At 52.9% G+C, this 115343-nt stretch carries 98 protein-coding genes, 1 other RNA gene and 1 pseudogene (2 of these 100 running past the window's edge); 57 read left to right on the top strand and 43 right to left on the bottom strand.

From position 1 onward, the window contains the following. From KIS77_17515 to KIS77_17480, 8 genes and pseudogenes are all read left to right on the top strand, one after another. Nucleotides 1-3, top strand: partial view of a YHS domain-containing protein gene (locus KIS77_17515; GenBank protein ID MCW5924124.1) — the end only. 441 nt of this gene lie to the left of the window's left edge; only the last 3 of its 444 coding nucleotides appear in the window; its start codon lies off the left edge, out of view; its stop codon occupies nt 1-3. Nucleotides 4-68: 65 nt separating this feature from the next. Continuing rightward, complete coding sequence (locus KIS77_17510) at nt 69-911, top strand: helix-turn-helix domain-containing protein (GenBank protein ID MCW5924123.1); 843 nt, start codon at nt 69-71, stop codon at nt 909-911. Between the two features lie 280 nt (nt 912-1191). After that, entirely contained in the window at nt 1192-1566 is a 375-nt protein-coding gene (locus KIS77_17505; protein MCW5924122.1) for a hypothetical protein, read from the top strand. 49 nt (nt 1567-1615) lie between these two features. Then, nucleotides 1616-2011: an SRPBCC domain-containing protein gene (locus tag KIS77_17500; protein MCW5924121.1), complete on the top strand. Its 396-nt coding sequence runs from the start codon at nt 1616-1618 to the stop codon at nt 2009-2011. Nucleotides 2012-2113: 102 nt separating this feature from the next. Next, entirely contained in the window at nt 2114-2707 is a 594-nt protein-coding gene (locus KIS77_17495; GenBank protein ID MCW5924120.1) for a Crp/Fnr family transcriptional regulator, read from the top strand. A gap of 56 nt (nt 2708-2763) precedes the next feature. Further along, nucleotides 2764-4336: pseudogene (locus KIS77_17490) on the top strand (excinuclease ABC subunit UvrC). Between the two features lie 115 nt (nt 4337-4451). After that, nucleotides 4452-5678 (top strand): hypothetical protein, encoded by a 1227-nt coding sequence (locus tag KIS77_17485; protein MCW5924119.1) that lies wholly within the window; start codon nt 4452-4454, stop codon nt 5676-5678. Between the two features lie 791 nt (nt 5679-6469). Next, entirely contained in the window at nt 6470-7204 is a 735-nt protein-coding gene (locus KIS77_17480) for a hypothetical protein (GenBank protein ID MCW5924118.1), read from the top strand. Between the two features lie 128 nt (nt 7205-7332). Here the strand turns inward: KIS77_17480 and KIS77_17475 are convergent, their stop codons facing one another. Then, complete coding sequence (locus KIS77_17475) at nt 7333-7782, bottom strand: hypothetical protein (GenBank protein ID MCW5924117.1); 450 nt, start codon at nt 7780-7782, stop codon at nt 7333-7335. Nucleotides 7783-7988: 206 nt separating this feature from the next. Here KIS77_17475 and KIS77_17470 point away from each other — a divergent pair, with 206 nt between their 5' ends. Beyond that, entirely contained in the window at nt 7989-9173 is a 1185-nt protein-coding gene (locus KIS77_17470; GenBank protein ID MCW5924116.1) for an amidohydrolase family protein, read from the top strand. A gap of 187 nt (nt 9174-9360) precedes the next feature. Continuing rightward, on the top strand, nt 9361-10446 hold the full coding sequence (locus tag KIS77_17465) for a Gfo/Idh/MocA family oxidoreductase (GenBank protein MCW5924115.1): 1086 nt from the start codon (nt 9361-9363) through the stop codon (nt 10444-10446). A gap of 95 nt (nt 10447-10541) precedes the next feature. Here the strand turns inward: KIS77_17465 and KIS77_17460 are convergent, their stop codons facing one another. The 5 genes from KIS77_17460 to KIS77_17440 all read right to left on the bottom strand — a co-directional run bounded on the left by KIS77_17460 (nt 10542) and on the right by KIS77_17440 (nt 18985). Further along, complete coding sequence (locus tag KIS77_17460) at nt 10542-14954, bottom strand: HYR domain-containing protein (GenBank protein ID MCW5924114.1); 4413 nt, start codon at nt 14952-14954, stop codon at nt 10542-10544. 298 nt (nt 14955-15252) lie between these two features. After that, the gene (locus KIS77_17455) at nt 15253-16641 is read right to left on the bottom strand and encodes a HAMP domain-containing protein (GenBank protein MCW5924113.1); all 1389 of its coding nucleotides are present in this window, start codon (nt 16639-16641) and stop codon (nt 15253-15255) included. Then, complete coding sequence (locus tag KIS77_17450; protein MCW5924112.1) at nt 16638-17339, bottom strand: response regulator transcription factor; 702 nt, start codon at nt 17337-17339, stop codon at nt 16638-16640. The genes KIS77_17455 and KIS77_17450 overlap by 4 nt, the downstream gene beginning before the upstream one ends. A 207-nt stretch (nt 17340-17546) precedes the next feature. Continuing rightward, nucleotides 17547-18191 (bottom strand): CoA pyrophosphatase, encoded by a 645-nt coding sequence (locus tag KIS77_17445; GenBank protein MCW5924111.1) that lies wholly within the window; start codon nt 18189-18191, stop codon nt 17547-17549. 437 nt (nt 18192-18628) lie between these two features. Further along, nucleotides 18629-18985: a hypothetical protein gene (locus tag KIS77_17440; GenBank protein MCW5924110.1), complete on the bottom strand. Its 357-nt coding sequence runs from the start codon at nt 18983-18985 to the stop codon at nt 18629-18631. A gap of 168 nt (nt 18986-19153) precedes the next feature. Between KIS77_17440 and thrA the strand changes: the two genes are divergently transcribed. Beyond that, complete coding sequence (gene thrA / locus KIS77_17435; GenBank protein ID MCW5924109.1) at nt 19154-21601, top strand: bifunctional aspartate kinase/homoserine dehydrogenase I; 2448 nt, start codon at nt 19154-19156, stop codon at nt 21599-21601. Nucleotides 21602-21852: 251 nt separating this feature from the next. Here thrA and KIS77_17430 read toward each other — a convergent pair whose 3' ends face one another. Further along, nucleotides 21853-22923: a site-2 protease family protein gene (locus tag KIS77_17430; GenBank protein ID MCW5924108.1), complete on the bottom strand. Its 1071-nt coding sequence runs from the start codon at nt 22921-22923 to the stop codon at nt 21853-21855. A gap of 175 nt (nt 22924-23098) precedes the next feature. Here KIS77_17430 and KIS77_17425 point away from each other — a divergent pair, with 175 nt between their 5' ends. From KIS77_17425 to KIS77_17400, 6 genes are all read left to right on the top strand, one after another. Beyond that, the gene (locus KIS77_17425) at nt 23099-23659 is read left to right on the top strand and encodes a DUF4136 domain-containing protein (GenBank protein MCW5924107.1); all 561 of its coding nucleotides are present in this window, start codon (nt 23099-23101) and stop codon (nt 23657-23659) included. Nucleotides 23660-23846: 187 nt separating this feature from the next. Next, nucleotides 23847-24374, top strand: a complete 528-nt coding sequence (locus tag KIS77_17420; GenBank protein MCW5924106.1) for an AAA family ATPase — start codon at nt 23847-23849, stop codon at nt 24372-24374. A 44-nt stretch (nt 24375-24418) separates the two neighbouring features. Beyond that, nucleotides 24419-25141, top strand: coding sequence for a hypothetical protein (locus KIS77_17415; protein MCW5924105.1), 723 nt, complete (start codon nt 24419-24421; stop codon nt 25139-25141). Then, nucleotides 25138-26157: a phosphotransferase gene (locus KIS77_17410; GenBank protein ID MCW5924104.1), complete on the top strand. Its 1020-nt coding sequence runs from the start codon at nt 25138-25140 to the stop codon at nt 26155-26157. The genes KIS77_17415 and KIS77_17410 overlap by 4 nt, the downstream gene beginning before the upstream one ends. 71 nt (nt 26158-26228) lie before the next feature. Then, on the top strand, nt 26229-26609 hold the full coding sequence (locus KIS77_17405) for a response regulator (GenBank protein MCW5924103.1): 381 nt from the start codon (nt 26229-26231) through the stop codon (nt 26607-26609). Between the two features lie 263 nt (nt 26610-26872). Beyond that, entirely contained in the window at nt 26873-28078 is a 1206-nt protein-coding gene (locus KIS77_17400) for a hypothetical protein (GenBank protein MCW5924102.1), read from the top strand. A 40-nt stretch (nt 28079-28118) separates the two neighbouring features. Here KIS77_17400 and KIS77_17395 read toward each other — a convergent pair whose 3' ends face one another. From KIS77_17395 to KIS77_17385, 3 genes are all read right to left on the bottom strand, one after another. Beyond that, nucleotides 28119-28859, bottom strand: coding sequence for a hypothetical protein (locus KIS77_17395; GenBank protein ID MCW5924101.1), 741 nt, complete (start codon nt 28857-28859; stop codon nt 28119-28121). A 140-nt stretch (nt 28860-28999) separates the two neighbouring features. Next, complete coding sequence (locus tag KIS77_17390) at nt 29000-29521, bottom strand: hypothetical protein (GenBank protein ID MCW5924100.1); 522 nt, start codon at nt 29519-29521, stop codon at nt 29000-29002. A gap of 1059 nt (nt 29522-30580) precedes the next feature. Continuing rightward, on the bottom strand, nt 30581-30883 hold the full coding sequence (locus KIS77_17385; protein MCW5924099.1) for a hypothetical protein: 303 nt from the start codon (nt 30881-30883) through the stop codon (nt 30581-30583). A 203-nt stretch (nt 30884-31086) separates the two neighbouring features. Here KIS77_17385 and KIS77_17380 point away from each other — a divergent pair, with 203 nt between their 5' ends. Both KIS77_17380 and KIS77_17375 read left to right on the top strand, forming a co-directional pair. Continuing rightward, a complete protein-coding gene (locus KIS77_17380; GenBank protein ID MCW5924098.1) occupies nt 31087-32619 on the top strand; it encodes an aldehyde dehydrogenase family protein in 1533 nt (510 codons plus the stop codon). 48 nt (nt 32620-32667) lie between these two features. Beyond that, nucleotides 32668-33237 carry a Uma2 family endonuclease gene (locus KIS77_17375; GenBank protein ID MCW5924097.1) on the top strand — a complete coding sequence of 190 codons (570 nt, stop codon included), beginning with the start codon at nt 32668-32670 and terminating at the stop codon, nt 33235-33237. On the opposite strand, the gene KIS77_17370 is transcribed toward KIS77_17375, so the two are convergent. From KIS77_17370 to KIS77_17360, 3 genes are all read right to left on the bottom strand, one after another. After that, nucleotides 33227-36259, bottom strand: a complete 3033-nt coding sequence (locus KIS77_17370; protein MCW5924096.1) for a serine hydrolase — start codon at nt 36257-36259, stop codon at nt 33227-33229. The two genes, KIS77_17375 and KIS77_17370, sit on opposite strands and share 11 nt — an antisense overlap. A 657-nt stretch (nt 36260-36916) precedes the next feature. Continuing rightward, complete coding sequence (locus KIS77_17365) at nt 36917-37249, bottom strand: GIY-YIG nuclease family protein (protein MCW5924095.1); 333 nt, start codon at nt 37247-37249, stop codon at nt 36917-36919. A 559-nt stretch (nt 37250-37808) separates the two neighbouring features. Continuing rightward, nucleotides 37809-38177, bottom strand: a complete 369-nt coding sequence (locus KIS77_17360) for a GIY-YIG nuclease family protein (GenBank protein MCW5924094.1) — start codon at nt 38175-38177, stop codon at nt 37809-37811. Nucleotides 38178-38592: 415 nt separating this feature from the next. Here KIS77_17360 and KIS77_17355 point away from each other — a divergent pair, with 415 nt between their 5' ends. Both KIS77_17355 and KIS77_17350 read left to right on the top strand, forming a co-directional pair. Next, entirely contained in the window at nt 38593-39753 is a 1161-nt protein-coding gene (locus tag KIS77_17355) for a BtaA family protein (GenBank protein ID MCW5924093.1), read from the top strand. Between the two features lie 55 nt (nt 39754-39808). After that, nucleotides 39809-40459 (top strand): class I SAM-dependent methyltransferase, encoded by a 651-nt coding sequence (locus KIS77_17350; GenBank protein ID MCW5924092.1) that lies wholly within the window; start codon nt 39809-39811, stop codon nt 40457-40459. Between the two features lie 9 nt (nt 40460-40468). On the opposite strand, the gene KIS77_17345 is transcribed toward KIS77_17350, so the two are convergent. Then, nucleotides 40469-40972 (bottom strand): fatty acid hydroxylase, encoded by a 504-nt coding sequence (locus KIS77_17345; GenBank protein ID MCW5924091.1) that lies wholly within the window; start codon nt 40970-40972, stop codon nt 40469-40471. A 103-nt stretch (nt 40973-41075) separates the two neighbouring features. Here KIS77_17345 and KIS77_17340 point away from each other — a divergent pair, with 103 nt between their 5' ends. The 3 genes from KIS77_17340 to KIS77_17330 all read left to right on the top strand — a co-directional run bounded on the left by KIS77_17340 (nt 41076) and on the right by KIS77_17330 (nt 44384). Then, nucleotides 41076-42476 (top strand): amino acid permease, encoded by a 1401-nt coding sequence (locus KIS77_17340; protein ID MCW5924090.1) that lies wholly within the window; start codon nt 41076-41078, stop codon nt 42474-42476. 109 nt (nt 42477-42585) lie between these two features. Continuing rightward, nucleotides 42586-43548 (top strand): hypothetical protein, encoded by a 963-nt coding sequence (locus KIS77_17335; GenBank protein ID MCW5924089.1) that lies wholly within the window; start codon nt 42586-42588, stop codon nt 43546-43548. Beyond that, the gene (locus tag KIS77_17330) at nt 43545-44384 is read left to right on the top strand and encodes a site-specific DNA-methyltransferase (GenBank protein ID MCW5924088.1); all 840 of its coding nucleotides are present in this window, start codon (nt 43545-43547) and stop codon (nt 44382-44384) included. The genes KIS77_17335 and KIS77_17330 overlap by 4 nt, the downstream gene beginning before the upstream one ends. A gap of 63 nt (nt 44385-44447) precedes the next feature. On the opposite strand, the gene KIS77_17325 is transcribed toward KIS77_17330, so the two are convergent. Next, the gene (locus KIS77_17325; GenBank protein MCW5924087.1) at nt 44448-46376 is read right to left on the bottom strand and encodes a CBS domain-containing protein; all 1929 of its coding nucleotides are present in this window, start codon (nt 46374-46376) and stop codon (nt 44448-44450) included. 113 nt (nt 46377-46489) lie between these two features. Between KIS77_17325 and KIS77_17320 the strand changes: the two genes are divergently transcribed. From KIS77_17320 to KIS77_17310, 3 genes are all read left to right on the top strand, one after another. Then, nucleotides 46490-47095, top strand: coding sequence for a DNA-3-methyladenine glycosylase 2 family protein (locus KIS77_17320; protein ID MCW5924086.1), 606 nt, complete (start codon nt 46490-46492; stop codon nt 47093-47095). 657 nt (nt 47096-47752) lie between these two features. Then, nucleotides 47753-48820, top strand: coding sequence for a putative metal-dependent hydrolase (locus tag KIS77_17315; GenBank protein ID MCW5924085.1), 1068 nt, complete (start codon nt 47753-47755; stop codon nt 48818-48820). Between the two features lie 77 nt (nt 48821-48897). Beyond that, a complete protein-coding gene (locus tag KIS77_17310; protein MCW5924084.1) occupies nt 48898-49839 on the top strand; it encodes a succinylglutamate desuccinylase/aspartoacylase family protein in 942 nt (313 codons plus the stop codon). 14 nt (nt 49840-49853) lie between these two features. Here the strand turns inward: KIS77_17310 and KIS77_17305 are convergent, their stop codons facing one another. Beyond that, nucleotides 49854-50822: a hypothetical protein gene (locus KIS77_17305; protein MCW5924083.1), complete on the bottom strand. Its 969-nt coding sequence runs from the start codon at nt 50820-50822 to the stop codon at nt 49854-49856. Nucleotides 50823-51193: 371 nt separating this feature from the next. Between KIS77_17305 and KIS77_17300 the strand changes: the two genes are divergently transcribed. Beyond that, nucleotides 51194-52387, top strand: a complete 1194-nt coding sequence (locus KIS77_17300; GenBank protein MCW5924082.1) for an NAD(P)/FAD-dependent oxidoreductase — start codon at nt 51194-51196, stop codon at nt 52385-52387. Between the two features lie 76 nt (nt 52388-52463). On the opposite strand, the gene KIS77_17295 is transcribed toward KIS77_17300, so the two are convergent. Continuing rightward, a complete protein-coding gene (locus tag KIS77_17295; protein ID MCW5924081.1) occupies nt 52464-54287 on the bottom strand; it encodes an ABC transporter ATP-binding protein in 1824 nt (607 codons plus the stop codon). After that, nucleotides 54202-54522, bottom strand: a complete 321-nt coding sequence (locus KIS77_17290; GenBank protein MCW5924080.1) for a hypothetical protein — start codon at nt 54520-54522, stop codon at nt 54202-54204. Before KIS77_17290 ends, KIS77_17295 begins: the two co-directional genes overlap by 86 nt. A gap of 77 nt (nt 54523-54599) precedes the next feature. On the opposite strand from KIS77_17290, the gene thiL reads away from it, so the two are divergent. The 5 genes from thiL to KIS77_17265 all read left to right on the top strand — a co-directional run bounded on the left by thiL (nt 54600) and on the right by KIS77_17265 (nt 60231). Then, a complete protein-coding gene (gene thiL, locus KIS77_17285) occupies nt 54600-55619 on the top strand; it encodes a thiamine-phosphate kinase (GenBank protein MCW5924079.1) in 1020 nt (339 codons plus the stop codon). A 180-nt stretch (nt 55620-55799) separates the two neighbouring features. Then, on the top strand, nt 55800-56735 hold the full coding sequence (gene xerD, locus KIS77_17280; GenBank protein ID MCW5924078.1) for a site-specific tyrosine recombinase XerD: 936 nt from the start codon (nt 55800-55802) through the stop codon (nt 56733-56735). 138 nt (nt 56736-56873) lie between these two features. After that, a complete protein-coding gene (locus KIS77_17275; protein MCW5924077.1) occupies nt 56874-57896 on the top strand; it encodes a WG repeat-containing protein in 1023 nt (340 codons plus the stop codon). Nucleotides 57897-58208: 312 nt separating this feature from the next. Beyond that, nucleotides 58209-59390 (top strand): OmpA family protein, encoded by a 1182-nt coding sequence (locus KIS77_17270; protein ID MCW5924076.1) that lies wholly within the window; start codon nt 58209-58211, stop codon nt 59388-59390. A 49-nt stretch (nt 59391-59439) separates the two neighbouring features. Continuing rightward, nucleotides 59440-60231, top strand: a complete 792-nt coding sequence (locus tag KIS77_17265; protein ID MCW5924075.1) for an OmpA family protein — start codon at nt 59440-59442, stop codon at nt 60229-60231. Nucleotides 60232-60366: 135 nt separating this feature from the next. On the opposite strand, the gene KIS77_17260 is transcribed toward KIS77_17265, so the two are convergent. Then, nucleotides 60367-61500 carry a hypothetical protein gene (locus KIS77_17260; protein ID MCW5924074.1) on the bottom strand — a complete coding sequence of 378 codons (1134 nt, stop codon included), beginning with the start codon at nt 61498-61500 and terminating at the stop codon, nt 60367-60369. Between the two features lie 181 nt (nt 61501-61681). On the opposite strand from KIS77_17260, the gene KIS77_17255 reads away from it, so the two are divergent. The 6 genes from KIS77_17255 (at nt 61682) to KIS77_17230 (ending at nt 66552) form a co-directional block, all read left to right on the top strand. Continuing rightward, a complete protein-coding gene (locus tag KIS77_17255; GenBank protein ID MCW5924073.1) occupies nt 61682-62902 on the top strand; it encodes an IscS subfamily cysteine desulfurase in 1221 nt (406 codons plus the stop codon). A 275-nt stretch (nt 62903-63177) separates the two neighbouring features. After that, entirely contained in the window at nt 63178-63597 is a 420-nt protein-coding gene (iscU, locus tag KIS77_17250) for a Fe-S cluster assembly scaffold IscU (protein MCW5924072.1), read from the top strand. 59 nt (nt 63598-63656) lie between these two features. Then, nucleotides 63657-63983, top strand: coding sequence for an iron-sulfur cluster assembly accessory protein (locus KIS77_17245; GenBank protein MCW5924071.1), 327 nt, complete (start codon nt 63657-63659; stop codon nt 63981-63983). Nucleotides 63984-64290: 307 nt separating this feature from the next. Continuing rightward, nucleotides 64291-65316: an SRPBCC family protein gene (locus KIS77_17240; GenBank protein MCW5924070.1), complete on the top strand. Its 1026-nt coding sequence runs from the start codon at nt 64291-64293 to the stop codon at nt 65314-65316. Between the two features lie 116 nt (nt 65317-65432). Further along, a complete protein-coding gene (locus KIS77_17235; GenBank protein MCW5924069.1) occupies nt 65433-65768 on the top strand; it encodes a hypothetical protein in 336 nt (111 codons plus the stop codon). Between the two features lie 97 nt (nt 65769-65865). Beyond that, nucleotides 65866-66552 (top strand): carbonic anhydrase, encoded by a 687-nt coding sequence (locus tag KIS77_17230; protein MCW5924068.1) that lies wholly within the window; start codon nt 65866-65868, stop codon nt 66550-66552. Nucleotides 66553-66677: 125 nt separating this feature from the next. Here KIS77_17230 and KIS77_17225 read toward each other — a convergent pair whose 3' ends face one another. Next, a complete protein-coding gene (locus KIS77_17225; GenBank protein MCW5924067.1) occupies nt 66678-67640 on the bottom strand; it encodes a D-alanine--D-alanine ligase in 963 nt (320 codons plus the stop codon). Nucleotides 67641-67810: 170 nt separating this feature from the next. On the opposite strand from KIS77_17225, the gene KIS77_17220 reads away from it, so the two are divergent. Both KIS77_17220 and KIS77_17215 read left to right on the top strand, forming a co-directional pair. Continuing rightward, nucleotides 67811-69241, top strand: a complete 1431-nt coding sequence (locus KIS77_17220) for a DUF1800 domain-containing protein (protein MCW5924066.1) — start codon at nt 67811-67813, stop codon at nt 69239-69241. Between the two features lie 37 nt (nt 69242-69278). Beyond that, nucleotides 69279-70490 carry a DUF1501 domain-containing protein gene (locus tag KIS77_17215; protein MCW5924065.1) on the top strand — a complete coding sequence of 404 codons (1212 nt, stop codon included), beginning with the start codon at nt 69279-69281 and terminating at the stop codon, nt 70488-70490. A gap of 291 nt (nt 70491-70781) precedes the next feature. Here KIS77_17215 and gpmI read toward each other — a convergent pair whose 3' ends face one another. From gpmI to mscL, 3 genes are all read right to left on the bottom strand, one after another. Next, nucleotides 70782-72311 carry a 2,3-bisphosphoglycerate-independent phosphoglycerate mutase gene (gpmI, locus tag KIS77_17210; GenBank protein ID MCW5924064.1) on the bottom strand — a complete coding sequence of 510 codons (1530 nt, stop codon included), beginning with the start codon at nt 72309-72311 and terminating at the stop codon, nt 70782-70784. Between the two features lie 127 nt (nt 72312-72438). Then, nucleotides 72439-72969: a hypothetical protein gene (locus KIS77_17205; GenBank protein MCW5924063.1), complete on the bottom strand. Its 531-nt coding sequence runs from the start codon at nt 72967-72969 to the stop codon at nt 72439-72441. Nucleotides 72970-73263: 294 nt separating this feature from the next. Continuing rightward, nucleotides 73264-73551: a large conductance mechanosensitive channel protein MscL gene (gene mscL, locus KIS77_17200; GenBank protein MCW5924062.1), complete on the bottom strand. Its 288-nt coding sequence runs from the start codon at nt 73549-73551 to the stop codon at nt 73264-73266. 285 nt (nt 73552-73836) lie between these two features. Between mscL and KIS77_17195 the strand changes: the two genes are divergently transcribed. Then, a complete protein-coding gene (locus KIS77_17195; protein ID MCW5924061.1) occupies nt 73837-75036 on the top strand; it encodes an acyltransferase family protein in 1200 nt (399 codons plus the stop codon). Nucleotides 75037-75164: 128 nt separating this feature from the next. Here the strand turns inward: KIS77_17195 and KIS77_17190 are convergent, their stop codons facing one another. Then, on the bottom strand, nt 75165-78173 hold the full coding sequence (locus KIS77_17190; protein ID MCW5924060.1) for a S8 family serine peptidase: 3009 nt from the start codon (nt 78171-78173) through the stop codon (nt 75165-75167). 330 nt (nt 78174-78503) lie between these two features. Here KIS77_17190 and KIS77_17185 point away from each other — a divergent pair, with 330 nt between their 5' ends. The 3 genes from KIS77_17185 (at nt 78504) to KIS77_17175 (ending at nt 80529) form a co-directional block, all read left to right on the top strand. Continuing rightward, on the top strand, nt 78504-78644 hold the full coding sequence (locus KIS77_17185) for a hypothetical protein (GenBank protein ID MCW5924059.1): 141 nt from the start codon (nt 78504-78506) through the stop codon (nt 78642-78644). Nucleotides 78645-78803: 159 nt separating this feature from the next. After that, nucleotides 78804-79742, top strand: a complete 939-nt coding sequence (locus KIS77_17180) for a DUF58 domain-containing protein (GenBank protein MCW5924058.1) — start codon at nt 78804-78806, stop codon at nt 79740-79742. 28 nt (nt 79743-79770) lie between these two features. Then, on the top strand, nt 79771-80529 hold the full coding sequence (locus tag KIS77_17175) for a polyphosphate kinase (protein ID MCW5924057.1): 759 nt from the start codon (nt 79771-79773) through the stop codon (nt 80527-80529). A 2-nt stretch (nt 80530-80531) separates the two neighbouring features. Here the strand turns inward: KIS77_17175 and KIS77_17170 are convergent, their stop codons facing one another. From KIS77_17170 to KIS77_17155, 4 genes are all read right to left on the bottom strand, one after another. Further along, on the bottom strand, nt 80532-82187 hold the full coding sequence (locus tag KIS77_17170) for a hypothetical protein (GenBank protein ID MCW5924056.1): 1656 nt from the start codon (nt 82185-82187) through the stop codon (nt 80532-80534). Between the two features lies 1 nt (nt 82188). Continuing rightward, nucleotides 82189-83463 carry a hypothetical protein gene (locus KIS77_17165; protein MCW5924055.1) on the bottom strand — a complete coding sequence of 425 codons (1275 nt, stop codon included), beginning with the start codon at nt 83461-83463 and terminating at the stop codon, nt 82189-82191. Nucleotides 83464-83487: 24 nt separating this feature from the next. Continuing rightward, on the bottom strand, nt 83488-83799 hold the full coding sequence (locus KIS77_17160; GenBank protein MCW5924054.1) for a rhodanese-like domain-containing protein: 312 nt from the start codon (nt 83797-83799) through the stop codon (nt 83488-83490). Between the two features lie 128 nt (nt 83800-83927). Next, entirely contained in the window at nt 83928-84758 is an 831-nt protein-coding gene (locus KIS77_17155) for a PASTA domain-containing protein (GenBank protein MCW5924053.1), read from the bottom strand. 239 nt (nt 84759-84997) lie between these two features. Here KIS77_17155 and KIS77_17150 point away from each other — a divergent pair, with 239 nt between their 5' ends. Next, nucleotides 84998-86086: a diphosphomevalonate decarboxylase gene (locus KIS77_17150; protein ID MCW5924052.1), complete on the top strand. Its 1089-nt coding sequence runs from the start codon at nt 84998-85000 to the stop codon at nt 86084-86086. Between the two features lie 975 nt (nt 86087-87061). Here the strand turns inward: KIS77_17150 and kdsA are convergent. Beyond that, nucleotides 87062-87871, bottom strand: coding sequence for a 3-deoxy-8-phosphooctulonate synthase (gene kdsA, locus KIS77_17145; protein ID MCW5924051.1), 810 nt, complete (start codon nt 87869-87871; stop codon nt 87062-87064). 253 nt (nt 87872-88124) lie between these two features. Between kdsA and KIS77_17140 the strand changes: the two genes are divergently transcribed. After that, nucleotides 88125-88550 (top strand): META domain-containing protein, encoded by a 426-nt coding sequence (locus KIS77_17140; protein MCW5924050.1) that lies wholly within the window; start codon nt 88125-88127, stop codon nt 88548-88550. Between the two features lie 151 nt (nt 88551-88701). Here KIS77_17140 and KIS77_17135 read toward each other — a convergent pair whose 3' ends face one another. After that, on the bottom strand, nt 88702-91737 hold the full coding sequence (locus KIS77_17135) for a M4 family metallopeptidase (GenBank protein ID MCW5924049.1): 3036 nt from the start codon (nt 91735-91737) through the stop codon (nt 88702-88704). A gap of 158 nt (nt 91738-91895) precedes the next feature. On the opposite strand from KIS77_17135, the gene KIS77_17130 reads away from it, so the two are divergent. Together KIS77_17130 and hppD are read left to right on the top strand one after the other, a co-directional pair. Then, nucleotides 91896-93071, top strand: coding sequence for a homogentisate 1,2-dioxygenase (locus tag KIS77_17130; protein MCW5924048.1), 1176 nt, complete (start codon nt 91896-91898; stop codon nt 93069-93071). A gap of 148 nt (nt 93072-93219) precedes the next feature. Further along, nucleotides 93220-94371, top strand: a complete 1152-nt coding sequence (gene hppD / locus KIS77_17125) for a 4-hydroxyphenylpyruvate dioxygenase (protein MCW5924047.1) — start codon at nt 93220-93222, stop codon at nt 94369-94371. A gap of 89 nt (nt 94372-94460) precedes the next feature. Here the strand turns inward: hppD and KIS77_17120 are convergent, their stop codons facing one another. The 3 genes from KIS77_17120 to KIS77_17110 form a co-directional block, all read right to left on the bottom strand. Continuing rightward, on the bottom strand, nt 94461-94868 hold the full coding sequence (locus KIS77_17120; protein MCW5924046.1) for a hypothetical protein: 408 nt from the start codon (nt 94866-94868) through the stop codon (nt 94461-94463). Nucleotides 94869-95092: 224 nt separating this feature from the next. Continuing rightward, nucleotides 95093-95299, bottom strand: coding sequence for a hypothetical protein (locus tag KIS77_17115; GenBank protein ID MCW5924045.1), 207 nt, complete (start codon nt 95297-95299; stop codon nt 95093-95095). Continuing rightward, nucleotides 95296-95532 (bottom strand): hypothetical protein, encoded by a 237-nt coding sequence (locus KIS77_17110; GenBank protein MCW5924044.1) that lies wholly within the window; start codon nt 95530-95532, stop codon nt 95296-95298. Before KIS77_17110 ends, KIS77_17115 begins: the two co-directional genes overlap by 4 nt. A 117-nt stretch (nt 95533-95649) precedes the next feature. Here KIS77_17110 and KIS77_17105 point away from each other — a divergent pair, with 117 nt between their 5' ends. The 4 genes from KIS77_17105 to KIS77_17090 all read left to right on the top strand — a co-directional run bounded on the left by KIS77_17105 (nt 95650) and on the right by KIS77_17090 (nt 98438). Continuing rightward, on the top strand, nt 95650-95982 hold the full coding sequence (locus tag KIS77_17105; protein ID MCW5924043.1) for a DUF2693 domain-containing protein: 333 nt from the start codon (nt 95650-95652) through the stop codon (nt 95980-95982). Nucleotides 95983-96027: 45 nt separating this feature from the next. Then, nucleotides 96028-96513, top strand: a complete 486-nt coding sequence (locus tag KIS77_17100; GenBank protein MCW5924042.1) for a hypothetical protein — start codon at nt 96028-96030, stop codon at nt 96511-96513. A 183-nt stretch (nt 96514-96696) separates the two neighbouring features. Beyond that, nucleotides 96697-97185 (top strand): translesion error-prone DNA polymerase V autoproteolytic subunit, encoded by a 489-nt coding sequence (umuD, locus tag KIS77_17095; GenBank protein ID MCW5924041.1) that lies wholly within the window; start codon nt 96697-96699, stop codon nt 97183-97185. Next, nucleotides 97167-98438 (top strand): Y-family DNA polymerase, encoded by a 1272-nt coding sequence (locus KIS77_17090; protein ID MCW5924040.1) that lies wholly within the window; start codon nt 97167-97169, stop codon nt 98436-98438. Before umuD ends, KIS77_17090 begins: the two co-directional genes overlap by 19 nt. 9 nt (nt 98439-98447) lie before the next feature. Here KIS77_17090 and KIS77_17085 read toward each other — a convergent pair whose 3' ends face one another. From KIS77_17085 to ssrA, 6 genes are all read right to left on the bottom strand, one after another. Beyond that, nucleotides 98448-99308, bottom strand: coding sequence for a DUF2971 domain-containing protein (locus KIS77_17085; protein MCW5924039.1), 861 nt, complete (start codon nt 99306-99308; stop codon nt 98448-98450). A 27-nt stretch (nt 99309-99335) separates the two neighbouring features. Beyond that, complete coding sequence (locus KIS77_17080; protein MCW5924038.1) at nt 99336-100478, bottom strand: restriction endonuclease subunit S; 1143 nt, start codon at nt 100476-100478, stop codon at nt 99336-99338. Continuing rightward, entirely contained in the window at nt 100475-101359 is an 885-nt protein-coding gene (dinD, locus tag KIS77_17075) for a DNA damage-inducible protein D (GenBank protein MCW5924037.1), read from the bottom strand. The genes KIS77_17080 and dinD overlap by 4 nt, the downstream gene beginning before the upstream one ends. Then, complete coding sequence (locus tag KIS77_17070) at nt 101356-102927, bottom strand: SAM-dependent DNA methyltransferase (GenBank protein ID MCW5924036.1); 1572 nt, start codon at nt 102925-102927, stop codon at nt 101356-101358. Before KIS77_17070 ends, dinD begins: the two co-directional genes overlap by 4 nt. A 9-nt stretch (nt 102928-102936) precedes the next feature. Continuing rightward, nucleotides 102937-105336, bottom strand: a complete 2400-nt coding sequence (locus KIS77_17065) for a DEAD/DEAH box helicase family protein (GenBank protein ID MCW5924035.1) — start codon at nt 105334-105336, stop codon at nt 102937-102939. 140 nt (nt 105337-105476) lie between these two features. Further along, nucleotides 105477-105880, bottom strand: a transfer-messenger RNA (tmRNA) gene (gene ssrA / locus KIS77_17060). Nucleotides 105881-106193: 313 nt separating this feature from the next. On the opposite strand from ssrA, the gene KIS77_17055 reads away from it, so the two are divergent. The 3 genes from KIS77_17055 to KIS77_17045 all read left to right on the top strand — a co-directional run bounded on the left by KIS77_17055 (nt 106194) and on the right by KIS77_17045 (nt 109024). Further along, entirely contained in the window at nt 106194-107441 is a 1248-nt protein-coding gene (locus tag KIS77_17055; protein ID MCW5924034.1) for an alanine dehydrogenase, read from the top strand. Nucleotides 107442-107529: 88 nt separating this feature from the next. Continuing rightward, nucleotides 107530-108348, top strand: coding sequence for an OmpA family protein (locus tag KIS77_17050; GenBank protein MCW5924033.1), 819 nt, complete (start codon nt 107530-107532; stop codon nt 108346-108348). A gap of 22 nt (nt 108349-108370) precedes the next feature. Beyond that, nucleotides 108371-109024, top strand: a complete 654-nt coding sequence (locus KIS77_17045) for a hypothetical protein (GenBank protein ID MCW5924032.1) — start codon at nt 108371-108373, stop codon at nt 109022-109024. 161 nt (nt 109025-109185) lie between these two features. Here the strand turns inward: KIS77_17045 and KIS77_17040 are convergent, their stop codons facing one another. Together KIS77_17040 and KIS77_17035 are read right to left on the bottom strand one after the other, a co-directional pair. After that, nucleotides 109186-109977: a hypothetical protein gene (locus tag KIS77_17040; protein ID MCW5924031.1), complete on the bottom strand. Its 792-nt coding sequence runs from the start codon at nt 109975-109977 to the stop codon at nt 109186-109188. Nucleotides 109978-110005: 28 nt separating this feature from the next. Next, nucleotides 110006-111229 (bottom strand): TCR/Tet family MFS transporter, encoded by a 1224-nt coding sequence (locus KIS77_17035; protein MCW5924030.1) that lies wholly within the window; start codon nt 111227-111229, stop codon nt 110006-110008. 188 nt (nt 111230-111417) lie between these two features. Here KIS77_17035 and KIS77_17030 point away from each other — a divergent pair, with 188 nt between their 5' ends. Then, a complete protein-coding gene (locus KIS77_17030) occupies nt 111418-113682 on the top strand; it encodes a hypothetical protein (protein MCW5924029.1) in 2265 nt (754 codons plus the stop codon). 77 nt (nt 113683-113759) lie between these two features. Here KIS77_17030 and accC read toward each other — a convergent pair whose 3' ends face one another. Further along, nucleotides 113760-115109 carry an acetyl-CoA carboxylase biotin carboxylase subunit gene (accC, locus tag KIS77_17025; GenBank protein MCW5924028.1) on the bottom strand — a complete coding sequence of 450 codons (1350 nt, stop codon included), beginning with the start codon at nt 115107-115109 and terminating at the stop codon, nt 113760-113762. 36 nt (nt 115110-115145) lie between these two features. After that, on the bottom strand, nt 115146-115343 hold the final stretch of the coding sequence (accB, locus tag KIS77_17020) for an acetyl-CoA carboxylase biotin carboxyl carrier protein (protein ID MCW5924027.1). The gene runs 312 nt beyond the window's last position; only the last 198 of its 510 coding nucleotides appear in the window; its start codon lies beyond the right edge, outside the window — the gene reads right to left on this strand; the stop codon is at nt 115146-115148.

The following is a 115343-nucleotide window of genomic DNA, read 5'->3' as shown; positions in this document are numbered from 1 at the left end:
TAAGCACCCGTGTCACGTTTACTAAACTTTTAAAAGTTTAGTAGACGCCATTTAAGTTGATATAAAACATGCATTACGAGTACAAAGAGCCAGCCGTTGGCGGGCAATTTTTGATGGCGGTGGAGCATCCCTCGTTCGAGCGGTATTTTTTTCGCGAACGCGACCAAAAACTACTCGCCATCGTGTGGAACCGGGGCTTGGCGCAGACCATTACGGTGGACGAATCAGCGTATCATTTTCCCGAAAACGCTTTTTTGAGTCTCAATGTGAGCCACTCGTTCCGAATCGAACGCCCGACAGACGCGGTGGTGTGGCAGTTCAACCGCGAGTTTTATTGTATCGTCGACCACGACCAAGAGGTGTCGTGCGCGGGGCTGTTGTTCTACGGCTGGCGCGGTGTGGAGCCGATTTTCCCCGCCGAGGCCGACACGCGGCAGTTCAACTTGTTGACGCAGGTTTTTCGGGAAGAGTTTGAGACACAAGACAATATTCAGGGCGAAATGCTGCGCGTTTTGCTCAAACGCCTCATCATCAAACTCACTCGTTTAGCAAAAAAACAGTTTCTCAACGACGCCGTCAACGAACCTGAATTGGACCTGGCGCGGCAGTTCAATATGCTTGTGGAAAACAACTATAAAAACCTCCACCAAGTGCAGGACTACGCTCGGCTGATGTTCAAATCGCCGAAAACGCTCAGCAACCTCTTTGCCCGCTACGGCCAAAAAAGCCCGCTGCAAATCATCTCCGAACGCATTTTACTGGAAGGCAAACGCCAGTTGATGTACACCAACCGGCCCAACAGCGAAATTGCATTCGACCTCGGCTTTGAAGAACCTGCGCATTTCAGCCGTTTTTTCAAAAAAATGGCGGGCCAAAGTCCCTCGGATTTTAAGAAACAGTTGAAAGCGTGAATCACGGACGGGGGGCTCTCCCCCCACTCTTGGGTTTTTCGTCGTTGCACTCGAACACGATATGCCCAACATACACCTTGCGTACCAATTAGGTCTTGCCAACAGCATGAGGCGGACCCGACGTCCAACAAACGAAACCAGTTTTTGTCGGGTCTCGAGCGCGGTGTTGTTGTAAGGTGGAGACGCCAACGGCGGCAGAAAACGTTGACATTTATCAAGACTCGTGGAAAGAGTGGGGCTGACCTTTGCCCTAGATTTTTCAACCAACTCTTTTCACATCATGAACAAACTATTAAGTCTTGGCCGCTGGCTATTTATTCTTTCTTTTTCGATGTACGTCATGCTGCATTTAGCCCTGCCCGACGTGGGTGTGCAGCAGTTCGTTCCGAAGTTTTTACCCTTTCCCTACTTCTGGAATTACTTTACAGGCGCTTGCATTCTCGCCTTCATCGTGAGCGGCATCATCGGCAAATACGACAAACTCGCCGCTCTGCTCATGGCGCTCTATATTCTCATCGTCATCGTGTTCGTCCACGCTCCCAAAGCCGCCACCGACCAGATGGATATGCTCAACATTTTCCGCAACACGAACATGATTGGCGGCCTGCTGATGTACGCCGCCGCTTTTGCCCGCGACAAGCGACTTGTCGGCTAAATTTTTTCAAATAATTGATAACCAATAACTCATCGCTATTTTCCACACCATGCTCACCACTATTTCTGCAAAAATCACCTTCTCCAACGTGGAGCCTTCGGTGCTCTACAATCTCTACATGAACGCCGAACAACACGCTGCCACCACTGGCGCGCCTGCCGAAATCCGGGAGGAAACTGGCGCGGTGTTTAGCCTCTACGGCGGCTATTGTTTTGGAAAAAACCTGCATCTTGAGCCTAACAGCCTCATCGTGCAAACATGGAAACCCGCCAACTGGCCGGAGTCGCAAAACACCGTTCTGACGCTTCGATTTGAAGCCGAAGGCGGCGACACGCACGTTTATCTCAGTCAGGCCAATCTGCCGTCAGAAGAAGCAGCCTCCATAGAAAAAGGCTGGAGCGAATGGTACTGGGACAAATGGCGGGCGTACTTGGCGAGTCATTGATAACTATATGAGCTGTTTCTTGAAACGGTTGCTAAACCTCCAAAAGTTTAGTAACCGTTTTTTCATTTTTGCGAACACTGATTTTTCAAAACAGAAATGACGGTGGCGCCACGTATTTTTGCTGCCATGTTCCAACGCCTCACCGACTATATCCGCGCCCGTGTGGAAGCCGACGACGCATCGTTGAACTTCGTGCTTTCGCATTTTAAGCCCGCGAAAGCCAAGCGCGGCGAACTCTTGCTTAATTTCGGCGACGTGTGCCGCTACTGCTATTTCACGAACAAAGGCGCGATTCAGATTTTTTATTTGGACAAAAACGGCGATGAAGCCACAAGGGATTTTGTGTTTGAAGGCACATGGGTCACGGAATTGAGCAGTTTTATCCATCAAAAACCCGCCAAAGAAAGTTTCAAGGCGCTCGAGCCCTTGGAGTTGCTCGCCATCAGCCGCGACAATTTTTTCAAACTCGTGGAGGCCGTGCCACAGTTTGCGCATATTTATCAGAAGAATTTGGAACTCTCTTACACCCGCTCGGTGGAGCGCATCGGCAGTTTTGTGAGCATGGACGCGGAGCAGCGCGTCCGGTGGCTCTACGAAAGCCAGCCCCATCTGCTCACCCGCCTTTCCAACAAAGCCGTCGCGTCGTATCTCGGCATTTCGCCGGAGACGCTGAGCCGGATGAAGGCGCGATTGTGAACGCACTTTACTTCTTTTGGCTTGTCTGTTTGCACGAGCAAACTATTTTTGCCTCAATGACCAACGAGCAGTTCAAAGACTTCGCGCCCGGCACCCCGACCGCGCCCGGCATTTACAGATACATGGATGCAGAGGGCGTTATTCTCTATGTGGGCAAGGCGAAAAACCTGCGCAACCGCCTTTCCTCCTATTTCGGCGACAAAAAATACCAACTCGCCAAGACGAAAGTGCTGGTGCGCCACGCCCACCACATCGAGTTCACCATCGTGGAGACGGAGCACGACGCGCTGCTGCTCGAAAACTCGCTCATCAAAAAACACCAGCCACGCTACAACGTGATGCTGAAAGACGAAAAATCGCCCCTGATTTACGTCTGCATCAAAAGCGAACGATTCCCACGCGTGTTCCTGACGCGGAAAGTCATCAAGGACGGCTCCACCTATTTCGGCCCTTACCTGCACAAATTCAATGTGGACCAAATCATCGAGTTGATTCGCAAACTCTTCCAACTCCGCACCTGTACGCTCCATCTTTCTCAGGAAAATATTTCAAAAGGTAAATTCAAACCCTGCCTCGAATATCACATCAAAAACTGCGCGGTGCCCTGCGTGGGTTTGGAAACGGAAGAATCGTACAATCGAAAAATCGAGCAAATCAAAAACATCCTGAAAGGCAATTTCGCCGCCGTGAAGGCACATTTGAAAGAAGAAATGCAGCGGGCGGCGGAAAATCTGCAATAGCCTTTCGCCGGAAATCATCGTGCCGTTCGAGTTGCCGCAAGCCCAACTTTCCGAAAGTTTGCGACTTTCGGAAAGTTCGCCGCAAGTTGTCATCACCGTCCCCAAAATCGGCGACAAGAAAAAACTGCTCGAACTTTCGGAAAAAAACGTGCAGTAGCACCTACTGCAAAAGGAAAAGCAGGAGGCAAGCGCCACCGGCAAACAGACCTCCGCCGAGCGCATCCTGCGCACTTTGCAAGCCGACCTGCACATGGAAGAAGTGCCGCTTTGGATTGAGTGTTTCGACAACTCCAACTTACAGGGAACCAACCCCGTGTCGAGTTGCGTCGTGTTCAAAAACGCCAAACCCGCCAAGCGCGACTACCGCCACTACAACGTGAAATCGGTGGAAGGCCCCAACGACTTCGCCTCGATGGAGGAGGTCGTCTATCGCCGCTACAAACGCCTGCTCGCCGAGGGTCAGGGCTTGCCGCAACTTGTCATTATAGATGGCGGCAAAGGTCAACTCAGCGCGGCCATGAAAAGCCTGCGAGCGCTCGATTTGGAAGGTAAAATGACTGTTGTCGGTATCGCCAAGCGCCTTGAAGAAATCTTCTTCCCCGACGACCCCGTGCCGGCGCTTATCAATAAAAAGTCAGAATCCCTCAAACTCATCCAGCAAGCCCGCAACGAGGCGCACCGATTCGGCATCACTTTCCACCGCAACCAGCGCAGCAAAAATTTTATCAAAACCGAACTGACCGAAATCCCCGGCATCGGCGCGAAAACGGCAGAGAAACTCTTGCAGCATTTCGGCTCGCTGGCGCGGCTACGGGCGGCGGAAATGGCCGAGGTGGAGAAGGTGGTGGGGAAGGCGGCGGCGGGGAAGGTGAAAATACATTTCATTTAATAATGTCACGAGGATGCATTTTCATTTCTTACTTCTTGGATTGAGAGAAAGTGGAGGATACATTTGTTTGAGAAACCGCGATAAACCACCTGCTTCTTAACAAACCTAACCAACTATGCCCAACACCAACGACAGCCGCCCTGGAAGGCCTACCAACCTTGATGTCCCATTCCACATGGCAAAAACCCTGTGGGGTGGGGTTTGGCAAAAGTTCTGCGATGAACGCATGGACAAAATCAAAAACCTGACAAATGGCGCCAAGCTCGAAATGCTCGCGCAAATCGTCGAGATTGGCCTCGAACCAGTAAAAAAACTTAAGCGTGAGATAGAAAGAACGCCCAGCCCAAATACAGTAGCCATGAGCAAAGTCGCTATTTCTGGATTGTGCGACTACCTGCCCGATGAAGAGATGAAACAAAAAATCTTTGCCAGCGTAGAAGACCCCGAAGTGATGAAATTAGACCCATACTTTGGCTGGTATCGCCTTTATTGGCGTGAAAAACGCAACGGAGCATGGAGCGTCCGCAGCAGCAAGATGCAATTGGGGGCAGGTGAAACCAGAGTCGTAGGTGAATTATCACCTGAATTGACAGGTGGGAGAGCGGCGCTAAAAAACATGAACTTATTCTGCGCAGTAGAAGATGAGTACAAGATTAGTCAGTTCATTTTCAACGTGGGCACTGTTGAAGAGAACAATTTGAATTTCATTCCGGGGCTTTGTCTCACTGTCAATGCATCGGCTGTGCCAACAATGGTTGCTGTATTACTTGTTCGCGAAAACCAAGATGGCGACGAGCCTGATGAAGCATTTCTCAACCGTTATTTCGACCGCTACTGTGGCCGAAGCTTGGTACGCGGTATCCCTGTAGACTGGTTTCTCAACGGCTCAAACGAATATCGTATCGGCGGCCTATTTGGAAATTGGTACATCTACTCTGCCAATGTAAACGGAATTATACGGCGCGGCAAGATTTGCATACCCAGCGAGTACAACTTGCGCTACCAAGGGACACGACACGAATTCAAAAAAGGGAGGATAGAAATTTTCAACCACACGTGTGTCGTATTGGATTTCGACAATGACTACAAACATCTCCACTTGATTGGGCGAATTGGCGACGGTTCAGACCTGCAACAGCGGCGTTACATCCCATGCATCTATTCTTCCACAGGCAATGAAGGCCGAACCCTCAAATCAGGTGTCTCGATTATGCGCAAAGAAACTGAAAAGGTCTTCGAAGAAATGACAACAGGAGTGTACACCGCGGACAATTACCCGCAAGAGCTAGAACCAAAAGATTTGAAATTTTTGCTCCGCAAAAAGGGAGGGGAAGAGCATTGAAAAATGTTTGCACAGCGTCGCAATTTTATTACCCCCCCCTCCCAGGGCAAACGCATCAAAATGGCACAAACCTCGGAGAGGTCAAATGTTGGTAGAAACGCCCCATTTCCGCGGTGTTTACGATCCCAGCGGGGTCGAATGTTGGTGACCTGTTTGCTGCGATAGACATTTGACCTCTCCGAGGTCGTGATAATGATCACAAAAACACACCATTTCTACCAACATTTGACCTCTCCGAGGTCGGTTGTGTTTTGATGCGTTTGCCCTGCCCCCCCTCCCAATAAAATTCCCAACACAAGTATTTGCTTTTTGTCAGGATACTTATGGCATTGAAAACCAACAGGGTAGAGCCAAACTATTTCATTTTAATTCTTTCAATTTAATGTGATTTAAACGATCAAAAACCATTAGGAAAACTGAAATCGTGAGTTGATATTTGTTCAACCAAAACGAAAAACAACCCTGTATCATCCACATAAAAAACCTTTCGTTCCCGCGTACAAGACAGGTCAGCCTCCGGGCAAAACAGCAACCAAGTCACTGGATGGCTTGGGCTGCCAGAGACTCGCTTGCCTTTTGGGAAGAGTAACTCGTCAGAAAACTACCCTTTTGAACCGCCCCAAAAAACCATTTTCACCATTACTTAAAACGCCGAAGCTATTATGCATCCACCGTAACCTTTCGCCTTTCGTCGCTGCTCGGGGGGCAGTGTCGAAAAAGCCACTCCCAGTTCAGCTTAGTAGAGTTGGGAAAAACCACCAAAATTTTTAACTTTCAAAATTCTCAACAACATGAAAAAGCACATTCAATTGCTCGCGCTTTCGCTGCTCGTGATTATAGCGGCGATTTACACGGCTTGCCAAAAAGAGGAAGAAAATGTTGAAACCATCCTTCTCTCTGAGGAATCAGAAGGTCGTTTTGAAAAAGATTTTACAATCTATGATACTCAAAATGGAACAATTTTTACCGTCCACATCGCTTCAAATGAACAAAGCCTCGTGGACTTGTTCAACGCCGAAACTGTTAATGCAAATTGGACAACCGAAAGTGAAGGTCTTGTCGTAGAAGAAGATAGTCATGATGACGTCTTCAAACAATCGCTCCCCGACGGCAGAAAAATCGTAACCGTATATCTCAAATACATTCAGGCCACCACTGACAATGTGGACGATGTAGCATACGGTATGAGCTTCTCCGATGATATTTTGGTCGGTCTGGAAGCGGCGAAAGCCAAAATGGTTGTTCGGTTGGACAAAACAGAAATTTCAAACGGTTTTAGCCGTGACTATGCTGAGGTAAGTTGTAAGAAACTTCGAGTAAAAGGTACCGGCAAAGTCACTACTCGCATGAACTGGGGACCTAATGGTTGGTTCCGTAAAGACTTACATGTTGGCATGAAAATTAATCCTTCGACTTGGTCGTATTGCATAATTTGTGAGCACGGATACCCTAAGAATACTATCAAGGAGTTGGAAGGCGGTTTTACAAGTTTCCAAACTCGTTCCAAATGCGATTCTAATTGGTAAAATGTAGTTAAGGCTGAATCAAACGTGGTGACAACCGGTAATCAATCGGTAAAACTGAATAAATTCATTTTCCCAGCGGGCTTTAAACCCTGCTGGGCTTTTTTTACTCTACCGTTTGTCCTGGAGGACTACACCCCCACCTGAAACGTCCGCATACTTATCCCGCCCAGCGTCACTTCTTCATAAGTTTGTTTGATTTCCTCTTTTTCGCCTGCGAGGCCGAGGCTGTAGAGCATCGGGATGTAGTGGTCGGTCGTCGGCACGGCGAGTTTGCCTACTTCGCCTGCCTTTTCGTAGGTCACGAGCGTTTGGAAGTCGCGGCTGGCGATTTTTTCCTTTGCCCAATTGTCGAATTCCACAGCCCAGTCGTAGGGCCGGGTGTCGCCTGTGCGCAGGCGCTCCATGCTCAGGCGCAGGTTGTGTGCGATGTTGCCGCTGCCGATGAAGCGACTTACGTTTACGAAACTTTTGAAAGTTTCGTAAACGTGGGTGCTTAAAAATATGATTTTCAACACTTTGGATTTTCCAACTCTTGATTCGCATTTTTTATGAAAATCAATTTCGTAGAGGGTGAGCATCCTCGTTTTGCGGAACTGCAACCCGATAATTTACGGAACAAATGCCGTGAATTGAGCGAGCGATGCACCGACTGAAATCCTGATGGGGGGGGGCATTAACCCCGAACATGCGTTGAGCGGAGCACAATCCTACGCCCTTTTCCAACAAGATTATTGTTTTTTCAGCGCGGAAAACGACTTTTGTCCCACGATACGCTCTACACGCCATGCGCAAAATCTCCGCCGACTTGGTTTTTCCCATAGCCCGCCCGCCCATCGCACAGGGCGTGGTCATCACCGACCCTACGGGCAAAATCCTCGCCCTCGAACGCCGCGACCAACACGACCCCGCCAGTCTGGAAATACACCGGGGCATTCTCACGCCAGGGTTCGTGAACACCCATTGCCACCTCGAGCTCTCCCACATGAAAGGCAAGGTGCATACTGGCACGGGGCTGATACCTTTCATCACAAGCGTGGTGACACAGCGCAACGCCGCGTCTGAGTTCATTGCCGAGGCCATCGCGCAAGCAGAAGCCGAGATGTTGGCAGGCGGCATCGTGGCACTGGGCGACATCTCCAACGCCCCCGACACCTTTGCCGTGAAGGCCAAGGGCCGAATGCGCTACCACACTTTTGTCGAGCTCTTCGACTTCTTGCAAACATCCGGCGCGGACAAGGCTTTTGCCGACTGGTCGGCGGTGTATGAGCAAATCGAACTGGCACCCGGCAGTGCCCGTTCGCTGGTGCCTCACGCGCCCTATTCGGTGAGCCAACGGCTGTTTCAAAAAATCAACGATTTCAACGCACCCGCCGCACCCGTCACGGTGAGCATTCACAACCAAGAAACGCCGCCGGAGAATGAGCTTTTTGAGCAGGGTAGGGGGGCATTTTTCGATTTTTATGGAAAATTCGGCATCTCGCTCGAGCATTTTCAACCCACAGGCAAACCCTCCATTCACTATGCGCTGGAGCATCTCAACCCCGCCCACCGCACGCTTTTCGTTCACAATACCCTGACCTCCAAAGCCGATATAGAGGCGGCCCACGCATGGAGTCACAAGGTTTTTTGGGCAACGTGTCCGAATGCCAATCTGTACATCGAAAACCGCCTACCTCACTACCAGCATTTCCTCGATGCCAATGCCCGCGTCACCATCGGCACCGACAGCCTCACCTCGAATTGGCAACTGTCCATTCTGGAGGAGATGAAAACAATTGCTCTATATCAGAGCTATGTGCCATTTGAGACCCTGCTGCGCTGGGCGACTTTGAACGGTGCACAGGCGCTGGGTTTTGATGACACGCTGGGTAGTTTGGAGGAAGGGAAGGTGCCGGGTGTGCTGCTGTTGCAAGGAATGGAGGCCGGTATGAAATTGAGTGCGCAGGCAAGTGTGAGAAGATTGGTATAGGCTGAAACACGATGGGGCAATAGGTAGTGTGATAGTGTGATATGTCTCGCGCCGCCGAGTTTTAAGCATGGGAAAAAGCGCAATCGAGAGTGTTCAAAATCAAGGATAGCAATCGTGGTGAGGTGCCCAATCCTGACGAATCAAGGATGATGGGCACATCTGGTCTGTGAAAAAAATTGAAACAGCCATGATAAAACGCAGAAAATTCATCAAACAAGCCGCCATCGGCACTGTGGTCGTTGGTGCTGCCGCGGTTGGCATTTCCCAAATTTTGCCCAAAAGAAAAAAAGAAAGTCTCGGCGTGGCGCTAGTGGGGCTGGGCTATTACAGCACTGACATTCTCGCGCCAGCCTTGCAACTGACAGCACACTGCCACCTCGCGGGCATCGTGACAGGCTCGCCCGAAAAGGCGGAGCGATGGAAGCGAAAACACAACCTGCCCGACAAAAACATCTACGATTACCGCAATTTTGACCGCATTGCCGACAATCCCGACATAGATGTGGTGTATGTAGTGCTTCCGCCTGTGCTCCACAAAGAATTCACCATCAGAGCGGCCAACGCGGGCAAGCACGTCTGGTGCGAAAAACCGATGGCCATGACGGCTTCAGAATGTGAAGCCATGATAAAAGCCTGTGCCGACAACAAAGTGAAACTCACCATCGGCTACCGGATGCAACACGAGCCGAACACGCAGGAAATCATCGGGTATGGCCGCAACAAGACTTTCGGGAAAATAAAGATGATTTCGGTGGCGGCGGGCTACTTCGACCCTCGCACCGACCATTGGAAGCAAAACCGCGCTATGGGCGGCGGCGCTATGTACGATATGGGGGTGTACTCGCTCAACGCGGCCCGATACGTCACTGGGGAAGAGCCGCTAGCTGTGCTGGCTCAGGAAAAAACCACTCGCCCGGAAATTTATTCCGATGTGGACGAGACCACGATTTTCCAGCTGGAGTTTCCATCGGGCGCATTGGCCAACTGCGCCACCAGCCTCGGCATGAGCATGAATTATCTGTACGTCACCGCCGAGCAAGGCTGGTATCGGCTCGACCCTTTCCAAGCATACAGCGGCATTCAAGGCGAGTCCAACAGGGGCAAACTCGCCCTGAAAATCCCCAACCAGCAGGCCAAGCAGATGGACGACGACGCGCTTGCGATTGTCAACAACACCGCCGTTATCGTGCCGGGCGAGGAAGGCCTGCGCGACATTCGGGTGGTGGAAGCCATCCAATTGTCGGCAAGAGAAGGCCGGAGAGTAATCCTTTAAATGCAAAGCGAGGCGACGATGGTGAGTCGCCGCCTCGCTGCTATCTAAGCTGTAACTACTTCAACGAAATGAGTTACACCTTGATTCTCAAATTCTCACTGCGCTTTCACGAGTGTCTTCACGCGGAAACCTTGCGCATCGGCAAGTCTGAACAGCAGCCAACCATCGGGCAGCTCGGCCAAACTGATTTGAACCGGCTCTTGGTGTAGCGCGCTCCATTCCTGCTCGCGCAACAAACGCCCAGTGGCATCAAAAATAGAGAGGCGCACATTGCCCGACACAGGCTCGTTGATTTTCAAAAACACTTCCGAGGCGGCAGGATTGGGATACAGGCTCCACGTCAAATCGCTGTTGGGCGACACAGTGGACGCAGCACCCGTGACGGTGATGAGGCCGCTGGCCACGGTGCAGCCGGTGGCATCGGTCACCGTGACGGCATATTCTCCGCCAAAGAGGTTGTTCAAATCTTTCGTATTGGCAAACGGCACCCCGTTGAGCGTCCAAGCATATAGGTAGGGCGCTAACCCGCCTGTTACGTTGATGGAGATGCTGCCATTGCCACCGCCTGTGTTGCCGCTTACTTGTTCCACCGCAACATTCATCTGCGGATGTACCGTCACGGTGAAAGTGCATTCGCCCACATTGCCGCCTCCGTCGGTGTAGCGGAAGGTCTGCGTCGTGGCACCGAGCGGGAAGGTCGAGCCAGAGGGCAATCCGTCCACCAACTCAAGTTGCACAAGGTCCACCGCGCAGTTGTCAGACACTTGTGGGAGTGAGAAAATAGCGATAGGGTTGCATAAGCCTGCTGCGACATCGTCGGGGCAGGTCAGGTTGGGCGCTTCGGTGTCTTGCTCAATAATTACAATGGTTTGAGTGGTAGAGCAGCCGGAAGCATCGGTCAGGGTGGCCTCATAGTTGCCTGCGCAGAGGTCATCGAGGAAGTTGCCAGTTTGCCCATTGTCCCACGTCACGGCGACAGGTGCATGACCGCCCGTGATGTTGAGCAGCACACTGCCGTCGCATAAGCTGGTGCAGCTGGCTGGGATAGATGTTGCCGCGACACTGATGTCCTCGGCTACAGTCACCGTGAAGCTGCAAGTGGCGCTGTTGCCACCTGCGTCAGTGTAGGAGAATACTTGTTCTGTGACCCCGGCTGGGAAGCTGACACCCGACACCAAGCCGCTTTGAAGTTCGGGTGTGACGAGCACAGGGCAGTTGTCGGTCACTTGAGGGAGCGGATAGTCCACAATGGCATCGCAGATGCCTACACTCACATTGGGCGGACAGGTCATTGTCGGTGCGATGTTGTCGGTCACTTCCACGGTAGTGGTGCCTGTGGCGGTGTTGCCGTTTTCGTCGGTAGCCGTGAGGGTGACGGTGCGAGTGCCGAGGTCGCTGCAATCAAAAGTGCTTGGGCTGACGCTCCAGCTGGCAATAGGGCCGCAATTGTCTGTGCTGCCATCATCAAACATATCGGCGGCGACAGTAGCCTGCCCGTTGGCATCCAACGCGACGGCGGCATTTTTCAAGACCAATTGTGGGGGAGTGTCGTCTCCCACCACTATTTGCACGGTTTGGCTTGCGGTACAGCCATTGGCATCTGTCACGGTGAAGGTCACGATGCCGACACCGAGGTCGTTGGCAGTCACATCCGTGTCGCCGTTTGACCAAACAAATGTATAGGGAGCAACGCCGCCGGAAATGCCTGCGGTGGCCGCCCCATTTGTCTCGCCTGCGCAACCCACGTTGGTCTGGTTTGCCACGCTGGTCAGCAATTGTGGGGGGCTGGCAATTTGAGTCGTCAATGTGATGGAGCAGCCGATGGCATCGGTTGCGGTGAGCGTGTAGGTGCCGGGGGCGAGGTTGGAGGCCGTTTGTTGGCTGGTGCCGTTCGACCAAGCGTAGCTCACATTGCCAGATGCTCCTGTGATGCTGGCGGTGGCAGAGCCGTTGTTGATGCCAAAACAATTCAGATTGACGGCTGCCACCACGCCTGTGATGGAGCAGCTTACTTCATTGACTGTGGCGGTGTTGACTTGGGTGCAACCTCTGCTGTCGGTAATGGTGACGGAGTAGGTGCCGGGAGGCAGTGCGCCGATGGCCGCCACTGTTGCCCCGGTGCTCCAAAGAATGGTGTAGGGGCCTACACCACCGGAAGGTGTGACGGTAGCCGTCCCATTGTCAAGTCCGGCCATCGTTTGGTGCGTGACGGTCACATTGGCTTGTAGCACGGCTGGTTGGGTCACCGTGACGGAGGCAGTACCTGTACATCCTTCGCCGTCGGTGACAGTGACGGTGTAGGTGCCTGCGGGCAAATTATTGACCGTTGCCGTTTGTGCGCCATTTGACCAAGCGTAGCTATAAATGGTGTTGCCGCCGCTGCCTGTTGCCCTTACTGAACCGTTGCTGCCGCCATGACAAGTGACGGCGTTCAGCAGGGTGGTGGTGGCGCCGACGGGGGTGGAAATGGTTACTTCCATGTCGTCGGATGCAGAGCAGCCATTTTGATTGTTGACTACCGTCAGCGTGTAGGTGCCTGACGTGTCGAAGCGTGCGTAGAGCGTGTTTTCGCCTCCCACTATATTGCCATCCAAGGTGGTCCATTGATAGGAAAAATTGCTCCCTTGCGAGGTGCCGAGAGGGTTGGCCAGTATAGTGGTGAAAATGCAGTTGATGGCGCGGTCTTCCCCTGCATACACAAAGGGCGGCATATTGTTCTGGTTGACAAAAACATTCAAGAGGGTAGTGCAACCGTTGGCTGGGTTGGTGGCCGTAACGGTGTAATAACCGCCCTCTGTGACCTGTGGATTTGGAATGTTTGCCGTAAAACCATTGGGGCCTGTCCATGCGAAAGTAGCGCCGAAGGTCTGCGAAGTCGCATTGACATTAGGGCTGGGATTGAAGCAGGTGACAGTGGCGGAAGTTGCGGTGAGCGTTGGCGGAATCAAGTTTTGCGTCACGGTGGCGGTTGCGGTGCTGATGCAGCCGTTGACGGGGTTGGTGACGGTCACTGTATATTGGCCTGCTATACTCACCGTGGGGTTTTGCAGCAAGGAAGCAAAACCACCGGGGCCTGTCCAAAAATATGTCACGTCTGATGTCGGAGAATTGGCGTTGAGGATGACGCTGGGGTTGGCGCACGTTTTCACGCCGCCCGTCGCAGATGCGCCGGGGGGGGTGAAATTTGAAGTCACCGTCACGGTAGCCGTTGAAAAACATCCGTTGGAGGGGTTTTTTACGGTCAGCGTATAGACACCCGATAAAATGACGAATGGGTTTTGTTGAGAGGAATTGAAGCCAGCTGGACCCGTCCAAGAAAAGCCGACACCTGCTGGCGAGCCGTTGCCGAAAATTTGTACTGTGTTGACAGCGCAAGTCAAGACATCATTGACGAAGGCTGATGCCGTAGGAGGTGTGTTGTCGGCAATCACGACAACGGAGCTCGTGTCTGTGCAGCCGTTGGTGGGCCTTGTGACGGTGAGGATATAGGTGCCGCCCGCACTTACACTGACGTTCGGGATGGGCGAGTTAAAGCCACCTGGGCCGGTCCAATTGAAGGTGACACCCGCGGGCGTGCCGCTGCCAAAAAGTTGGACGGTGGGTTGCAAACAAGTGATAACACCACCGCCGCTAGCCGTCGCTGTTGGGGCTACCGTATCTATCGCAACCAAAGCGGGCGTATAGCTCGTACACGTCGTGATGGTATCTGTAAGCGCGAACGTGTAAATACCCGGCACATTGACCTTGGGTTGTTGTTGAAGCGAGCTGAAACCGCCCGGCCCTGTCCACACAAAAGACGCATTGATAGGGTTAAAAGTGGCGCTCAACACGACTGAAGTCTGTGCGCAAGTGATAATGCCCCCCATCGTTACTGCTGCTGGCGGCGTGAAATTGGAGGTCACGATGACCGCATCGGTTGTGGTGCAGCCATTGGTGGTGTTCGTTACGCGCAGCGTGAAAGTACCGATATGGCTGATGGTGGGGTTGAGCGTAAAGGTGTCGGATTTGATAGCACCGCCGTTGGAGGCCGTCCACAGATAGGTGAACTCTGGGCCGACGGAACCGGAGCCATTCAGGGTAGTTTGGGTGTTGGAGCATTGCACTGTGAAATCGGCACCCGCGTTGGCCGAGGGGAACGCGAAGTCTTGAAGGATAGTGGCGCTGACGGTGGCGGTCGCACTCGTCGCATCGGTCACGGTGATGGTGTAGGTGCCGGGCGCGAGATTGGGCGACACAGGCCCGGAGTTGCCATTGCTCCAAGTGTAGGTGTAGCCGGGCACGCCGCCGCTGGCGACGACCGCAAGGTAGCCTGTTGCTCTTAAGCAGTTGACATGGTGGATAGAATCCACCTCAAGGGTGAGCGCCAGAGGCTTGTGCGCCTCTTCGCCGATTCGGTCGGCGGTATGGTTTGGGTGAGCTGATGCAGCATTTGAAACCGTGAAAGGCGCGTGGGCCATGCCACTTGTTTGCAACAGGGCATGGAGACAGAGTACAAGAAATAATCGCATCGTGTTAATGAGATGGTGAGTGATTAATGGAAAAAATGAATCCTCACCCACCGCCCAAAACCTTGCCGAAAATCACCGGAATTTAAAAAATTGATTAAAAACGGGTTAAAAGTCCTTAAAATGGGCTTTGCCTAAAAACGAAAAGGCGCTCTCCTTTGAAAGCGCCTTTCGCCTACGAATGAAAAACCTCCCGCGAAAAGCGGATTGTATCGTTTGAAAAATTTATGACATTCTGAAATGACAAAACAAATGTCTTTTGCTCGCCAAAGGAGTGCATTAAAGCGAAATTAAAAGATAATTAAAATGCTTTTGGGGAAGGAAATAGCGGGAAAATCAAGTCAAACCGGCTACCCTTGCCGGGTACGGATTGCACTTTGATGCTCCCTTGATGGAGCTGCACGATGCGGTGGCACAGCGAAAGCCCGATGCCATAGCCCTTCACCGACGATTGGGTGTTGCTGCCTCGATAGAAGGGGGTAAATATCATTTCTTGCTCCTCTGGGGTGATGCCAGCGCCATTGTCGCTAAAAGAGATATTGATATTGCTCTCTTTGGCCCAAAAACCGATGCGCACCGTGCGGTCGTTGGAGAATTTGCAAGCATTGTCCATCAGGTTGAGGAAGGCCGTTTTCAGCAAGTGCTCGTTTCCGGCAATCGTCAGTTGTGCCTCGTCTTCGGGGAAGGTGTCGTATTCGATGAGGAAGCGATAGTTGGGGTGAGCCTTGGCCAATTCGTTTTGTGCGGCGAAAAGGGTCTCGTCCACGCGCACTTGTGTGAAGGTGAATCGCTGCTTTTCCACGCCCGATTGGGCGAGCGAGAGCAGCCCGTTGGTCAGTTCAACCAAGGTGCGCGTGTCGTCGAGCAGCGACTGGAGCGCCTGTCGGTATTCCTCCGGGCTGCGTTCCTTGTCGAGCATCAATTGGAGCTGGCTCGTGATGGCAGCCAAGGGATTGCGCAACTCGTGTGAGGCATTGCTCACAAATTGCTGCTGTATTTCAAAGGCCGATTCCAGCCGTTGCAGCATATCATTGAAATTCATGGCCAGTTGCGCTATCTCATCGCGTTGGTTGCCCTCGTCCACTCGGCGGCCAAGGCTGCCTGCGCTGATGCTCTGCACCTCGGCATTGATGCGTGCCAAGGGCTGCAACACCTGCCCTGCAAACATGATACCCGTTGCCAAGATAATCAGAATGCCTATGACGAGGCCAGCAAGCAGCACGTTGCGCAAATTGTTCAACTTGCTGCGCCCATAACGGTCGTAGGCAGAAGCAACGACCACGAACTCACCCTGTGCATCCTCATAAACAATGCCCACGCATTCCATGTCGCCCTCCTCAAATTCCAGGATTCGTCGCTTGCGAATCTGGCTCAGCATCTCGGCTGGGTAAGTGTCGTCCAAGTTTTCGGAACTGGAATAGACAAGCCTGTCCTTGGGGTCAAAAATCAATACTTTCTCCTCGAACAAGGCATGGATGGAGTTTCTATCAATGATGCGCAACAACTTGACATCTACCTCCTGCACACTCACGAAAAGCCGTGCGGTGGTTACGGCGCGGCTCTCCAGCCGATTGAAAAACTCTTCCTTGCGATAGTCTTCGGACAGCAGATAGACCGCCAGCGAAAAGCCCAGCAGTATGGTGGCCACTATCGCCGTGAAACGCAGGGTGAGTTGGGTGCGGATGTTCATGTCGAGAGCGCCTTTATGAAGTATCCCAAGCCCTGTTTGGTGTGTATGAGTTTTGGCTCGAAGTTGCGGTCTATCTTCTTGCGCAAGAAATTGATATACACCTCCACCACGTTGGTGCCAGTGTCAAAATTCACGTCCCACACGTTTTCCACGATTTCGTGTCTGGATGCCACGCGGCCATTGCGCCGCACGAGGTATTCGAGCAGGGTGTATTCTTTGGCGGTGAGTGCGATGGGGTTGCCAGCGCGTGTCACGGTCTTGAAGCCCGTGTTCAATTCGAGGTCCGCCACGCGCAGCAGCTCCCCCGACTCCGATTCGGCAGGCACCCCGGGGGTGCGTTTGAGCAACGTCCGCATCCGTGCCAGCAGCTCGCGGAAGTCGAACGGCTTCACGATATAGTCGTCGGCACCCGCGTCGAACCCTGTCAGCTTTTGCTCCACGCTGCCCAACGCCGTCACCATGATGACTGGCAACTGAGGGTGCGTGGCGCGGATGGACCGGCATACGTCGTGACCGCTTACAAAAGGCAGGTTCAGGTCGAGCAACACGATGTCGTACTTGTTGGCTTGCGCCAGATGCCTCCCCACGGCTCCGTCGGGAGCGAGCTCGACCTCAAACCCATTCTCCTCCAGCCACTTTTTTACCGGAGCAGCTAATTTGGGTTCGTCTTCTATGAGCAACACGCTGGCTGTATTCATTGCGATTGGATAGTTACGCGAACAATTGGTTGAAGAGGATATCTCATAAGTGATGTTTGTTTGACAAGATTCACGCCCTTTTTCGGGTAAAAAAAACTGTAAATCTTGTTAATCCCGTCGAACTTTAAACTTGTGAGACGGCCTCTTCAACCCACTATTCGCATTAGTTCGTAATTGTGAAAAATATCGCGCCACGACAGTCGCTTATCAGGGCACTCGTATCAACTCCACAAACTCACTCATAATCATGGCCGTCGCTCCCCACACGATGCGCCCTTCCACCTCAAAGTAAGGCACTTCCTTTAGCTTGACGCCTTGCGCCACGGGGAGGTCGGTCATTTTTCGATTTTCCGGCTGCGAAAATAAGTCAATTGGTGGTGTCAGTATCGCTTCCACCTCGCCCGGCTGTGGCCTGAACATAGGTGCGCCAAGCAATACGCCCACGAACGGGTGCACCACATAGTTGCTCACAGGGATGTACAGCTCGGTGAGCCGCCCCAGCACCTCCACTTCCACGGGCGACACGCCCACCTCCTCATGCGCCTCGCGGAGCGCCACGTTCACCAAGTCGCCGTCCTGCTCCTCGTAGCGACCGCCGGGAAAACTCACTTGGCCGCTGTGCCGGTCGCGCGGGTTCACCGTGCGCTCTATCAGCACGGTGCGCCAGTGCCCGTCGTGTTGGTGAAGCAGGTTGAGCACACAAGCCACCTTTGCGTTGGGGGGCGGCACGGGGTTGAGTCGCAGCTCCTCGGCGCGGCGGGCAAACGCCATTTTGAACTGAGCCTCCGCGCCGGGCAGCGGGCTGGCAAGGCGTCGGCGGAGCGTTTCTATAAAACTATCGGTCGAAATCATTTTTTTGAAAGTTGCTTCAACGGGCGAGTGCGGGCTTTGTTGTCAAATTGAAAAAAATACGTCGCCTAACACGGCTCATGTTTTGAATTTGGAAACAAATCTTTTTTTATTTTGCAAATAATGTATTTTTTTAAAAAAATAATTAAAAAATTTGCAAAGAAAAAAGCGATGCGCCTACCTTTGTCGCATCAAAGTTCTTGATTGTTGATGGTTTTTAAAAATAAGGTCGGCAATCCGAAACAACAATGTGAGGTGTTGAAATTGGCAGCCAAGCCCTCCTGTCTCGGGGGTGGGGAGCACGAAACAAAGTTTCGGTCAAACGGAACCTAATCGCCCCGTGGAGGTTCGAATCCTCCCTTCACAGCCGCATAAACAACAAACCAACAATGAGGCCGCAGGCGCTTTCCGTCCTGCGGCTTTTTTTTATGGCGCTCCCATCATTTCTCGATGGGAGCGTGTTCGAGGCGCTGCCATTCCTGTTCGATTTTGCTTGGAAATTTCAGCCTTCCGCGATGCCAATAGTTGTAGGCCTGCAAGTCCTTGCCAAAATCGCAGTCGTTGGCCGCTTGAAAAAGTTGCTGCTCTTGGGCGCGCAACTGCTCCAATGCCGCACGGTAAGTTTCGACGGGCATTGCCGCACGGCCCATCATCAAAGAATCAACGTGGCGCAAGAGGGCGGCGTCGCGTTCGGCAAGTGACTGTACGCAGGGGTTCACTTTCGACTTGCAAGCGAACGGCGCAAGGTAGAACAGCGCAATCAGGCAGGCAATGTTGCAAACTGAAGGGGGGCGCATGGTGTAATGATTTGATTAAGCAATGTTTGCGAAAGCGTTTTAGCGGTCGCGGTGGAGCGCGGGCTTTCGGGATGGTCTTCCAAATGGCAAAGTGCGACGGTTCGAGATGCCCGTTGTGTGCGTGAGGCTCTACTTTTGCCTCGCAAAATTTGAAAAAACGATTCAAACATGAAAGTTCTGAAATTTGGCGGCACTTCCGTCGGAACGCCTGAAGCCATCAATGGGTTGCTTCGGATTTTGAAAGAACGCTACCAAAACGGGGAGCAATTGGCCATTGTTTTTTCGGCGTTCTCGAAAGTGACGGACGCGCTCATCGAGATGGCCACAAAAGCCGGCAAAGGCGACGAACGCTACCAAGAGGTGTTCGAGCGGGTGCGAGCGCGTCATTTGGAAGCCATCGAACAGCTGCTTGCCCCCGCCAATCGCCCCATAGTGGAGAGCCATATCGCGGCCAATTTTGAGGCTTTGGGCAATGTGCTGCAAGGCATATTTCTGCTGCGCGAGGTATCATCGCGCTCGCTCGATTTCGTGGTCAGCTTCGGAGAGCGCAACTCGGCTTTCATCATCGCCCATGCCATGCGGCAAATGGGCATCCCCGCCGATTTTTTGGATGCCCGCGAAGTGGTGCGCACCGATGCTCATTTTGGCAGCGCGCATGTGGATTTTGAAGAGACCAACCAACGTATTCGCGCTCATTTCGCGGCACACCCCCGGGTGCAGGCCATCACGGGATTCATTGGCAGCACCCCCGACGGCATCACCACCACGCTCGGTCGAGGCGGCTCGGACTACACCGCTGCCATCTTCGGCGCGGCGCTCGAAGCCAGCGCCATCGAAATCTGGACAGATGTGGACGGGGTGCTCACCGCCGACCCGCGCCGAGTGAAAAAAGCCTTCACCTTGCCCTCCATGACCTACCGCGAAGCAATGGAAATGAGCCACTTCGGCGCCAAGGTCATCTACCCGCCGACCATCTTGCCCGCGTTGGCCAAGGAAATTCCACTGGTCATCAGGAACACGTTCAACCCAACGTTTGCTGGCACACACATCGGCATCGCCACCCCAAAAGGAAAGGGTAGCGCCATCACGGGCATTTCCTCTATCAACCAAATCTGCCTGCTCACCCTGCAAGGCTCGGGCTTGTTTGGGGTGCCGGGCATTGCGGCGCGGTTGTTTGGCGCTCTGGCGCAGTCGGGAGTCAACGTTGTCATCATCACGCAGGGGTCGAGCGAGTCGTCCATTACCTTCGCCGTGTCGCCACAGCAGGCCAAGCTGGCCCAGAAAGCGGCGGAGCGGGAGTTTGCCCACGAAATCCGCGAGCGGCTGGTGGAGCCTTTGAAAATAGAGGACAATCTCGCCGTGGTGGCGATAGTGGGCGAGAATATGCGCTATTTGCCGGGCGTGGCGGGGCGCTTGTTTTCGGCGCTGGGCAAAAACGGCATCAATGTGGTGGCCATCGCGCAGGGGTCGAGCGAGTTGAACGTGTCGGTCGTCATCAATGCCGCCGACGAGACGAAGGCGCTGAACGCCATCCACGAGGCATTTTTCTTGTCCGACACACAGACGCTGCACTTGTTCATGGTGGGCGTGGGGCTGATTGGCGGCACCTTGCTGCGGCAGATAGAGGCACAGACCGCCTTTTTGAGAGAAAAGAGAAATTTGGAAATCAAAATCGCGGGGTTGGCCAACAGCCGGAAGATGGTGTTTTCGGAGGAAGGCGTGCCGCTCGAACATTGGAAAGACGCGCTCGAACAAGGCGACCCATTCGTGATGTCGCATTTTGTGGAAAAAATGAAGGCGCTGAATTTGCCCAACGCGATTTTTCTCGACAACACCGCTTCCGAGCAAGTGGCGGGGTTCTACGAGCAAATTCTGGATGCCAGCATCTCCATTTCCACGCCCAACAAGGTGGCCACTTCCTCGCCCTATTTGCAATATGCGCGCTTGAAGCAAATTGCCAACAAGCGCGGCGTGGCGTGGCGCTACGAGACCAATGTGGGCGCCGGGCTGCCCATCATCACCACGCTCAACGACCTCATCCATTCCGGCGACCGCATTTTGAAAATCGAGGGCATCCTGTCCGGCACGCTTTCGTTCATCTTCAACCACTTCGTCGCGGGAGCCACATTCTCCGACATCGTGAAAGAGGCCAAACGGCTGGGCCTGACCGAACCCGACCCCCGCGAAGACCTTTCTGGCGCCGATGTGCGCCGCAAGTTGCTCATACTTGCCCGCGAAACGGGGCTGCCTCTGGAAGCCAGCGACATTGAGGTGGAGAACATCCTGCCGCACGCCTGCCTCGCCGTCCGCACGGTGGAAGAGTTTTTCGAGAACTTGGAAAAACACGACGACGACTTTGAAAAACGCCGCCATCAGGCTGCTTCCGATGGAAAGGTGCTGCGTTTCGTGGCAAAATTGGAAGGCGCCCATGCGTCCATTTCCCTTCAGGCTTACCCGCCCACGCATCCGTTCTATTTTCTCTCGGGCAGCGACAACATGGTGGTGTTCACCACCGAACGCTACCGCGAACGCCCGCTCGTGGTGCGCGGCCCCGGCGCGGGTGCAGAGGTGACAGCGGCGGGTTTGTTCGCCGAAGTGATTGGGATGGGCAATTAAGCGTCGAGGCACGGGGGTAGCCTGTTGGAGTGTTTTTTTTTCGACAGGCAGCTCAGATACTATAAAACGTCGCCAGAAACACCATGAAACGATATACCCAGATTAAAGAGGATTTGAACCTGCCTTGCCAACGGGCAGGTTCAAATCCTCTTTAATCTGGGCATAATATTGCTTTCTTTGGCGCCTCCACAAAGATGACATCCCTACGGAACGTTCTCCTCTACTGGCATCCAAAGTCTAATAGTAGCTGCTCAATGCAACTTCGCCCGAATCATGAGGAACTCCGCGATGTTGTCGCTGTCCAGCGCGCCCACTATCTGTTGCGGAGAGCCAACTAGCACAAAGGACTGGTTTTGAAGTTGCATTGTTCTCCAAGCTTCCTCAAGGGGCGTGGAAGGCGGCAGGTACATCAAATCTTCGCGCATGGCATCGCGCACGAGTGCTTGTTTGCCCAAATTGCCGAGCGCCCTTATGATTTCGTCGCGGCCAAGCGTGCCTACCGGATGGCCGTCGTTTTTCACCAAAAAATGCTTGTTCTGACCTTGGAGCAGCTTATCGGTCGCATCCTGAATGGTCGCGTCGGCGGCGATGTCGGGTATTTCCACCAACAGCGCGTCGCGCACGGTGAAGCCCCGCATCAGCGATTGGGTCTCGGTGTGCTGCGCTTCCGATTGGGCGCCCAAAAAGATGAACAACCCGATGATGACCAAAAAGGGATTGTAGAAAAAACCCAAAAACACAAAGCCGATGGCAAGAAACTGCCCCAGACCTGCCGCTATGCGGGTCGCCTTGGCGCGGTCCATGCGAAATGCCAACAATGCGCGAAACACGCGCCCCCCATCCATCGGGAACGCCGGAATCATGTTGAACAAAGCCAACCACATATTCACCAGCATCAGTGCATACAAAAAGTTGGAGGGGCCGATTTGCTGCAGTTCGAGCAGGCTCTCCGCTTGTCGGGGCAGCACCAATAGCAGCAAAGCGAAGATGACCACATTGACCGCCGGGCCTGCCAAAGCCACGATGAGCTCCTCTTGCGGCTTTTCGGGGATGGATTCCAACTGTGCCACTCCGCCAATGGGCAATAAGGTGATATCGCGGGTTTTGATGTTGAATCTTTTGGCAGCCAACGCATGACCCAACTCGTGCAGTGTGACGCACCCGAAAATGGTCAGCACGAACAGCACCGACCACACAATCTCGGTGCCACCCAGCCCTCGGCTCAGATTGCTGAACACGAGCCAGCCTATCAGGATGAGAAACGTCCAGTGTATGAATATCTTGATGCCCGAAACGGTGCCGAGAAAGAGCGCATTTTTCATGGTCAACTTTGTTTGAGTGAAACGACCTTGGAGCCGCTGAAAGCACCAAAATTACAGACAATGGTGCGCATCGGCGAAAAATATAACTCACCTGCGCGACTAAGCGAAATCATTGGCGAGGGGCAAACAGCGCGACACTTTTGCGGGGTTGTGTTTCAAACCACAATCCACGACGATGAAACAAATTGCATTTGCGCTTTCCTGCTGGGCATTGCTTGCATTGAGCAGCTGTTCCCCCATTTACAAAGTTTATTCAGAAGAAGAACCCGGTGTCAATTTTTTCAAATACCGCACTTTCAATTGGTTGGACAACAAATTCGTGAAGCGGGGAAACAACGGCCCTGAATGGCTCAACGACCGAGCAGAGCAGAACATCCGCCGCTCGGTGGAACACCAGATGGAGCGCCACGGCTTCAAGCCCTGCGACGAACGGCCCGACTTGGTGCTTCACTTCCATGTCGTTTTTAAAAACGAAGTGTTTTTCGTGCAAGACTGGTGGTGCGACGAGACCATCGGCACCGACTATGGCCGCTGCCATCGCCTGCGGCCGGTCAACTATGCAGAGGGCACCCTCATCATTGATTTCATAGATGCCCGGGCGGGCAACCAAGTCTGGCGCGGGGCGGCAGTTGGCGTGCTGGAGCAGGTGTCTGCCGAACAAGCCGAAGCCCGCATCGAACAGGCCGTGCGGTTGATTTTTGAGAAATTCCCGGAGAAGCCGATGACGAAGGCATAAGAAGCGAACAATGATATACTTCGCGCCGCCAAGTCTTGGGCATGGCTAAAAGCACAATCTGTTCAAAATCAGAGGCATCAATCATGTTCATCTGACAAATCATAGCGAAGCAAGGGTGCAAAATATCGCGTGCGGCGGATATTTGCCATCATTTTTCGCAACTGCGCAACAAACCACACACCCTTCGATGCACCCACCCAAACTCATCCTCGTCGCCGGCCTGCCGGGTTCAGGGAAAACCACCTTGGCCAAAGCATATTCCGCCCGCCGAGCACCCGACGCGGCGGTGCTGCATCTCAACAGTGACCTCATCCGCAAAGAATTAGGCCTGATGGGGCACTACCAACCATCGGACAAAAAAAAAGTGTACGACGCCCTGCTGGAACGCACCCGCGCCGCGCTACTCGAAGGCCAAGAGGTGGTGGTGGACAGCACATTTTACAAAGAGGCCATCCGCGAGCCATTTCGCAGCGTGGCTGCGGCGTGTGGAGCGGCACTTTTTTGGGTGGAAGTGCTTGCGCAAGAGCGCACCGTCCGCGAGCGCCTGCAAACACCACGAGCCGATAGCGAGGCCGATTTCTCCGTTTTTGGAAAAATAAAAAATGAACACGAGCCACTGACGGAGCCGCACCTTGTGCTTTGGTCGGATGCGATGACTTTGGACGAAATGACGATCGAGATGCTGAACTACGTCCAAGCCGCCGAAAGAATTTGAGGAAAGATGTGGAGGCGTGGCTTTTTCATTCGTTATTTGCCCTCATGCAGACAACTCAACACCTACTCGACCGTATGTCCGCCCAAGCCGATGTCTGGGAAAAAAACAGCGACCAGCGCTACGTCTTTCAGCGTTGCTACGGCATGATGAGCCGCAACATGGTGCAAGCCGTCGCCGACGGCCGCTTCACCGACGCACAATGGGTGGAGCGGCTGATGTTGCGGTTCGCCGACTATTACTACGATGCCTTGACACTCTACGAACAGCAACACCCCGACACGCCCCCCGTGTGGAAACAAGTGCACGACGTGGCGCTGCAAAAACGCCTGCACATCATGCAACATCTGTTGCTGGGCATCAACGCACACATCAACTACGATTTGCCATTGGCGCTCTACGACGGGCTGCACGCCGAATGGCCAACCCTCGCGGAACCTGAAAGACAAATCAGAAAGACCGACCACGAGACGGTCAACATCATCATCGCGGAGACCATTGACACGGTGCAGGACGAGGTGATAGAGCCTCGCTCGCCCGTCATGGCCTTGGTGGACCGATTGATGGGCCGCATGGACGAATGGCTGCTCGCACAGCTCATCACGGGTTGGCGCACCGAAGTGTGGCGCGTCACGCTCGACCTCTTGACCGCCGTCACGCCCAACCAATGGGAAGCCATTCGCGCCGCTCAAGAACAAAAGGTGCTGACAAGGGGCAAAGAACTCTCCCGTACCCGACTGATGCGCATCTCAAAAGCGCGTGTGCCATGACCTCCGAACAAATACACTCGATGGTGGCGGAAGGTGGCTTTCCGGGGCCTTCCGCGCCAGTTGATTTGGTGGAGACCCATATTTCTTGGGTCATTTTGACCCCTACGTTTGCCTTCAAAATCAAAAAGCCCGTCCGGTTCCCGTTTCTCGATTTTAGCACCTTGGAAAAAAGGGCGCATTACTGCCTCGAAGAACTGCGCCTCAATCGCCGCCTCGCTCCCGATATGTATCTGGACGTATTACCCATCATTTTTTCAAAAAACGGAATACCCGCGATAAGCCAGACTGCCGCCGACGAGGCCGCGATGGACTTCGCCGTCGCCATGAAGCGCATGGACAATGGCTTACAGATGGACAAACTGCTGCGCCAACACGCCGTCACGCTCGCCAACATGGAGACGCTTGCCGCCATGTTGGCCCGGTTTCATCGAACATCAGTGCTGGACGGCCAAACGCTTGACTACGAGCCGAGCAGCCACCGAGCCGATTTCGATGATTTGTTTCGCTTGGAAGCGACGGCGCAAAAGGTGTCGGGCGCAGCCGCATCGAAGCAGTTCGAGGCGTGGCGCAATCAGGTCGGCACTTTTCTGAACAAACACGAGCCGCGACTGCACGAGCGTGCGCTCAGGGGTTTTTGGGTGGAAGGGCACGGCGACCTGCACGCACGCAACATATTCCTGCTGCCACAAGGCCCGGTGGTGTTCGACTGCATCGAGTTCAACCCACACTTCCGACAGCTGGACGTGCTCAACGAACTGGCTTTCCTCTGCATGGATTTGGAAGCAAACGGCCACCCCGAACTCGCGGCGGCATTTATGAAGGCCTATTGCCACCACTGGCCTTGCCTCGAAAACGCGGAAGACGAGCGCCTGTTTCTTTATTTCAAAGCCTACCGTGCCAACGTTCGGCTCAAAGTGGCGCTAACGGAATGGGAACAGCACCCCGCTCCCACCCTCGAAGCCTCCGCAGCGACATATCAGGCTTTGTTGGCGCGATACCTTCAAGCATTGGAGTAGTCCCCGGAGATTTCTCGTTTTTTCATCTGCGCAACTTATCTACCTTCGCCGCGCAACACACCTGACTCAATATGGAAAACTCGAACAGAGACATCTTCGTCGTGGACGACGACAATATGTACGCTGCCATGCTCGCCGACCATCTGGAAGCACAAGGCTATTCCGTCAAGACTTTCTCGACAGGGGAGCAATGTCTGGAAAACCTCGACGAAAACCCCTATCTAATCATCCTCGACTATTATCTCGATTCGGAGGTGCCGGGCGCGAAAAACGGCCTCGAGATTTTGAAAGAAATCAAAAAGACGGACGAGGATATCAAGGTCATCATGCTCTCCTCACAGGAACACTACGGGGTCGCCTTGCAGACCATTGCCAAGGGCGCGATTTACTACGTCATCAAGGATTTGCAATCGTTCAAAGAGATTGACAGCCTCTTGGAGGGGATGGAGTGAAATATACCTCGCGCCGCAGGGCAAACGCATCAAAATACAACCGACCTCGGAGAGGTCAAATGTCGGCAGTAGAAATGGTGTGTTTTTGTGATAATTATCACGACCTCTCCGAGGTTTGTGCCATTTTGATGCGTTTGCCCTGACCTCGCGCCGTTAGGTTTTGGGCATGGCTAAAAGTGCAATCTGCTCAAAATCAAGAACACCAATCATGGACATCTGACAAATCCTAGCGAATCATAGGATAAATGAAGTATGGCCGATTTATGTCCAAACTGACAAACACTACTTTAATGTGGCTGCTGTGGATGGTGTCGCCATCCTTATCCGCGCAAAACCCGCTCTTCAAGGATTGGGCAGCCCGCATACCTATCAGCGACAGCGGCTTCGTCGAAATCAATCAGTACATCCAGTTCTGGAACGTCATCTCACTGCGCTATTCCGGCTTAGAGGTTGACCCACGCTTAGACCCTCACATCAGAAGGGGGCGCTTGGGAGTGTCGGGGCGCTTGAGCAGCAAGGTGCTGTTCAATGCTTCCTTCGCTTATGACGGTGTCGGCAAAGACCCCTCCACCACCGCGGCAGGTGTGCCCAACGCCGAGGACAACACTACTTTTTTCCCGCGCGACATCCAGATAACCTACCGGGCGCACCCGCTGCTCAACATCACCACCGGGTATTTTCGCCCCCGGGCTGGAAAGGAATCTATCAACAGCTCCTCTTTTTGCATCTCACAGGAAAAAGGGCTTCCCAGTTTTCATCCACGTATCCACGTCACCGGAAGGGGCATAGGCCGCGAGACAGGCATCAACGTCGGTGGGCTTTACACTGGCTCATCGTTCTCGCTGCTCTACGACGCGGGACTTTTCGACCCCAACCACCCCACCATTCGGGGCGATGGGCCGATTTGGAGCCCGCTTATCTGCTCGCGGGTGGTCTTCATGTTGGGTGACCGCGAAATGACGGAATACCTGACCACCTATTTCCAGTCTGGTTTTGGGGAAAGAAAGAGCGTGAGCATAGGATTCAGCCATGCCTACCAAAGCCGAACCAATCTTTTTCGCAACAATGGCTTTTATGGCACCGACCTGCAAATCAACTGGGGGCCGCTCGATGTGGTGGGGGAGTGGCTTTGGCTTCACCGCGACTCGCCGCTCAACAACGGCAGCAGCCTCCGCACCATTGACCAGAGCTATGTGATAAAAGCCGCGTGGAATGTGCCGGACAATTGGGGCGGCGCTTGGCAATTCTGCGTGATGTACACGGGCGACAAGAGCGATACCATGTTTGCTCGGCAAGTCAATCCGTTCACGCAGGCAACACCTCACACGCAATGGTCGGGAGGGGTGAACTGGCTGCTCAATCGCAACAAACTAAAACTGGGGCTGCATATCGCCAATGGCCGCCGTATCGGCAATGGAGTGTTCGACAACTACACTTACCTGAACCCTAGCTTGCAGTTTATGATGTAAGGAAGATTGCTCACGGCTCGCGATAAGTTGAATTCCTTAGTCAAAAATAATAGCTGAAGTAAAGCGAGCGCAGGTACTGTGTTTGCCAAATGATGCTACCCGCCTTTTCCTCCCTCGTGATTTTTTGAGGTGAAAAATTGGAGTCAACATAAGTGTAATGAAAGCGTGTTTTGGCAAACCTGTAGCCAATGAACATGCCTGATTCGGCACTTACGCTAAAGCGTGGAGAAAAGAAAAAACGAATGCCGCCGAATCCATTCACGCCAGTAGCCAATGTGCGAGTTTGGTCGTAATACACATTTGTGGTAATGTTTTGGTCTGAAATGTAAACCACGGATGGGTATAAACCCGTGCCGAAAGTCGAATGCACCGCAGAACAGTCCCCTCCATAGAAAAACTGGATTCGCTCTCTTTGCTTTTGCCATTCTAGCCCAACGCTGGCAAGAATTGACCCGCGAGCGCTTTTTAAGTCGCGCACGTCGTTTCCCGGAGAATTACCTTCTACCTTGGCATTGGTGGGGACCTCAAATGCGCCGCCCAATGACAGGCGCAATGCCCTTTTTTCATAAACGTTGATGTACTTTTTTTCGCCTATCCGCTTCTTGAAAATAAGCCCCGAGCCAATGCCTTGCAAAGAAAAAATGGACTTGACGTCAATCCCTATTTCGTATTCGTGCTGGTTGTATTTCACTTCGTTTTTGACCTGTTTTTCGTTGGTCGTTTGTGCTGAAAGGCAAGGGGAGAGGAAGCATAGGATGCCGATTGTAAGTATTTGTTTCAAGTTGAGAAAGATTTACGCAAGAATACGTTATTTCCCATTCATCTGCTGCGTTGGCCAAATCGCCTAAATGAGTATTTAACCTTCTTGATGCTGAATAACGTCTCGCCTGCTGTTGGCGAGGCCGCTAACAATTGCAGAAACTATATCTGGATAGCAGTGCCGACATTTCTGAACGTGCTGCCTTTCATCATATCGAGCATGGGCAGGTTTGATGTCTCGGGTGTGAACATGAAGCGCCCGCCGTTGGGCAGGAAAAAATCGCCCCATACGTTCATCTCATCGCGTTTGTTTTCATCGCTGTAAATACTGACGACTTTCAGCACGACCCGGCTATTGCGCGTGTCCGTGACGGTAAACCCGTCTTTGATGCTTTTTGCCTCAAATGAAGCAGCTTGGCTGCCGGTAAATTTGCCTTCCTTCAAGGAGGCTTCTAGTACGCCGGAAGGTGCGTAAATCTCGAAATTGACCATTCGCCCGGTACTATCGTTGCCGCTGACGGTCAAAATGGAGTATTCTCCAAATGCGATGGTGCGTTTGCAGTTGATGAAGTAACAGCCCCCAATTTTTAAGCAGACATCTTTATGGTTATTTTGGGCCGAAGCTTGAGACGAGGAGGCCAGAAGTGCCGCAATAAAGAACCACAACAGACAATGCTTTTTCATGGAAAAATTTTTATTGAAAAGTGAAAGGAGATGCTCCAGTAGCGATTAAGTCTATTTCGGATTATGCTGTTTGGAGGATTGCTTTGGCAAAGTTATACCTTGATTCGCTAGGATTTGTTAGACGGACATGATTGATGTGATTGATTTTGAACAGATCGCGATTGCAGCCATGCCCAAAACCTAACGGCGCGAAGTATACCTGTCAATGACAAAGTTAAGCCTCTATTTTCATGACACAAGATTTTGGGCTCTTCGTGCACACTACCAGACATTTTTGTTTTTTGTGCATCCAGCGGGGAGGCTAAAAGTCCCGTAGGGACTATATCTGTGTAGTGGTAGGGGCCTGCGACAAAATTATTTCATCGTTCCGTAGGAACGGCATCTCGCTCCCCCAGATACCCAGGCAAACGCATCAAAATACAACCGACCTCGGAGAGGTCAAATGTCTATCGCAGCAAACAGGTCACCAACATTCGGCCCCGCCGGGGTCGTAAACACCGCGAAAATGGGGCGTTTCTACCAACATTTGACCTCTACGAGGTTTGTGCCATTTTGATGCGTTTGCTCTGCCCTAGATACCGTTCCTACGGAACAGTGCAGAATGTCCTTTGGCGTTCTCTACAAAGATGCAGTCCCTACGGGATTCTTGACACAACGACACCTCAAATGTATAGTAGTGTCTTCTTCGTGACTTTACATGGGGTGAATATCAAGGTAACGTACCAACAGCATTTATAGTCAACGCAAATCAGCCCCGTCCGCTTCACTTGGTTGGGCAAGTCCCTGAGTGCAGGGTCTGACAAGGTGGTTTTGAACGAACGGCGCTCGCAATCCTTTGAAAATCACAAAAATCAATCAAGGAAATCCCTGCCTTGCCAACGGGCAGATTCGAATCCTCTTTAATCTGGATATAAACCCACGTTAGGGCAAACCAAAAAACATGGGCTGTTCCGATGATACAGGACAGCCCATGTTTTTGAATTTCAATAGACTTGCTGCGGTGGAGGGCTTTCCCTTTGCCAAGGGCCCCCACCGCAACAAGTCTAACACCCTGTGGACTTATTCTCCCTCGCCTACGGGTTCGGTACTTGTGCCCAAGAAGGCATGGCCCGATGCAAAATAGTAGTTGATGGGGGACTCGTTTCTAAGCACATCGAGCACGCTCTGAAACATGGACGAGGGCAAATGCATGGTAACCCGCCCACCCGTTTGACTGTCGTTTGGAAAAGGCATCCCGGTGTCGTGAAACCGGATGTAGCCCAAAACGGTGTTGCCATTGTAAAGCGAGATTTGTGCGCGATTGTCTTGGTATCCATCAGAAGTGCCGTAGAACAGCACATGGTAATTTGTTACGTTTGCCATTTTGCATTCTTTTTGAAGGTGATAAAATTTTACTACGCGAAAGTAGCCTGAAAAGCGAAGCATGCAGTACCGCATCAAAGATTTAATTGGCTATTAGTCGCCTTTTAATCGTCGTTTGCTTTCGCCATTTTCCTTCCCCCTTTTGACTACCTTTGCGCCCCGTTTTTAACCCTCAACCTTCCACCCTCAACCATCTATCATCCATGCAAGTCAAAGATTTTCTGAAAAAACTCGGCCTCCGCACGCGCAACACTGGCACCTCCACCGGGCTGAACGCCATCTCCGGCCACCGCCGTTTCCTTGATTCCCATTCGCCTGTGAATGGCGAGTATATTGGCTCGGTGAGCATCACCACCCGCGAGCAATACGACCAAGTCATCCAGTCCGCCCAAACCGCCTTCAAAATATGGCGCGAGATGCCCGCCCCGAAGCGCGGCGAAATCGTGCGCCAATTCGGCGACGTGCTGCGCCAATACAAAGACCCACTCGGTCGGCTCGTCTCCTACGAGATGGGCAAAAGCCTTCAAGAGGGCTGGGGCGAAGTGCAGGAGATGATTGATATCTGCGATTTTGCGGTCGGCCTTTCGCGCCAACTCTATGGCCTCACTATGCACTCCGAGCGCCCCGGTCACCGGATGTACGAGCAATGGCATCCGCTTGGCATCGTCGGCATCATATCGGCGTTCAATTTCCCCGTCGCCGTGTGGTCGTGGAACGCCTGCATCGCCTGGGTTTGCGGCGACGTGTGCGTGTGGAAGCCTTCGGAAAAAACGCCGCTTTGCTCCATCGCTTGTCAGCATTTGTTCCAAAAAGTATTGAAAGCCAACGATTTGCCGGAGGGCATTTCTTGCATCATCAATGGCGACTACAAAGTGGGCGAGTTCATGACCAAAGACCATCGCGTCGCGCTCGTGAGCGCCACAGGTAGCGTGCGCATGGGCAAAATCGTGGGCCAAACCGTATCTGCCCGACTTGGCCGTACCATCCTCGAACTGGGCGGCAACAACGCCATCATCATCACGCCCTCGGCAGACATGAAAATGGTGCTGACAGGCGCGGTGTTCGGCGCGGTCGGCACAGCAGGGCAACGCTGCACTTCCACAAGGCGGCTCATCGTGCACGAATCAGTGTATGAACAGGTGAAAAACACCCTTGCCAAAGCCTACCCCCAACTTCGCATCGGCGACCCGCTCGACCCGAACAACCATGTCGGCCCGCTCATTGACAAATACGCCGTGGACAACTACCTCGCCGCCATTGAGTCCATCAAAAAGCACGGGGGCAAATTCGTCGTGGAAGGCGGCGTATTGTCGGGCAAAGGCTACGAGAGCGGCTGCTATGTGAAGCCCTGCATCGCCGAAGTGGAAAACCACTGGGACATCGTGCAGCACGAGACCTTCGCGCCGATTCTTTACCTCATCAAATACAAAACCATCGAAGAGGCGATTGCGCTGCAAAACGCTGTGCCGCAAGGACTTTCGTCGGCCATCATGACCACCAACCTGCGCGAGGCCGAGCGTTTTCTTTCCGCCAGCGGCTCCGATTGCGGCATCGCCAACGTGAACATCGGCACCTCTGGCGCAGAAATCGGCGGTGCGTTTGGCGGCGAAAAAGAAACCGGGGGCGGGCGCGAATCGGGTTCCGATTCATGGAAAGCTTACATGAGGAGGCAAACAAACACGATTAACTATTCGGAGGCGCTGCCGTTGGCGCAGGGGATTAAGTTTGAGTTTTGAGGCGGATGCATCGGCGATTTACGTTACTTTTGTAAAAAATTTCAGCACATGAATATCTCTGCTGCCGAACAATTGCTCACTGCCGAAGAATATCTCGAGTTGGAAAAACACTCCGAGACACGGCACGAGTATTACTTTGGAAAATTGCTGCCTATGCCAGGTGAATCTTTAAACTCGAACGAAATCGTCCAAAACTGGATTGAAAAACTGCGCAGAGTGCTGCGCGAAAAGGGGTATCGGACCTTCGCTGAAGATATCAAAGTGATGACCGCCCCCAAAGGAGTTTATCGCTATCCTGATTTCGTCGTTGCAAAAGCCAAAGATTGCAACGACCCTTATGTGATTGACAAACCAGTTTTTCTGGTCGAAGTGGCCTCCAAAGATTCTTATGACCGCGACAGGTTTGACAAATTCAGGGAATATACCTCATTGCCAACCTTACAGCATTATTTGATTGTTCATTCCGAAAAAATGGTCGTTGAGTTCTTCTCGCGCCGTGACGATGCTTCGTGGGACATTCAAATCTTCATCCAGCCGGAAGAAAAAGTAACTCTGCCGATGTTCGACACCAGCATGACCTTGGCAGAAATCTACGAGTTCGTCGAGTTCACTTCATAGCCCGATACACAACCCCCTGCAACTTCGGCCTGTAATTCCCATCGCCCAACTTGTTGTTCTCCATCGTCGGGTAAGTCCGGTTGGATAAAAATATGAAAATCAGGTTTTTATCCGGGTCAGCCCAGACGCAGGTGCCGGTGAAGCCGAGGTGCCCAAAGGTGTTCGGCCCAGCCAGCGGGCTCATGTTCTGGCTTTCTTTTTCGTTCAATTCCTTCATGTCGAAGCCAATGCCGCGCCGCGTGCTGCGCTCGTAGCGCGTGGTGAACTGCCGCACCGTTTCGGGTTTCAGAAATTGCTGGCCACCGTAGCTGCCCCCATTCAACAACATCTGGAACAGCCGCGCCAAATCGTTCGCGTTCGAGAACAAACCCGCATGGCCGCTCACCCCGCCGAGCATCGCCGCGCCCATGTCGTGGACGTATCCTTGTATTTTTTGATGGCGGAAATAAGCATCTTGTTCAGTCGGGGCGCAGCGTGGGGCGAGGCCTTTTTGCCACGGGTTGTAAGTCATGGTGGCGAGACCGAGCGGGCGGTAGAAATTTTGCTCCGCAAATTGATTCACAGCCAAACCGCTCGTTCGCTCAATGGCACGTGCCGTGAGATACAGCCCCAAATCCGAGTACTTGTAGCGTTTTTCGCCCAATGGACTTCTGAAAATCGTGTCCCACATCCAGTCCACCCTTTTGTTTTCCATAAACATTCCCGGCGCGACGGCGTATTCCGAGTCGTGGTCGCGTTCGCGGTGGTAAATGTGCGCGTCGGGCAAGCCGTTTTCCAACGTGAATTTGTAGAACGGAATCCACGCCACCAGTCCCGCGTGGTGCGCGAGTATCTCCCTGACCTTTAATGATTTTTTATCAGTTTTCAACAACTCCGGCACATAACAAGCCATCGTCGAATCGAGGTCGAGTTGGCCGTTTTCCACCAACTTCATCGTCGAAATTGTGGAAGCCGCCACCTTTGTAATCGAGGCGAGGTCGTAAATCGTCTCGGTTGTCACGGGCGTAGGTTGTTCGCCAACCGGAAGGTTGGCGTTACTTGTACCGCCAACCTTCTGGTTGGCGAGCGTGGGAGTATCGCTAACCTTCTGGTTGGCGAACTCAGGATAAGTAAAATGCCCATAAGCCTTGTGCCACACGATTTTCCCGTCTTTCGCCACGAGGATTTGGCAGCCCGGCGCTGCGCCCGTGCGGATGAGTTCTTCCACCAAGACCTCCATCATCAAAAGCGTGTCGCTGCTCATGCCAACCGCTTCCGGGAGGTCGTAGCCCATTCTTTTTTGGGGAAATGTTTTTTGAATGCCCTGCCCGAATTTCGCCGCCGCAGAGGCCGTCACGGGCAATTTTCCCGACAAATCGTTTGCGCCAAAAAGGCTTTGCGCCGCCAGTTCCTGCGCGGGAGCGTCTTCGGTGTAGGCTTGCAGCAACACCGGAATTTCATCAAAGTATTTTAGGCTGTACGGACTGCCGAACATCGTCACGGCCACCGTCGTCACCTTGTTCAATTTGTCCACAAATTGAACTTGGCTGTCCGTTAAGCCGTAATTGTCCGATGCCCGCGTGCGGGTGCCGTGGAAACTCACGAGCACCACGTCGAATTGGCGCAACGTGTCCAACAACTTGGCGGTCAGCGTGGAATCAATTTCTTTCCCTGCGTTGAAATGCGTCACAGGCGCGTAGTAGCCGCAATAAGTTTGGAAAATCGTCCGCGCCGTGTCGCCCAAAGCCAGCGACGCGATTTTGTATTTTTCCACATTCTGGAATCCCGTGAGATTAGGCTGGTCGCGCACGAGCGTGAGCGCGTGGGCGATGAGGCGGCGTTTCAGCACGAGGAATTCCGGCGTGTTGAGGTCGCGGCGGAGGTTGGCGAGTTCCACGCGCTGGGGTTGGGTGAGGCCGAGGCGGTATTTGGCGCGTAGCACGCGCTTGGCACTCGCGTGGAGCCGGTTGCGGTCGAGCCTTCCATCGGCAATAGCGGCTTTCACGGCGCTCATGGCCGCATCCACATTTTCGGGCAGCAGCACGATGTCGTTGCCAGCGCGGAGTGCCTCCACGTCGGCATCGCCGGGTTTGAAATGTTTGGTCACGCCTTGCATTTCCATCGCGTCGGTGAAGACAAGCCCTTCAAAACCAATTTCCTCGCGCAGCAAATTTTGAATCGTCGGCTGGCTCAACGTCGTCGGGCGGTTCTCGCGATTGTCCAACGCTGGCACGCTCAAATGCGCCACCATGACCGACCCCACGCCCGCCTGCGAGAGCGCGCGGAAGGGGAACAACTCGATGCTGTCGAGCCGCTCGCGAGCGTGCGCGATGAGCGGCAGGTCGAAATGCGAGTCCATGTCCGTGTCGCCGTGACCGGGGAAATGTTTGGCGCAGGCGAGTACCCCGCCGTCCTGCAAGCCCATCATGTACTGAAAGGCTTTGGCCGTCACGTTTGCGCGGTCTTCGCCGTAGGAGCGCTCGTTGATGACCGGGTTCGCTGCGTTGTTGTTCACGTCCACGTCGGGCGCGAAGTTGACCTGTACCCCGAGGCGGCGGCATTGGCGGGCGATATCGCGCCCCATGTCGTAAATCAGTTTGTTGTCCTGCACCGCGCCGAGCATCATGGCGCGGGGGTAGGAGATGGCGCTGGAGCGGTAGCGCATTCCGAGACCATTTTCGTAGTCGCCCGCAATCATGAGCGGCACGCGCGGGCTGGCGGCTTGGTAGCGATTGGTGAGTTCGGCCTGCTTCTCCACCGTGCCGACGAGCGTGGGGTTGAAAAAACACAAACCGCCGGGCCGGTAGCGCCGAATCAAATCCTCCACCTGCCGCTCGTAGGCCGTGTCCTTGTCCGCGTGGGCGCGCAGCATAAAGAGTTGGCCGAGGCGCTCCTCTTCGCTTAGGGCGTTGAACACGGAATCTACCCACTGCCCTTCGCGGGGGTCAAGACTTCGGGAAAAATCAAAGGGATGATGTGGCCAATTTGCCGACAATGCGAGCAAGGCGCTGAAAATCAGGGAAGTCAGGATGATTCGATACACGGGAAACGGTCGTTTTTTGACCGTAAAGGTGGGGAAAAGTTGGGAAAGGGGGAGATGCTTCGTTCGCTCGATGCTTTCGCCCTGCTTGTGTCTTTTGACCAAGCAGGAAGAGTAGAGTGTGACCTTGCTTTATCATGAAGTTTGGTGCGGAAGGTTGATTTCGTTGTACGCTTTGCGCTTGGTCAAAAGACACAAGCGCGGCGGGGAAGACCAAGCAAGGCAGAACCGAATAAGAGACGATGCTTTCCCACTCGGTTGTCCTGTTGTAAACATCGGTCCGAATCGTGGAACAGGCTCTCGGTCGGCTTTTCCCCTCGCAGGTTGCCCGACGTAGAGCGGACAGGTGTTTACAACATGACAACCGAATAAGAGACGATGCTTTCCCACTCGGTTGTCCTGTTGTAAACATCCGTTCGAATCGCGGAACAGGCTCTCGCTCGGCTTTCCCCTCGCAGGTTGCCCGACGTAGAGCGGACAGATGTTTACAACATGACAACCGAATAAGAGACGATGCTTTCCCACTCGGTTGTCCTGTTGTAAACATCGGTCCGAATCGCGGAACAGGCTCTCGGTCGGCTTTTCCCCTCGCAGGTTGCCCGACGTAGAGCGGACAGATGTTTACAACAGGACAAGCGAGTGAGAGAGCGGAGCAAAAAACTACCGTCCTTCAAACAAGGGCGGCCAATGCCCACAAATTTCCGTGTTGAAAAATTTCCAGTCGGGATTTACTTCTTCGATGAGGGCGTTTTTCTTTTCCCGCGTCATGTTTTGGATTTCTTTCTCGCGGGCGATGGCATTCAGCACATATTGATACCATTCGTAGTAAACCAAGTTGTAGCAATAATATCGCCCTGCGAAAGTTTCTTTTTTACCTCGGTTGTCGTAGTGTTCTTTCAGGCGGGCGGCCAAGTCGTTTGTCATGCCGACGTAGAGCACTGTCTTTTTCCAGTTGGTGAGGATATAGACCCAGAAGTTGTATTCACGTTTCATGCTTAATTGTTGGTTTTAAAGCGATTCTGATTTACGCCGAAGTGAGTCTATGTTTCTTTGGCAGGCTGCCCGACTTGGAGTGGACAGATGTTTACAACAGGACAAAAAAGCGGAGTAAGCTGTTCTAAAAACTGGCTTCTTCGCGATTGAATTTGAAGCCGCGTGTGTCTAGCCGCGTCGTTTTGAACTCTTTTTTCTTAGTCGCCGTAACCGCAGGTTTCGCCTGCTGGCGCGAAAGCCGAATTACGCGCATTTGCTCCAATTCGCGGAGAACATTCTGAGCATGATTGTCCAATATTTCGACTGTAAATGTCATAGGTCAAGCAATTTTGGCTTCAAAGTTAGCGGTAAATTGCGGAACGTCTGAAAATCATGCGGAGACATTTTCTGCTGCCAAAATTGAGTGGCCCCTTCGCACCGCCAAGCCGCCTCCCCCAATGCAGCGTAGTTCTGTCAGGCGGGTGACGGTTTTTGCATTCCTCTTACCTCTCTACGTTGTCATCCTGATCCGCCGGCTGGCGGATTAGGATGACAACGTAGTGGGGTGGAAAGAGTGATTTCATTCCTTTTTCGGCTTGCGGAGCGATTCGTAGTAATCCTTCCAGATGTATTGTGGCGGCCACTCGCCGCACCATTCGACGTTGAGGAATTTTCGCTGCGGGTTGAAACTGTCAATCAGGGCATCTTTCTTTTCGCGCAGCCAGCCTTTCAATTCTTTTTCGCGGGCGATGGCATCGTTGACGTACTGGTACGATTCGAGATAAATCAGGCAGTAGCAGTAGTATTTTCCGGCGAAAGAATCGGGTTTGCCTCGGTTGGCATAGTGCTCCACCAAACGAGCGGCGACATCGTTCGTCACGCCGACGTAGAGCGCCGTTCGGTTGGGATTGGTCGTGGTGTAAACGAAGTATTCGTGGAGGTTTTTCATTTTTCAGGAGATAAAGATAAACAAGTCGCCCTTCCAAAAACGAGGAGATATTGGTTTTTCGCCCTGCTTGTGTCTTTTGACCGAGCAGGCGTGGCGTGATGATGCTTTTCGTGAGAGGGTTGGTTCCGATGTACGCTTTGCGCTTGGTCAGAAGACACAAGCGCGGCGGGAAGCCCAAGCAAGGAGGATGCTTTCGCCCTGCTTGTGTCTTTTGACCGAGCAGGCGTGGCGCGATGATGCTTTTCGTGAGAGGGTTGGTTCCGATGTAGGGCTTGACGGATGTTTCTGCGCAATTTCGTCAGACTTAACCTTTTCCTAATCCTTAGATACCCGCCAAGTCCGCAAAGGCGTTCTACATTTGCCGCCCTGAAAACATCTGTTTCGTACGATTCTTAGTTTTTTCCCCCTCTCACTCATGGGCATAGCGCATACCATCAACGAAAAAGTATTTCGCCAGATTCACGGCAATAGCCTTGTTTACAACACTTGTTGGGAAGACCCCCGCTGTGACCGTCGTTTGCTGGGCTTGAATGAGAATAGCCGCGTCGTCATGCTGACCAGCGCTGGCTGCAACGCGCTCGATTACTTGCTCGATGAACCCGGCGAAGTGCATTGTGTTGACATCAACCCGCGCCAGAATGCGCTGCTTCACCTGAAAATTGCTTTGTTGCAGCACACTGACCACGCCACGTTGTTCCAGTTTATGGGGCATGGGGTGGCCCCGCAGGCGCGTGATGTTTTCTACGAGGCAATCCGCCCGCGCTTGCCCGACCTCTACTCGGCTAATTTCTGGGAAAGAAACCTGCATTATTTCAGCACCAGAGGCTTGCGCAAGTCCTTTTATTGGCACGGCAGCAGCGGCACGGTGGCTTGGATTATCCGCAAGTGGCTGCTCAGTCGGCCAGAAGCGGCCCGGCTCACGCATCGCTTACTGGAGTCGCAGAGCGTGGAGGAGCAGTTGGAGTGGTACGAGCAGCTGGAGCCGCTTTTCCTCAATCGCTTCGTGCAATGGCTTGTGCAGCAGCACTTGGTGCAGAGTATGCTCGGCGTGCCGAAAAGCCAGCAACATTTGGCTGCCGCTATTTTCCCTGACGGGTTGTTCGGCTACATCCGCCAATGCCTGCGCCATGTGTTCACGCGGCTGCCGATGTCGGACAATTATTTCTGGAAATTGTACTTTTTTGGTCGCTATGAGCTGGATTGTTGCCCGAATTATCTGCGTCCCGAACATTTTGACACTTTGGCGAGTCGCGCCGACCGAATCGAGACGCACAATGGCTCTCTGTCTGATTTTCTGAGCAAGCACCCCGGCCAATATACCCATTTTGTGCTGCTCGACCATCAAGACTGGCTGGCGGCACGTCGCCGCCGCCCGGCTTTGGAAGAAGAGTGGCGGCTGATTTTTGGAAATGCCGCACCGGGCGCCAAGGTGTTGTTCCGCACGGCATCGTTCGAGCCTAATTTTTTGCCCGCGTTCGTGCGAGAGCGGGTGCGATTCGACCTCGACGCGGCTGCATGGTCGCAGGCCAACGACCGCGTGGGCACCTATGCTGGCACATGGGTCGGCACGATGTGATTGCGGCTTTTTTGACGATTGCTGAATTCTTGTATCGCCTTATGCACTCACAAAAATGAACTTTTCCATGAAAGGCGATTCCTCTATTTCCCAGCCGGAAGCCATGCGCCACTATTATCGGTGGCACGCCGCGGCGTACGATGCCACGCGGTGGTCGTTCCTCTTTGGGCGCAAGGCTTTGCTGCGCCAGTTGCCCATAGCCGACCACATCCAGCAGTCTTTACTGGAGATAGGCTGCGGTACAGGACACAATTTGCGTCTGTTGGCGAAATGGCATCCCAACCTCCGATTGATGGGCGTGGATGTGTCGCCCGATATGCTGGAGCAGACCACAAAGGCCATGTCGCGCTTTTCGCGGCGTTTGCAGCTCTTTGAGCAGGCTTATGGCGCTACCCCGCTCAAGCTGACCGAGGCGCCCGACCTGGTGCTGTTCTCCTACGCGCTCACCATGTTCAATCCCGGCTGGGAAGTCGCTATCGAGCAGGCTTGGAAAGACCTGAAACCCGGCGGGCGCATCGCTGTCGTGGATTTTCACGACACGCCGAGCGGAGCCTTCCGATGGTGGATGGGCAAAAACCACGTCCGCATGGAAGCGCACTTGCTGCCGTTTTTGCAGTCGAAATTCAGAACGGAAATGCTGGAAATCTGCCCGGCTTGGCTTGGGTTGTGGCGTTACATGAAATATGTGGGGCAAAAAATTGAATAGCCGCTTTGCTCACTGAACGTTGTTCTGAATCACTTGCTCGTCTTCTTTCCTGTTTCTTTTTTTGAAAAATTTTGGATGCACGACCAATAGGCCGAATGACTCGCATTCTTCTTTGGTGCGCTTGGCGTGGTGCGTCCCGTGCGCCCGAAGGATGGCGCGAGAGTATTTGCTGTCCAGTTGTTTGAACCAACTGAACCGGCGGTGTATGTACACGTCGTGAATCAGGAAATAGGTGAGGCCGTAGAGCGAAATGCCGACCCCGATGAACAAGACCCAGAAATGGGGCGTGAGGCCGCCGACCATATAACAAATCATGCTGGGTATGGCGAACACGAGGAAAAAGCGGTCATTTTTTTCAAAAAAACCTTCTTTCTCATGTTTGGGCTGATGATGGTCTGCGTGCCAGCTCCACAGCAGCCCGTGCATCAGGTATTTGTGGGTGAACCAAGCCATGAACTCCATGCCGACGTAAGCAGCGAGTGTGATGAGGGTATAAAGCAACCAATTGGCCATACAATCTCGAATGTGGGTGGGTGAAATTTTTGTGATAAAACAGGCTCTAATGCAGTTTGTTTTGCAACGGGCTATTCAAAATCTTCTACACCTTTGCCGCATTATGGCAAAACAGCAAGGTCAGCTTATTCGCAGCCTCACATTGGGGGCGGCCACCCTGTTGGTGGTCAGTTCGGTCATCGGTTCGGGCGTTTACAAAAAAGTAGCGCCCATGTCCGCCGAGTTGCTCTCGCCCTCGTTGGTGTTGTGGGCTTGGGTCTTGGCGGGTGTCATCAGTTTGTGCGGTGCTTTGAGCAATGCCGAAATCGCGGGCATGATGGCCGATTCGGGCGGCGAATACGTTTATTTCAGGAAAATCTATGGGCGGTTCATGGGGTTTCTGTGGGGCTGGACCACCTTTGCCGTCATCAAGACTGCTGCCATCGCGGGCATCGCTTATGTTTTTTCACAGGCGTTCAATGCCATCGTGCCGCTGCCGCATCTGCCTGCGTCTATCGAAAACGTCGAATTTCTGGTGTTCAAGCCATTTGAAAATGCTGGGGTCAAGGCGCTCACCATCTCATTGATACTTGTGCTGACTTTCCTCAATTCGCGGGGTTTGCGGGGCGCTGCTGCTCTCAGCGTCTGGATAACGCTATCGGTCATCGTGGCGCTGACGGGCATCGTGGTGTCGGGCTTGCTGTATGGAGGCGGCAGCATGGCCAATTTTCAAACCCCTGCCGCCGAATATGTGCCGCGCTCTTGGATGGATTTTGAATTGATAAAAGCGATGTTCGCCGCGCTCTTGGCTGCTTTTTGGGCCTACGAGGGCTGGAACACGGTGGGCTTTTTGGGGGGCGAGATTCAGAACCCCAACCGAAACCTGCCGCTCGCCCTTTTTTCGGGGATGATGATTATCATCGGGGCGTATGCGCTGGTCAATTTTACCTATCTCTATGTGTTGCCCATTGACCAGCTCGTGGATGTCCACGAGCAAAAGAACGACATTGCTGCCGTCGCGGTGGTGCGGCATTTCGCGGGCGACGTGGGGGCCACGCTTATTTCGACAATCATCATCGTCACCACATTGGGGTGCACAAACGCGACCATTCTGATGCCTCCTCGTGTCTATTACGCCATGGCCAAGGACGGGCTGTTTTTCCCCCGCGCTGCCGATATTCACCCCACCTACCACACGCCCAACTCTGCCCTGTGGATTCAAGGCATCTGGGCATGCTTGCTTGTGCTGTCGGGCAGTTTCGACCAGCTCACGGATATGTTGATTTTCGCGGCGTTCTTTTTCTATGGCGCCACGGCGTTTGGCGTGTTTGTGATGCGCCGCCGCGAGCCAGACGCGGTGCGGCCCTACAAGGTGTGGGGCTATCCGGTGGTGCCAGCCCTGTTTGTGTTGTTCTGCGTGGCGCTCATCGTCATCACCTGCATCAACCATCCGCGCGAGGCAGGGCTAGGCACCGTGCTGATGATGACGGGGGTGCCGCTCTATTTTTGGTGGAATAGGCGCTGACCGTGATGTTGATGAGTTAAAAATTGGTTTTAGGATGCCGCCCTTTCTGCCTTGTCATTGAGTAGGCCATGTTTTGTACCTTTGCCAATATACAGAAACACGGCACTTTATGGCTAAAAATATTTCTCCGCAATCTTACCCTCGTATTCAAGATGAATCAGACAAATTTCACGGTTTCCTTGATGAAGCCTCTTTGATGGAACACCCATCTAAAGTTGGAGCGAATGAGATAAAGGCCATCATCGCCAAAGCGATTGCGCAAGCCAATGCCAAATCAAGTCGTCAGATTTTGGATATTCCGGTAGATACCTCAGCGACGGAACTGGTCAAAATATACGAAAAGGAAGGGAAAAAACTGTTCGATTACTTTCTTAAATACTACGGAGACCCTGCTTCTACGGCGTTTGAGTGCGAAGGATTGCATTACAGTGATGTTGCGCGCGAGCAATTCAGAAACCGCACGCTCCAAAAACAAAGAATGAACTCTGGGTGGCGTTATCAATTCATCGCCAAAGATTGCGCGATTTCATCGGGGAGATTTGTTGCTGTCTCCGACATTGGCACCTCTGAAGCCGATTTCAACGCTGTTGCAAATTTTAGAGACAAGAACTCACCGCCTTTAAACATCTACGTCTCGGTGAAAAATCGCTCCAACACGATGGGAGGGCAAGACTGGCCCAAGGCGATATCTGCGATGGAGCAGATGGCAGCGCACGACAAAAACAGGGTTGGCCCATACATCTGTGTTTTCGGAATCGTGATGGAGAGGGGGCATCGTACGATGCGCAAGGAAAAACGAACCGAACGCGCCTATTCCGTGAACACGGAAATCTGGTTTTCTGATTTTTTCTGGCCTTTTTTCTCCAATTATTCTTATTCCGAGATGATGAATCTTGTGCTTGATGTGTTGAAAGGACAAAATCTCGAACGACGAAATACCTTGGACATTCAAATCCCAAGCGAATTGATTGAATCTTTTGGCCATTGTTGTCAGAAGTTCAAACTATTAAATGCAAATGGCATTTTTAACAATCCAGAAAGACTTTTAGACCTTTTTTGCAATAAAAAATGAGCGATGTCAAACTACACTTAGGCGATTGCCGAGAAGTGCTTGGAGCATATCCCGATGGTCACTTTAATTTGATTTTTACGAGTCCTCCCTATGCAGATGCTCGAAAAAATCATTACGATAGCATCCACCCTGACGATTTCCCAATGTTTTTCAGCACTTTTCACGAACAATTCTGGAGGGTACTGTCAGATGAAGGTTCTTTGGTGATAAATATCAAAGACAAAGTCGTAGATGGTATAAGACACCGTTACGTCTGGAAAACTATCATGGCACTTAGCGACTTGGGATGGCGCTGTGTAGATGACTATCTATGGATTAAGCCTAATGCCATGCCGGGCTATTGGTCAAATCGTTTGCGAGACGAGTGGGAATACTGCTTCCACCTCACAAAGCAAAAAGAGTTTGCTATGTATCAGGATGCGGTAAAAAAACCTATCGGCAATTGGGTGGAGAAAAGACTGGTTAATTTAAACGGCAAAAGCGCGGAAAGGCATAATAGTGAAAATAACAGTGGTTTTGGACGTGATTTGCGAAACTGGGAAGGCAAAGAATACGTCCTCCCAGGAAATACGGTAACTGCTGCTGTGGTAGGTAAAAACATGGGGCATCCCGCCGTTTTTCCGGTTCCTTTGGCGGAGTTCTTCATAAAACTTTTCACAAAAGAGGGCGACCAAGTGCTAGACCCCTTTGGAGGCAGCGGAACCACTGCCCTTGCCGCATTGGCGCTCGACCGTCATGTCGTTTTGATTGACAATAAACCTGAGTACATAGAAGTAGCAAAGGTGCGCATCGAAAAAATGCAGCAAGAGACTGGGTTGCAGTACAAGCTCTGGTAATCTTCATTAGACTTGTTGTGGTGGAGGGCTTTTCCTTCGCCAAAGGCCTCCATCGCAACAGGTCTATTTCTCCAGCCGCTCCATCAATCGCCCCGTAATGCGGAGAAAATCCATCTCCGTGATGATGCCCACCAATTCTTTGCCTTTCACCACAGGAAGGCAGCCGATGCGGTGCTGCTGCATTTTGTGCATGGCATCCATGATGGTGGTTTCGGGTGCCACGGTCACGGGTTTTTCTATCATGATTTCGCTCACGATGGTGGCGCCGCTGTGTTTCTTCAATTTGCCGCAATGAGCAAAATGGCGCAGCAGCATCCGGCTGGAGATGAGGCCAATCAGCTCGCCCTTGCTGTTCTCCACAGGCATATAGCGGATGCGCCGCCAGTCCATTATTTCAGCGACCAGTTCTATCAGGTCGTCTTTTTGCACGGTGAACAGGTCTGTGGACATGAACTCTTCCACTTTCAGTTTGCCGGGATGCCAATCCGTCAAGTCGGTGACGGAGCCTTCTTTCCATGTGTGCACAGGCTTATTCTCTTTTTGATTTTTCACGATGGCGGCAGTGACGGCTGCCACAGCCTCGTCGTTGGTGACTTCTTTTTTCAAGGCTGTAAAAGTACGCAACAGCCACCGCGCCCCATTCTTGTGTTCCCTGGCGCGGGCTTCTATGATGCCCAAATACTTGCTGATGTCGGCATTTTTCACCTTGCGCGATTTCAGCCCCTCTTTGGCCATCGGCAACAATTCTTTCAAAATCAGCTCTGTGACGGGTACCTTTTTGTCCTTTAACCAAGTGAAGGTAGTGTCAATGCCGAATTTGGCCGATTTCAAAAAATTATCGCGGGCATCCACAAAATCAATATGCTTGGTGATGTCCTCGTAGCGGTTGCCCATCGCCACCATGCAGCCGAGCCAGAAGGCCGCGTTGGCCACCTCGTCCACTGTGGTGGGGCCGGATGGCAGCACACGATTCTCGATGCGCAGGTGCGGCTTGCCGTTAGGCGAGATGCCGTAGCAAGGGCGATTCCACCGATAGACGGTGGAGTTGTGGATTTGCAGGGCGCGAAGCTTGGGGGTCTTGCCGTCGCGCACCATGTTGAGCGAGTCCTCTTCGATGGCTCCGGCGAGCAACACGCGGAAACGGCTGATGTCTTCTTTGTAAATCTCCGTGATGTCGCTGCGCAACCAGCCAGAGCCAAAGTTGACACGGGGAAGGCGCTCCCGCATGTGGTCGTGCGTGGTGCGCGTGTCGAGGCTTTGCTGGAACAAGGCGATGCGGGTTTCATGCCATAGGCGGCGGCCAAACACCAAGGGGGAATTGGCAGCGATGGCGATAGTAGGCCCCGCCAACACCTGAGCGATGTTGTACATTTTCACGAAGTCTTTCGGAGCTACTTGCAAATGCACCTGAAAACTGGTGTTGCAAGCCTCCAACAGGGGCGAATCGTGTTTTACCAATAGTTCGTCCACGCCTTCCACGCGCAATTCGAAGGACGTGCCCAGCAAGTGTTTCTGAATCGCCGCCATCAATGCATAATAGCGGTCTTTGGGAGTCAGGTTTTGCATTTCCAAATCATGCTTGCGCAAGGTGGGCAATATGCCACATAGAATGATAGAGGCATCAAACTCGTCCAGTACTTTCTGAATCTCTTTCAAATACCTCAAATTTTCGGCCTCCAGCTGACTCAAACAATCGCCTGAAAACTCTCGCGGGCTTAAATTGGTCTCCAGATTGAACTTTGCCAACTCCGTCACACACCACGGCTTGTCATCGCCCAATTTGGCCAACACCTCCATGTTGATACAAGCAGGCTTGAAGGTTTTATTATGCACAAGACACATCTCTTGTTCAGCGCCGATGCGCGTGATGTTTGATTCAAACCAATCGTTTTCAAGCATATACTCAAATGCCTGGACATCGTCCAGAAGGCTGCGCACAAAGTGCAGCATCTCGTTTTTACTGTCAATAGTGCTTACTTTTTGAAATCCCATAACTTGTGTGGCCGGGGCGGTTGGTGGATAAAATCCGGCGGGCAATATTATTGGTTTAAAAACTATTGCACAAAAATTTGTTTAAGTGGTTGAAAGCCAACTTACTTTGCCCTATGAACTCAGAGGCTGCCATATTGCACCTATCCCAACATGATAAATTGCGTCCCTTGATTGAGGGTATTGCGCCGCCAGACTTCACCCCTACTGGAAAAGTATATTTCGACCTGCTTGAATCTATTGTCTCCCAACAACTTAGCATCAAGGCTGCCAGCACTATCTTCAACCGCTTCTGCGCTTTGTTCCCCGACAATTATCCGCACCCCGCTATGCTCTCTGCAATAGAGACAGAGCAATTGCGCCTCGCAGGATTATCCAATCAGAAAGCAAGTTATTTGCAGAACGTAGCGGCATTTTCTCTACAACACGACCTTGAAAATCATCAGTGGGAGGCGATGAGTGATGATGAAATCATTGAATTTTTGACCCGAATAAAAGGCGTGGGCAGATGGACCGCACAAATGATATTGATGTTCACCATTGGCCGACCCGATATATTTCCCATTGATGACCTCGGCATACAGCAAGCCATGATACGGCTATACGAATTGGATGAAAAAGATAAAAAACTCAAACAGACCATGATAACACTTGCAGAGCCTTGGCGACCTTGGCGCACCATCGCCTGTCGCTATTTGTGGCGCTGGAAAGACACACGTTGACGTTTTTTTCGAGTGCGTGATTTGCTAGAAAAATCCGTAAAAACTTAGTTAGAAAAATGATTTCGTCTTCATTGCAAAAGCATACAATCCTAAAACAAGTCTCTCTGCCTTCTACCTAAGTTTTTACAAATTTTTTTGACAACCCACTAAATGTCAATACAACGTTTAACAAGACATACACTTTACTTATACTTCGCGCCGCCAAGTTTTGGGCATGGCTAAAAGCGCAATCTGTTCAAAATCAGGGAATCAGTCATGGTGAACTGGCAAATCTTGGCGAATCAAGGTATAAAAGCGAGTAAAAACTATACAATTGCCAACAAATAGCGGGTGCATTATTCCGGCATATATTGGAACAGCGTTCCAGCGATTCTCGCTTTGTTGGGTTCTGAGGTGTCATCCCGGAAGAATGGAGGGATGACATCTCAAAAACAGGCCGAGATGTCACCTTTTTCGTTCCTCAAAAGATGACACCTCTTACAAACCGAGAATAGCTGACAGCGTTCCGATTTACTTGATACAATTTGAAATGCACCCATATAGCAGTTTCAAAAAAAGCCTCTCAAATCGTAAATCCCCAATCATAAATCGAAACAATCGAAACAATCGAAACAATCGAATACACTCACAACAACACTAACTAAACAGCAGCAAACAATGAAGTCACAGGAAAGTCTTAGGTACCCCATCGGAAAATTTGAGTTTGGAAAAATATGGTCACTTGAAGACACCCGGCGCAACATAAAAGCCATTGCCCGACTACCCAAAGAACTCAAAAAAGCAGTCAAGAAATTGAAAAGTGGTGAATTGGATATACCCTACCGCCGTGGAGGCTGGACGGCACGCCAAGTCGTGCACCACTTGGCAGACAGTCATTTGAATGCATTTGCTCGCATGAAACTCGCCGTCACGGAAACAACCCCCATCATCAAACCTTATGAAGAAGCAAGCTGGGCAGAAACAGAAGATGCCAAGTCAGCACCCGTGAAGCTATCCATTAAAATTTTGGAGCCCCTGCACAAACGTTGGGTCATGTTTTTGGAGTCGCTTTCCGAAGAAGACTTGGAGCGCGGCTATTTCCATCCTGAACAACAACGAGTCATCTCGCTCCCCGAAGCTATCGCACACTATGCTTGGCATGGTCAGCATCACATTGCGCACATACGACTTGTTAGCGCCAAAAAAGGAAAACACAGAGAAGCAGAAAGTGTGTTGGCACCTGCTCCACGCGCAGCAGCCCGCCCACGCAAGCAACAACTACACGCCTCCGACCAAAAATCTGCCGCCGCAGCACCCGCCCCCGCCAAGCGCAAGCGCCGCAGCAGCGCGGAAGTAGCCGCCGAAAAAGCGGCCAAGGCCGCCCTGCCCAAGCTCTCGCGTGCCGAAGTGCTCGAAAAAGCCCGCGCCGCCCGCGCCGCCAACCTCGCCGAGAAGGCCGCCGCCGCGCCGAAAAAGACTGGCGCCGCCGCCCCCGCCAAGCGCAAGCGCCGCAGCAGCGCGGAGGTAGCCGCCGAAAAAGCGGCCAAGGCCGCCCTGCCCAAGCTCTCGCGTGCCGAAGTGCTCGAAAAAGCCCGCGCCGCCCGCGCCGCCAACCTCGCCGAGAAGGCCGCCGCCGCGCCGAAAAAGGCCAAGGCCGCACCTTCATCTGGTGATGCCCCTAGAAAGCGTGGCCTAAGCCCCGAACGCATGGCCGAAATCAGGGCCATGAGAGGCAAAAAGAAATAGACTTGCCATTGTGGAGAAATAAATGACAACGGCTTCCGGCGTTTGCTCCGCTGGAAGCCGTTTTTTTGCCTGCCAATATGAATCGTATCATCGGAAAATTTGGTGGAGAACACCCCGGCGCGCTGGTGCTGGTATTTGGTGCCTTGCACGGCAACGAACCAGCGGGGGTCAAGGCATTGGAAGCCGTATTTCAAATGCTGCACGAAACGGCCAACTCACACCCGGATTTTGTTTTTCACGGAACATTAGTGGGTATGCTCGGCAATCGGAAGGCTTACGAGATTCGGCAGCGTTTCATCGAAAAAGACCTCAACCGACAGTGGACATCGGAGAACATTCGGCGGGTTTTGGCCGAAAAGGCAAGGGGGCTGGATGCCGAAGACCTCGAAATAGCGGAAATACTCGAGGCCGTGCATACCGAGATTCAGGACACTTGCCCTGAGGTGCTCGTTTTGCTCGATATGCACACCACCTCAGCAGGGGGCGGTGTTTTTTGCATACCCACCGACGAGGGTGCCAGTCTTCGCTTGGCCAAAACACTCCATGCCCCTGTCATTCTCGACCTTTTTCAGGGCGTGCGCGGCACCTTGTTGCGCTTTGCCGCCGATGGGCACTTGCAAATAGGCGGTTTTCCCAAAATAGCCTTTGGCGCAGCCTTCGAGGCGGGACAGCATGAGGAGCCACTATCGGTGAGCCGTTCCATTGCCGCCATCATCAATTGCCTCCGCGCAACAGGCTGCATCGAGCCGGAGGATTTGCCCAATGCGCACGAAGCCGTTTTGGAAAATTACAGCGCCCGGCTGCCCAAAGTCACCAGATTGCGCCATGTTCACCACATCCGCCCAGGCGACTCGTTCCGAATGAGGCCGGGCTACACCAATTTCCAGCCGATACGTCAAGGCGAACACTTGGCCGACGATATCACGGGGCCTATTCTGGCACCCACGGCTGGCCTCATGCTGATGCCGCTATATCAGCCCAAAGGCTCGGACGGCTTCTTCATAGTGCAAGAAATCTGAAAAGCCTTGGCGAGTTATAGATGTATAACCGTGCAGTTCAGCCTATCCTTGAACGTGAACGCATAGGAAAACACGCCCGCCTGCTCCAGCCACTCGCCAAACGGCAGCCCGGATGCCACCACGTCGGCCACCGCCACCTCGCGCCTTTCGCCCTGCCAGCAGCCGCCCCATCGTGTGGGAAGCGGTAGCCGCGCCCACCCGCTCAAATCGGCCAGCAACGTGAGCAGCGATTGCAACGCAGCCTGCTGCCCTTGTGGGTCGAATTGGCACTGAAATCCATTCAGCCCCAAGTGTTTGGACTTATACTTTGAGCGGTTAGGGATGCACAACGGATTGCCGGCCATGCGGCTCAGTATTGCTTTTTCCATATATTGCTCGAATTCGAGTGTTTGTAGCGATGGCAACATCCGTTCAAGCATTGGCCATTGGAAAAACCGCGCTACCCATTCCTCCACATTGTCGCGGTAATGTTGGGCATTCACAAAAGTGGAATCAGCCAGCCAGACCAACCCTTCCGCTACTCGTTCGAGATTTTTTTCCTCAAAAAGCCAAAGCAACAGGTGAATGGTAGCCAACGGGTATTTCCGCCTAAACCCCTGCCGAATCGAAAATCCACGCAGCGCGTTGGGGTTGAGCGAATGAGTGTGTCCCGGAAGTTCATCATCGCTCGCGCAGGCAATGATATGATGTCCCAAACTTGGAATCGCCGCGTGATAAATATCCAAATCCACCGCAAACAACCTCCCCGCAAGCAGTTTTTCCCGGAAATCCGTGGCATCCCCAGCGTGCCACAAGCGCGTGTATTGGCAATAAACCCCAACTACTGGCCACCCAAAACGCTGATGCAGGTACATCGCCGACAGCAGGCTGTCCAAGTCGTCGCCAATGACCGTGCCCTCCACATAGTCGGGTCGTGCGAACGGCAGAAACGCGGCGCATATCTCGTCGCGGTCGCGGCAGTCGGTGTTGGCAAGAACGGGCATACAACGGGTATTGGATAGCGTTGCAAAAGAAAGAAAAATTACGGGTTGAAGGGGCTGAATGAGCCAAAGTGGGCGTTGTTGGCATCCAAGTCATGGCTTTTAGGCCAGAACGTTCAGAAAAGTGCGCCGAACCTTCCCATATGTTTTTTTACACGGCAAACGCTGTACTCAAAGGAGCGTAAATTATCGAAAACCAAAACTCTGTGCCTCTGTGCCTCTGTGTTTTCTCATTGTCTTAATTGGGATGACACAGTCTTGTGAACGCCCTCGGGGCGAAGCGCTGATTACAATCACTTCGTTGTGTGACAATTGTCCATCAAGGAAAACGAGGGGCAGGCGTAGCTTTGTGCTTGTTACAAAGCGAGTATTCCATGAAATATCAAATTCTCATCGTCGGCGGCGGCAACGCTGGGCTTTCCGTGGCCGCCCAGCTGCTTCGCAAAAAACCAAAACTCAAACTCGGCATCATCGAACCTTCGGATAAACACTACTATCAGCCCGCTTGGACAATGGTGGGCGGCGGTGTTTATGACGTGGCCGACACGATTCGCAACGAAGCGGACTACATTCCCAAAGGCGCTGAATGGCTCAAGGGTGCCGTCGCCACATTTCAGCCAGAGGCCAACACCGTGGTCACCCGCGACGGCAAAGTCATCGGCTACGACTACCTGATTGTCTGCCCCGGCATTCAGCTCAACTGGCACCAAATCGAAGGCTTGCCCGAAACGCTGGGGAAAAACGGAGTATGCAGCGTGTATTCACACCTTTACGCGCCTTACACATTCGAGTGCTTGAAAAATCTGAAAGAAGGCGGCACGGCGATTTTCACGGCTGCGAGCGGGGCGGTGAAATGCGGCGGCGCACCACAAAAAATCATGTACCTCGCAGGCGACCACATCCGCCGGGCAGGGCTTTCCGACAAAGTGAAGTTGGAATTTTGCAGCGGCGGCACCGTGATTTTCGGCATTGAAAAATACGCCAAAACGCTCCGCAAAGTGGTGGAGCGCTACCGCATCGCCACCCATTTCAAACACGACCTCATCCGCGTGAGCGGCCCCGCGCACGAGGCCACGTTCAAAGTGACCGCCCCCGACGGCTCAGTGTCGGAAATTACCAAACATTTTGATATGCTTCACATCACGCCGCCGCAAAGCGCCCCAGACTTTGTGCGCAACAGCCCCCTCGCCAACGAAAAAGGATGGGTGGACGTGGACAAACTCACCCTACAGCACCGCAAATACCCCAACATCTTTTCACTCGGCGATGCCTCCGGTATGCCCAATTCCAAGACGGGTGCCGCCGTGCGCAAACAAGCCCCCGTGCTCGTGCAAAACCTGCTCGCCGCGATGGATGGCCGAACCCCTTCCGCACAATACAACGGCTACAGCTCCTGCCCCATCATCACGGGCTATGGCAAACTCATGCTCGCCGAATTCGACTACGACAACAACCCTATGGAGACCTTCCCCTTCGACCAGTCGAAAGAACGCTGGACCATGTGGGTGCTCAAGCGATACATTCTGCCGTGGCTTTATTGGAACAGAATTTTAAAAGGGACGATGTAGATGGGGGTAAAGGGCAGTGCAACATCGTTTTTTTACACATTCCTCCCCATCTATCAAAAAAGCCTGCCCGCCCTCTTCACTGTTCCGCTTGTTTTTCAAACAATTCCGCATAGTAGCCGCCCAAAGCGAGCAACTCCTCATGCGTGCCTTCCTCTGCGATGCGGTGGTTGTCGAGCACGATGATTTTGTCGAACTGCAACATGGAATAAATGCGATGCGTGATGATGATGGCTGTCTTGTCGGCCAATGCCGTCTCCAAATAGCCAAGTATCTGGCTCTCCGTGTTGGTGTCCACCGCCGAGAGGCAGTCGTCGAGCAAGACCACGTCGGGTTGTTTGGCAAAAGCGCGAGCGATGCTCACGCGCTGTTTTTGGCCGCCTGAAAGCGTCACGCCACGCTCTCCGACCAGCGTGTCGTAGCCTTCCGGCAAATCCATGATGTCGTTGTGCACCGCGGCGCTTTTTGCGTAAAAAACAGCCTCCTCGCGTTCAATGCCCTCTTTGCCAAAAGCAATGTTGCCATAGACGGAGTCGGAAAACAAAAACACATCTTGGGGGACATACCCAATGCGACGGCGCAATTGGGACAGGTCGTGTTCGCGGATGTCCTTGCCATCTATCAGGATGCGGCCTTCCGTCGCGTCGTACATCCGCACCAACAAATCCGCGAGGGTCGTCTTGCCGCTGCCCGTCCGACCAATAATGGCCATTTTTTGGCCGGGCATAATTTCAAACGATACATTATCAAGGGCTTTGATGCCGGTGTCGGGATACACAAAGGAGACATTCTCAAAGCGGATATGGCCGCTAAGGCTGTAGTCCAAAGGCTGTTGGCCGTTGGGTTCTGTATGGGCAATTGCCGAAGATGGCTGACTGGCCACTGGGTTAGTGATGATGGGTTGTGTTTTCAAAAATTCATTGATGCGCTTTTGTGAGGCCGCGGCCTGCTGGGTCAGCGAGGCAATCCACCCAATGGCCGTCACTGGCCAAGTCAGCATATTGATGTAAATGACAAACTCGGCGATATTGCCCGCCGTTGCTTTGCCTTCCACCACAAGCAAGCCCCCGACATACACCGTGATGATAGTGCTCACGCCAATCATCAGCGCCATCAACGGGAAAAAAAAGGCATCAATCCGAATCAATTTGAGCGACTTTTGGCGAAATTCCTCGCTTTGAGCGGCAAACCAGCGTCCCATCGCTTTTTCCTGCACATAACTTTTCACCACCCGAATACCGCTGTAAACCTCTTGCGCCGTGCTAGTGAGCACCGCCAATTGCTGCTGGATTTTTTCGCTGCGGCGATTGATGAGCGTGCTGACCCAATAAATCGAGATGCTCAAAAAAGGCAACGGCAGCAGCGACCACAGCGTGAGCGTAAGGCTCACATTGAGCATGGAGGATATGGTCAGAATGAAAAGAAAAATCAGGTCAAGGCCATACAAAATGGTGGGGCCGAGGAACATCCGAACCTTCGACACGTCTTCCGAAATGCGCGACATGAGGTCGCCCGTGCTATTTCGCTTGTAAAAAGCGAGGTCGAGTTTTTCATAATGCGCGAACATTTCCTTGCGCATATCGTATTCGATAAGGCGGCTCACCACGATAATCGTTTGCCGCATGAAAAACATGAACAAACCCATCAGCAGCGCCAAACCAATGACAGCCCCACCAAACCAAGCGATTTGCCGCCCCAGCTCGCCAAACGCTTCTGGGTGCGCCGCTATGCCGCCGTGTTCCTTGTAGTAGCCGACGCGCTCCACCACGGTGTCGAGCGCGTTGCGAATCACTTTGGGTTGCCAAACCCTGAACCAGTTAGCCAGCCCCACGAACAAAATGCCCAACAGCAAGCGCCATCGGTATTTCCAGAAAAATTTGTTGAGATATGATAGGTGTTTCATGCGGCAGGGTAAACAAGCTTAGTGTGCAAGGGTTCGAGCAAGCGGGCAAAAACATACCCGGACTGACGATGACTTGAGCCAGCCAAGCCATTTTTCCATAGACACGGTGCCTCGCAACTTGGTGGCAGGGGCGTATTTTGGGAATTGGGCGTACCTTGCGCCGCCTTGCCATGAAAAGGTCGAACGGCATATAAATAATACCCAATATCCGGCTACTGTCTGTTTTTTTTGTCATGTTGGAAACATCCGTCCGCTTGCAAGTACACCGCGATTTTTCCTTACAAGGCAGGCAGCAACCTTCAAACCCACTCCATGCGCACTGACGTCAACACCCTCGGCGAATTTGGCCTCATCGAACACCTCACGCAGGATTTTCCCTTGCGACAACCATCCACCATTAAAGGCGTGGGCGACGACGCGGCAGTCATTGACAACGGCGGCCTATGCACCGTCGTCAGCACCGATATGCTCGTCGAAGGCATCCATTTCGACCTCGCATACATGCCGCTCAAACATCTTGGCTACAAATCCGTGGTGGTCAACCTGTCGGACATTTACGCCATGAACGCCTTCCCGCGCCAAATTACCGTCTCCATCGCCATCTCCAATCGTTTTTCCGTGGAGGCGCTCGACGAGCTCTACGCGGGCATTCGGGCCGCCTGCGACGCTTACGGCGTGGACCTCGTGGGAGGCGACACTTCTTCCTCGCTCAAGGGCCTTATCGTCAGCGTCACGGCCATTGGCCAATGCGAAAAAAGCCAACTCGTCTATCGGTCGGGCGCACGCCCCGGCGACCTCGTCTGCATCACCGGCGACCTCGGAGCCGCCTATCTCGGCCTGCAATTGCTGGAAAGAGAAAAGCGGATTTGGCAGGAAAACCCCGACGTGCAACCCGATTTGGAAGGGCAGAAATATGTGGTGGGGCGACAACTCAAACCCGAAGCCCGCAGAGACATGATTGAGACATTCAGAAAAATACCGCTCAAACCAACTGCCATGATTGACATCTCGGATGGGCTGGCTTCCGAGATTTTTCATATTTGCAAACAAAGCAAAGTCGGGGCATTGGTAGAAGAAAGCGGCGTGCCCATCCATCAGGAAGCCCAATTGCTTGCGCTCAAATTCAAGCTCGACCCCATCACCTGCGCCCTCAACGGCGGCGAGGACTACGAGCTCCTGTTCACCATTGACCCCAACGATGTGGACAAGGTGAAATTCCTGCCGGACATCTACATCGCAGGCGAAATTTTGGAGGCCAAAGACGGCATCAAACTCAACACCAAAGGTGGCAACCTGCACGATTTGAAGGCGCAAGGGTGGGTGCACTTTTGAATGTTGAATAGGTGTGACAAGCACGGTTCTACCTACGTTTTTAAGCAACTACTCAGGCGGGGACAGCACCCCGAGACACACTCCGGATGCCCCCCACGAAACGATATCGAGCATCTCCGCCCACTTTTCGGGGCGCTGCCCTTGCCAAAGTACTTACATGGTTTCTAAAAAAACTGCCGCGTGAACTGGCCATCCGCACTCAAAGCATTCCGCGCCTACCTGCTTCTCGAACGTTCGCTCAGCGCCAACACAGCGGAGGCGTACCTCAACGACGTGCAAAAATTTGTGCGGTACCTCGAAATCGAACAAATAGACCTTCCTCCGTTGGCCGTGCGGCAAAGCGATTTGGAAAAATTCATTTTTTGGGTCAACAAACTGGGGCTGGAAGCCAGTAGCCAATCGCGGCTCATCTCCGGGTTGCGGGCGTTCTACAAATTTTTGATGGTGGAGGATATGACGGACGACGACCCCACCGAATTGCTCGAAAGCCCGCGCCTGCGCCGAAAAATGCCAGTGGTGTTGTCCGTCCACGAAATACAAGCCATGCTGGCTGCCATTGACCTCTCCGAGCCACAAGGCACGCGCAACCGCGCCATTGTGGAGATGCTCTACGCTTGTGGGCTGCGGGCGAGCGAATTGGTCAACCTCAAACTCACCAACCTCTTCCTCGAAACTGGTTTTCTGAAAGTCGTGGGCAAAAACGACAAAGAGCGGTTGGTGCCGATTGGCTACGAAGCCGTGAAATACCTGAATCTTTATCTTGAGCACATTCGCAGTCAGCAAGACAACATTCACCCCGGTCAGGAGAACATCGTTTTTCTCAACCGGCGCGGGCATCGCCTCACCCGCGTCATGGTATTCCACATCGTGAAGGCATTGGCTGAAAAAGCAGGCATCGCCAAACGTATCAGCCCACACACCTTTCGCCACTCGTTCGCCACGCATCTCGTGGAAGGCGGTGCCGACCTCAAAGCCGTGCAGGATATGTTGGGACACGAGAGCATCACGACCACCGAAATTTACACACACTTGGACACCGAATACCTCAAAGAAACCATCAATCTCTTCCACCCGAGAGTGCGCATGGCGCTCGAGGCAACGAACAAAGCAACGTGAGTGGCCGGCCAGCCTCTATTTTGGGAAATACCGAATTGCATACTTTTGCCCTCAATAGACTTGTGGCAGAGGCTGCCTTGGCGAAGAGACCGCCACAAGTCCAATCTTGACACACCAGCAAGCGTATCACCACCTTTCATGCACAAACCACTCTTCAAAATCCGCGAAAACGGTTGTTTCGGGTTCATCAACGCCCACGGCGAGGTGGTGATAGAGCCGCAGTATTTGGAGGTGAGCGAATTCAAAAACGGCTTTGCCGCCGCTCGGCTCAATGGGCAGTGGGCGCTGCTTGATGCGGCAGGTCGTCTGTCTATCAAGCGCCTATATCGTTCGTTGGGTTTTTTCGAGGAAGGTCTTGCACGTGCCCAGTGGGTGCGGGCATGGGGCTACACCGACGGTCGAGGCAATGTGGCCATCCCGCCAATGTTCGAGGAAGCAGGTGATTTCTGTGGCGGCTTGGCCCCTGTCGCCTTCGAGGGGCGTGCGGGCTTCATCAATCAAACAGGGCAGTTTGTCATAAAACCCAACTTTTCCGCCACTGGCAATTTCCGCGATGGGCTGGCTCCTGCCGCCGATGGCGACCAATGGGGATTCGTCAACACACAGGGCCAATTCGAGATTGAGCCAGCATGGGACACGGCGCAGCCATTTCAGGGAAATGTGGCGGTGGTGATGCGCGGAGGCCTGTGGGGACTTGTCAACCGGGCGGGGCAGGCGGTGGTGTTGCCTCAGTTCGAATTTGTGAAGGGGCATGCGCACGGAGAGTTTTTCGATGGCATGGCGCTGGCCTACCAAGATGGCAAGTACGGCTTCGTGAGCCAGCAAGGAGCCATAGCCGTGGAGCCGATGTTCGACCTCGCGGGCGATTTTGGCGAAGGATTGGCACTCGTGGAAATCAACGGCGCTTATGGGTACATTGACAAAACGGGCAAGCTCGTCATCATGCCAAAATTCGAGGATGCCGGAGTGTTCTCCGACGGGCTGGCACAGGTGCGCATCAATGGGCGCTGGGGATACATCAACACGGAAGGGCAAGTCGTCATACCAGCCACCTACGACTCGGCCACGCCTTTCCGCGATGGGTTGGCATTGGTCATTTCAGACGGCAAGTGGTGCTACATTGACCGCTTCGGCGGCGCGATTTGGAGAGAGGCTAGCTGAAAGCGAGGCCCGTGTCGTTGCCACCTTTGTTTGTCGCCCATTTTACATTTCTAAAAATTGTGAGGCCGAATCGTGTTGAGCGGTTCGGCCTTTTGCTTACCAATTTTGGAGGATTTGGCCCCTTTTTAGGCAATTTTGGCGCTTTTGGGCGGCGGATTATACGAAGTCTTATCCGTTAAAAAAAATTTAATGAAAAATTTTTTTTGTTAAAACGCTATGTACGCTCGCTACTGGCACGGGGTTCGCAAGTCTGTATCTCGTTCACGTTTTTTTTAAATCACGCATCCACCATTTAACCAAAACTAATTAGCCATGACACATTTCAAAAAAATCGCACTCCTGTTCGCGCTTGCCCTCCCCCTCATAGCGGCAGGCCAAAGAAAAGAGCCGAGCGTCGTTGCGGAAGGCTTCGTGGTGGACCGCGCCAGCGGAGCGCCGCTCAATCAAGCCGTCGTGACGGTCTATGACGACGTGATGATTCTCCCGCTTGCCTTTGCCGCTACCGACGACGAAGGATATTTCTCCATCGAGGTGCCAAAGGTAGAGCGCTACAAGATTCTCGCAGACCGCCAAACCTTCTTCATGAAGGACGTGGTGATGGCCCCCGACAAGAATGGCAAGCTGAAAGCCAAACTGGGGCTGGAGCGCAAGCCGGGTTATGTGTTCGACATCACCTTGTTCGACAAGGCGTATGAGCACAACCCCATCAACACCCTCCGCGACTGCAAGGTGGAAATCTACAACAATACCACCAAAACGCAGGAACTCACGCTCGAGAAATGGCCCAAGGCCACCTTCAATTTCTCCTTCGCCGAAGGCAATCACTACACCATCTTGGTGCGCAAACCGGGCTACCTCAACCACCGCGTGGAAGTGTACGTCAACGTGAATGGTTGTATCCTCTGCGTGGACGGCATGGGGGTGAAAGAGCCAGACGTTGTGCCATTGATGACCCACGGCAACGAGGTGGGCTACTTCTTGGGTGCCATTGACCTCGACTCGCTCCACATCGGCAAACGCTTCGAGTTCAAAAATCTTTACTACGACTTCAACAAATGGGACATTCGTCCTGATGCCGCCAAAAATCTTGACAAGTTGGCAACCTTTTTGAAAGACAATCCGGGGCTGAAATTCGAGCTCGGCTCGCATACCGATTCGCGTGGCTCTGATGCCTACAACCTGACACTCTCGGACAAACGCGCAAAATCCGCCGTTGACTACATGATTGCCAACTGCGGCGTTGACCCCGAATCCATCACGGCCAAAGGCTACGGAGAGACCCAACTAATCAACAAATGCGGCAACGGGGTAGCGTGCTCTGAATACGAACATCAGCTCAACCGCCGCACCGAAATCAAAATCACTGGCTGGAACGACAAAGACCCCCTCTGGGACCGCAGCCTCAAAGAAATCATCGAAGACAAAAACCTGTACAAACGAATCATCGAGCAAGAAAAAGCTCGCAAACGCAAAGAACTCACAAGCCGCAAATAACCAACCCACGAACAGTATTCTTTCAATCCACTCTCAAATCTGATTTGCCATGAATATCATCTTGAATTTCAACAATCAACTCGCGCTGTCCCTCCTGTTTGTCGCAAACGTGGCGACTGCCCAAAATGAAATCCACTCCACAGCCACCGATTTCAAGTACGGCAACACCACCGTCGTTTACACGAAAAGCGACAATTACAACGACCAAGCTATCTTGTCCCAATTGGGCGACATCTATGGTGTCGGCGACGTGGTGCGCATCGCAGTGGCTCAACCCGGCCAGCCTACCGACATGCTGGCCTCCGAAGACCCTGCCATCCTCTTCGCCATGCCCAAGCCCCCTAAAGCGGATGCGCCCAAATCGGTCGTGATGGAAACGCCCAAAAAAGTCGAGCCAATGAAAGTGTCGCTCAGGGAGCCAATAGCAGCGGCGCCCGAAAAGGCACCAGTATCAGTTTCGGCCAAACTTGGTGGCAAGACCCTCAGAAAAGGCAGCATTTTCCGCTTGGAGAAACTCTACTTCGATGCCGACAAATCCGAGTTGAAAGCAGAAAGCGAGTTCGAACTCGAGCGCCTGTTCGAGTTCCTCAATGAACACCAAAGCATCACCATCGAAGTACGCGGGCACACCAACAACCAAATGTGGCCCAACGTGGATTTTGCCAACACGCTCTCCACCGAACGCGCCAAGGCCGTCGCCGAATGGCTCATTGAAAAAGGTATCGCTGCCGAGCGAGTCCAATACAAAGGTTTTGGCTGGACGATGCCAGTAGAACCGAACGTGACACCCGAAGGTCGCAAAAAGAACCAGCGCGTGGAAGTGAAAGTGCTGAGCATGTGACGCCGAACGGTTCCGCGCCGTTTTCAAAAAAAGATAACGGGAGAAAGAGACAACGCAGCAAGCGCCTCCACATCCCGATTGTTCCATGAGGTTTAGTGAATCCGTCTTGCGGCACAGGCTGTGAGGCGGATTTTTTTATGCCTGCCGAAACGAAGCCCAAGCGCGTTCGGCCAGCTGTTGGGTCAATTGCTCGATGTAATAACTACCTGCTGCCGCGTCCGGGATTTCGTCGAAAAAACCCTCCATTTTCAGAAGATGCTGCACGTTGCGAGCGATGCGGCGACTGAAAGGCTTCGAATAAGTCGCCAGCGCCTCCCGACCCTCATCGTATGGCAGCACAGTCAGCCTGTCAGCTCCGCCCAACACCGCCGACATTGCCATCGTAGTGGCGCGAATCATGTTCGTGTATAGTTCGTCAGAATATGCCTCTGGCCGAAACGAGACCTCCACCACCGGATATTCGAGCGGTACCCCCCAAGCTTGCAGGGCATTCAACCACAACAACTTGAGCGCCCGAATACGCGCAATTTCGAGAAAATAACTTTTTTCAATGACAACGGACAGCTGCAACGCACCAGCTACCGCCGACGCAGACAAACCACGTTCAGTAAGTTTCTGAAAGTACAAGTTGGCGTGTTTCAATCCTGCTCCCAAAGTTTCGGCGGAAGGGGATGAAAGGACTGCAATCGTCACCAATTTGAACTGAGGGAATTGTGTGTTCGCAAAACCCAGCAAATCAACCAAATAGCGCCAGTCCACAATGCCTGCCGAGGTAGCCGGGTCGTATGCAAAAGAGCCGCGCAGTTGCTGGGGCGGGGTGTCGCGCTGCTGCGCCAGACGCTCCAAAAAGCCCAACACCAGCCCCGGGTTACCGCGTACTCCAGCGCCTGCAAAATGCAGCCCGATGAAATCAAGATGGATTTTTTCAAAAACCTGCTGAAAATCAGCCCAATTGGGAGAAGTTTCAAAAATGAAGCGCAGCCCCTCGGCACCTCCTTCCAGCGCCTCCAAGGCTCGGAGATTGGCTGCCACGGGGTCGGCCACCAGCACGTCCTCACAGATTTCCCAATGGGCGGGTCGTCCGAGCATCGGCTTGGGCGGCTGGGCAAAATCGTCCGCATGTGCAAAAGGCGACACCCGCAAGCCCTCATCCAACATCCAGTCAAGTTCCTCCAATGGCCTGCCTTTCAAGTCTTTGGCAATCTGCCGGAGCCACGCTTCCTTGCTGACGGGCGGAAAATCGGAGAAAAAATTATCGCTTACTGTCATGGCTATCCGTTTTGCAATGTTCCATTGTTAGGATATGGGAACACGGTATTTACCCTGCAAAAGTAGAATTTCCTGCCTGCTGCCCGACCATCAAATTTCATTTGCAATTCATCATTCGGCCACAAACCTTTTTTCCAAAACCCTGTTTACCTTTGCACTTGATTAAATCTAAATAAAGCACATGGAAAAGCGCCGACTCATATATTTGGACAATAATGCCACCACACCTTGCGACCCTCGTGTGGTGGATGCGATGGTGCCCTATTTTTACGAGAAACACGGCAACGCGGCCAGCCGTAGCCACCAATTTGGCTGGGAAGCAGAAGATGCGGTAGATTATGCCCGCGAACAAATCGCCGCGCTGCTGGAAGCGGAAGACAAGGAAATCATCTTCACATCGGGGGCCACTGAGAGCAACAACCTCGCGCTCAAAGGCGTGTTTGAGATGTACGCCAAAAAAGGAAACCACATCATCACCGCCGAAACCGAACACAAAGCCATTCTCGACACGTGCAAACACTTGGAAAAGATGGGGGCAGAAATCACTTACCTGAAAGTGAAAGAAGACGGGCTGGTGGACCTTGCCGAACTGGAAGCCGCCATCAAGCCGACCACCATCTTAGTGTCCATCATGTGGGCCAACAATGAGACGGGAGTGATTCAGCCCATGCGCGAAATCGCCTTGATATGTGAAAAACACGGGGTACTGTTCCATTCTGACGCCACGCAGGCGGTGGGCAAAATCCCGACCCTCCCGCGTGAGGTCGGTATTCACCTCATGTCGTTCACGGCACATAAAATGTACGGACCAAAAGGCGTGGGCGCGCTCTATGTGAGCCGAAAAAATCCCCGCGTGAAAGTCACCGCTCAAATGGACGGTGGCGGCCACGAACGCGGAATGCGCTCCGGCACGCTCAACGTGCCGGGCATCGTAGGCTTCGGCAAGGCTGCCGAGCTTGCCAAAGCCGAGATGCACGAGGACGCGGAGCGTCTGAAAAGATTGCGCGACAAGCTCGAGCAAGCATTGACCCAGCTCGAAGAAACAAAAGTCAACGGCAACATCAATAGCCGTATGCCACACGTCACCAACATCTCTTTCAAACATGTTGAAGGCGAGGGGCTGATGATGACGTTCAACCAAAACATCGCCGTATCGTCAGGTTCGGCCTGCACGTCCGCCTCGCTCGAACCATCCTATGTGTTGGTGGGTATGGGCTTGGGCGACGATTTGGCTCACTCGTCCATTCGCTTTTCGTTGGGGCGTTTCACGACCGAAGAAGAGGTGGACTACGCTATCAAAGCCGTCGCCGAAGGTGTCAACCACATGCGCGAGCTAAGTCCGATTTGGGAAATGTATAAAGATGGAGTGGATTTGACGAAAATTGAGTGGGCAGCGCATTGATTGAATTTGATAATTGGGGAGTGAGAGAAAATTGATTTTGGGACTTCAGTTTTGCACAAATTTTCATTCACCAAAAATTGCGACGGAAAATGCCAGTACAAAGCCCTCCCGACCCGTTTACTCAACTTATTTACAGAATCTACTACACTGTGAAGGGGTTTTGGTATTCGATTTTCAGGAAGACAAAAACTTGACACGCATTTTTCAGGATTGAAACAAACATCTCCCGATAACGGGGGCGAACAAAAATCAACAAACCAACAACGCTTATTGACATGGCATATTCAACAAAAGTCCTCGACCATTTCAAGAACCCGCGCAACGTGGGTGTCCTGAACAAAGACGCCAAAAATGTGGGTACCGGCCTCGTGGGGGCTCCCGAGTGCGGCGACGTGATGCGTCTCCAAATAGAAGTAGATGAGGAAACAGGTGTCATCCGCGATGCCAAATTCAAAACGTTTGGTTGCGGCTCTGCCATCGCTTCCTCGTCGCTCGCTACCGAATGGCTCAAAGGCAAAAGCCTCGACGAGGCCATGACCATTGACAACATGGACATCGTGGAAGAATTGGCGCTCCCGCCCGTGAAAATCCACTGCTCCGTGTTGGCCGAAGACGCTATCAAGGCGGCCATCAAAGACTATCAGACCAAAAACGGCATTGCTGCCGAAGCAAAAGTGGAGGCCGCGAGCGCTTGATTTTTCAAAACGTTCGACACGTCTCCTGCAAGACGTGTCTTTCAATTCGTTCGTATAAAATGATTTACGTAGCAGACAGCGCCAAGCAAAAAATTCAGGAAGTCCGTCAGTCGAGCAAACTGTCCGACGAGTACTTCATTCGAGTGAGCGTCACCAGCGGCGGATGCTCCGGTCTGTCTTACAAGTTGGATTTTGACAATGAAGCAAAACCCAACGACCAAATTTTTGAGGACAACGGCGTGAAAGTGGTGACCGACCTCAAAAGTTTTCTGTACCTGTTCAACACCACGCTGGAGTTCAGCGGCGGGCTGAATGGCAAAGGCTTCACCTTCAACAATCCCAACGCCACGCGCACCTGCGGTTGCGGTGAAAGTTTTGCGGTATAGTGCGGGGCAGTAGAGGGTTTTTTCGGAACAGGATGAATGAATTTTAATGCAGAGGCCGCACCATGCGGCCTTTTTTTGTTGACAAACAGTATTAGACTTGTTGCGGTGGAGGGCTTTGGCGAAGGGAAAGCCCTTTTTCCGACTGGCTTCGTCAAATTTTTCGCCGAATATACCCGATTTCGACTGCAAAATTTGCCTTGCCAGTCGAAAAAATGACAATCCCCTTCACTCAAAGCCCTCCACCGCAACAAGTCTATTCGCACTTAGAGTAACTTCGCGTCGGCTTTTTTACCGAACAACTTTTGCCATGAAAGCATTGAAATTTATTCTCTACACCATTTTGGGTCTCGGCGGGCTGTGGATGCTTCTAGGGATTTTTGCAAAAAAGGAATATCGAATAGAGCGCAGCACAGAGATTGACGCGCCCCGCGACATCGTATATGAGCAGGTCCGATTGTTCAAAAATTTCAAAAACTGGTCGCCATGGCACGTCTATGACCCATACCTGAAAACCGAAATCATCGGCACGGATGGCGAACCGGGTGCTCTGTACTCTTGGAGCGGCAACAAAAAAGTAGGTACCGGCACTCAAAAACTCAAATCTGCCTCGCCGGAACGCGTCGAATTGGAAGTGCAATTTTCGGAATGGGGTACTTCGCCAGCCTATTTTGTGCTGAAAGACAACGGCAGCACTACCCACGTCACTTGGACGCTCGACATGCACGTTCCTTTCCCGTGGAATGCCTTTGCCATGCTGACCGACGTGAACGCTTTCGTGGGGCGCGACTTTGCTGATGGGCTAAAGCATTTGAAAAGCGTCTGCGAACAAATCGCGCACCCCAAGTTCAGGGGCTATGTGGTGGTAGAAACCGAATTGCCCACGCTTCACTACGTGGGTGTGCGCAGTGTGTTGGACACCATAGACATCCACACCTATTTCGCATCCCAATTCCCCGCGCTCATGGATTTGACAACGGAAAAGAAACTGACCGTGGCAGGGATGCCTTCCGGCTTGTTTTGGCAATGGGGCGAACAAACCGATGTGGCAGCGGCCATCCCCGTAGAGGAAAACACTAAATTGGATAGCGTGGAGACATTCTCATTGGGAGGAAAAGCGTTGATGGTTGACTATTTTGGCCCCCATTTTCAGACGATGGAGGCACATCTCGCCATAGACGATTACATGAACGCAAAAAAACTGCAAAGCAAATTGCCTGTGGTGGAGGAGTATGTCACCAACCCAGTGGAAGAACCCGATACCGCCTTGTGGCTGACACGCATCATCTATTTCGTGGAACCCAAGCCTGATTCTACAGCGACGGATAAAAAGTAATCCCCCTTTCCAAATGTCGTGAATTTGCATTTTAGCCGACAAAAACCATTTCTGGCAATATTTTGGCAAAATAGCCCAGCGGAATTACATAGTTTTGCACACGTAACGGCTGACTTATGTCTCACGGTCTTCAATCCATATTGTTCGCTATCATCATACTGCTATTGGCGGAAGACTTTCAGCATCTGCTGAAGGCCGACCACGTTTTGGATGGTCAGACATTGAGCGAACAAATCGCTGATTTTGAGGACAGCGAAGAAGATGCAGAAAACAAGACACAAAAAAGCGAAGAAAACGAATCCGAAAAACGAGATAAAGACGAAAACAACTATCTGCCTCCTGCCTATCTCCTCAAAGCAGGCCGCCTACTGGCAAATACAAAATCCAGCCTCGTGCTCGCCCCCATATCCGAAATGGCGCACGAGTTGGAGAGCCCTCCTCCCGAAGTTTAAGTGAACGAATAAGGCTTCAAGCCTCTATCTCGGTTGGACGAATCCGCGCTGTCGGGTCGTGCCCGCATTTTCACTTAAACCCACGCTTCCCACTATCATGCAATCTTCTCATCAGAACTGGCAGTCTTTGACACCAGAAGATGTCCGCGAATTGTTGCAAGAAGGCAACGAACGCTTTCTCAACAACCCACACCATGGCCGCATCCTTTTCCAAATTTTGAAGGAAACCGAGGCGCGGCGCAAACCACTGGCGGCGGTGCTCAGCTGTAGCGATATGGATATGTCGCCCGAACTGATTTTTGACCAAGGCATGGGCGACATCTTCAACATCCGCTTGGCTGGTCACGCCGTTTGTGCCGACGCTTTGGGCAGCGTGGAATACGCTTGCGCCGGTTTAGGCTCAAAACTAATCGTGGTGTTGGGACACACCCGTTGCAGCGTGGTCGAGGCTGCTTGCGACGACATTTCGTTCGGGAATATGGCCGGGCTGACGGAACGCCTCCGCCTCTCCATTTTGGCCGAAACAGAAACGCTACCTGAGGGACGCCATTCAAAAAACAAACGCTTCGTAAAAAACGTGGCGCGGCAACACATACTGCGCACCATGGAGCACATCATTCGGTCGAGTTCCATCATCCGAGAATTGATAGAGCAAGAAGACCTGAACCTCGTGGGAGCTATGTATGGAATGGAAACAGGCAAGATAACTTTCATGAGTAAGGATGGCCGACAAATGCTGGCCAGCCTCTTCCCCAAATACGCCCGACAAAATAGCTATTGGTGAGTCATCATCACGCAAAATAAAGATTTTCCCAGAGGTCGTGAGAATGCATGAAAATGTGAAAGTTGGTGACAATTAGGAAAGTCCTCCGCAGCAAAGGCTTGCGGGGGGCTTTTTGTTTTCAGCGCCTATCGCAAGGCTTCTTCTATAAGCAAGGCAAAAAACTCGCCCAGCGGCCATCCATGCGCTTGTGCCTGCTGCGGCACGATGCTCGCGGGCGAAATGCCCGGTATCGTGTTGGCTTCCAAAAAGTGAAAAGTGCCGTCCACCAAAATATAGTCAAAACGCACCACCCCCCGGCAGCGCAAGGCTTCATACAGGAATCGAGAGCGTTCCTGGCATTGGCGGGCCAGTTCGGGTGGCAAATCGGCAGGTGTAACCTCCTGCGATTTTCCTTCGTATTTAGCAGCAAAATCAAAAAACTCCGTTTCCGGGATAATCTCCGTCACGGGCAGTGCCACTATCCGCCCATCCACTTGAAGCACCCCGTTGGAAAATTCCCTGCCGGGCAAAAAACTTTCCACCACCACTTCCGTGTCGAATCGAAAAGCCTCTTCAATGGCCACCGGAAGCGCGTCGAACGTTTTCACTTTCGTGACCCCAAAACTGGAACCATGCGTGTTGGGCTTCACAAAAAGGGGCAAGCCCAAAGCCAGCAGCTGCGTTTCATCCAACTTGATGCCTCGGCGCAACAACACCGACCGAGCCATCGGCACCGTGCCATATTGCGCCAATTGCATCTTCGTGTTGTGCTTGTTCATCGTGAGTGCGCTCACATAGCCGTCGCAGCAAGTGTAAGGGATGCCCAACATCTCCAAATATCCCTGCATCCTGCCATCTTCGAGCGGGGTGCCGTGCAGCGCGGCAAATGCGCAATCGAAGCGAATGCGCTCGCCGTGCAAGGTGAGTGAAAAGTCGTTTTTGTCCACCTGAACACCAGAATCCATCTCGCGCCAATCGGCCTTTTGAACATCAATGAGGAAAGAGCGATAGCGAGATTTGGGCAGATGCTCGCGCACGACGGCACCGCTTTTGAGCGAGATGACCCGTTCTTCCGAATCGCCGCCAGTAAGGATGGCTATGTTTTGCATTGTTCGTTGATTTGTCCGCCCGATGAGGTGTTCGGACGGGTGATTCGTTGATTTGGAGTGAGGGGCAAAGATATGTGTGAATTAAAGTTCCGTTAAGCCTTAAACACCCGCTTCTTTTAATCGTCTCTGTGCGGTGGCATTCCACCGAAACACAAAACACCATCTATGGTATGAGTCAGAAACTGCAACATCTCCTTTGGCGCTTTGGCTTTGGCCCGCGCACCAAGAGCTGGGACAATTGGGCCTCCCTGCCCGAAAACACTTGGTGGCCCAAGCTCCGCGACGAATCGCTGGCCGCCAAGCCCGTCTATTTTGATGTGGCTGACAGCGCCGTCAAAGGGCTGCTCATGGGAATCGGCGAAATCGGCAAAATGGAGCGAAAAGACCTCGATACCGCCGACAGAAAAGAAATCCGCGAGAAAAGCCGCGACAACCTGCGCAGCCTCAACATGCTTTGGCTGGAAGAAATGACGCACTCCAAAGCACAGCTCCGCGAGAAAATGGCGCTTTTCTGGCACGGGCACTTCGCCAGCCGCAACATCAACATCCTCTACCAACAGCAGATGCTGCACGTCGTCCGCGAACACGCACTGGGCAATTTTGGCGACCTGCTGCGCGGAGTGTCCAAATCGGCGGCCATGCTCGCTTTCCTGAACAACCAACAAAACAAAAAGAAGCACCCCAACGAAAACTTTGCCCGCGAGGTGATGGAACTCTTCACCCTCGGGCGCGGACACTACACCGAGCAGGATGTCAAGGAAGCCGCCCGTGCCTTCACGGGTTGGGGCTTTCGGCTCAACGGCGACTTTGTGTTCAGAAAAATAGACCACGACGACGGCACCAAAACCGTGTTGGGCAAAACGGGCAAACTCAACGGCGACGATGTGCTCCACATCCTGTTGGAAAAAAGAGAGACGGCCCGGTTCATCGTCAGAAAAATCTACAAATATCTCGTGAACGACACCCTCGTGCCGGAAGACCGCATAGCTTGGCTCGCCGACCGATTCTACGACAGTGGCTACCAAATCATGCGATTGCTCGAAGACATCGCTCGCTCCGATTGGTTTTATGCCCCCGAAAACACTGGCAACAAAATCAAGTCGCCCGTCGAGCTCTGGGTCGGCATACGCCGCGCATTACCGCTTGAGTTGGACCATCCCGAAAGCCAAATGGTGCTCCAGCGCGCCCTCGGCCAGATACTCTTTTTCCCGCCCAATGTGGCAGGATGGCCCGGTGGCAAAAATTGGATAGACAGCAGCTCGCTCATTCTGCGTCTGCGCCTGCCGCAGATGCTGTTCGCGCAAAGCGACCTCGACGTGGACACCAAAGACGACGACGACCAGCAAATGGGACAGGGCAGGCCGAACATCGCCAAACGTGGGCTCGCCGCCACCGTAGAGTGGCAACCCGTGTTGGATTTGTTCAAAAAAACACCTGAACATGAACTGACGACCACCATGGCTCAATATCTGTGGGCAATGCCAGACCCCAAGCCGCCAGTCAGCATTTTGCGGCAACACACCGACCGCAGCCACCGAGCATCGCTCGTGAAAACAACCCTGATTCAACTCATGGCTACCCCCGAATACCAGCTATCCTAACCCCCAGAGCAAACCCTTCATCAACTTAACTATGCTTATCAAGCGCCGCGATTTCCTCAAGAGCAGCTCCTTGGCCACCGCCTCGCTCATGCTGCCCAAATTTTTGAAAGCCTTCGAAGCGCCGGGTGTGTTGCCCTTCAAAGGAAAGACCCTCGTTGTGTTGCAGCTCAGCGGTGGCAACGACGGCCTGAACACCCTCGTGCCGACGCGCAACGACATCTACTACAAACAGCGCCCGCGCTTGGCCATCAAGCAAGCAGAAGCGCTGGCCTTGAACTCGGAGTGCGGCCTGCACCCTTCGCTCATCGGGCTGAAAAGTCTTTGGGACGAAGGCCAGCTGGCTATACTCAACAGCGTGGGTTATCCCAACCCCGACCGCTCGCATTTTCGGAGCATGGACATCTGGCATTCGGCCAGCCCTGCCGACCGATATTGGCAAACTGGTTGGTTGGGGCGCTACCTCGACGCACAATGCGCGGGCAATGCCCCCGCGAAAGGCTCGTGCAGTAGCGTTGCCTTGGAAATTGACGACACCCTTAGCCTTGCGCTCAAAGGAGAGCAGGTGAAAGGCTTGGCCATGCAGGATGCACAAAAACTTCATCGGGCGACACGCAGCCCGTTTTTCACGGCCTATTCGGAAGCACACGGCCCTGTCCACGACGACGAGGCCCCCATTGATTATCTCTACAAAACACTCGCGGAGACGCTCTCCAGCGCCGAATACCTTTTTCAGCAAAGCCGCAAAAAAACGCTCGCCGCTACTTATCCCAACACGGGCTTGGGCAAAAACCTCAAGACCATCGCTTCGCTGATTTTAGCCGATACCGACACGGCGATTTACTACGTCTCGCTCGGCAGTTTTGATACCCACGTCAACCAGGGGGGGCAGCAGAAGCGCCTGTTCGTGGAGATGAACGACGCGCTTGCGGCATTTGCCAAAGACATGAAAGCCAACGGAAAATGGAACGAGGTGCTCGTGACGACCTTCTCGGAGTTTGGTCGCCGGGTGTCGCAGAACGCCTCCGGGGGCACCGACCACGGCACGGCCAACTTGATGTTTTTCATGGGGGGCGGGTTGAAACAACAAGGGCTGCTCAACCCGCTGCCCGACTTGGGCGACTTGGATGAGGGCGACTTGAAATTCAAGGTGGACTTCAGGCGGGTGTATGCCACGCTGCTCGAAGGGTGGCTGGGCGCGGACGCGAAGACGATTCTGGGCGAGGCGTTTGAGCCATTGGGGGTGGTTTGACCAATATGGCGCGCACTATCTATCAAGTTGTACCAGCGTGACATACTTCGCGCCGCCAAGTCTTGGGCATGGCTAAAAGCGCAATCTGTTCAAAATCAGGGAGAGCGAGCATGGTCCTCCAGCTATTCTCGGTTTGTAAGAGACATCATCTTTTGAGGAACGAAAAAGGTGGCGCCTCGGCCTATTTTTGAGATGTTACCCCTCCATTCCTCCGGGATGGCACCTCAGAACCCGACAAGACGAGAATCGCTGATGGCCCTCTGGCAAACTCTAACGAGTCATGGTACAATGTCAGCGTTGGCTCACCAAATTCTCCCCCGTCATCTCCTTTCCTTTTTCCATGCCCATCAAGGCCAGCAAGGTTGGGGCCACGTCGGCCAATCGTCCGTTTTTCAGTTTTTCGTGGCCGGTCAGGTGTTGGCTGACGAGGATGCAGGGCACAGGGTTCTTTGTGTGAGCCGTGTTGGGTGTGCCGTCCTCGTTGACCATGTAGTCCGAGTTGCCGTGGTCGGCGATGATGAGGCAAGCGTAGTCGTGTTCGAGCGCGAGCGGGATGATTTGGCTTAGGCATTGGTCCACCGTCTCGGCGGCTTTCATGGCGGCAGCGAACACCCCCGTGTGCCCCACCATGTCCGTGTTGGCGAAGTTGAGGCAAATGAAATCGGGCTCGTTTTCTCGAATGTCCTTCATAATTGCGTCCCGGATATCGGGTGCGCTCATTTCGGGTTGGAGGTCGTAGGTAGCCACTTTGGGGGAAGGGCAAAGGAGGCGACGCTCGCCCTTGAAAGGCTCCTCGCGCCCGCCGGAAAAGAAGAAGGTGACGTGTGGGTATTTTTCCGTCTCGGCGATGCGTACTTGGGTTTTTCCTGCTTTTTCCAAAATCTCGCCCATCGTCATGCGCACGTCGTCTTTTTCAAACATCACCCGCACGTTGCGGAAGGTCTCGTCGTAGCGCGTCATGGTGACATAGTGAAGCGGCAGGGTGTGCATATTGTATTCGTGCATATCCGCCTGTGTGAGCACTTGGGTGATTTCGCGGCAGCGGTCGGTGCGGAAGTTGAAAGCTATGACCACGTCTCCTTCGTCGAGCGTGGCTCTTTGCTCCATGTTTGTTGTGAGCATTGGTTTCAAAAACTCGTCAGTCACGCCTGCCTCATAGCTTTTCCGAATGGCGGCGGGGAAGTCGTTCACCTGTTCGCCACTCCCGTTCACAAGCAAATCGTAGGCGAGCTTGATGCGTTCCCAGCGTTTGTCGCGGTCCATGGCGTAGTAGCGACCGACGACGGAGGCGAGTTTTACCGGTTGGTCTTCAATGTGTCTCAATAAATCTTCGACGAATCCCGCGCCGCTCTTGGGGTCGCAGTCGCGCCCGTCCGTGAAGGCATGGATGAGGACGCGCTGATTGCCGTTTTCGGTGGCGATGTCGCAGAGTGCCTTCAAGTGCTCGATGTGGGAGTGCACGCCGCCGTCGCTGACAAGCCCCATGAAATGGACGGTTTTCCCGGTCGTTTTTGCGTAATCAAGCGCTTCGAGCAATGCCTTGTTGTTATGGAGTTCCCGCTCGCGGACGGCTTTGTTGATGCGTGCCAGTTCTTGCCACACGATGCGCCCGGCACCGATGTTGAGGTGGCCGACTTCCGAGTTACCCATCTGCCCGTCGGGCAAGCCCACATCCTCGCCGTGGGTGATGAGGGTGCTGTGTGGGTATTCTTTCCACAGGTGGTCGAAATAGGGGGTGTTGGCTTGTTTGATGGCATCGGCTTCGGGCTTGGTGCCGATGCCCCATCCGTCGAGTATGAGCAGAAATGCTTTTTTTGTCATGGTGCGTTGCTTGCGATTTCGCTGGCAAAGTAACGCTGAATGTGTTTCATCCTGAAAACAAAAAAGCCCGACTGACCATTGTCAGCCGAGCTTATTGGGTTCGTTTTGTTTCGCCCCTGTCTGGAAATTACTTGCCAGCCGCTTTTTTGGTGGCAGGCTTTTTCGCAGCGACAGGCTCGGCAGCCGTTTTAGCGGCGGGTTTTTTGTCGGCCTTAGGCTCAGCCGCTTTTTTGGCGGCGGGTTTTTTGTCAGCTACAGGCTCCGCTTTTTTGGCGGCGGGTTGGGCAGCGGGTTTTTCGTCTTGGATGGTAGCGCCCATGAGGTATTGCTCTTCCACCACTTTGCCGTCTTTCCAAGTGCGGCGAATGACTTCGTTGAAAACGAGGTGGTTGCCAAGTTTATCGGTGAAGTCGAACACGAACTGGGAGTCGGTGGCGTTTTTGCCCACTTTCGAGGCGATGCGCTCGATGCGATTGACGGAAGCGAGGCTGTCGAAAAACCAGCGGAGGGCTTCTGCTTTTTGGGCTTTGTTTTGGGTCTTATCAGCCGAAGTGCTAAAAGTGACACAGTTGTCAGCGGCAAATTGGTCAAAAGCGGCGATGATGTCCCCCTTTACGATTTGCGCGTCAAGTGCGTCTACGAGTTGATTCAAAGTCATTTTCAAACTATGATTGGTGAACGAATAACGGCGCAAAGGTACTATAATTTATCTTTGCCAAATAAAAATTGGAAAGGCATATTTTTGTTAAGTTATTGTGAAATTAAAATTTGTTAAAAATGTGTCTCTTGCATTTCAGTAGGCCTTTGGCCTCACTTGTCGCTTCTTTTTCTAATTTTTGAAATTTTTGATAAAACATAATTTTGAGAATAGGCCTTTGGCGGACAATGATTTTGAAAACTAAAAAAGGCGCTCGCCAACACGGCGAGCGCCTTTCGCAATAGGCGTAAAATTTTATTTCACGTCTTCGGTTTTTTTGCCCGCTGCTTTTATGAGGAAAAACAGCGAGGTGCCTACTATTAGGAAGCTGACCACCGAGTTGATGAAATTGCCAATCATGATACTCTCGCCAATCTTGATGCCTGAAAAATCGGGATTGCCGCTTATCATGCCAATAATTGGCGTGACGACATCGCTTACCAATGACTTGACGACATCATTGAAGGCGCCACCGATGATGAACGCCACGGCGAGCGTGATGACATCGCCGCGAAGAAGAAAGTTCTTGAGCTCCTGTAACATTGTTTTTTCGTTTTGATTAGAAAAATAGTGAGAATCTTCGGCGGTAAAAATAGCCATTTGCCTTACATTCTATGTCGTTTCCACAAATTTTCATCGAGATGCGGGCTGTTCGCGGGGTGTTTTTTTGTGAGTGTGCGGAGAATTGGTTGTCGGTGGCAAATTGAGCCAAGTTTTGCTGGCAAAACTCCCGGTAGTTGTTTCCTTTGCGCTTTCTTCATTGTGCGGCGGTGTTTGTTTGGGAGCAATGTGGTGGTCAGCGTCGTCCTTTTCAAAAGTTAAACCGAAATGTTTGTCAAAATCATCAGCGCATGGGAGCGTGTCGTTTCTGACAAGATGCCCGCCTTGATGCGCTCCGCTACCGAGCTGGCACCCGAAAAAACATCCGAGTCAGTTGTGGCTTCTCCTGTCTCCACTCCCCGCCCCAAACGTCTTTACGCTGACTACATTCGCACTTGTGCCGCGCTGGGTGTTGTCCTCATTCATGCTACCGGGACTTACCTGTTCAATTTCAATCCCGATACTCCTTTTGATGCGCGCTGGTGGACGGGCAACGTCTGTAGTAGCTTGGTGCGTTGGGCCACGCCATTTTTTATCTTGTTGAGCGGCAGTTTTATGCTAAGCCCTTCGAGGCCGGAGACGACTAAGGAGTTTTTGCTCAAGCGGGTGCGACGGGTGCTACAGCCTTTTGCGTTTTGGGCGCTAGTGTATCTGGCTTATCAGTATCGTGGTTCGTTCACGGGCATCGGTTTTCCCGGTCTGGGGGAGGTGCTGCACAAGATATTTTTTCAGGATGTCTATTATCATTTGTGGTTTATCCCGATGATTATGGGTTTGTATCTGCTCACGCCCACTTTCCGCATTTTTGTGAAAAATGCCAGCAGGGCGGATATCGAGTATTTTTTGGTGGTAGCCTTTACATTCACGGCGTTTCAGCATCTGCTGCCGGGCTTTTTTGTGTTCAAATATGTGGGTTGGTTGGGCTTTATAGGGTTCTATGTGCTGGGGTATTATCTCAGCACATACACGTTGCGCCCATTGGTGAGGAAGTGGCTGTATGGCTTGGGTTTGCTCGCGCCGGTGTTCACGGCTATTGGCACATGGTGGGTCTCGATGGACACGGGGGCGCACGACCAAAAGTTTTACATCTATTCCAGTCCGAATGTGGTGATTATGACGGCTGCGCTATTTGCTTGGTTCAAGGAGTATGATTGGGAGGCTTTTGCTGTGCGCCACCCCAAAGTGGATGGGTTGGTGCGCCAGTTTGCCGCGCTCAGTTTCGGCATTTATTTCGTGCACGTCTTGATATTGGATGTCTTGAAAAACGGCTATCTCGCCGGAATACGCATCAGCGCGGATTTTTTCTTTGGCTACGCTGTGCATCCGGTCTTGGGGGCTTTGCTCCAATGGGTGTCGGCGGTGCTTTTGTCGGTGGGCGTCATTTACCTTTTGAGTAAAATAAAGGGTGCCAAAAAGTGGCTGATGTGAAGGCCTCTTGCCAAAAACGATGGGGGTCATTGCGGGTTGTTTCGCGCGGATTGTAGGACAAGACTTGTCGCATTCAATCGGGAAAGCAACCCTCAATGACCCCTTCTATTCGGATAGTGCCGGATGGCTTATTCTTTCACGAATTTGCCACTCCAGAAATAATTGTCGTCGGCCCGAACCTGCACGATGTAAACACCGGCGGGCAACGTGGCGATGTCCATGCGAACCACGCTATCGGAATAATTGGCGCTATTGAAGCGACGGGTATTTCGTCCCAACATATCGCTGACGCTGATTTCCATGTTTTTCGGCATCTGTTCCAAGAACCGTAGCGTCACCTCGTCGGCGGCGGGGTTGGGGAACAGTTCCACCCTCCCGCTCATGCCCGATGGGGCGGCGGTGGAGGAGGTTTGCAGCACCACGATGTCTTTTTCCGCAATGTTGGAACAGCCGTTTGAGGCATTGACAATCAACCTTGTCCTGAAAGTGCCCGTCTGGGTGTAGGTGGTGGCGGGGTTGGCTGTGGTGCTGGTTTGTCCGTTGCCAAAATCCCACGACCATGCGGTGGCTCCCATGGTTTGGTCAGTGAAGGAGACGCTGCCACCCGACGATAGATAAACCGTGTCGGCAGATGAGGTGAAGCTGACGGTGGGGGCATTTTGCGCGCCGACTTGCAGCGGCACGGCGATGCGTCCGCACACGGAGGGTACTTCTACCTCCCAATCAAAGAAATAGAGATAAACAAGGGAGGAGAAAATGCCGGAGGCCAATCTGCCTCGGAAGATGTTGAGCGCACCGGGTATTTGGTAAGGGTATGACACTTGGTTGGTGGTCTGCCTCAAACCCTTGTTGGTGCTGGGGAAGGTCAGTTCGTACTCCGTTCCGGCTGGTATGCTGAAATTGAGCGTCACGCGCTGCTCGCCCACCTGCGAGATGGTCACCAAGCGAGATGTGACGATATTGCCCGCGTTGTCCACCACCCTGAATTGGCGTCCGCCGGTTTCTTCTGCGAAGATTTTGACAGACTTGATGATGATGGGTTGGTCGGCGTTGAATATCAAGGCGCCGCCGCTGGTGGTGCTGTTGCCGCTGGCGGGTATGGTAGGCTTGCCTGTGTTGTGCGATGCTGCCAAGCTGACGAAGTAAGTGCTGCTTTGCGTCAGTGCGGGAGTGAGGTAGGTATTGCCCTCGCCCACGGGCAATATGCCAGTTGAGTTGACGAACCATTGCACTTTTTCGGCAGGCTCGAGCGGGTCGCCGTTGTACTCCAGCAGCACCCTGCTGCCATTGCAAACAGCCCCTGCCTGCTGAGCCACTACCGTAGCGGATGGATAGCCATCGTTGGCCATCGTGAAGCGCCGACGGAAACGGTTGTTGAGTGGCCGAGGGTCGGGCAAGCCATTGGGGTTGAGCAGTTCGGTGATGAAATTGTAGGTGCCCGGCACCACGCCATCCACACCGGGCAAAGTGACGGTGGTGAATGTGTTGGGGAGCAGATTGCCCGTCCAATCGTGCGTGATTTGGGTGCCGTTCTCTATGCCATACTTGATTTGCAGGCTGGTGATGGTTTGCTGGCTGGCGTTTTCAAAAGTAATCGTCGGCACGACGGGGCCGAGGCAGGTGCCCAACACGCGCACGTCAATGATGACCACGTCGCGTTCGGACGACACGGGGGGCACGGGCACATGGCCTTCGTTCAGCAAGTAGTTGTAGGTTGCTTCCAAATCAATCATGCCCCGGCCGTAGGTGTTGTCTTCGCCCGCCACGCCAAGGTCTTTTGCCGTGTTGTAAAGCGCCATTTTGAGCTGAATGCCCGAAAGGGTGGGGAATGCCTCGCGCAGGAGTACCATGGCGCCTGCTGCGTGAGGGGCTGCCATGGAGGTGCCGTTGAACGATTGGTAGCCGCCACCGGGCACTGCCGAGCGCACGTTGACACCGGGAGCGCACACCTCCGGCTTGATGTTGAGCGGCCCTGTGCCGCCACACGGAGTGGGGCCACGGCTCGAAAAATCGGCGATGGGGAAATTGGGGTTTGCCCCATTCACCGCGCCCACGGCGAAAGTATTGACCAAATCCATGTTCATGGCAGCGCCGGAAGCCACCGTGGAGGCGCCGGGGCCGTTGTTGCCCTGCGCCCATACCACTCCGATGCCTGCTGCCTCCAGCGCGTTGAGGATATTGACCGAAGCCGTTATGCCGCAACCAAAGTTGCCGGAACGCCACGAACAGTTGACCACGTCGGGCTGGTCGGCGGTGGTGGTCGCGTTGCCGTCGGGGTTGAGCGCCCACTGCATGGTGGCTATGTTGCTGATGATTGTCTGAGAGAATGCTTTTTGGCAGCCCAGCTCCTCGCCAATCGGGAACTGCATGGGGCCGCCCATCCAATGCGAGTTGAACGCGACACCGATAGTGTCGTTGGTGCGGCGGTCGAGGCCGCAGACGGTACCGGTGACGTGGGTGCCGTGGTCGGCGCAGTCTTCGGGTTGGCCGCTGCCAGCCCAAGCTTGGTTGACCGGCACGACGTGGCCCCAAAAATTGTCAATCAAAGAAGGGTGTTCGCCATCGTTGCCCGTGTCAATCACCAATCCTTTGCGGCCATAGCCTGTGTAGCCAAGCCCCCACAGGAATGGGGCCTTGATGGCTCGCAGGCCCGGCTCGGAGCCGTTGGGCACGGGAGCCGCTGCCGCTTGGCTTTCCACAGCGTCCATCTCCACCGGGGAATTCCAGATAAGCATACCGACTTCGGGCCACTTGGCCATTTGCTCAATGGCTGATTTGTTGGCTTTCACGAAAACGGCGTTGACAATCCACATCGGGTGTATTACGCTTTTGTCAATGCCGTCGAGTTGGCGAAGGCGCTCGAGGAAAGCGGGTTGGGTGGCCTCGGCTTTGGCTTGAAGGCTGGTGATTACTTCAAAGGAACGCACCTCAAGGGGTGTGTTGCTTGCCTCGTATCTCGCCAACATTGCCCGAGTGTCCACTTGGTCGGCCAAATCAATGATAACCTCCTGATATTCACTCGGTGCGGCCATCATGCGTTGTTGAAGAAAGGGGTCAATTTTTTCCGCCGCTGTTTGGGCGAAATGTGTAGCGGGCAGCATCAAGCCGCATACCAACAGCAATAGCAATTTATTCATAATAACTTTTTTTGAAAAACACACAGCAGCGCGCGGTGCGCAAATTGGCTGCGAAATTCCCGCTAATGTTCGGAACCGCAAAATGAGTGTGTTTGAAATCCCATAATCTGACAAATTTATGCGGAATTTCTGTTTGACACATGCCCACAAATACCTTAGTAGCTAGGCGAAAAAGGCACTGATACACGGGGGCCGAAAGGGGCAACGAGCCGTTCTGGGGAAGTTCAAGGCGCTCATTATCAACCCCGTGTCATTTTAGTTAAAAAAATGGTATGGCTTTTGCCTAAATCAGGTTAGCCGCGACAAAACCGACCAGCGGCCAGACCGATTATGAAATCCAAGAACAAATCTCCGTTTGCCACCATCTGCATCCTGTTGTTTCATTTGGGCCTGCTTTATTTGGCCTACGAGAAAATCACGGAGACGCAGCAACCCAAGGCACCCACCACGATTCAAAACAACATTCCTTGAGCAAGCAGCTGTCTCAAGATATTTTGGAAGGGAAGGTATCGCGCAAAACCGCGCGGTGCCTTTTTTCGTTTCGGTAAAATGCTGAAGACATAAGCGGCGTTTGTCCCAACACAATTTCTACTTTTGTCTGACCAAAAAACGTTTTTCCAAAGATAATTTATGACACAAGTTCTTGAATCACAAGATATCCGTGCGCTTGGAAGCAATCTTGAGCTGCTTGCCCAACAGGTGGTGGAGGGTTTCATCGTGGGGTTGCACCGCAGCCCGTTTCACGGTTTTTCGGTTGAGTTCGCGGAGCATCGCCTTTACAACACGGGAGAGAGCACCCGCAACATTGACTGGAAGGTGTATGCCCGCACGGACAAGATGTTTACCAAAAAATTCGAGGAGGAGACCAATTTGCGCTGTCAGATTGTGGTGGATGCCTCTTCCACTATGTACTACCCCTGGGACGAGAAAAACCCGGAGAAATACAAGTATCAAAACAAGTTTTGCTTTGCGGCACAATCCGCCGCCGTGCTGATGAATGCCCTGCGCAAGCAGCGCGACGCATTTGGCCTCACGCTTTTCGACGACGAAATCCGGCTCAGCACACCAGTGAAATCCAGCACGGTGCACTACCGGCTGCTGCTTTCCCAATTGGCTCAACGCATTGAAGCGCCTCAACTCAACCGCCCCACCAATCTCGCCGCCAGCCTCCACCAAGTGGCCGATGCGATACATCGGCGCTCATTGGTGGTCATCTTCACCGACGTGATGGAGCAGCCCAGCCAAGCGGAAGAACTTTTCGCGGCGCTTCAGCACCTCCGCCATGCCAAACACGAGGTCATCCTGTTTCACGTCACCGACAAGAGCAAGGAGCTGGATTTTGAGTTTGAAAACCGCCCCTATGTCTTTATTGACATGGAAAGCGGCGAACAGGTGAAATTGCAGCCCAATCAGGTGAAGGAGTATTACACCAAACAAGTGGCGGCCTTCACCGAGCAACTCAAACTGCGCTGTCTGCAATTCAAAATTGATTTTGTGGAAGCCGATATCAACAAAGGATTTTACCAGATTTTGCAAACTTGGATAGTCAAACGAGCAAAAATGGGCTAACAAGTAGCCTGTAACCCACCTTTTTACTATGTCTAAACCTAACCTTGTCCGAATCTCCGAAATCTCCGCTTTGCCGCCCAAAGGCATCGAAAAAGACGATTTGCAAAAAGAAACGAAGAAGCTCGTCAAGCGTCTGGGCGAGCTGCACCACCTGCTCTATGCAGAGGCGAAGCACTCGGTGCTGGTCGTCCTTCAAGGAATGGACGCGAGCGGCAAGGATGGCGCGGTGCGCCGGGTGTTTTCGGAGTGCACGATTGCTGGGCTTGATTTGGTGTCGTTCAAAAAGCCCACGGAGCAAGAATTTGCGCACGACTTCCTCTGGCGCGTGCATCGCTGGGCACCCGAAAAAGGCACGCTCACCATTTTCAACCGCAGCCACTACGAGGATATCCTGATTCAGAGAGTGCACAAATGGATTGACATGGAGCGCGTGGAGAAACGCATGGCGGCTATCAACGCTTTCGAGGAACTGCTGCAATTCGACAACAACACAGTCATTTTCAAATTCTTCATGCACATCTCGAAAGAGGAACAGGAAGCGCAGCTCCGCGAGCGCCTGGAAGACCCTTCCAAGTTTTGGAAACACAACGACGGCGATTGGGAAGAGCGCAAGCATTGGGACGAATATATGCGTGCCTATGAATACGCCATCAACAACAGTGTGGTGCCGTGGCATATCTGTCCGGTGGACAAACGTTGGTATCGAGATTACGTCATCGCAAAAACACTGGTGGAGGGGCTGGAAAAACTCAATATGCAATTGCCGCCCATGCCGAAAAAGAAATAGGCTCACTGCGGGGCTTCGTGCCACTTGTCGCCCACCGGGTAAATGACGGCGCGATTGGGCCGAGGCTCGCGCAAAGTGGTCTCCACATGCCACTCCTTCATGCGAAAAAGATAGCTGCTGGTCTCGTAGTCGCTGGCTCCGATGCCGTTGCGCCACCACCAATTGCCAAATTGGAGGAACGATGTCTTGTACGTCAGCCCTGTCGTGTCGGATTCGAGCTTTTCCACTTTCACGCCGTCGTGGGGCGTTTCCATGTTGAACTGCGCCACCTCCCACATTTTGCCCTTAAAAGGCTCGCGCCGACGCAAGCCGAGCGCCTCGTTGAAACCATTGTCTTGGCCGATAATGCGCATGAGCCAAATACCTTTCATGTTGTCGGGCGAGGCAAGTATGATGACTTCGTCGCGGTCGTACCATCGAAAATCCTGCACAAGGCCGGCATAGACACGCTCCGAATTGCCCCAAATGCGGTTCATTTTCCACAACAAATAAGTGGAAAGCAGCAACAACAGCGTCACGGAAAAGCTGAACAGCCAACGCGGGAGCATGGACAGTAGCAGCGCGACCGAGAGCCAAAAAAAGGCAGCGGCGAAATAGCCGTAGCGGTCGTTTTCAGACCACTGCAAATACAAAAAAAACAAGTTGGCCACAGGCAGTAGGGCAACGAAAAAAGCGCCCAAGCCAAAACCTGCCCAACGCCAACGAAGGTCGGCTTGGCGAGCAAAAGCACGCCACAGCCACCAAGCGGTCAGCAAGCCCAAAATGGCTGCCGCGCCCCAAACCACCGAGGGACGGTCAAACCAGTCGAATACTCTCACTTTTACCGGATGCTCGAGATAGCGAGCAAAACCAGCGTATTTGACGAGGTATTTCAACATAGTGGAAAACACCAAGCGCGGGTCGAGATTCAGGTGCGTGGAGGCTCCGTAGTGCCCCACCCAATTGCCGAACAACCACTTGTTTAGGGCAAAATAGCCACCCAGCAACGCAGCGGCGGGCAGCAGCAGCGCGACTGCGCGGCGGCCCAACAAAGCCCATTCGCGGTGGCTCAGCGTGTAGGTTGCCAATAGCCAACCCAACAAGGCAGGCGCGACGAGCGCCCATTCCAACGAAAAAAGCGCCAATGCGAAAAGGCCATGCACGCGCCACAGCGCCTTGCCCATGCCCGTCTCAAGATAGTCTAATGCCGCGTGTAAAGCGCCCAACGTGAAAGCAAGGGTCAGCAAATAATGAAGACAAACCCGCCATACCACAGGCTCGGCTGCGTAGGGGGATAGCAAGAAGAGGAAGCCTGCCGCCAAGGCAGGGTTGAGAGAAGCCTCGTCGAGCAGCAGACGACGCACCAACCGATAGAGCAACCAGCCGTTCACGCCGTGCACGGTGGCAAACAACAGGTACCACGGCAGGCCTTCCGTGCCGAACACGCGAAACATGAGGTAATTGCAAAACTGCAACACTGGCTGCAAGGCTTGATAGCCAAAGCTGGACGGCACATCAGCCCAACCGCCTGCCTCATAGCGCATTTGCCAGCCAAACCAGTCCACTACAAACCCCGCGTGGCGAGCAGGCCAGAAAATGCTCAAGGCAACCGCCACAAAGGCTAACAGCCATAGTTGGTCGCCGCAGCCGGCAGTATGGGAGGTGTTGCGATTGGGCATATCAGCGTTGTTTTTCTTTGAACGTTGGCGCGGGGCAGTTCTCCAGCACAGGCTGTTTCAATATCCTGACTTCTCCTTTCAGGTCGCCTTTTGACTGCACGAAGATGCCCTCCCATTCGCGGTTGCAGGCATTGTGCAGCCGAGCGCCGTCGAGCCAGAGCCGCCCGCCGGGTTGCACGGTGATACGCGTGCCTGCGGGCATGGACAATCGGCAGTGGATTTTCAATGAGCCGCCGGGAGCGATAGTGAGGTGGCCTTCGAGGTCGCGGGCTCCTTCCCAGACGGTGGAATCGCGGATGACCACATCGCGCGCTGGGTTGCGCTCGCACCACGTTGGCAGTAGGCATTTGCGCACCGCGCTTTTTTCGTTGGCCATCACAGCTTGCACGCGCCCGATTTGGCAAGGCGTCAGTGCGATTTGATAGGCGTTGTAGTCCATCATGTTGTTGGTCGCCTGCTCGTTGCAGGGAGGGTCGGGGCCCCACACCCAGCATTTGTTGGGGTGCGGGTCAGTATCGGGGCAGCCATCTTCCACCCATGCATGGCTTAGGCTGAGAATATGCCCCACCTCGTGATTGACCAACCCATCGAAGTTTTCGGGCGGTTCTTTTGTCTCGAATATGCCAGCCACTTTTAGTGCCGTTCCAAGCGCGATGCCCTGACCTCCGGCGCGGTAGGTGGATGATTTTATGCTGTCGTCGGGGTGCACCATCAAGAAAATGTTGAGAATGGAGTCCTTGCCGACGGCGTATTTGTCAATGACCTTGCGGCTATAGTTGTTTTGGTTGGCGCCTTGGGAGATAAAATAGTAGAGCGAGTCGTCGTAATGAAAATAGATGCCATCGTCGCCGGGCTGCGGAGAGAGCACATAGCGATAGCGGCGAGGCAACACGGGGGTGCCTTGTGGGGAGCGCCAATTGCGGATGTTGGTGTCGAGGGCTTCATTGCAGCAAGTCAGCAAGCGCAGGAGGTAGGCGCGGCCTTCGTCGGGCCGAAAATTGTGGCTACTGTCCGCGCTATTCATCACATGAAAGTTGACGCGCAGATGCCGCGTGGGCAGATGTTCGGGATGTGCGGTATCGGGCAGGTAGCCGCGCCAGTCAGCGCAATTGCGAGCGAGAAGTGGCGGCTTGCCGTCGTTTGGCGGTGGCGGGAAGTAGCGTTCGGTGCGCAGGGGCGGTGCGCAAGCGGTTGTCAGCAGGACACAAAAAAGAGCGGGCCAATGGTGCCATTTCGCCCAAAGCTTGTGTGTGCGGATATCGCTTTTTGCCGCCATTTGCATTGACCTTGTTGGATGCTGTCATGGTTTCGTGGGGCCGAACGTATCCATCCAAGCCATGATGCCGCCTTGCAGGTTGCGCACATTGCCGAACCCATGGGCTGTCAGCAGGCTTTGCGCCATGCCGCTGCGGTTGCCGCTGCGGCAATACAGCACGATTTCGTCGTTTTTGTGCGCTTCAAGCTCCCACATCTTGTTTATCAAATCGCCTAACGGCATGAGGGTGGCGCCGAGGTTGAATTCTTCGTATTCCCACGGCTCGCGCACATCCAAAAAAACGAATTTTTCTCCTGACTGGAGTTTTTGGCGAAGTTCCTGTACGGTGATGTCCATTGTATTGTCTGTTGTTAGGAGGAGGGCAGAAGGTGGAGGGTTGCAAAATAGGTTTTTGGGTTTGGATGGTGTCTTTCATATAGGTTGCAGGCAGCCTGCGCCAATATCTCGTTCCCACATTGGCACAACTACTCCCCACAGGTTCTCGGTCTTTCTTGGGTGACATACAAGTCTATTTGCTCGCCTTTGCGCATGGTGCCGTTGGGGTCGTACTTGGGGCTTTGCCGATATACATAGGCTGTTTCCATATCGGTCACGGTAGCGTCGGAGATGATGGTGCCCACGCTGAGGTCGCTGGTTTGGATGAGGAATTTGGCGGCATCAAGCGTTTGGCACACGCAGTCGGGTATGCTCACGGTGAGCGTGACTGCTTCGGAGACGATAAAATCCACCATGCCGCCCATTTCGATGGGGAAATTGCCACCTCTTATTTTTTGCGTAATGGTGTCGCCTCGGTACAACACTTCCAGAATCGTGTTGGCTTCCAGTTTGGGGTCGGCCACGCGAGCGATGATGCGGGGTTTGAGGCCAAGCCTGCCGAGTTTTCGGCTATAGAGGTCGTAGTCGTCGTTGCCGGCGAGGTCGGGCAGCCGCACGATGTCGGGATTGTTTTTCGTGACGGTAAAATAAATCGTGCGCCCTTCTTTCACCCTGCTTTGTGGCTTGGGGTCTTGGGTAAGAATGAGACCGGGTGGTTTGCCCACCTCGTAGATGGAGTCGCTCACGGCGACGTTGAAATTGCGCGATTTAGCCTTGCGAGAGGCTTCGCGGATGTTCATGCCCACATAGCTCGGCACTTGCACACTTTCGCCATGATTGGTGTAGCACTTGAGCCACCAGAAGGTCATCAGCAGGATGCCGCCTACCAACGCAAGCATGCCTAAGTAGTTTTTCACCACATAGAAATCAGTGAGGTAGGCGTACATTTCAACGCCGATGCGTCTGAGTTTTTGCCACATGAAGGTTTGAAGGTTTCTGGCTTAGGGGTTTCTGCCCGCCCGAAAAACATCCGAACATTCGTTCGGACGGGGTTGCTAGATGGGGGCGTTTTCAAAATTGGAGCAAAAGTAGGATTGTGCCGCGAAAACCTACTCAATGATTTAGCGGTCTTTCCATTTCTTTGCCCGAACAACGCATTTTATTAGGTCCGGGAAAAAATTTGCCCCTTCGCCCTTCACAAACGCACTATCCTCATTCTATGTACGAAAATCCTCGACTCATCCTCGATTCTTCCAACCCACCGGAGGCGGGCAGCATCACTTGGCGCTCGCCAAGCAATATCGCTATCGTGAAGTATTGGGGCAAACACGGTCGTCAACTGCCGCGCAATCCCTCGCTAAGCCTGACCTTGGCGGCTTCTTGCACCGATACTCAGCTAGAATATGCCTTCGACGAAGCTTTGCCTGGTGCTGGCATTGACCTCGCCTTTTATTTTCATCAAGCCGAAAACGAGGCGTTCAGGGCAAAAACCCTGGCTTTTCTGGAAAGCCTGCTCCCGATTTACCCTTTTTTGAAACAACTAAAACTCACGGTGCGCACTGGCAATTCATTCCCTCATTCGGCGGGCATCGCGTCGTCGGCTTCGGCCATGTCGGCACTTGCCTTGTGCCTTTGTTCGCTGGAAGACAGATTGTTCGGCACCCTGCAAGACGCGGCAGCATTCGACCGCAAAGCTTCTTATCTGGCTCGGTTGGGCAGCGGCTCGGCTTGCCGCTCCATTTTTCCGCACGCAGCTTTGTGGGGGCACACCTCTCTTGTGCCAGATGCTTCTGATGAGTACGCCGTGCCCATTGGCGACCTGATACATGCCTCATTCAAAGATTTTCATGATGATATTCTGATTGTCAGCTCGGAGGAAAAGGCCGTGTCGAGCCGTGCGGGCCATGCGCTCATGGAGGGCAATCCTTTCGCGGAGCCGCGCTATGCCCAAGCCCGCCAACGCATCGGCAACCTGCTCGACGCGATGCGCACAGGCGACCTCGAAGCCTTTGGCAAAATCGCGGAGGACGAGGCGCTGGCGCTCCATGCCCTGATGATGTGCAGCGACCCATCCTATTTGCTCATGCGCCCCGGCTCGCTCGCCATCATCGAGAAGGTGCGGGAATACCGGGCAGACACGGGCCATCCCGTCTTCTTCACGCTCGATGCTGGGCCGAATGTGCACCTGCTTTATCCCGGCGACATCGTGCATGAGGTGCGCAAGTTCATCGAGGATGAGTTGGCCGAACATTGCGAGAATGGGTATGTTCAGCAAGATTGGGTAGGGGAGGGGCCGGAAGAAATGTGAGGGTCATTAGGGGTTATTAGGGGTTATTAGGGGTTATTGGGGGTTATTAGGGGTCATTGGGGGTTATTGGGGGTTATTAGGGGTTATTAGGGGTTATTAGGGGTTATTAGGGGTCATTGGGGGTTATTGGGGGTTATTAGGGGTCATTGGGGGTTATTGGGGGTTATTAGGGGTTATTGGGGGTCATTAGGGGTCATTAGGGGTCACTGAGGTAAATGGGGCATTCGTTGAATTATAGTCAACGCAAATCAGCCCCGTCCGCTTCCCTTGGCCGGGCAAGCCCCAGAATACAGGGTCTGACAAGGTGGTTTTGAACGAACGATACTCGCAATCCTTTGAAAATCATACAAATCAATCAGGGGTATCCCTCAGGGCAAACGCATCAAAATACAACTGACCTCGGAGAGGTCAAATGTTGGTAGAAATGGCGTGTTTTTGTGGTAATTATCACGACCTCGGAGAGGTCAAATGTTTATCGCAGCAAACAGGTCACCAACATTCGACCCCGCCGGGGTCGCACACACCGCGAAAATGGGGCGTTTCTACCAACATTTTACCTCTCTGAGGTTTGCGCCATTTTGATGCGTTTGCCTTGGGGGTATCCCTGCCTTGCCAATGGGCAGGTTCAAATCCTCTTTAATCTGGGTATATACCTTGATTCGCTGGGATTTGTCAGCTCGCCATGCTCGCTCTCCCTGACTTTGAGCAGATTGCGATTGCAGCCATGCCCAAAACTTAGCGTCGAGAGGTATATCCGTTACATTTGCAAAACAAAATTTCTTCAAAAAAAGAAAAAGACGCGCCATGACGAGTACGCCAGAATTGCTTCCGAAGCTGGCAACGCAGAAGCCACCGGTCGAGGTGATGCCCGATGTTTCGCTCGATATTGTGCAGCTGATAAAAGAGGCTGATATTTCGCAGTAACGCCAACCTTCCGGTTGGCGCACTCGCGGCTCGCCAACCGGAAGGTTAGCGTTACTTGATTGCCTCCCGAATTCGCACCAACCTTTCCAGTAACCCTTCCAACTTATCCAACGGCAGCATATTTGCCCCGTCCGATTTTGCCTCTGAGGGTTTGGGGTAGGTTTCGATGAAAAGCCCGTCCACGCCGACGGCGATGCCCGCACGGGCAATGGTCTCTATCAACGCAGGGCGGCCTCCGGTGACACCGCTGCTTTGGTTGGGCTGTTGGAGCGAGTGGGTGCAGTCGAGCACGACTGGGGCGCCGAACGATTGCATTGCGGGAATTCCTCGAAAATCAACGATTAAGTCCTGATAGCCGAAAGTGGTGCCGCGTTCTGTCAAAATCACGTTCGGATTGCCTTCTTCCTGCACTTTTTCCATCGCAAAACGCATGGCTTCCGGGCTGACGAACTGGCCTTTTTTGATGTTCACCACCTTGCCTGTCTGGGCGGCGGCCACGAGCAGGCTCGTCTGGCGACAGAGGAACGCGGGTATTTGCAACACGTCCACATATTGGGCGGCAAGCGCGGCCTCTGGGTCGGCGTGGATGTCGGTGGTAGTCGGGATGTCATAGTGCTGGCCAACGGCGCGAAGGATATTCAGCGCCTTTTCGTCGCCGATGCCGGTGAAAGAATCGCGTTTGCTGCGGTTGGCTTTCCGATACGAACCCTTGAAAATGTAGGGGATGCGCAGGCGTTGGCACATTTCATTGACCTGCCCGGCGATGTCGAAGGCCATTTGCTCGCCTTCTATGGCGCAAGGCCCGGCGATGAGGAAGAAGTTGTTGGAGTCGGTGTTTTGGAGGCGTGGGATGGTGAGCATCGAATTGATTGTTGGTGAATTGCGAGATTGAGTTTTAAACACAGCGTTCGCTGAGTGTTGCACAGAGTCTCGCGGAGTTTTTTTGTCATTCTTAAGAAAATTTACCCTGCGGCTCTCTGTATCTTTCTCCTTTTCTCGGAGTTTAAAAAATCGGCACAAAGGTAGGCGAGTGTGAAAAATTCCCTCACCTTTATGTAATCCCTCTACCCGTGCTCATCCATCCATCGTTCACCAAATCAATTTTTTCAAAACAATGTACAAACTTCTTTGGGTTCTGTTGCCCCTTCTGACCATCGCTTGCCAACGCAAGCAAGCCGAATCAACAATGAAATCGAACGCTGCGTTTGAAAACACCCGTTGGAAAATAACGTCCATCGCGGGTCTCGAAAAACTGCCAGAGGTGCAAAAAGAAATGTTCGTCCGATTTTACGAAGGGCGGTTCAACGGCAACGCTGGCTGCAACAACATGATGGGGGGCTACACCGTGCAGGGCAGCACCCTGAAAATCACCGGCCCTGCCAGCACCATGATGGCCTGCGAGGAGGCGCTGATGAAAGCCGAGCAAAAATTCGGCGAGGCGCTCGGCAAGGTTGACAACTTCAAAATCACCGGCGACAAAATGCAACTCCGGCAAGGCGAGGCGGTGTTGGCCGAGTTCGAGGCCGTGTATTTGAAGTAATGTGCAGAACCATGAAGCGAGGGGGCGTTGGGAGGCTTGATGGCCTCTGATGCCCCCTTCTTTTTTTAAGCAAAACAACTACTTGGGCAAGGGCGATACCCCGCGACACGTTTCGGGGCGCTGCCCTTGCCAAGCGCACTCATTCGCGTATTCAATCCATTTTTACCAACTTCTTCACGACTCGTTGGCCGTTGGCCAATTGGATATTGAGGAAATAAACCCCATTGCTCAGGTCGTTGAGGTCGAGTTTGTACTGTTCGGTCTCCAATTCCAGTATTCGGAGGATTTGTCCGTTTGGGTTTTGCAGCTGGATGAACTTCAGTCCCTCATCCGATGAAATGGTCGTGATGTTGGTCGCTGGGTTTGGTACGATATGAATGCTTGAACCCGGCGACACCTCCGTTGTGCTCGATGGCGGCGCGCTGAGTTGGAAGTTGTCCAACAGCAGGAAGTCGTCTGAGCTGAGGTTGCTGGGGTCTAAGTCCCATTGTCCCATCTCTGTGTAGAAACTTAGCAAGAGCTCTCCTTTGAAATATGGCGGCAACGGGATGTTGTGGTGAATGACTTGCCCTTCCGGCTGTCCAAGAAAGTACTGGGCTCCGGTTTCGTTGCCCTCCCATTTTGCTTGCAAAATGCTGCTGTATGGGTCATTATTGAGTTGGGCAGTAGGGTTTCGGAACTGCGCGAGGTCAAACTCAAGTTTGGGACTGGGAGAGAACGACAGGTCAACACAGGCACGGATAGTGGCGTAGACGCCATCGGAAGGGTAGTCGAAGATGCTCAACGGTTCCGTGCAACGCTGGATATAGTCAGTGTTGTCGAATATGCCCGTGGAGGCAAAAAAACGGCTGTTTTGGTAGGGCATGGTCGGAGGGTTTGCGAGGCTTTTCAGTTCAAGGTATTCGTCCATGCCGTTGTCTTGTTCAAAGGTGTTCAAGTAGTTTCCGGTGATAGGCAATTTGATTTCCTGATAAAGTGGGCCAGCGTTGTTTGACAGATTGGGGTCGTTGGCATAGATAAGGGCGAGGTTTAGCCCATTGTTGGAGATGGGAATGTTGTAGTTGAGGATGATTCTGCTAGCATTGGGCAATGCTTTTTGCAGCACATAGGGCGGAGACGACCATAACGGGTTGCCTGCATCGTCAGTGGCTGTCAAGTTCAAGACGGTGCCTGCCGGGATGGCTTCACAGCTGTTGTTGACAATGAACGCCACCATATTCTGGGCGGAGGAAAAGCAAGATGCTTGTTGGTTGATGAAGGCGCTTAATTCAAGGTCGTTGGCCGCGTGTTCCGAGATGTTGAAAAATTCGTCAACGTGGTTATTGTCCGTGTTGTCGTCACTAAGATTTAGAGAAACCCCCAGATAGGCAAAGCCTGCCTGGCTTGTCTCAAACCAGTTGTTCACCTCCACTTCATAAACTTCTCCCGGAGCGATGGGGCTGCTCAGGTTAATCGTGAGGTCGCCTTGCGACCAACTGTTCAAGGTAATGGTTCCCATCATAGAGGGGGTGTAAGTCACTGTTCCTGAGTTGACGACCTTGAATTTAATCGGTACATACTGGTTGTTTTGGCAATGGTTTTTGGCCTCCAATCTTGGGGAAGACAGGCTGAGGTCGAAAAAGGGGGCTTGCGTGGTGTATGGAAGCCCTACGGCTTTCCATGCCTCCTTTACAGCGAGCAACTCGGTGGAACCCGCACCAAACATGGCCTCAGCCACTGCCTGCGAATACAGGTAAAACTCGCTGTAGGTGGAGCTCTCGGTGAAATAATAACGATTGACGTGAAACACGATTTGCCCCACCTTTTCCGTGCCGATGGCCGCGACGTTGAAGCTCGTGCCGACCTCGTTGATGCCCTGCTTCCCATCCACCAACATGGCAAACCAAAGATTGCCGATGGCGCTGTTGGTGTGAACGCCGCCGCCGTCTATCCAATACTCACCCTTGTAGTAGGCGGGCATTTGCATACTGTTGGGGTCGTCCATGACGCGAAAAGGCTTGCTTTCAGGGTTGATGATGAACGAATGGCCAAGCTTCCAGCTGAAATTCGTCGGGTCGGCTTTGCGCTCCAACAGCTTGCCAAATATATCGGCAAGGCTTTCATTGATGGCACCGGACTCCGAGTCGTAAATCAATCGGGAGGTGTAGTCAATCATGCCGTGCGTGAATTCGTGCCCGACCACTTCCAAGGTGGTCAGAGGGCCGTAGTTGCAGTTGCCATCGCCATAGAACGATGCTTCCCCGTCCCAGAAGGCATTGACGAAGTTGCCAACGTTTACGCGGACGTTCAGGGCTTCTCCGTTTCCATCCAAGCCTTGCCAATCGAAATCGGACAACATCATGTCGTAGTACTCCTGAGAGCAATAATGGGCATCTAAGGCAATCTCGGTGTGTTTGGCGTTGGATAAGTCCCAAGCGGAGCTGGTACTGGTAAATTCGTTCAGCGAGTTGTTCAACACAAAAATCCCCTCTCCGCGAGTGGGGTCGCGGAGGACAAATTGCTGTGGGCCGATGGAGTCCGTGATGATGTGTTGAATGCCGTAGTACCTCGTTTTGGCGGTGCTGGGCACCCCTTCGTTCAAAATCAACGGGAACTCGCAAAGGATTTTGCCTGTGATGGCATCCACAAAATAGCGGCGCTTGTCGAAGGGTTCGGTGCTGTGCAGGTCCACTTGATAGGCCAAGCGAAGGGATTCCGAAACGTCGGGAAAGTCGGGGTCAATGAAACACAGCGCCGCATCGGCCTGCCTCTCGTGGTATGCCCGGGCTTTCATGGTGTGTTTGGCGAAGGCGACCGCAGTCTCGGCGCTGATGCCGGGTTGTGGATTAGCATCGGCCTGTGGGCTGTACCGTCCGTTGGCATTCAGAATACGCCCGTCTTTTTCGTGCAAAATGTAGCGGCTGCCGAATATGGGCAAGCCCTCGTGGAATTGCTGAAACTTGAAGTGCGTGATGCCGAATTTGTCGGTGCTTTCCTCGATGAGCACCATGTCCGATTTGGCAGACAGGTACATTTTTCCGGCCATCTCCTCGAAGAAGTTCTGGTGGTTGAGGCGCGGGTCCGAGTTTTGGAAAAAAGTGTAGGTTTTTACGAGATAGGCGCTTGAGGGTGCATTTTGTTGTCCAAAAATTGGCGAGAAAAGGCTGAAAAACAAAGCGCAAAAGACCCAAGGGCGGAAAGTGTTCATAAAAGTGGCTGAGTTTAAAATTGTTCCTTGCGAACTTACAGGTATTTGCCCGAATGTGAAAAGTCTGTTTTGGGCAAATATCAATCTTGCCGCTGACGCACATCATTCCACAGGCATGAAGCGTCCGCGACCTTCACCCTTAAAAAATAGACTTTCCCATGTCCATATACCACCGCGCCGGAAAAATCCCGCCCAAGCGTCATACCCAGTTCCGCAACCACGCGGGGCGCCTGTACCAAGAAGAACTCGTGGGCACGCAGGGCTTTTCGGGTGTCTCCTCGCTTGTTTATCATCTTTATCCGCCCACCATTGTGAAGGAAAAAGGCAAGCCGTATTCCGTCGAGCCGGAAATTGCCATCGAAAAAAATCTCTCGGCGCTGAGTTTCAAAGGCTTCGAGTTGCCCTACGCCGACGACTATTTGGAAAGCCGCAAGACGCTGTTTGTCAACAATGATTTGCACATCGGGCTGGCCGCACCGCACCACAGCACACGCGATTATTTTTTCAAAAATGCCGATGCCGACGAAATCATTTTCGTGCACAAAGGTCACGGCTGGCTCGAAACGATGTATGGGCAAATTCCTTTCGAGTATGGCGACTACCTCGTCGTACCGCGCGGCACGATTTACAAAATTCATTTCCTGAGCGCGCAAAACCGCCTGCTCATCATCGAGTCGTTCAGCCCTGTGCGCACACCACAGCGATACCGCAACCAATACGGCCAAATGCTCGAACACGCGCCTTTCTGCGAGCGCGATTTCAAACTGCCGCAAGACCTCGAAACCCACGACGAACACGGCGATTTTCTCGTGAAAATCAAAAAGCAAGGTATGATTTACCCCTACGTGTATGCCACGCACCCCTTCGATGTGGTGGGCTGGGACGGCAATCACTACCCCTGGGCAATTTCGATTTTCGACTTCGAGCCGATTACGGGGCGCGTCCATCTGCCGCCGCCGATTCACCAGCAGTTCGAGGCCGATGGCTTCGTGGTCTGCTCCTTCGTGCCGCGCCTCTACGACTACCACCCCAAGGCCATTCCCGCGCCTTATCACCACAGCAACATTGATTCCGACGAGATTCTCTACTATGTGGATGGTGACTTCATGAGCCGCAACAACATCCAAAAAGGCCAACTGACCCTCCATCCCGGCGGCATCCCGCACGGTCCGCACCCCGGCGCCATAGAGCGCAGCATCGGCAAAACGGCCACCGAAGAATTGGCCGTGATGATTGACCCCTTCCGCCCCGTCAAAATCACCAAAGATGCCCTGCAACTCGAAGTGGAGGATTATTACAAATCGTGGCTGGGCGCAGAAGTGTTGGCTAATTAACCTGATGAAACACCGAAACAACAGCATACGCCGATACCACCGATATTTTTTTCTTGTTAGGGCAACTTGAAAACTCATTTTTCGGTGGTATCGGCGAGTTTCGGTGACTCGCTGTTCCTTAGTTTCTGAAAATCAAATTTTTAAAATCATGACTACCCTGACCGGCATTAAAAATTACGACTACGGCCTGCAAAAAATCTTCACCGAAGCCGACGATTTTCTCCCCCTGCTCGGTACCGACTACGTCGAACTCTACGTCGGCAATGCCAAACAGGCGGCGCATTATTACAAAACCGCTTTCGGCTTTCAGTCGCTGGCCTACGCCGGGCTGGAAACGGGTGCGCGCGACCGCACTTCCTACGTGTTGGCGCAAGGCAAAATCCGCCTTGTGCTCACCACGCCGCTCACTTCTCATTCGCCCATTGCCGAGCATATCAAAAAACACGGCGACGGCGTGAAAGTCATCGCCCTCTGGGTGGACGACGCGCGCGCGGCATTTCACGAAACCACACAGCGCGGCGCCTCGCCCTTCATGGAGCCGAGTGTCGAGCGTGATGGGTTCGGCGAGGTGGTGCGCTCCGGCATTCACACCTACGGCGACACGGTACACATCTTCGTGGAGCGCAAAAACTACAACGGCATTTTCCTGCCGGGCTACGAACCCTGGCTGTCGAGTTACAACCCACCTGAGACAGGCTTGAAGTACATTGACCATATCGTGGGCAACGTGGGTTGGAATCAGATGAATGTGTGGGCCAAATTCTACAACGAAGTCATGGGATTTGCCAACCTGATTTCTTTCGACGACAAGGATATTTCCACGGAATACTCTGCTCTCATGTCGAAAGTGATGACCAACGGCAACGGGCGCATCAAATTCCCCATCAACGAGCCTGCCGAGGGCAAAAAGAAGTCGCAAATCGAAGAGTTTATTGAGTTCTACGAAGGGGCGGGTTGCCAGCACATCGCCGTGGCGACCGACGACATCGTGTTCACTGTCAGCGAAATGCGCAAGCGCGGCGTGGAGTTTCTTCATGTGCCTGGGGCTTACTACGACACGGTGGCCGAGCGTGTGGGCGCGATTGACGAAAACCTGATGCGCCTGAAAGAATTGGGCATCATGGCCGACCGTGACGATGAGGGCTACTTGCTCCAAATTTTCACCCGCCCTGTGGAAGACCGCCCGACGATGTTCTTCGAAATCATTCAGCGCAAGGGCGCCAAGTCGTTCGGCAAAGGCAATTTCAGGGCGTTGTTTGAGAGCATCGAGGAAGAACAGCGGCGGCGGGGCACGTTGTGAGGGAGGGAGAGAATGCCAGAAAGGCATCTGGTTTTGAATCAAAAGGATTCGTGGTCAACCCGTTTTTCGATTCGTGGGGCTTCCTTTTCTCAGCTTTTTGGAGAGAGTTGTTCTGTAAGCGAAAGCAAGCACTGTAAACTTTGTTGGAGTTCGGCGGCATCTTCTTCATTGGAAAAGGCGCCGTAAGTTTGCAACCTGCGTGTGTCAGTGTCAAGCAGGTTTTCCCAGATGGAAGAGCGTGCCGTGCCAATCGCTCTGGAAAATGGCACCAAGTCCTTGTTCAGTTCATATCGGGTACAAATGTTGTTTATGGCTTGTTTTATCTGATTGATAAGTGTCAGGATTCGCGCAGATTCCTCTTTGCCCAAGTCATCCTCGAATCTATAAGTACTGCTCTCAGGCATCCCGTGCAGCATCATATAGATTTCATCCACTCTTTTTTCGATTACTGTCAGCGTGGCCCATACGGCTCGCTTGTGATTATCTGAGAGTGCCATTTTTATCTGATTTGCTATGTGCGCAATAAGAATGGCAAGAATAACCACAGGTTTGAAATATTGTCTCTTTTCTCAGGGACAATATTTTTGGCCAGAACGATGCGCTTGCAGATGCCCGACAGGATTCTTAGCCAAACAAAAAAGCCAATTACCTGATTTTCAGATAATTGGCTTAAACTTTTGTGGAGCTGGCGGGATACCAACCCAAACTCACAAAGTCTTAATTACCAAAAACTTAGAAAAAAATTTTGAGATGGTGGTGTAAAAAGTGGTGTAAAAACATCCACATTTTGCCCCGTTTTCCGTTCCGGCTTCGCCGCCAGAAAAAACCGTGTTGCCCCTGCAAAAGAATGGTGACGGTAAACAGTCGGCAACACGGTCGGGACAAAGATAACCTTTTCTGCATTTTGCAAACCAAAGCGGGCGCTCACCTGATTCTCTCAATGTAAACCGCGTACTCCTTTTGCCCGGTCTTGAATCGAATCGGGTTTTCGTCGGCTCGCCGATGGGATAGTGCCGAATAACTCAAAAACTCGCCGTCCTGCTCTTTCATGTCTTCGCACAACTTTTTCAGATTGCCCCAAACGCCTATTAGTTCGCCGTCGCCATTTAAGACGCTGATTCGCCTTTCGGCGTGTTCTTTTTTGTAGTCCCTGCTTTTCATGTTGTAAAAATATAGGGTTTCCTGCCCTACGCGAAAAAAGTTTGCAAATTTTCGCACGTTTATTTGCATTTTACAATTATTCGTGCGTATATTTGTACTGTCAAGCGCAAACAGGATATGAAACAGCAAATCAACCGTTCCGAAATTCTTACCCTCGCTCACCAAATCCGCCGCCAAAATCAATTCCTTACATGGGGTCAATGTCAGGCGCAAGCGTGGCAAGTTGCCCGCCTTCGCGCTGCCCTTCGCGCCGGTGCTACCCGCTTCACTTTCCAAAAGCAAGACGGCGAAGTAAGGGAGGCTTACGGTACGCTCAATCCCGAACTTTTCCAGTACGAACACAAAGGCAGCGACCGCGCCGAAAGCCCGACTGCAATTAAGTATTTCGACCTCGATAAAAACGCTTGGCGTTCGTTCCGCGCCGAACGCATTTTGAAAGTGGCTGCCTGATTGGGCAGCCGCTTTTTCTTTCTCACCTGCCAAAGCCTTTTTCCCATGCCCGCGTCTCGAATCTCATTCCATCCCGGCCAACCTTCATTTGTGGAAATCCGCGTCACCACGTCCGCACCGCTCGAATGGCTGACATCGGCGCGTCACTCCTTTATGACGCTGCTCGAATGTTTCCACGACCCTTTGCCGTCCGATGCGGCCTGTTTGCAAGGTGAGGCAATCGGGTTGCTGTACTCGCTTCACCCTTTGCCCGCTCAAATGAAAGCGGGCGTTATGGCGCTCGATACGCCGCCCGGTGCAAACGAAAACGCGGGGTATTATTTCACGTCGGGCGGCTTGGCAATTCGCTTGCAAGTTCCCGCTACTTTCGAGGGATTGGACACGACCTTGCGGGCGTTACTTGCGGTCGGGCAGCATAGCGGTTGCCGTCTCTCCGATGAAATCCGCGCCGGTTTTTTTGAATTGCTTGGCGCTCTCATTCCGTCGCCCGCCGACGTTTCAGCCGCATTGACGCGGCAACCGAAAGCCTGATTTCCCGCCTGAATTTTCCTTTCGTTTCCTTCCTGATGCACCCTTGCGAATTGCCGACTGGCTTTGCAAGGGTGCATCAGTTGTTTGTAAAATAAATACAGTTTATTTATATTTTTTGCAAATTCGGCAAATGAAAAACATTTTGATTCATATTTGTCGCTCAAACATACTAACATCTAATCCATGAGTGAACTATCTTTCAGGTGGGCAACCCCTACCCTTGACATCTTTTTCGCCGATGTCAGCACCGATTTACCGCTCCCATTTACAAATGACGGCATCCCGGCGGGCTTTCCCTCTCCCGCAAGCGACTATTTAGATTTATCCATTGACTTAAACCGAGAATTGGTGGACAATCCAGACGCTACCTTTTACGCCCGTGCGAAAGGTAACTCCATGCAAGACGCGGGCATCCATAACGGCGACGTGCTGGTTGTTGACCGTTCGCTGACCGCCGACAACGGCGACATCATTGTTGCTTTTCTTAACGGTGAATTTACGGTGAAACGGTTGCGGTTTACTGGCGAAACCTGTTTGCTTTTACCGGCCAACCAAGACTTCCCGCAAATCCGAATCAATGACGGCGATGACTTCCGGGTGTGGGGCGTGGTCACATTCGTTATCAAAAACGTCCGCGAAGGGGGGCGGGGCAAGTGGGTAAGTATGCGTTAGTGGACGGCAACTGTTTCTACGTCAGTTGCGAACGGCTTTTCAACCCCGCGTTGGAAGGCCGCCCCGTCATTGTGCTGTCCAATAACGACGGCTGCGTTGTCAGCCGCTCGAATGAAGCGAAGGCGTTGGGTATCGAAATGGCTTCGCCCGCTCACCTGATGACCGACCTTTTGCGCAAAAACCGCGTCGCTGTCTTTTCCTCGAATTACAATTTGTACGGCGATTTGTCGCGCCGCATGATGTCCGTTTTGGGCAGGCTTGCGCCCGCTATTGAGGTCTATTCCATTGACGAAGCCTTTTTGGACTTCGGCGGCGTGGACTGCCCCGACTGGTGGGCTTACGGTTATTTCATTCGCGCCGAAGTGTTGCGGCAAGTAGGCATCCCGACGGGCGTGGGCATCGCGCCGACAAAGACGCTGGCAAAAGTGGCAAATCGCGTCGCCAAAAAGCAGCCCGAACACGGCGGCGTTTTCGTACTCGAAACAGCCGACGAAATCGAAACCGTTTTGCGCTCCATGCCCGTCGGCGACGTGTGGGGCATCGGCGGCCAATATGCAAAACTGCTCGCCCGCAATGACGTGGCGACGGCATGGGATTTCACCCGCTTGTCCGCCGATTGGGTACGGCGCAACCTGACGGTCGTGGGCGCACGGCTGCAAATGGAATTGCAGGGCGTTTCCTGCCTCGAATTGGAAAGCGTCGCGCCGCCGAAAAAGAACATTTGCACCTCCCGAAGTTTCGGCAAAATGCTGACAGACTTCGGCGGGGTGAGCGAAGCGGTTGCCAATCATGCGCACCGTTGCGCCTGTAAATTGCGCGGGCAGGGCAGCGCGGCCAACGTGCTGACGGTGTTCCTTCACTCCAACCCGTTTAAGCCGGAATTGCCGCAATACAACCCTTCCCGAACGGTGACGCTGCCGACGGCCACAAACAGCAGCCTGCTCATGGTCGGTCACGCGGAAACGGCGTTGAAGGCGATTTGGCGCGACGGTTACGCCTACAAAAAGGCAGGGGTCATCATTTCAGGCATTGTGCCGGAAAATGAAATCCAGTTGGGCTTTGATGTTTCGATGACCGACGTGGACAAACACAAACGCCTGATGCGGGCAATGGACGCGCTGCGTGGGCGTTACGGACACGGCGCTATTTCAGTTGGAACGCAAGGCACGGCGAACGCATGGCGGCTAAGGCAGGAACGCCTTTCGCGGCGGTTTACAACGAGTTGGCAAGAAATTTTGGAGGTGAAGTTTTAAAGGGGCTTTTTAAAACAAGTCCTTAATCGTGACTGTCTTGTTTTTTGCATCAATTTCGGCTTGTTTGAATTTGACATTTGGGAAATTACCGTTGGCTAATTGGATGATTTCCTGCTTATTTTCTTCTGGCATATTTGCGCCAAAAACTACCTCAACAAACCTTTCACTTGGCACTTTGACTTTGCGCCAATCATTGCCAACCTCTCCATCGGGTTTGATTTTAGTTGTCCGGTATTCCCTTTCAAATGACCACTTTTCAAGTTTTGAAAATGCCCTTTTGTTGGCTTTATCCTTAAAATCTTCGTTCGGATGAATTATTGGCAATTTTGGGTAGTAATTCACATGACCACTCATTCCGAATTTTGAAAAATCGCTAAGCAATTCCTTTCCAGAAAATCCAACGCAAAATCCTTTATGGTCATCGGCATATTTTTCCCATAACTCAAAATTTTCCGCCACAGGCGTTAGGCAAAAGACACCGAATACTTTGTCAAACATTGCGTCGGATTCTCTTTGCTTTTGCTTCAACTTCTCTGGATTCCTTATTGGGGTACGTTTCATCCAATACTTAGCAAATTTTTTATGCCGTTTTTTTGACCAATGTGGATGACGGCGCACTGATTCGTCAAAAAAACGTTTGTTTTGCTCTCTGTGAGACCGCAAATCAAATCTGACTGGATTTTTGCAGTCTAAGGGGTCTTCAAAACCGGAAGGCGGCGACAAATACACGATTTGTTCCGTTAAAATGGTTTTGTGTTGACTTTTACGCCATTCCCTAAATTTGTAAAGGGGTTCTGGCACGTCAATTTCGTCATAAGATACTCCCTGCCAATTTGTTTCCATTGTGCTAAATGATTTGATGCTTTCCATTTTTGAGGTTTGTTCTATGCGGTTTTTTCACCACTCCCCCCGAAACGCCCGCTCCAACACCGCCGGAAACAATCCCTCCAACCCGGCCAACTGCCCCGCTTGCACCGCTTTCAGTTGCTCCATTTTCTCCAATATTTCGACAACCCTTTTTTGTTCCGAAAGTGGTGGTAAAGGTATTTCAATATTGCCGAACCTGTCCATTTTCAGGCGGACACGGTTCGTTGTCCCTTCGCTCGATTCGATGCACTTTTGGTCAAAATATTCCGTGTTTGAAACAAACTCAAAATATTTTGATAAACACTTATCCGAACATGAGAACAGGGGGAAATCATTTGTGACAATTGCATTGTGAAGTTCCTTCGGGACTAAACCCATTGCGCCATTTCTTGCATCTATTTTTGAAATGATAAAATCGCCTTCCTTCGCTCGAAATTGAACCGAGCCTACTTCGCCGCCTTTTATCATACCTCTTAAAATCACTCCTTTATGCTGCATTTTGACTGTGATTTGTTTGTAATCCCGTTCGGCTTCTATTGCTACAACTTCCCGGTTAGGAATCAGAACTTCATTTAAAGCAGCCATTGGGTAGATGTTACAAATTTGCTTAAACAACCCGTTTCTGAAAGATGCCAGTTCTTTTTCCTGCTCTCCCCTCAACGCCCGCACCGCATCCATTTTCCCCTTCAACGCCGCCAACCGCCCGGCGATGCGCTGTTGCTCGGTGAGGGGCGGGAGGGGAATTTCAACTTGCAAAAACACGCTCGGTTTTACACGATTTTTGCCACTTGTCCCAAAGGCTTTTTCATTGCACCTGTCCCAAAAAAATTTGCTTTTGGTGAGGAAATAAAGCCAGTCGGAGGAAACAATATCTTTTTCAGGATGATAAACTGGAAATTCAGGGGATACATAAAAGCCATGCAAAGTTTCTGGAATGACTGTTACCGCCCCGTTTCTAACCCAAATTTTGTTGAAGGTCAAATCCCCTTTTTCAGCCTTGTAAAAAAACTTATATTGGGTTTCGCTGCCTAAAACATCTTCTCTTGCATACGCACCTTCTCCCCAAAGTCGGACTCCGATTTGAGGGTAATTTTCAAAAGGTGTTATTGAAACCTGATTTTCCGAAGGTCTCAACACCTCCCCCAATTTAACCATTTTCCAACCGTTTTTCATGTTTCGTCGTCCTCCTTTTCCTCGCCGCCGGGGGGCATGGTTTTGATTTTATCCGGCTTTTCGAGGGCTTTTTTCTCTTCCGACTTCAATCGGCGCTCCACTTTTTTCACGTCTTCTGCGGGAGGCAGTTGTTCGGGTTTCACACCGCGTTCGTGGAGTATTTTGCGCACGGCGAGGTTGTTGTCCACGTGTTCGCGCTGTATGGCGGGCTGGCCGTGCAGGTCTTTGTCCACCACGTTGTGGTTGGTGAGTTCGGCGGCGAAGTCTTTGGCTTTGATGGTGAGCGTGGGCAGGAAGTCGGCGAGGGGGCGGCTTTCAGGCACGGCGAGTTTACGTTTCATGTCTTGGGTGCTGCGCCCACCAAAGAGGGCTTTGTCGCCTTCGGAACGGATAATGGCGAAGCCTTGCTCGTTCACGCCGCGTTCGTAGAGGATGCCGGAAAGTTTGTTTTCGGTGCGGGAGAGTTTTTCGCGGGCGGTCACGCGGTCGAGGTCGAGCAGGCGTTGCTCGATAAGTTCTTGTTTTCGGGTTTGAACGGCGAAGTACGTCTGCGCAAAGGCGATTTCGGGCTTTTTGGTGGGGTCGCCGTTTTGGGCAATGAGGTAGCAGGCGTAGCGTGTGAGGGCGATGTCATCAATCCGACGTTGAGTGCCGCTTCCGATTTCGACCATTTTCCCGACATCGGCAAAATGGTGTTCAATTTTTTCACCTGCTCCTTCGCAGGCGTTTTTGGCCTTTTCAACGGCGTTGAGGAAGTTGTCCCATTTGGCATAGCCGAGAATGGTTTGAAGTTCGCGGGCGCTCCAACACTCGGTGTCTTTGATTAGGTAACAGGCTTCTTCAAATTTTTGGAAGAGTTCGTCAATGAGTTCTTTTTTCATGGTGCAATCAATTTTTGGACTTCTTCCATCAAAGATAGGATTTGCCGCTCCTTTTCGAGTATTGTAGCAATGGCTTCGGCAGGGTCGGCGTGTTCGGCATCGTTGCGGCGGTTGGGGTTTTTGCGGTCTAAGTTGGCGGAAAGCAACTTGCCGCCCGCGTCGTATTGCAGGATTTCGGCGGCGGGTATGCGCCAAGCGTTTTCATCTTCCCGGCGGTCGCTCCACCATGCGATGCAGTCGGCAAATTCATCGAACTGCATAGGCTTGGTTTTCGAGTATTTTTTGCGTTCGGCGGGCGGTTGTATTTCGTAAAACCACACGTCACGGGTCGGCTGTCCCTGCTCGAAAAACAACAGGTTGGCCGGTATAGCGGTGTAAGGCTCAAACACGCCGTCGGGCAGCCGCACAATGGTATGCAGGTTGTATTCCTTCAACATCTGCTCTTTGATGCGGGCAGCGATGCCGTCGGCAAACAGCGTTCCGTTTGGCACGACAACGGCGGCGCGTCCCCCTCTCCCCCCCTCATGGGGGGGCTGGGGGGGGCGGCGTTTCAATCGGCGCATAATCAATTGCAGGAACAGCAGGGCGGTTTCCGCCGTGCGCATATCATCGGGGAAGTTGTTAAGTATGCCGCGTTCTTCTTCGCCGCCAAACGGCGGGTTGGTCACGATGATGTCCACCCGGTCGCTGTCGCCTATGTCGCGTAGGGGCGTTCGGAGCGAGTTGCCGCTATCAATGTTCGGAAATTCGAGGCCGTGCAACAGCAAATTCATTTGGCAAAGCAGGTAGGGCAGGTTTTTGGCTTCACCGCCGTAAATGCTGCTTTGTTGCAAGGTGTCGTATTGCTCAACGTTTTGGGCTTGTTTGCGCAAGTGTTCAAAGGCTTCCACCAAAAAACCGCCCGTTCCGGCGGCGGGGTCGAGTATGCTTTCGCCCAATTGCGGGTCGAGCATTTGCACCATGAATTTCACTACGGGGCGGGGCGTGTAAAATTCGCCCGCGTCGCCCGATGCGTCGCGCATCTCTTTCAGGATGCTTTCGTATAGGTGCGAAAGCGTGTAGATTTCTTCGGTGCTGGTGAAATGGATGCTGTCTATTTTGTTCACCACGTCGCGCAACAGGTAGCCGTTTATCATGCGATTGGCCACGCCTCGAAACACGGTTGCCACTACGTCTTTGCGCTCTTTGCCCGTCTCGCTTTGAAGGCCGCGAAGGTGGTAAAACAACCCCGCGCCTTCCGTACTATCGGGCAGGGTGCATTTTTCATTGTTGATGAAAGCCAACAGGTCATCGCCGGTGAAATTTTGGTTTTTTGCCCAATCGCGCCAACGGTACGGCGCACCAATGGCAGGGCGGTACGTTTGGCGTTTCAACAGGGCTTTGGTTTCCTGTTCCATTTCCACGTCATCCAAAAATTTTAGGAACATTATCCAAGTCAGCATCGGCAAGCGGTCGGCATCGCCATTCATCCCTTTGTCTTTGCGCATGATGTCGCGGCATGATTTTATCAGGCCGGACAAGCGTTGGGCGGTGGTTTCGGTCTTAACTTCTTTTTGTCTTTTTGCCATTGTGTCAGGTTACGCGGCTTCGGCGTAGAGCAGTTTTTGAATGTCATCCAATGCGCGTAGCAAATTGGGCGCACCGCCAAACAGGGCGGCTATTTCTGTAATGTTCCCTTTGTCGGAAATAGGTTTCACCTCCAAAACCCCCGCGTTCAATTCGTTCGCGCCAAATTGAACGTATTTGTCCAAAATCAACTCGATGACTTCCCGCGCCCCGTTGGAATAAGCGGCCAACGTTGCGGCTTTGCGCACCCGTTCGGCGCGTTCGCGGCGGGTCATCGGTTTCAGGTCAAACGCGACGTGGCAAAGCATATCGAAAGGGTCGGCATCGGTCAACTTTGTTATGTCTGAAAGTTGTTCCAATGATATGCCCCTGTCCTCCAATTCGGTCACGATGTTTTGCCTTTGTTCGGGGTCAGCCCACGCCGCCCGAAAACTTTGGGCATCGGTGAAAAGCGTTTTGATTTCACCTTTGGCGTATTGGGTAAATTCTAAGGTGCGCAACTTGCCGCTCGCGTCCAACACTTGCACCGATTCGGCCACGATGGTCACTTCACCCTCTTTCACATAGTATTTGCGGGGCTGTTGGTTTTGATTGGTCATCGCCTCGATGTCGCTGTCTGTCCAATCGGCGGGCGGTGTTTCGGCGTGTTCTTCAACAAAAGTGCCCTCCACAACTGCGCCGTTTTCGTCCATTTCTTCTGATGTAATCAATGGTGGTTCGCCGTCAAAATCGGGGTCGGCAAAGTTGCGCGTTGCGCTGCCGGTGTAGTCCAAAATGGTGAAAAACATTTTGCCTTTATCTTCCTTTACCCGTGTTCCGCGCCCGATGATTTGTTTAAACTCGGTCATTGAATTGACCATGCGGAACAGCACAATGTTTTTGCAAGTCGGGATGTCAACGCCCGTACTCAACATTTGGGAAGTGGTGACAATGACGGGAATACCCGGCCTTTCAAAAGGTTCGTAATCCATGAAATTTCCCAACAGCCCTTTGCCCGTATCGCCTTCATCCGACACGATGCGGACAACGTAGTTTTGGTTTTGCTTCATCAAATCGGCGTTGAGGTTGCCCAACTCCCGGCGCATTTGGTCGGCGTGTTCTTGGTCGTGGCAAAAGATGATTGTTTTGTCTAACCTGCCGTGCTTTTTCAAATGCTCGGTCAAATGACGGGCAACTGCTTTTGTGCGCGGTAACAGGGAAAGGCTCTTTTCAAAATCGGGGGTTTGGTAAATATCATCGGGAATGACGTTGCCGTACATATCCGTTTGCCCCGCTTGTGGCCGCCAACCCGTCGCGTCGGCTTCCGTTACGATGCGGCGCACAATGTAGGGCGCTAAAAATCCATCTTCGATGCCTTGCCGCAAACTGTAAGTGTAAAGCGGGTTTCCAAAATAGGCGTAGGTGTCTTTATTGTCTTGTCGCAAGGGAGTGGCCGTCAAACCCAATTTCACGGCATCGGCGAAGTAGTCCAATATGCGCCGCCAATTTCCTTCATCCGTTGCGCTGCCCCGATGACATTCGTCCACCACAACCAAATCAAAAAAGGTACGCGGGAACTGTTTGAACAACCCTTCCCGGCTCTCGCTTTCAGCCAATGACTGATAAGTGGAAAAGTAAATTTCGCGGCTGGTGGTCGCACCGTCATCAAAAACGGATGCCCTTGCATCGCCGAACACGGCAAAGTCTTTCGCGTAGGGGTCATCCACCAAAACTTTGCGGTCGGCCAGAAACAACACTTTCGGGCGGCGGTGTTCGCCGGTGTTGTTCCAACGGTTGTTCCAAAGTTTGTAAATGATTTGGAAGGCAACCGAAGTTTTTCCCGTACCCGTCGCCAATGTGAGCAGCAGCCGTTTTTTCCCTTCCAAAATGGCTTGCACCGCCCGATTTACGGCGATTTCCTGATAATATCGGGGCGGCTTGCCGGGCGTAGGGTGAAGGGGTTTTAGCAGGATGTCTTTGGTGTGGTCGCTAATAGGTTCGGGTTCGGCGGCTTGCAACCTGTTCCAAAGTTCTTGCGGGGTCGGGTATCGGTCAACGATTGTTTCCAACCCGGTGATGAAATCAAACTCTGCGATTTCCGCGCCGTTGGTTGCGTAGGCGAATTTCAAATCCAACGATTGTGCATAATCTTTGGCCTGTTGAAGTCCGGCGGATGCGGTTGCATACTTCTTTTTGGCTTCGATAACTGCAATCAGGAAGTTTTGCGCAACCCTCAAAAGGTAGTCGGGTTTTTTAGGTTTTTGCCGCTTCGCTACTTTTCCCAATATAATGATTTTGCCGTCGGTGAACACACGCTCCCTTAGTATTTTGTCGCGTGTCCATTCGGCTTGTTTCAATGCCGGTTCAATGTCTTCAGCGCGGGTATCTTCCTCGCTGTCGTGTTCTAAGATGATGATTTTCTTTTGTTCCATCTGTGGTTTGGCATTGGCAAATTTCACACCATTGGGGAGCAAAGAAAGGTGTTTTATTGGATTATCGATTGGTTTGCATACCCAGTACATGATAATAAAAAAAGCCAGTTGCTTGATTACCAAACAACTGGCTTCAACTTTTGTGGAGCTGGCGGGAGTCGAACCCGCGTCCGGACAAAGCGCCGTAACGCTTTCTACATGCTTAGTTTCTGATTGATTTTTCGAGCGCGGGTTGGTTCAAAAACAGACACATCCGCGCCTTATCCCCTGTGTTTCACCCTTCGGTCGAGGCATCCCGTCGGGCAATCCTGCAAAATGTTTGATGCGCGGCGGCCTGTGTAGCAGGCATCAAGGCAAAAAGAGGGTCCGCTTGGCGGAGGCTCTTACGCGGCACAAAGGCTTTCTAATTCGCTTGAATTAGGCAGCCATGGCATACTGAGTGTTGCCAGTTGTTGTTCGGTCATTATTTTTTACGGAGTAACCAACCATGCTCCGGCATGCTTACGAAACGACTACACTTTCCCGTCAATACCAGGGCAGCCCCATTCGTTATTCGTCATTTACGTCATTAAGAGTCAATAGCGTAGTTTGCAAAAATTACTTCAAATGACTTTGATGACTTCAAATGACTTTTCAAAGAACATTGGCAAAGGTAAACCAAAAACCGGGTTTCAAAGTTCGGCGCGGCTGTTGAATGTTTTGCCGAAAGTAAAGACGCGGCGTTTTGAAGCCGTCACAACCAATTTCTTAACCAATCGCTGCGCTCCGAAACGCCTACCTTCGCGCTTGCTTTGTCGCTGAACACAACATAGTATTTTGCGAAAATTTCCCTAACACACTGACAAATTGAATTGAACGTGCCAAATTCAACCAACAGCAGCCAAAGACCTGCCGTCAAAATCGGCGTCATCCGTGAGGGCAAAACACCACCCGATGCCCGCGCCCCGCTCACCCCCGAACAATGCGCCGAAGCGATGGTGGAGTTGCCAGTGCGCGTCGTCGTGCAGCCTTCCCCGATACGGTGTTTCAAAGACGAAGAATACGTCGCGCACGGCATCACGCTGCAAGAGGATTTGAGCGACTGCGACGTGCTGCTGGGCATCAAAGAGGTGCCCGTGGATTGGCTGATAGCTGGCAAGACCTACCTGTTTTTTTCACACACCATGAAAAAACAGCCGCACAACCGCCACCTGCTGCAAGCCATTTTGGAAAAAAACATCCGCCTGATTGACTACGAGGCCCTGACGAACGAGCGAGGCGAGCGCCTCATCGCGTTCGGCTTCTATGCAGGCATCGTCGGGGCGCACAACGCGCTCTGGACTTGGGGCCAAAGGACGGGTCAGTTCTCTCTGCCGCGCCTGTGCGACAGCCACGACTACGCCGAAGTGCTGGCCGCGTACGAAAAAATGACCTTTCCGCCCCTACGCATCGTGCTGACGGGCACAGGCCGCGTGGCCACCGGCGCCGCCAAAAACTTGCTCGACATGGGCATCCGGCAGGTGACCCCGCAGGAATTTTTGACGCAGGATTTTTCGGAAGCCGTTTTTGCGCAAATCGCCGCCCAAGACTATGTGGCACACCGCGACAAGCCGGGATTTTTTGACAAAAAACATTTTTACGCGCACGGGGAGGAGTACGTCAGCGCGTTTGCTCCCTATTACCGCCGGGCAGATATATTCATCAACGGTATTTTTTACGACAAAAAAGCGCCCATGTTTTTCAGCGTGGAAGAAATGCGGCAGCCCGATTTCCGCATTAAAGTCATAGCCGACATCACTTGCGACATCATGCCCGATTCTTCCGTGCCAAGCACCATCAGAGCCAGCAAAATCGCCGCTCCCGTATATGGCTTCGCTCCCCAAAGCGGTCAGGAGACCGCCCCCTACCAGCCCGAATCCATTGACGTGATGGCGATAGACAACCTTCCCTCCGAGCTCCCGCGCGATGCCTCCGCGTTTTTTGGGCGGCAATTGTTGGAGAAAATTCTGCCGCAGCTCCTCCATGGCCGCACCAGCGATGCCATTCGGCGGGGCATGATAGCCGAAAATGGACGGTTGACCCCTGCCTTTGAGTACCTGACTGATTATGTGGCCATTCATGTATGAAGTTTTTGTAAAAAAGTTCAGATTTTGATTTTTCGTTTCAGACATTTGCCGAAACATTACTTCGGCAAAACGTTAAATCAAATCTCACATGAAAATTCCTTTTTGGCTCATCATCCTGCTCTTCATCGGGTACAGCATCTGGGCCACCACTTGCTGGCACAATCACATGATGCGAGATTGCTGCGAGGACACCACCGCCGCCGCGGCAGCAGCAGCAGAAACAACAGGGGTTCCGCTCTTCAACTGGAACGCTGACAAACCCGAACCCGACGCGAAATTCCCCGACTGGAAAAAAGCCTTCTTGGCATCGAAAGACCACGGTCAGGGCGACACACTCGTCATCACGGGGTATTACCGCGCTGGCGAGGCCAACGGCGAACAACTCGCCCGCGCCCGCGCCGAGGCCATCCGCGATATGCTGGCACCAGAGCTGCCAGCCAACCGGGTGCGCATCGCCACGCAAATGATTGCGGACGATGGCTTGGCAGAAGGCAGCGCGCCCAAACAATCGGCCTCCTTCTCGTGGTCGAAAATGGTGCTCAAAGAAGAAGACAGCGCCATCATCGAATCCGACCAAGATGTCATCATCCTCTTCCCGTTCAACTCGACCGTGAAAGACCGCGACCCGAAAGTAGATGCTTATCTGAAAGAACTGTGCGCCAAGCACAAAACCACCAACGCCACTTTCAATGTGGTGGGTCACACCGACGACATCGGCTCCGACGAGCAAAACATGAAAATGGGGCTTGACCGCGCCAAATCCGTGGCTCAAATCCTGAGGAGCAACGGCATCGCGGCCAACCGCATCCAGACATCCTCCAAAGGCAAAACCGAGCCCGTGGCCGACAATGCCACCGATGACGGACGTCGCCAAAACCGCCGTGTCGTCATCACCGTCAACCGTTAAACTTTCAAAACAAACTTAAGCCATGCTTTTCTCATACATCTTTCTTCAATGCACTTTTGCCGACCATTTGCCCACCGCCCTCTTGCTTTGCCTCCTGCCCTTCCTCTTGGGCTGGCTGGCCGCTTATGCTTTCTATAAAGTCGGCTCATTAAAAGGTCAAATCGCCGACCTCACCACCCAAAATGGCGAATTGAACGGCAAAGTGAACACACTCAACCACGAACTCACCGAGCTGCGCGTGCAACTCACGCAGCGCGATGCCGAAATAGAGCGGCTCAACGAACTGTTGCGCAAAGCAAAAGGCGACCTTATGCTGGCAGAAAGCGAGCGCAACGCACTCCGCGAACAACTCAACGCCGCCACAGGCAAGTCTGCCAAAGCCGCCAAGCCCGCTTCCATCACCTTCGCCGGCACCAAATGGAAATGGGACGACCTGAAAATAGTGGAAGGCATCGGGCCAAAAATCGAGGAACTCCTGCACAACGAAGGCATCAAAACCTGGCAACAACTGTCCGAGACCTCTGCCGACCGCCTGAAAGAAATCCTCAACGCCGCAGGGCCGAACTTCCAAATCCACGACCCAAGCACTTGGCCCGCCCAAGCCCGCCTCGCCGACCAAGGCAAGTGGGACGATTTGAAAAAACTGCAAGATGAACTGACGGGCGGAAGGGTCTGAGCAAAAACTTGACTGAAGAAAAATGAGTCATCCCGAGCTTTCGGCGATGACTCATTTTTTTTGGGGAGCGCAGCCACTCGGCCAACCCTTCTCTTGGCTGGCGCGAGCCTCGGGGAGCAAGGTGTTTTCCCATCGCGCGACATCCGTCAGGCAGCGAACAATCAATAAGCCGTCCATTTCCTCCAGCGTAGCGCCGCCACCACCAACACCGCCGCCATACTTGCCAAAGCCACGAACGCCACCGCCTGCGAACCCGCTTCAAGCGAGCCATTTCTTTTCAGGAAAATGCCGAGCAACGCCCACGCCACAGCCAGCCCGTGACCTATGTTGTTTTGACGAAACAACACCCAAACCGCTATGAATGCTCCGGCCAAAACCATGAGAATAGCCCACGTCATCTCGCCCAAGATGCCCCCATGCCAGCCCCGGCTCACCAAAACGGCTGTCACGTTCGCAATCAGCGCCACCGAAATCCAGCCCTGATAGATGCCAAAAGGTAGATGGGAGAGGCGCTTCTCCGATTGGCTTGATTTAAAAAAGCCAACCCCAGTCACACGATTCAGTCGCAACAACGTGATAAAAAGGCCAAGCATCACCACCACCGACAACTCCAACTGCTCCCAATGCCACGCGAACAACCAACCGATATTGAGCAAGCACGACAGAAAAAACAGCCACCCGCTTTTCACCACCGACGGCTCCATGCGAGCCGCTACCGACCGATTGAACAAAGCGAATACCTGCGACCCCACCCACGCCAGCAACCATAAATAGATGACACCCCATATCGAGAAGGTCAGCCCAGCAGGGGTGAAAAGGTTGGGATATTGGTCAGAAAGCTGGCCGGGCGTTTTGCCATTCAGCGGGAGGCTGTTCGACAAATAGTTGATGGCCAGCACCGCAAGGAAACCCAGCAAGTTGGCAAAAACAAGGATGCGAGAAGAGGTTTTCATAGTCGTGCATTTTTTGTTCTTAAAACAACTACACGGGCCGATGTTTCAACAAAGACCGAATAGCCAGCAACATACTCACCAGCGACAACACCGCACCCATGAGGAACGGTGCGCCGGGGAAATGCAGGGGCGCGGCTGGCGCCGTAAAATACGAAAACAAATAGGTCATCAGAATCGGCCCGATGATGGACGTGACGCTGACAAGACTTGTTAGCGCCCCTTGCAACTCACCTTGTTCGTTGGCCGGCACCTGATTGGAAATGATGCCCTGCAAAGCAGGCCCCGCGATGCCGCCCAATGAGAACGGTATCATAAAAGCATACATCATCCAGCCCTGCGTGGCAAAGGCAAACAATACGAAGCCCACCGCGTAAATTCCCAATCCGATGAACACCGAGTTGCGAGGGCCCAATTTGGGTATCAACACCCGCGTAAGGCCACCCTGCACGATGCCAATCGCCAGCCCCACAAAAGCCAGTGAAAATCCCACCTCGCGGGTATCCCAGCCGAATTTTTCCATCGTGATATAAGTCCAAGTGCTTTGGTTGGCGTGTCCGGCCACATAGATGAAGATAAGGGCGCTGACAAGACTGAGGATAACGGGGTAGCGACGCAAGTTGAGCAGCGACCCGACGGGGTTGGCGCGGCGCCAGTCGAACGGGCGACGGTTCTCTGGAGGGAGCGATTCGGGCAGGATGAAGTAGCCATAAAGCCAGTTGAGCATGGCCAACCCTGCCGCCACAAAAAATGGCGCGCGCAAGCCGCCATAGTGCGACACCAAGCCGCCCAACAAAGGCCCAATGATGAAGCCCATGCCGAAGGCGGCACCGATTAGCCCAAAATTTTGCGCTCGTTTTTCAGGTGGGCTGATGTCAGCGATGTAGGCCCCCCCTGCCGTGAAAGTCGCCCCCGTGATGCCAGCCAACAACCTGCCCACGAAAAACCAGCCAATGCTTGGTGCCAGACCCTGAATGATAAAGTCAACGGAAAAAGCAAACAACGCCGCCAAGATGACCGGTCTCCGCCCAAATCGGTCGCTCAGCCCGCCTATGACCGGAGAAAACAAAAACTGCATGGCCGCATAAGTAAACATCAGCCAACCACCCCAACGAGAGGCCGTGCTCAGGTCGCCTCCCGTCATTTGTTCCAACAACCCCGGCAGCACCGGGATGATGAGACCAAAGCCAATGACATCAATCAGGAGCGTGATGAAGATGAAAATCAGGCCGGGATTGCGGGATTTGGGTGCCATGTCGGTGCGTTTTGTCACTCGATAGCCCAACGCGGGCAGGCGAGTCGGATGCCATTTTTTTGCAACAAATATGTTGTTTGAAAAAGAAGGTCAAATATGCGGGGCTATCATGAAAATTAGATGAAATAATTGCTCATCGGAGAAGCAATGTTTCTTATTTTTGTTCATTGCTTAACAAATTCAACACTATGCGATTCCTACAACTATTTACCCTGTTCCTAAGTGTGTCGCCAAGCCTGCAAGCCCAGACTCAATGGCCGCGCGAAATCCCCTTGCCCAACGGCGGCAAAGTGGTCATCTACGAACCCTCGCCAGAAAGCTACAACGGCAACAAAATCAGCGCACGGGCAGCCGTGCAAATCCGCAAGACGGCCAAAGACGAGCCAGTGTTCGGTGCCGTGTGGGTAGATGCCATCGCGCACACCAACCGCGACACTCGAATGCTCGACCTCGAAACCATCAAAGTCACCAACACGCGGTTTCCCGACGGAGAAAACGAAAGTCAAATTCAAGAGCTGAAAACCTTGCTGGAGAAAGAAGTACCCAAGTGGAACCTCGAAATCTCGCTCGACCGCTTGTTGGCCCAATTAGAGTCCATCAACCTGAATCGCTCGGACAACCTCAACACCAGTCCTCCCAAAATCATCTACAAAACCAAGCCCACCACACTCGTCCTGATTGACGGAGAGCCGATAATTCAGAAAGACGAAAACATGAAAATGGAACGGGTGATAAACTCGCCTTTCCTCATCCTGAAAGACGGGCGCGACTACTACCTATACGCCGCCGGGTTTTGGTACAAATCCGCCAACCTCATGTCCGGGTGGGCGAATATCACCAAGCTGCCCAAGCAAATAAACGAAATGGACAAGCAGATAAAGAAGCAGGAAAAAGAGGAGATGAAAGACGAACAGCCTAAAAACGTGACCAAAACGCCTACCGATATTTTGGTCAGCACCGAACAGGCCGAACTCATACAGACCCAGGGCGAGCCACAATTCAACGCGGTGGAAGGCACCAGCCTTTTATACATTTCCAACACCGAGAACCACATTTTCAAAGACATCAATTCGCAGCAGAATTACGTGGTGCTGTCAGGCCGTTGGTACAGCGGGCCTTCGCTCGACGGGCCATGGACCTATGTGCCTGCCGACAAGTTGCCTGCCGATTTTTCCAAAATCCCGGAAGGCTCCGAAAAAGACGTCGTGTTGGCCAATGTCGCGGGCACACAAGCCGCCAAAGAAGCCGTGATGGACGCACAAATCCCGCAAACAGCCAAGGTGGACCGTCGCACCGCCTCCCTTGACGTGCAATACGACGGCCAGCCCGAATTTCAGCCCATCGAAGGCACCAGCCTCTATTTGGCCGAAAACGCCTCCATCACCGTGATGCGTGCCGGAAACAAATACTATGCGGTGGACAATGGCATTTGGTACGTCTCCAACAACGCCACCGGCCCCTGGGCCGTATCCGACGAGCGCCCCTCCGAAGTGGAGAACATCCCGGCCAAAAACGCTGCCTACAACACCAAATACGTCCATATCTACGACCACACGCCCGATTATGTGTATGTCGGCTACACGCCCGGCTACACGGGCTGCTACGTCTATGGCCCAACCATCGTGTATGGCACGGGGTACTACTATCGCCCGTGGTGGAGAAGTCACTACTATCCGCGCCCTTGGACCTGGGGTTGGAACATCTACTACAACCCTTGGTACGGCTGGAGTTTTGGCTGGGGATACCACTGGCACTTCGGCTGGTCCCACGTCGCTTGGGGCCCGACCTGGCCCGGCTGGTACGCTTGGGGAGGCGGCTGGTTCGGCCCGCCCATGTATCGCCCGCCATATCGCCCGTGGGGATGGAATGGCGGCTACTACGGCCCGCGCCCCGGCGGCAACCGCCCCGGACACTACGGCCCACGCCCCGGCGGCACGAACGTAGGCCGCCCGCGCCCCAACAACAACATATATCACCAACGCCCCGGTGTCATCACCAAAGAACCGAGACCCGGCTATCGGCCCAATCAGCCCAACACCCGACCCGGCACTCGCCCTTCCACGCCTTCCAACGGCAGACAACCCACCCCACGACCCTCCCAACCCGAAGGCCGGCCTTCAAGACCCACCGATGGGCGGCAGCCATCCACTCGCCCCTCGCAGCCCGAAAACCAGCCCCGTCCGTCAACGCGGCCCAGCCGAGAACCCAACAACGTCATTACCGACAAAAAAGGGGACATCTATCAACGCGACCCCAGCGGCAACTGGAACCAGCGCCAAAACAAGACATGGAAGCCAGCGCCCAGCCAGTCGAGGGAACAACTCAACAAGGCACAACAACAACGCGACCGCGGCGCTACGCGGCAATCGAACTTCAACCGAGGGCAACAGACCAAAACTGCTCCGCGCCCGGCACCTGCCCCGTCCAATCAGCAGCGGGGTAGGGGCAATTGATGCGAGATTGACAAAATGAAGAAAGCCCAATTTGCTCTTCACGAACAAATTGGGCTTCTTCTATTGATGCACCCGGCTCAAAGTTCCACGCTCTTGAAATCCCAAGTATTAAGGAAGTTGGTGGTGAAATTGCCCTCCTGAAAATCCTTGTTGCGCATCAGTCGCTGATGGAAAGGCACGGTGGTCTTGATGCCTTCTATCACAAACTCGTCGAGTGCGCGCTCCATTTTCAAAATAGCCTCGTCGCGGGTGCGAGCGCGTGCGATGAGTTTGGCAATCATCGAATCGTAGTAGGGAGGGATGGAGTAGCCCGCATAAACGTGTGTATCCACACGCACCCCGTGTCCTTTCGGTGAGTGGAAGGAGGTGATTCTGCCGGGGCTGGGGCGGAAGTCGGCAAACGGGTCTTCCGCATTGATGCGGCACTCGATGGCATGCAGCTCGGGGAAATAGTTTTTGCCAGAGATGGGCAGCCCTGCCGCGATTTTGATTTGCTCTTTAATCAAATCAAAATCAATCACTTCCTCCGTCACGGTATGTTCCACCTGAATGCGCGTGTTCATTTCCATGAAATAGAAATTGCGGTATTTGTCCACCAAGAACTCGATGGTGCCCACGCCCTCGTAATTGATGGCGTTGCAAGCCTTGATGGCCGCCTCGCCCATTTTTTCGCGCAGTTCGGGGGTCATGAAAGGGGATGGGCTTTCCTCCACCAATTTCTGGTGGCGGCGCTGGATGGAGCAGTCGCGCTCGGAAAGGTGGCATGCCTTGCCCAATTGGTCGCCCGCCACCTGAATTTCGATGTGGCGCGGTTCTTCCACGAATTTTTCCATGTAGATGCCGTCGTTGCTGAAGGCCGCCTTGGCCTCGCGCCGCGCCGTTTCCCACTGGCTCTCGAACTCTTCGGGTTTCCACACGATGCGCATACCCTTGCCACCGCCGCCTGCCGTTGCTTTCAGGATGACGGGATAGCCGATTTCGGCGGCTATTTTCATGCCTGTCTTGGCATCTTGCAACAGGCCTTCCGTGCCGGGCACACAAGGCACCCCTGCTTTTAGCATGGTTTCCTTGGCCGTTATTTTGTCGCCCATGGCGCGGATTTGGTCAGGTGTGGGGCCGATGAATTTCACCCCGTATTGTTTGCACACTTCCGCGAAAGAGGCATTTTCGGACAAGAAGCCATAGCCGGGATGGATGGCATCGGCATTGGTGATTTCTACCGCAGCCATGATGCGCGGCACGTTGAGATAGCTATCCGACGAAGGGGGCGGGCCGATGCAAACCGCCTCATCGGCGAAGCGGACGTGCAAGCTGTCGCGGTCGGCGGTGGAGTATATCGCTACCGTCTTGATGCCCATTTCCTTGCAAGTGCGAATGACGCGCAGGGCGATTTCCCCGCGATTCGCTATGAGTATTTTGTTGAACATCTTTTCTCAAATGAAGTATGAAGAAAAACCAGCGGTCTACGCTGGCTCGACGAGGAACAGCGGCTGGTCGTACTCCACTGGCGAGGAATCTTCCACCAGCACTTTCACGATTTTGCCTTTCAACTCCGATTCGATTTCGTTGAAGAGTTTCATGGCCTCGATGATGCAGACCTTGGTGCCGACATCCACCGTGTCGCCCACTTTCACAAACGGCGGCTTGTCGGGCGATGCGCT

This window comes from Saprospiraceae bacterium (assembly GCA_026129545.1).
GTDB lineage: Bacteria > Bacteroidota > Bacteroidia > Chitinophagales > Saprospiraceae > M3007.
This window is presented reverse-complemented; position numbering and strand designations above follow the sequence as displayed.

Coding starts and splice junctions, on each gene's coding strand:
- KIS77_17510 (MCW5924123.1), top strand. CDS start 69: ATGCATTACGAGTACAAAGAGCCAGCCGTTGGCGGGCAATTTTTGATG.
- KIS77_17505 (MCW5924122.1), top strand. CDS start 1,192: ATGAACAAACTATTAAGTCTTGGCCGCTGGCTATTTATTCTTTCTTTT.
- KIS77_17500 (MCW5924121.1), top strand. CDS start 1,616: ATGCTCACCACTATTTCTGCAAAAATCACCTTCTCCAACGTGGAGCCT.
- KIS77_17485 (MCW5924119.1), top strand. CDS start 4,452: ATGCCCAACACCAACGACAGCCGCCCTGGAAGGCCTACCAACCTTGAT.
- KIS77_17480 (MCW5924118.1), top strand. CDS start 6,470: ATGAAAAAGCACATTCAATTGCTCGCGCTTTCGCTGCTCGTGATTATA.
- KIS77_17475 (MCW5924117.1), bottom strand. CDS start 7,782: ATGCTCACCCTCTACGAAATTGATTTTCATAAAAAATGCGAATCAAGA.
- KIS77_17470 (MCW5924116.1), top strand. CDS start 7,989: ATGCGCAAAATCTCCGCCGACTTGGTTTTTCCCATAGCCCGCCCGCCC.
- KIS77_17465 (MCW5924115.1), top strand. CDS start 9,361: ATGATAAAACGCAGAAAATTCATCAAACAAGCCGCCATCGGCACTGTG.
- KIS77_17460 (MCW5924114.1), bottom strand. CDS start 14,954: ATGCGATTATTTCTTGTACTCTGTCTCCATGCCCTGTTGCAAACAAGT.
- KIS77_17455 (MCW5924113.1), bottom strand. CDS start 16,641: ATGAACATCCGCACCCAACTCACCCTGCGTTTCACGGCGATAGTGGCC.
- KIS77_17450 (MCW5924112.1), bottom strand. CDS start 17,339: ATGAATACAGCCAGCGTGTTGCTCATAGAAGACGAACCCAAATTAGCT.
- KIS77_17445 (MCW5924111.1), bottom strand. CDS start 18,191: ATGATTTCGACCGATAGTTTTATAGAAACGCTCCGCCGACGCCTTGCC.
- KIS77_17440 (MCW5924110.1), bottom strand. CDS start 18,985: ATGCGCCCCCCTTCAGTTTGCAACATTGCCTGCCTGATTGCGCTGTTC.
- thrA (MCW5924109.1), top strand. CDS start 19,154: ATGAAAGTTCTGAAATTTGGCGGCACTTCCGTCGGAACGCCTGAAGCC.
- KIS77_17430 (MCW5924108.1), bottom strand. CDS start 22,923: ATGAAAAATGCGCTCTTTCTCGGCACCGTTTCGGGCATCAAGATATTC.
- KIS77_17425 (MCW5924107.1), top strand. CDS start 23,099: ATGAAACAAATTGCATTTGCGCTTTCCTGCTGGGCATTGCTTGCATTG.
- KIS77_17420 (MCW5924106.1), top strand. CDS start 23,847: ATGCACCCACCCAAACTCATCCTCGTCGCCGGCCTGCCGGGTTCAGGG.
- KIS77_17415 (MCW5924105.1), top strand. CDS start 24,419: ATGCAGACAACTCAACACCTACTCGACCGTATGTCCGCCCAAGCCGAT.
- KIS77_17410 (MCW5924104.1), top strand. CDS start 25,138: ATGACCTCCGAACAAATACACTCGATGGTGGCGGAAGGTGGCTTTCCG.
- KIS77_17405 (MCW5924103.1), top strand. CDS start 26,229: ATGGAAAACTCGAACAGAGACATCTTCGTCGTGGACGACGACAATATG.
- KIS77_17400 (MCW5924102.1), top strand. CDS start 26,873: ATGTCCAAACTGACAAACACTACTTTAATGTGGCTGCTGTGGATGGTG.
- KIS77_17390 (MCW5924100.1), bottom strand. CDS start 29,521: ATGAAAAAGCATTGTCTGTTGTGGTTCTTTATTGCGGCACTTCTGGCC.
- KIS77_17385 (MCW5924099.1), bottom strand. CDS start 30,883: ATGGCAAACGTAACAAATTACCATGTGCTGTTCTACGGCACTTCTGAT.
- KIS77_17380 (MCW5924098.1), top strand. CDS start 31,087: ATGCAAGTCAAAGATTTTCTGAAAAAACTCGGCCTCCGCACGCGCAAC.
- KIS77_17375 (MCW5924097.1), top strand. CDS start 32,668: ATGAATATCTCTGCTGCCGAACAATTGCTCACTGCCGAAGAATATCTC.
- KIS77_17365 (MCW5924095.1), bottom strand. CDS start 37,249: ATGAAACGTGAATACAACTTCTGGGTCTATATCCTCACCAACTGGAAA.
- KIS77_17360 (MCW5924094.1), bottom strand. CDS start 38,177: ATGAAAAACCTCCACGAATACTTCGTTTACACCACGACCAATCCCAAC.
- KIS77_17355 (MCW5924093.1), top strand. CDS start 38,593: ATGGGCATAGCGCATACCATCAACGAAAAAGTATTTCGCCAGATTCAC.
- KIS77_17350 (MCW5924092.1), top strand. CDS start 39,809: ATGAACTTTTCCATGAAAGGCGATTCCTCTATTTCCCAGCCGGAAGCC.
- KIS77_17345 (MCW5924091.1), bottom strand. CDS start 40,972: ATGGCCAATTGGTTGCTTTATACCCTCATCACACTCGCTGCTTACGTC.
- KIS77_17340 (MCW5924090.1), top strand. CDS start 41,076: ATGGCAAAACAGCAAGGTCAGCTTATTCGCAGCCTCACATTGGGGGCG.
- KIS77_17335 (MCW5924089.1), top strand. CDS start 42,586: ATGGCTAAAAATATTTCTCCGCAATCTTACCCTCGTATTCAAGATGAA.
- KIS77_17330 (MCW5924088.1), top strand. CDS start 43,545: ATGAGCGATGTCAAACTACACTTAGGCGATTGCCGAGAAGTGCTTGGA.
- KIS77_17325 (MCW5924087.1), bottom strand. CDS start 46,376: ATGGGATTTCAAAAAGTAAGCACTATTGACAGTAAAAACGAGATGCTG.
- KIS77_17320 (MCW5924086.1), top strand. CDS start 46,490: ATGAACTCAGAGGCTGCCATATTGCACCTATCCCAACATGATAAATTG.
- KIS77_17315 (MCW5924085.1), top strand. CDS start 47,753: ATGAAGTCACAGGAAAGTCTTAGGTACCCCATCGGAAAATTTGAGTTT.
- KIS77_17310 (MCW5924084.1), top strand. CDS start 48,898: ATGAATCGTATCATCGGAAAATTTGGTGGAGAACACCCCGGCGCGCTG.
- KIS77_17305 (MCW5924083.1), bottom strand. CDS start 50,822: ATGCCCGTTCTTGCCAACACCGACTGCCGCGACCGCGACGAGATATGC.
- KIS77_17300 (MCW5924082.1), top strand. CDS start 51,194: ATGAAATATCAAATTCTCATCGTCGGCGGCGGCAACGCTGGGCTTTCC.
- KIS77_17295 (MCW5924081.1), bottom strand. CDS start 54,287: ATGAAACACCTATCATATCTCAACAAATTTTTCTGGAAATACCGATGG.
- KIS77_17290 (MCW5924080.1), bottom strand. CDS start 54,522: ATGACAAAAAAAACAGACAGTAGCCGGATATTGGGTATTATTTATATG.
- thiL (MCW5924079.1), top strand. CDS start 54,600: ATGCGCACTGACGTCAACACCCTCGGCGAATTTGGCCTCATCGAACAC.
- KIS77_17275 (MCW5924077.1), top strand. CDS start 56,874: ATGCACAAACCACTCTTCAAAATCCGCGAAAACGGTTGTTTCGGGTTC.
- KIS77_17270 (MCW5924076.1), top strand. CDS start 58,209: ATGACACATTTCAAAAAAATCGCACTCCTGTTCGCGCTTGCCCTCCCC.
- KIS77_17265 (MCW5924075.1), top strand. CDS start 59,440: ATGAATATCATCTTGAATTTCAACAATCAACTCGCGCTGTCCCTCCTG.
- KIS77_17260 (MCW5924074.1), bottom strand. CDS start 61,500: ATGACAGTAAGCGATAATTTTTTCTCCGATTTTCCGCCCGTCAGCAAG.
- KIS77_17255 (MCW5924073.1), top strand. CDS start 61,682: ATGGAAAAGCGCCGACTCATATATTTGGACAATAATGCCACCACACCT.
- iscU (MCW5924072.1), top strand. CDS start 63,178: ATGGCATATTCAACAAAAGTCCTCGACCATTTCAAGAACCCGCGCAAC.
- KIS77_17245 (MCW5924071.1), top strand. CDS start 63,657: ATGATTTACGTAGCAGACAGCGCCAAGCAAAAAATTCAGGAAGTCCGT.
- KIS77_17240 (MCW5924070.1), top strand. CDS start 64,291: ATGAAAGCATTGAAATTTATTCTCTACACCATTTTGGGTCTCGGCGGG.
- KIS77_17235 (MCW5924069.1), top strand. CDS start 65,433: ATGTCTCACGGTCTTCAATCCATATTGTTCGCTATCATCATACTGCTA.
- KIS77_17230 (MCW5924068.1), top strand. CDS start 65,866: ATGCAATCTTCTCATCAGAACTGGCAGTCTTTGACACCAGAAGATGTC.
- KIS77_17225 (MCW5924067.1), bottom strand. CDS start 67,640: ATGCAAAACATAGCCATCCTTACTGGCGGCGATTCGGAAGAACGGGTC.
- KIS77_17220 (MCW5924066.1), top strand. CDS start 67,811: ATGAGTCAGAAACTGCAACATCTCCTTTGGCGCTTTGGCTTTGGCCCG.
- gpmI (MCW5924064.1), bottom strand. CDS start 72,311: ATGACAAAAAAAGCATTTCTGCTCATACTCGACGGATGGGGCATCGGC.
- KIS77_17205 (MCW5924063.1), bottom strand. CDS start 72,969: ATGACTTTGAATCAACTCGTAGACGCACTTGACGCGCAAATCGTAAAG.
- mscL (MCW5924062.1), bottom strand. CDS start 73,551: ATGTTACAGGAGCTCAAGAACTTTCTTCTTCGCGGCGATGTCATCACG.
- KIS77_17195 (MCW5924061.1), top strand. CDS start 73,837: ATGTTTGTCAAAATCATCAGCGCATGGGAGCGTGTCGTTTCTGACAAG.
- KIS77_17190 (MCW5924060.1), bottom strand. CDS start 78,173: ATGAATAAATTGCTATTGCTGTTGGTATGCGGCTTGATGCTGCCCGCT.
- KIS77_17185 (MCW5924059.1), top strand. CDS start 78,504: ATGAAATCCAAGAACAAATCTCCGTTTGCCACCATCTGCATCCTGTTG.
- KIS77_17180 (MCW5924058.1), top strand. CDS start 78,804: ATGACACAAGTTCTTGAATCACAAGATATCCGTGCGCTTGGAAGCAAT.
- KIS77_17175 (MCW5924057.1), top strand. CDS start 79,771: ATGTCTAAACCTAACCTTGTCCGAATCTCCGAAATCTCCGCTTTGCCG.
- KIS77_17170 (MCW5924056.1), bottom strand. CDS start 82,187: ATGCCCAATCGCAACACCTCCCATACTGCCGGCTGCGGCGACCAACTA.
- KIS77_17165 (MCW5924055.1), bottom strand. CDS start 83,463: ATGGCGGCAAAAAGCGATATCCGCACACACAAGCTTTGGGCGAAATGG.
- KIS77_17160 (MCW5924054.1), bottom strand. CDS start 83,799: ATGGACATCACCGTACAGGAACTTCGCCAAAAACTCCAGTCAGGAGAA.
- KIS77_17155 (MCW5924053.1), bottom strand. CDS start 84,758: ATGTGGCAAAAACTCAGACGCATCGGCGTTGAAATGTACGCCTACCTC.
- KIS77_17150 (MCW5924052.1), top strand. CDS start 84,998: ATGTACGAAAATCCTCGACTCATCCTCGATTCTTCCAACCCACCGGAG.
- kdsA (MCW5924051.1), bottom strand. CDS start 87,871: ATGCTCACCATCCCACGCCTCCAAAACACCGACTCCAACAACTTCTTC.
- KIS77_17140 (MCW5924050.1), top strand. CDS start 88,125: ATGTACAAACTTCTTTGGGTTCTGTTGCCCCTTCTGACCATCGCTTGC.
- KIS77_17135 (MCW5924049.1), bottom strand. CDS start 91,737: ATGAACACTTTCCGCCCTTGGGTCTTTTGCGCTTTGTTTTTCAGCCTT.
- KIS77_17130 (MCW5924048.1), top strand. CDS start 91,896: ATGTCCATATACCACCGCGCCGGAAAAATCCCGCCCAAGCGTCATACC.
- hppD (MCW5924047.1), top strand. CDS start 93,220: ATGACTACCCTGACCGGCATTAAAAATTACGACTACGGCCTGCAAAAA.
- KIS77_17120 (MCW5924046.1), bottom strand. CDS start 94,868: ATGGCACTCTCAGATAATCACAAGCGAGCCGTATGGGCCACGCTGACA.
- KIS77_17110 (MCW5924044.1), bottom strand. CDS start 95,532: ATGAAAAGCAGGGACTACAAAAAAGAACACGCCGAAAGGCGAATCAGC.
- KIS77_17105 (MCW5924043.1), top strand. CDS start 95,650: ATGAAACAGCAAATCAACCGTTCCGAAATTCTTACCCTCGCTCACCAA.
- KIS77_17100 (MCW5924042.1), top strand. CDS start 96,028: ATGCCCGCGTCTCGAATCTCATTCCATCCCGGCCAACCTTCATTTGTG.
- umuD (MCW5924041.1), top strand. CDS start 96,697: ATGAGTGAACTATCTTTCAGGTGGGCAACCCCTACCCTTGACATCTTT.
- KIS77_17085 (MCW5924039.1), bottom strand. CDS start 99,308: ATGGAAAGCATCAAATCATTTAGCACAATGGAAACAAATTGGCAGGGA.
- KIS77_17080 (MCW5924038.1), bottom strand. CDS start 100,478: ATGAAAAACGGTTGGAAAATGGTTAAATTGGGGGAGGTGTTGAGACCT.
- dinD (MCW5924037.1), bottom strand. CDS start 101,359: ATGAAAAAAGAACTCATTGACGAACTCTTCCAAAAATTTGAAGAAGCC.
- KIS77_17070 (MCW5924036.1), bottom strand. CDS start 102,927: ATGGCAAAAAGACAAAAAGAAGTTAAGACCGAAACCACCGCCCAACGC.
- KIS77_17065 (MCW5924035.1), bottom strand. CDS start 105,336: ATGGAACAAAAGAAAATCATCATCTTAGAACACGACAGCGAGGAAGAT.
- KIS77_17050 (MCW5924033.1), top strand. CDS start 107,530: ATGAAAATTCCTTTTTGGCTCATCATCCTGCTCTTCATCGGGTACAGC.
- KIS77_17045 (MCW5924032.1), top strand. CDS start 108,371: ATGCTTTTCTCATACATCTTTCTTCAATGCACTTTTGCCGACCATTTG.
- KIS77_17040 (MCW5924031.1), bottom strand. CDS start 109,977: ATGAAAACCTCTTCTCGCATCCTTGTTTTTGCCAACTTGCTGGGTTTC.
- KIS77_17035 (MCW5924030.1), bottom strand. CDS start 111,229: ATGGCACCCAAATCCCGCAATCCCGGCCTGATTTTCATCTTCATCACG.
- KIS77_17030 (MCW5924029.1), top strand. CDS start 111,418: ATGCGATTCCTACAACTATTTACCCTGTTCCTAAGTGTGTCGCCAAGC.
- accC (MCW5924028.1), bottom strand. CDS start 115,109: ATGTTCAACAAAATACTCATAGCGAATCGCGGGGAAATCGCCCTGCGC.